This is a genomic window from Flavobacterium sp. (genome assembly GCF_040402895.1).
Lineage (GTDB): Bacteria > Bacteroidota > Bacteroidia > Flavobacteriales > Flavobacteriaceae > Flavobacterium.
Genome location: NZ_JBBALR010000007.1, coordinates 1 through 115,343 on the forward strand (window position 1 = coordinate 1; position 115,343 = coordinate 115,343).

Sequence of the window (115,343 nt, forward strand, 5' to 3'; positions counted from 1 at the left end):
TGTAAGCTGCAGAAGTAAACGTAATACTTCCTCCTACACATACTGTAGTTGGAGAGGTAACTGTTCCGGCTTTAGCAGTTGGTGATACTGTAATTTTAACTTCATCTGTTATTACCGAACATGCGCCATTGATTACGCGTGCTCTAAACCATGTAGTTGCTGCTAAGTTACCTACCACTAATTCTCCAGTACCTGCCCCTGAATAAGAAGCACCTGTTGCTGTAGTAGCCGTTAAATTAGTAACCGCTGACCATACTGGTGTAGCATTAGTAGCGTTTACAAAGTTTATACTTCTTTCCCAAACTATTGTTGCTCCTGAAGTAGTACCTTCTAATGATAATGTTGTACTATTTGTAATTGAACTTGATAAAGCAGTTCCTGCTGTGTCAAATACCGTAGTTGATGGTGCCAACTGTGGCGCACAAACTGTTACATCACCTCCAGCAATTGTTCCTGCTGTTGGTGTAGTACTAACATTAATTTTAATAGCTGCCGATGTAGCTGAACTACAAACACCATTTGTTGCTACAATTCTAAACCAAGTATCTTGGGTTAAAGTTGGTGTTGTAAATGACATTAATGGGTTTACAGCTGATAAAGCTGATTGTTGAATTAATGATCCAACAGGAGTAAAGCCTTCCGTAGCGGATGTAGTTGACATTTGCCACTGTACATTTCCAATACTTCCTGCTGCTAATGATAAGTCTACTGTTGTTCCTTCACATGTAGTTGCAGTTGGCGTTAATCTTGTAACTATAGCAATAGCAGTCGCTTTTGAAACTACCCCTGCTTGTTGTTGTAATGCAACTTGTTGCGAAGTAACTGTAGTACCACATGAAGTAACAAGTACTCTATACTTCGTTCCTGTAGCAGGAAGCGATGTAGAAGATCTTGTAATATTCAAGGTTGCTGATGTAGCACCTGAATAATTAGCATTGTTTGAAATATTTGTCCAAACTGTAGTACTAGCTGTAGTTTGCATTTGCCACTGATACGAAGGTAAGTTAGCTCCTGAAACTTCAACCGAAATACTAGCTGTAGCTCCAATTGCTGCACAAATAGTAGGCGCTGTTGGCTGAGCCGTAATAGCACCATTACTAATCGTTAATTGTAACGTTGTAGTATGTGGACATCCACTTGAATTGGTAGTCACATAAGTGTAATCTCCACTTTCTGTATACGTTAGACCAGATAATGGCCATGTATAACTAATACATGCTGATTGCTCAACTGTTTCGAAAGATACTGGATTTACTGTTACAGCAACTGACTCTGAACGTAATGCACATCTGTTTGCATTTATAATCGAAACAGAATAATTACCTGACTGGTTAACTGTAATACTTTGTGTAGTAGCTCCAGTTGACCATGAATAACTTGTTGCTGGGCTAGCCGTTAAAACGACACTACCACCTGAACAAAACGTTGTTGGACCATCTGCTGTTATTGTAGCAGTGGTGTTATCAATAACTAAGTTAAGTACACTTGTTGCTTGACCACCTGGGTTTGTTACTGTAATAGCGCCACCCGTTGAAGTACTTGGTGCAGTAAATGTAATTGTGTTAGCATTTACAATATTGAAAGTCACCTCTGTAGTACCTACTTTCACACTAGAAACCGTGCTAAAATAATTTCCAGAAATAGTAACCGTACTACCCGCACAAACTGTTGCTGGACTATATGAAGCTACTTCAGGAGCAGGCACAATAACTGCAAGATTATCAATTGATAAATCGTAATCTCCTGATGTTCTGTTTCCTGTGATTTTGAATACTACATTTTGTCCTACATAAGAAGCTAATGAATAGGTTTTAGTTCTATAACCTGCTTCACCATCATTATTAATAGTTTCTAATGTTGTAAACGTGGCTCCACAATCTGAACTTACGGCTACTACAACATTTCCAGAACCTGCTGCTGGAGCAGCATAAGGAAAACTCCAATTTGATAATTGATAATCAAAACGTAAAGCCTGACCTGCTGTAATAGGTCCATAATTAGCCGTTGTTAAATAACCTGAAGGGGTACTAGACCAAATATTGATATATGCATTTGCGTCTGAATTACCTGTAGCTCCACGTATAGAACCAACAGCAAAACCTGCAGTAGACCATCCTGTTAAATTTGCAATATCATCAAATGTTTCTGTAAATGGAACCGCTCTTGGGTTACTATTCACTTGAGACGTGTTTGAATACGCTTCCTCACCAGTAGTTGTACAAGATACTCTTAAACGATATAAAATTGGATCTCCAGCAAATACAGGAGGAGAATAGGTAAGAGTATTTACTCCTGTTCCTCCAATTGCATCCACCCATTCTACACCATTGTCCGTAGATTGTTGCCACTGATAAGCTATACCAGCATCAAAAGATGCTCCGGTAATAGTAATTGAAGCAACAGGCGCTGCAGGACAAAGTGACTGAGCCGCTACGCTAACCGTTCCAGCTGTAGGCATCCCGCTACAAAGTGCAGAAACTGAAATATTATCAAATGATAAATAGTAATCACCAGAAATCCAGTTTCCAATAATTTTTAATTTAATATTCTCACCTGCATAAGGAGCTAAATCGTAGGATTTTTGTCTCCAACCTGTAACACCATCGTTATCTACTGTTTCTAAAGTAGTATAAGTAGCACCAAAGTTGGTTGAGATTTGAACTACAAAATTACCTGAACCTGCAGTTGGAGCAATAGAAGAATCATCATAATCTTGTAATTTATAATCAAATGTAAGAATATGATTGGTAGCTATAGTTCCTAAATTAGGTGTAGCAAAATTAGCTGATGTTGAAAATGAATATAAATTATCAGAAATTGCATTACCTGGATTTCCGCTAGGGAAAGAGCCTATAAAATACCCAGCATTAGACCATTGCTCTGGCAACGTAGTTGTTGCAAAACCTTCTGTCCATGGAACAGGAGAAATTAAAGGCATTGTAAATGCACTTGACGTTACCCAAGATCCCATTTCGCCATTTGCACACATACTTCTTACATGGAAATAATAGGTTGAACCTGAAGTTAAATCAGCAACTGAAACCGAATTTAAAGTAGTAGCCGTACCAGAAGTAGTAGGTGCTACGTTAGTGTCTGTAACTGCATATTCATAACCTTGAGGTGTTTGACCAACTGCTGGTGAAGTCCAAGACAATGTAGCAGTAGTTGTACCTGTAGGTAAAGCCGTTAAAGCAGTAGGCGCTAAACAGTCTGACGGAGTTGTAAATGAAGTTTCATTTGCAACTGTACAAGTAGCTGAGCCATTTACATTTTTAGCTACAACATACCAATAATAATTTGTCAAACCAAGTAAAGCTTGAGCATTGGTTAAGGTATAACTCGTAGTAGCAATATCTGCAGCTAAAAGAGACAACGCTCCTGAAGTAGTACCTAAGTACACATCATATAGTGATGCATTTGTAGCCGCCGCCCAAGTTAATGTTGGTGTTAAGTTAACAGTTGTAGCGGCATTCGCTGGTGTTGCATTTACAGCACACAATGGAGTTGGAGCCGATACACAAATGGTAAAGTTTCCTGTTCCTACACCTGTTGCTGCATGATACACTCTTACAAAATAAGTTTGACCAACAATAAATGGTCCCGCGTAGGTTTCTTCACCTCCTGTAGATGTGTTGTTTCTACAAACTAACTCAGTTAATGTACCTGTAGCCGTATTATCAGAAGAAGATAGTATTTGCATTGCTGCATTATATCCAGAAGCTGATTGTACTTTTACTTCATTTAATGTTGAAGTTGCCACAAATGAATACCATACGTCATCATCAGGCGTATTACAAGCAGCTGGCGTAGTTGGCGAAGCTGTTGCTACCAATGTATTTGGTAAAATACTTGATGTAGTTTGGCAAGAAGCATTTACGTTTAAAGCAATTGCTCCAGCGATGTTATCATTTGCTGGTGGATATAATACTTCATTCATAGCGATACTAAATTCGCCACTTCCACCTGAAGCTGAAGAACCAGCGCCATTATGGAATACTCTAACATAATAAAAACCTCCATCTGGAGTTAAATTAGTAGCGGTTAATGTTTCAATTAATCCACTACCTGTAGCATTCACACAAGAAATAGGAGTTAAATTTTCATCAAATAATTGTACTACCGCATCGTATAACGGAGAACTTCTAACTACAATAGAATATTCTGAAGCTGCTGTAGTTTCAAAAGCAAACCAAACGTCATCATCTTGGTTACCCGCTGTAGTCGCACAAGCTTGTCCTTTACCAGAATCTGTAGCTAATCTTGAGTGATAGTACAACCCACATAATTCAGAAGTTGGAGCAGTTGCAATATCTAAACCAAAAGCACCTGTTGGCTCATCATTTGCTGGAGCCACCAAAGTAGGCGCTGCAGTTAAACCTGAATACGTTCCTGGAGTAAAGGTATATTTAGAGTTACAGTTTGGCATATTTACCAAACCAGTTGGCGCAGTAGCAAAATCAAAATGATTGTAATTTGTTGTTTGTAAAGCAAATCTATTTACTGCTGTGGTACCTGAAGGCACACTACCATTCATACCAATACTATAAGAATATGCTGAATTGAACGTACCGTCAAACCCTTTAAAGTTACCATAGATGTATTCAATTTTATTTCCTTGCTCGTGTAATTTCACTTGGAAATTTAAGTCTGGTCCTGGAATTAAATATCTTTCCATTCCACTCCACTCAATAGTAATAATAGCCGAACCAGAACCTAAAGTTCCTTCAACAAAATATCGCATACATGCGTCTCTATTTGCATACGCTTGACCAGTTAAAACTAAATCATCCCAAAAAGGAGCTAAAACTAAATTTTGACCCGTTGAAGTTAAATCATTAGTCCAAGCATTTGAAGTAGATGCTGTATTAAAAGTCATCCAACCGTTTGTACATGCTCTAAAGCCAGTGATAGGTTGCCCTTGGTATTTAAAAGTTGTTCCTGTCAATAAAGTAACTGGAGATGTATTATCATCTCCACTAGTTGTTGATGTCCAAGTTCCTGAATAAGCTAAACCACTACCTCCTTTTGCAGGCATAATAGATTGGTAAGCCACACCACCAGCCGTATAACTAGTGTCATACGTACAAGTAACCACAGTAATTTGTTGTGCTTCAGAATAAGAAAATAAACCTGATCCACTACACGTTACCTTAGCGCGGTAGCTAATATTTGCTGAAACTGCTGGAGGCGTGTACGAAGCTGTAGTTGCTCCTGTTCCTGCGGTTGCATTGTTCCAAGTAATACCACCATCAGCAGATTCTTCCCATTGGAAAGTAATTCCTGTACCATTTGAAAAACCAGACAATGATATAGCTGAAGGCGCAGTTGCATTACATACAAATTGAGTAGCCGCATTTAACGTACCTGCTACTGGAGTATCTGTACAAGGAGGAGCTGCTTCTTGAGTAATGGCAACTTCATCAAAATACAAATAGTAATCACCATTTGACCAAGTAGCATTGAATCTAACATATAAATTACCACCGCTCGGTGTAAAAGTAACCGTTTTAGTAACACAAGAAGTACTTGGTGTATGATTCGTAGAATTTATAGTAGAATTCGGTACATCTGTCCATGGACCAGACGTAGAACTCGCATATTGAACCTTAAAACTACCAAAATTAGCAGGTGTTGCTCCTGCTCCACTCCAATTAATTACTTTATACTGATAAGAAAAAGTAAGAGGCATTCCATTGTTTCCTGATAGTAAAGGAGATGTTGGTGTACCAGTAGCCGCTCCGGAGTATAAGTTTTTTCTTATAGAGCCAGTTGTAGCACAAATATTTGAAGTTGTTCTACTGAAATCTGTCCAACCGTGTGTAGTAGTTGAAAAATTTTGAGTGTAGGCAACTTGCCCTATCGCATCTTGTATTCCTAAAAATAAAGATATAAGCAAAACACACAATATCCACGACGTTCGTCGGGAACTCAAATGACTAGTGGGCGAGGTCCCACTCCTTCCTGTTTTGGGCCACGTCCAAAAACGTGTGCTCCAATTGATGTAGTTATTCATCATGATTTAGTTATTGGTTAATAATTTGTAAATAATTTGTGAAAATAATAATAATAAAATTAAATACAATACATTTTTTTTGAAAAATTGTTGAAATGCAAAAAAAATCGATAAAAAACAAATTTTAACAACTATTGAAACGTCTCAACTAGAATATTTTTTTTTAACTAGATGATTTAGAATATATAAGCAAAAAGAGGCTGTCTTTCGACAGCCTGCTCTTGTTTTAAAATTTAATATCTTTTGTAAAGAAATTTATCTACGTCAAAATCAATTGGTACTAGGGTGTAAAAAAGAATGACGCAATCTAACCCAACACTTTTGTTCTTAACATACCATTTGTTAATACGTACTTTATCCGGCCATATTACCTCATCGTTAAATTGTTGTGGATGTTGTTGTTGATTTAATAATTCTTCTTCCTTTCGGTATTTTAAGGACGCTAAACCTGTAATACCTGGTTTAACAGTTAAAATGATTCGATCTTCTCCTTTTAATTCATCTGCGTAACCTGGAATATCAGGTCTTGGACCCACAAATGTCATTTCGCCCTTTATAATATTAATAATTTGTGGAAGTTCATCCAGTTTTGTTTTGCGCATAAAACGCCCCCAAACATTCGGTTGCGTTTTACCTACTGGAATGGTTCTAAATTTATAAATTGTAAATGGGCTTCCGTGTTTTCCAATACGGGTTTGTGTAAATAACATGGATAGAATTTAGTATTGCTAATATATAGATTTATATTCTCAAACCAAGATAATTAAAAACCAACCTTTCTTTTCGTGATAGGTTTAAAATTTGGCACAATCAAAAAAGAAGGTATTTAACGTTAAATTACATTACAACAACAGAATTTAATATTCAATCAAATAATCATAAAAATGTTGCTTAACTGAAACTCTACTTTTTATTAGTTTATCCAACACTTTACAGCAAAAAACCACACAAGGCGGATTAAATAAAACTTCACAATAAAACTAGTTATGAAATTTAATTGGTTTTGCAGGTATGCCTACTGCGGTACAATTATCTGGAATATCTTTAGTAACTACAGCACCTGCACCTATAATTGACCACTTGCCAATTTTTACACCTTGAATTACTTTAGCCCCAACTCCTATCTGAGCGCCTTCACCAATTGTGACATTGCCTGCAAGAGTAGCGTTTGGGCAAATGTGAACATAATCTTTAATAGTACAATCATGCTCAATAACAGCAGCAGTGTTAATTATACAATGGTTTCCTATTTCAACCGAAGCATTTACAATAACACCAGCCATAATAACGGTTCCATCACCTATTTTTGAGCTATTTGAAATAGTTGTACTTGGATGAATTAATGTAAAAAATTGTTGATTAATTTTATGACTCAATACTTGACGAACTTGATTATTGCCTATTGATATTAAAAATTTACAATTTTCTGAATTAAATAATTTTGCATCAACTATTTTCTGTTGAAAAAAATCATGAAAACTTGAGGGCTTATCATCAATAATTGCGGCAATATTTTGAGATATAGCATCCGCTATTTCAAAAACTACTTTTGCATGACCACTAGCGCCATATAAAACATATTTAGTTTCCATCAAATTTACTTATTGTGGCATGGTCAGCCTGGTTAATGTCTTTTGATTGTATAACATTCATTACTGTTGTTAAAATAATTTTTAAATCTAATAAAAAACTAACATTTTCAACATAAAATATGTCTAATTCAAATTTGTCTTTCCATGATATGGCATTTCTTCCGTTTATTTGTGCCCATCCCGTAATTCCAGGCCTTACTTCATGTCGTCTTTTTTGAAATTCATTATATAAAGGTAGATAAATGGTCAGTAATGGCCTAGGGCCTATTAAACTCATATCCCCTTTAATGACATTCAACAATTGAGGAATCTCATCTAAAGAAGTTTTACGAACAAAGGCGCCTATTTTAGTTAATCGTTCTGCATCTGACAATAAATTTCCCGCAACATCTTTCTTATCATTCATAGTTTTAAACTTGATAATAGTGAAAATTCGTTCGCGTTTTCCAGGTCTTGATTGTAAGAAAAAAGGATGGCCATGATTGGCAAAAAATAAACCTATAGTGATTATTATAAATAAAGGGCTTAGTAATAAAAACAATAGTAAAGATATTATGAAATCAAAAAGATATTTATAAAAATTCTTGTACATAAGCTTATATTTTAAGTAATTATAAAGTTAAAAGTATATCTACAATACGCTCAGATGTTTTGCCATCCCAAAGATGGGGTATTTTGCCTTGTTTCCAATTGCCGGAAAATAGTTTTTCCATTGTCGGCTTAATTGCCTTAGGGTCGGTTCCAATCAATTCATTAGTACCTTCTGTGATAGTCTCAGGTCTTTCCGTATTATCTCTTAACGTAATGCAAGGCACACCCAAGACAGTAGTTTCTTCTGTTATACCACCTGAATCGGTAACAACCGCTTTAGCTCTCTCTACTAAATAGTTGAATTCTAAATAACCTTGTGGCTCAATCAGATGTAAACGGGAATATCTCAGACCTATATTTTCTAAATTTTTGGCAGTTCTAGGGTGTACTGGAAATACTAATGGTAAATCCCCCGAATTAAAGATAATTTCATCCAAGAGCTCTTTTAACTTATGTTCCTCATCCACGTTTGCAGGACGATGCAAAGTCATTACCAAATATTCCTTCTCGATTAAACCAATTTCATCCCATATCATAGGTTTTTTAAAACGAGGAAGATTTTTAAGCAATGTATCAATCATAGTATTCCCGACAAAGAAGATTTGTTCTATATTAACACCACTTTTTAATAAATTCTCATTTGCAATTTCAGAAGTTGTAAAAAAATAGTTAGTAATTGCATCAGTTACAAGTCTATTTATTTCTTCGGGCATACTCCAATCATTAGAACGAATTCCAGCCTCAACATGAGCTACTTTTATATTTAGTTTTTGAGCCGTAATTGCACAGGCCATAGTTGAGGTTACATCACCAACAACAAGAACTAAATCTGTTGGATTCTCAATAAGTTCTTTTTCGAATCTAATCATAATATTAGCCGTTTGTTCGGCCTGAGTGCCTCCGCCAGATTCTAAATTAGCATGTGGTTCAGGAATTTCTAATTGCTCAAAAAAATCACCCGACATCTTTTTGTCATAATGCTGACCTGTATGTATTAAACGATAATTAATGTTTTTGTATTCTTTTTGAGCTTTATGAATTGCATGAATAATAGGGGCTATTTTCATAAAATTAGGCCTTGCGCCAGCTATTAATGTAATATTTTTCATTAAAATATAGTTAATTAATTATTTGCTTTATTTTATCTAAATATTTATTAGCGAGAACTTCTCTATCAAAATTTTGTTTTGCATATTGATAACCGCTCTCACCTTCAACTTCTAATCGTTTAGTGCAATTCAAATATTCTCTTATGATACGATCATATTCAAAAGTATTTTCTGGCTCTACATAAGTTCCTGCTTTTGCAGTTTCTACCAATTCACGAGAAACTCCATCAATAGCCATCAAGATCGGTATTTTACAAGAAAAATAATCAAACGTTTTATTTGAATACACCGTTTTAAAAGTATCTACTCGCTTCAGTACAGATGCACCCATTTCTGAAGCTATAATATATTTAAACACTTCTTTTTTTGGTACTGAATCTATAAATCTAACATTCTTGATAGCCATTTTTTCTGCTAGTTTCATCAATCTTGCCTTCTCCATACCTTGACCAATTAGCAAGAACAATACATTAGTGTCCTCTAAAGCTTTACCAGCTTCTAATACTTGCTCTAAATGGTTGGCAATGCCATGAGCTCCAACATAAGTAATTACAAAATTGCCTTCCAAATTATGTTGTTTTCTAAACTCCTCTCTGTCAAAAGTGGTTAATATCTCATCCGACAAACTAAAGTCAGCTGCATTAGGAATCATTATGAGTTTAGACGCACTGATACTCTTTACATCCCGTAGTGTATTATAAAAAGCTGGAGTCAGAACATTAATTAATGTAGCTTTTTTATATATAAATTTTTCAACAGCATATGCCATTTTTATAATCCACTTATTGGTCAACACTCCTGTATCAATTGCAGATTCAGGCCATAAATCTCTAATTTCAAAAACCATAGGAGCTTTTTTAAATCGAGAAATTAAATAGCCAGTTATTCCAACAAATAAGGGAGGAGAAGTAACAATTACCACGTCATATTTTCCTTTTACCTTAAATAATCCTGCCCAAAGAGATGAAAACATAAATGAAAAATAACCCCATAAACGGCCAAAGAAACCCCTATTATAAGATTCTGATACATGAGTTCGCTCTACAACTACTTCACCTTGTTTATTCTTTACAAAATACTTACCCTTGTACTCTTTTCTTTTTTCCAATCCGTTAGCGTGCATCATACCTGCAATTACAGATACTTCATGACCTTGAGCGGTCCAAGTTTTAGTCATCTCATTCCAACGAGAACCTCCAGAATCGTCTTCTTCTAAAAAATATTGATGTAATAATAATATTCTCATTTACAGATAAACTTTAATTTAGTTTCTATCGAGTATTTAAACTCAAAATATACTGATTTTTTTTGTTGTAATTGCCCATAATAATCTGAATTAAAAGAATCAAATTCATTATAGTGATTTCCTTCAGAACTTATTTCTAATTCTAAACTATTAGGATGCCAAATTTGTTTTTTTTCATAACTATCTAAACCTTTGAAAGAGTCTGTCACCAACCACACATAATCATGCTTACTAATTTTAACAACTCTTTGGTGAATAGCTTTATGTTCTAGGTGTCTAAAAGCATTTATACTTCCTGTAAAAACAAATGCTTCATCAGTTACTCTCCATTTTGCTTCTCTTTTCTGAGACCAGTAATACCAAATAAAACGACCGCCTTTAAGCATTTGGGAATGCTCACCTACCATAACAACATTATGTGATTTTGAACCCATAAAGAAGTTTAAGTTATCAGGTTCCGTATTGTATTTATAAGTGCCCGAATCTCTCAAGATATTTTCACCTTTATGCCATATATCAACATGCAAATTATCAGCCTGAGCCGGACGGTCTTTATGATTTCCACAACGAATAAATGTAAAGAAGTCACCATTTCTACATAAATAATAACCTCCAACATCAAAACTTTGAACTCCATATATTTTCCTAAGCGGAGAAAAATGTATTTTATTCTGAGCTCCTTGTACCCAATTGTAATCTTCATTAATAATATCTATCTGAAATAACAACTTCCCTGTAAGCACCTTATGCAGAGTGTTTAATTGAGGTCTATAGTCCCTATAATCGGTATCTGAAAATATAAAAAACAAAGCACCATCATTAGAACCATAATTAGGTAGCCAACCGTTTTCATTTTGCATGCATTGATACAAAAAGTTTAACGACTTGTAGGCTTTTTGATAAACTAAATCAGAAAATTGTTGGCTGTTTTTTTCAAAAATTGAAATACCGAAAGACAACAATTGTACCACAACTCTATGATAATTCATAGAAAACTGTAAAAAAGTACCGTCTTGATAAATCTGATAGGCAATTTCTTCTTCAAACCATTTTAAACCTTCTTCAGACCATTTTTTTGTTTCGGGAATAAATGGAAACAAAATGTTAGATAACGTTAGAAACAAAGTTTCTGTAATGGCATGATTGTTTCTAACAGCTATTCGAGAAAAATTAATATGATGATACACATGGTGAACTGAGGCATAAATTACATTTTGAATTTTTTGCCAACGTTTTTCTGTGAGGGCTTCTGAATTTTGATAAAAGTACAAAGCATAACACCAATTAAACATTCGCAAGGATATTTCCTGACTACAAAGCCAATTTGGCCCCTGGTTAATTGGGTTAGCATCAATCCAAGATTCTATTTCAGAAAAAATAAATTCTGATAAATCCTCATCAAAATGATAATCATATCGGATCAGGGTAAGAAAGTAGGAAAATCGAGATTTTTCCCAAACGTATTTTATATCTCCTGCCTCTTCTGATAAATCGGGAATTTCAGACCAATGTTTGGCAACATCGTAGCTGTAGCCGTTAGAAGGGTTGGTAATCCAGTCATAATCTTTTCCAATAAACAACCATTGTTCATTAAAATAATGCAATTCTCCACTTTTAATTCGTTCTGCTTTTTTCTTAAGAATTTCAGATGGTTTTTTATCAAATGTAAATTGCTCTTTTTCAGAAATAACGAATGGGTTTTTAGACTTATGCCATTCAGAAAGTGAAATAGGTTTCAGCAGAACCAAATCAGTTGGGTGTTTCTTTCTAAGCCTTCCTAACTTTTTTTCTAGTTCATGAAAAACGCGATATGCCACATAACGTGACCCCATGTTTTTGTAGAGTTGTATCGCTAAATTTATTTTCATTTCAATCTATTTAACTCATAATACTTTTCAGGTCTATTAGTTTGAATAATACGCATCGGATTTCCAACAACCGTGGAGTTATTTGGAATATCTTTGTTTACTAAAGAATTAGAACCAATAATAACATTATTGCCTATATTTATCTCTCCAAATACTACGCTACCTGCACCAATATATACATCATCACCAATCACTGGGACTTTTTTATCCCCAAAATTTCGACCTACTGTAACATTTTGATTAATTTGACAGTTATTACCAATTATGGTGTCTGAATGGATAACTATACCCAAGCCCCAATAACCTACTGTAAAATTTTTTCCTATGTTAGCTGATGAAGGTAACCAAATTGAAAAAAATAATCTATTTATATAAGACACTATTTTTCCTATTAGAGGCATTTTTATTACACAAAAAAAATGACCTAATCTATATAATATTACTGGCGGACTCATAGTAAAATGTTTTTTATTTTTTTTATACTTGTGTCCGTGCAATTTTCAATTACTTTTATTTTGAACAAGTTCTGTGCTTTTAGAATAGATAATTCATAGTCTGAATAAATCTCTTCTACTATTTTTGCCATTTCTTCAGTATTTCCAAATTTATAATATGCCATATTGGATTTTCCAACTGCTCTTAACATTGGTATGTCTGATGATAATATGGGTATTTTAGAGAATATATAATCAAGTAAACCATTAGGATAACCTTCTGTCTTTGATGAAAAAACTGCCAAATGATGAGAATTAATTGTTTCTAGCATCTTTTCTTTTTCTAACCAACCTTTAAAAAAAATTACATTTTCAAGTTTATTTGATTTAATACTATCGACAAACTCTTTTTGGTAACTTCCTGCTCCATAAACAAAAATAGAGAAATCTAATTTATTTTGTAATCTTTGTCCAAGTTCAATAATATCATCAACGCCTTTTGCCTTCTCTATTCTCGAAACAATTACAATCTTAAAAGTTATTTTATCATTCACTTTAAATTCAGGATAATTTAGATTTATAGATTCTTTAATTTTTAAATCATCAACCCAGTTTTCTATAACTAATAATTTATTTTTTTCTACTTTTCTGGATGAAAAGTAATCTTCCCAATACGAACTTTGGCAAACAATCTTATCGGTTAAATTAAAAACCCTATTTATAAAAAAAAGAAATTTCCTGTTATCAATGTCTGAAATTAAATGCCCCGAAACAGGAAATATAATTATTTTTTTTCTGAGTAACTTTGACAATAATATTGGCAGAAATTTATCAACATATGAACCTGAACCACTTAGGAATATAAAAATTTGTTTTGCTTTAACGTTTAATAAAATAGTGTATAGAAATTTAAATTGACGGCTTATAATATCAGGTAACCTTTTATAAACTCTAGTTTCAACAATGTCTTTTAATGTTGTGTCCATCTCTATAATTTGATAGCCTTCTTTGATTAGTCCGTCACGTAGGGTAGTGGAAGCAAAATATACACCTCCATAATGTCCGTTTTTTGGTTTTTTAAAAGAGCCAATAAATAATATTTTATTTTTCATTTTGTAATAATTTCAAATACTGTTTTAAAATAACTTTTTTACTAAATTCCTTCTTTGCTAAATAATAATTCTTGTCGCCCATACTTTTTTGTTGAAGTGTTGTGGAATCTATAGCTTTAATTAACGCGTTTTTAATTGATTCTGGATTATTACTCTCACATAAAAATCCATTCTCACTTTCTTTTATAAATAATGGCACATCTGAAACTTTTGATACTATTACAGGCTTACCCATTGACATTGCTTCACAAATTGTGTTTGGAAAACCTTCAAAATGACTAAACAAACCTACAAAATCTGCATCAGCATATTTCTTTTTAATTTCTTTAGTTTGGTCATATAGCTTTAAAACTTTATTTAATTGAAAATGATCTATTTTTTTTTGTTGCTCTTTATAATATGAATTGTCCATAGATATATTACCATACCAATTAATTTTCAATTTGAACCTATATTGGCTTGAAATTAACAAAAGCGCATCAATTAATCCATCTAGGTTTTTTACTTCTCTATAACTTGCAGCAATGACAATGTTTGTAATGTCACTTTTAAGAAGTAAGGAATTATTATATTTAGGTATTTCAACTGAATTATAAATTACTTTCAGTTTATTCTTATCAATCTTTGGAATAATATTTTTTACTAACTCAATGTTATTATGTGAATTAGCTACTACAAAATCCGCAAAAAAATGTACCTTTCTATAAAATCTTAATTTTATATTACTCAATATTTCAGGATTTGCGCTTCGTTCACCTACAATTAATTTCCATTTTCGAAAAGGAAACCCTGACAAAGTCACCATAAAATTTGAAGCTTCCAAAAAGGAAAGCACTACATCTGGTTTATGCTTACGGATTGCTTTTCTAACTTTCAATAAACGCAAAAGGTAATTTTTTTCAACAATTGTATTATTGGTTATTACATATTTATCCAATTCTGGTTTAAAGAAATCAATTTTATGATAAGTCAAAAAAGAAACCTCATGGCCTTTGTCTATAAAGCCCTTCGCCAATTCTATTAGTTGACGTTGAGCCCCCCCTGAACCAAGACTATCTATACAACAAAGGATTTTCATAATGTCTTTATTTTATTAAGTCCATAAAAGATATGTGAAATTATAATTGCAAGTAATAACCACATCAATTTATTATTTATTGCGCCACCAGACTTTAATACTGTTGTTAAATAAAAGATTAGTAAAACCATTATTAATACATCACCTTTTATAAAACTATTTATTGCTCGCTTCATGTGTAAAATAATAAAATATAAAAAGATACATAAACCAATCAATCCGCTAGTAACTAAAATATACAAAAATAGATTATGAGCATCTTTTCCACTTCCGTAAATAATTATCATTTCAGTTTCAAAACCTGTAGCGCCATAGCCTAATAAAGGCCGATTTTTCCAAAGCTCAATCACGTCCTCCCAAATGTCACTTCTCCCAGCAGTACTTCCCTTTTCCAAACTTTCTGTTAATCTTGTAAACATTAAGTCTGACTCCTTTACTTTATCTATTAAATAATTGGAAATAACTACTAATAAACCAATAAATATAATTTTTTTAATGAAAGTAGACTTTTTCATTATAAACATAAACAAGACTACTATAACTGTAGATATTAATGCTCCTCTTGAACCCGATAAAATTATTAAATTAACAAAACTAGGAATTACTATCAATACTAATAACCCCTTTTTCTGAAAGGTTTTAGATGGGTTTAAAATAAAGTATAATGAAAAAGCAATGGCTAAACCCGCTAAAACACCTACTGTATTAGGGTTGTTCCCAAAAAAAGTAATTCTTGTTACGTTCTCTTCAAATTCTTGTCCAATACCTATACCAAATAACAATAGGATACTCATAAATACAATGCTCACAATGAAATAAAGCAATATTGAATTTACCTGAATATTTTGTTTTTTTATATCAGATGCTATCAACCAATATAAAAGTATGTTTTGAAATAGCGTAAAATTGAAAACACTAACTTTATTTATTCCTACATAATTTAACATATTTAAAACAAGCATCAAAACATATAAATATAATAGTATTCTTACATATTTAAATATTGAAGAATCAAAACTATCTTTACCAATTAAAAAAGCCGAAACAGCATAACCAAATCCTGCCATTTTAGTAACTGAAAAAAAAGAGGCAATACCAAAAGGATCCCAATACTCAAAAGGTAACGAGAGTATAAAAAGAAAAAGTGAAAATCTTTTTATTTTTAATAGGAATTGTCTATTCATTCAAAGTTAATTCATTTATTATGTCTTCTATCATCCAAGTTTGAGGTATAAATTTTACCTTGTAAAACTGTAAATCTTCTGTCCAATATCCTTCACATTTGTCATATGCTATGCTTGAATAAGCGTAACTAATTTCAACAATTAATGGTTTTTGGTTTTTGTCAAAAATAAAATCGAAAGCAATTGATTGAGATTTTAATATTTTATTTACTTGAAATGCAATTTCAACACATTTAACATCAATTTCTTCAACTTTATAATTGATAGTACCACTCCCTGAAGCCCTAAAATCTCCATTTCTTACCATACGTTTTAAACCAAATGCCTTGTTACCAACTATAATAACCCTAATGTCTGAATTATTATTAGGAATAAATTCTTGAAAGTAGGCATACCCCTTTTCTGGCGAGGCTAATTTAGCATATTCAGTCGAAACAAACATTCTACCAAATGATTTCACCACTTGCTTTAAGGATTTTGTTCCCGATTTATATTTAATAATAGTGTCTAAAAAATAGGCTTTGCCATCAAATTGATTAAAGCCTTTTCCAAAGGCTTTATTAATAATTTTTAAACATTCTGATTTTGTTTTGACTAACCTAACGTTAGCAGAACCCGCTCCACCCTTTAACTTAAATACTTTAGGGTAAGTGGTTTGGTTTGCCCAATCTAAAGCTTCTTTTTTATCATAAAAAATATAACTTGTTACTATGGGCGCACCAATTGCTTCCAGTAAATATTTTTGTGCTACTTTATCGTCAAAATGCCAAGCAGTATTAAAGTTTGGAAAGACTTTAATGCCGGCGTGTTCCAAAGCAAATAATATTTTTTTTGCAGCAATTACATCTTTGTAAATTCCGTGGCTATAATGCCACATTAATACATCGCAATCCTTAATCTGAAGAATTATATCATTATCAAAAGCATTTACAATTTTATATGCAATGTTTTTTTGATCACAATAGGAAATCCATCGGTCAGAAAAACTCGTTTTTGCGTGGTGTATGGCTAATTTCATTTCGTTAATTTCTTTATTAAAATTTCTTTTGACAAATCAGCATGTGCCTCACATCGCATTAAATTTAAAAGCAATGCTGTACCTTTATTTGAAGAAAAAGTGACCCCAAGTTTAATAAGTAATGCGCTTAAATATCTATTTTTAATAAAAACATTTGCTGTCCAACTATTCGAATATAATTTATTTTTTTGTTGGACAAAAGCATTCCATTCCACTGATATATCTTTTTGAATAATACCCGAATAATTTTCAAACCTGTTTTTAATTTCACTAAGTTCGCCACCTGAAATTAAAGATAAATTAAAATCAGTTCTGCTTTGTTTTACAAAAATTGGAGTTGCTTTGATATCTTTTTTCATATTAATTTCAACTTCTAAAACAATTCCTTTATACCAATCCTCATATGCTGATGTTTTAGTAAATAAGAAATTTCCTAAACTATAATAAATAGGTTTATCCTTATACGTTTCCATACCACTAATACAATGTGTATGGTGACCAACTACAACATCGGCACCCATATCAACATAAAAACGATATTGTTTTTGAATTCTAGGACTAGGTAAATTATAATATTCGTGACCACCGTGAACAATTACAAAAACAAAATCACTCTTCATTTTAGCTTCTTGTATGGCTTTGACATCATCAATTATATTCATTCCATTTGCTCCAGCTGAAACATCTGTAGCTGATGCCCATTCATTTTCGGCAATATTTATAATAGCTAATTTACCTACATCCGTTTCTAAATAAAAAACTTTTGCCGCGGCTGCTTTATTTTTTCCTGCCCCAACAGTTGCAATAGCGTTTTTATCACAAAATAATATTGTATCAATTACACCTTGCTCGTCATAATCAAGCACATGATTATTTGCTAAAGTACATAAATTAACATTTAAAACTTTTAATGTTTCTAAAGTACTTTTAATATCTGATTTAAGATGTGGTCCAGTTTTTAAAATTTTCGAATTATTATTTGTTAATGGAGCCTCCAAATTTACAATATTATAATCAGATTTCGAAAATAGATCTTTTATCTCCATGCTCATTTGTAAAGAAGAGAAAAGATGAGTGATAACAAAGTCTCCTGTGATAAGAATTTTCATAATTACTGTTTTACAAAGCTATACCATGTTTTTAATTTAGATTTTAAATCAGCAAATACTTTGAGTTTGAATTTTTTTTCATCTTTACTTGTCTTGTAAAAATTAAGGTATTTTATTGTACCTACTTTTGTACTAAAGTTTTGCTCAAACACCAATTTAGAAAAATTAGATAAATTATCAAAAAATTCTTTATCATTTATTAGTTTTTTTATTTCTGAATAATTAATTTTTAAACAACTTTCTGAAGCTATGCTTCTTCCTGAAAAATTAGTGTCAAAAAACGACATGAAATTATTTCCACTAACTAAAATAGGGAATTCAGAATTTTTTGCTGTTGTCAAAATTGGTTTTCCTAATGCCGTTGCTTCCATTATTCCTCTACCAGTTGCAATAACAGCATCTGCTAAATATAACATATCTGATGCCTTAATTGTATATTCATCTTGATTTAGGATAGTAATTGGCAGGTTTTTGATTTTTAATTGGATTTCATCAGATACATCTTTTTCTTGTATAGTACCTATAAGATATAAATGTATGTTAAGTCCTTCTTGAGATAATCTTTCTACTAAACGAATACTATCCTCAATACTTTTTTTATAAGCTAAACCTATACGAGCAATTCTAACGAAACAAAAGGACTCTTTTTTCATTAATTTTTTCTCAAAATTAATATCAAGTAGTTTAGGATTAACTCGATTAGGAATTACAATTATATTAGCTTTATTAAATTTATTATTTTCCTTAAACCATTTTAAATTTTCCTCACTAAATAAAATTAAATTCTTAATTAATGGAAATTCATTATAATTTGGTCCACCACATTTGTTCAAAAAAACTTGATATTTGTTCAAGTTAAAGAACAATCCAAATGTATCATAAGCCGCTAAATCAAAAAAATGCAAAACTTCCGGTTTGTAATCTGAAAGTAAATATTGCACTTCTTTTTTGTATTTTAGAAAATTTTTACCATTATAAAAAATATGTTTTTTAAAATAAGGATTGTCTTCAAGTACTATGCTTTTTCCAATTCCATAGGTGCAAATACCTACTTCAACATCTTCTCCAAGTGCTTGAGATATGTGGTTAAGAGAGTGAAAGTGCCCTCCTCTTCCATGTCCTCTTACGGTAATAATAAATAATATTCTCATATCACTCTTTGTTCTACTTCCAAATCTATTTGGTATTTCTTCCATACTTGTTTTTTCACTTCTGTAATAATATCCAGAATATCTTGTCCAGTAGCATTATTATAATTAATAATAAATCCTCCGTGTTTTTCTGAAATTTTTGCACCACCTATAGCATAAGCTTTTAAACCTAATTCGTCCATTATAGCGCCAACATAATAGCCCTCAGGTCTTTTAAAAACACTACCTCCATTAGGAAACTCTTTAGGTTGTTTTGCCCATCGCTGTGCTTTTATGGTCTCCATTTTTTCAGAAATAATTTCTTTATTCCCTTTTTTCAATTGTAACCAAGCTTTCAGTACAATTTTGTCAGTGTTTTTTTGAAAAAAACTATTTCGGTATTCAAACGAAATATCATCTTTAAGAATTTCTTTGATTGTATTATCTGTCAAATCTAGATAACGAACTTTTACTAATACATCTTTGATCTCCTCTCCACTAGCGCCTGCATTCATCACCACAGCACCACCCAAAGAACTTGGTATATCCCAAAAAACTTCTAAACCACTTAACTCATGATCTAAGGCAAATTGGGCAGCATCCCACATCATGGCGCCAGCTTCAATTTCTAAAAGCCCTGCTTCCGTTAGATTAATTTTATTAAAATTACTATTAAAAATTATGAAGTCTTCCGTATAATATTCTTTAGCTAAAATTATGTTATGACCACTACCCAAAAGAACATTTTTAGTGTCTTTATTTTTTTGATAATACTCTTGAATTTCTTCTTCACAGTCAAAAAAAATAGCCCTATTACATTTTGCTTTGATTCTGTAGGAATTAAAGCTCGTTAAATCAAAATGATTATAAAATTTCATTCCTTTATCGTTTTTTGTATATTTTTTTGATAATATTTTTTATTGGATCAAAGTCAGTTTTTTTATATGTGATTATTTCCTTAATTGGAATTGATGTTTCTAAACTATAAAAATATATAAAAAGTATTCCTGCAATTCCATAACTTATAGTTGAAGAAAAAGAAGCTCCATTAGCTCCATATTTTGGTATTAAAATAATATTTAAAATTATATTGATTATTAGCCCTGGAATCATTGCTTTCATGCTAATCCAAGGTTTACCTTTTCCTGCTAAATCCATATTCATCACTTTAAATAAGGTTAAAATAACCACTCCTGGCAATAAAATTTTTAAGACATTGATACTGCCACAAAATTCTTGTCCATACATTGTCGTAATTATAAAGTCTGATAAAACAAATAGAACTATTGATATTAAGCCAATTGCAAGGAGCGATAGTCTTAAAAGCTGAGATATTTTATAAGAAAATTCTATGCCGTTTTTAGAAATCGCACTTCTTGCAAAAACTATTGTACTCATAACCATAGGTATCTGCCATAGATATTGAGTAATAACTACACCTTTTGAATAAATTCCTAGCTGGTATGGGGTGCTTAATTTATCTAGAATAATGACATCGACCCTATAATTCAATGTAATTACTAAGAGTGAAACTGCATATACCGCTCCTAAAGATAACATTACTTTAATAATTTTGAAATCAAAGGAAAAACTTAACGACTGAATAAATTTATTTTTAAAAAGTAATAGTATAAACATTAAAACTGGTCCAGAAATTAAGGCAATCATATAACCTGTTACATCCATTTTTAAAACAATCAAAAACAAAGACGTAACAATAAAGACTATAAATGTAGGAATCCAATTAATTTTATTAAATGCTCCAATTTCGTTTTTACCTAAATAAATACCTGAATTATAAGTATTAAAAAGACTAAAAGGTATTGGAATTATTGCTAATAGTACCCATAATAAATTTTGCCCTGATCTACTAAAATAATATATCAAAATGAAACATATGATGATACTGATAATTGATGTTAAAGCCCAAATTTGGGCTATTGCTGTTTTTATTTTACCTTCTTCATAAATACCTTTTCCCAAAAAAAAAGTGGTTGATTGTCTTATCCCTAAAGATCCGACTGACATAAATATTGAAGGAAAAATGGTCAAACCAGTTATAAGCCCATTATTTTCAGGCCCTAAATATCTTGCTGTAATTATTGAAGTACATAAACCAACTATTATAGACAACATATTTGAAGTACCTACTCTAAGTAAATCGTTTAAAAATGATTTTTTCATAGTTTTTTGATTATTCTACAAGGTATTCCTACGGCAATTGAATTTGCCGGAACATCTATATTGACCACCGCATTTGCTCCAATTATCGCATTTTCTCCAACAACTATATTTCCAATAATCTTGGCTCCAGCAAATATTATAACGTTATCTTCAATAGTTGGATAATTTTTTTTTTCATCTTTTTTTCCGTGACTTCCAAAGGTTACTTGCTGGAATATTTTTACATTGTTATTGATAACTACTCCATCTCCAATTATAATTCCAATAGGGTGTGGCATTTTAAGATTTTTACCAATGAATGAATTATAAGAAATATCACATCCTCGTTTTGATATTAGTCTAATCTTATACCACACACCAATTTGTTTAAACAAAAAGTATCTGCTATTAAAAAAAAACTTTCCAATCCTGTGATTTAACAATACTCTGAATCTAACACTGATCAAATAGTTAACAAGAAAACTTTTGAATGTTGCATTTGGAAACAGGTCATCACAAATATCTTTTATTGTTGATTTTAAAGTTGTCATTCTTATTGGATTTTAACTCCCATCTGTAATAGTTTAGTTTTAAGATTTTCATATCCCCTTCCGATTTGCCATGCATTCTCTATTATTGTTTCACCATCTGCAGTTAATCCCGCCAATAATAAAGCAATTCCTGCTCTAAGATCTAATGCATTAACGGTTGTGCCAACTAATGGTGTGCCTCCCTTAATAACTAACATATCACCTATAACATTATAATTCATTCCCATTTTTGCTAATTCTTCAGCGTAACCATAACGACCTGGGAAACGTAAATCAACAATTTTTGATTCTCCTTTAGACATTGCACCATATATTGAAAAAAGAGGTTGCATATCCGAATTTATACCTGGATAAGGTCCTGTACTAATTTCTATAGGATATGGGCTGCTACCTTTAACAATTAGACTACTCTCACCCTTGTAAAGTTTCATCCCACTTTCTTTTAGATAAATTAACGGCACATCCAAATGTTCGTATGGGAAATTTTCTATTTCTACTTCTCCATTAGTTATAACAGATCCTATTGCCCAAGTAAGAGCTTCCATATTATCTGGAATAACAGAATGCTTAACTCCTGAAAGTTTCCTTACTCCTTCTATGACAATACATTTTTGTCCATATACAGTAATTTTTGCTCCCATTTTTTTTAGCATATCTACTAAATCCATAATTTCTGGACGAATGTGAGGATTCCAAATGGTTGTAATTCCCTTAGCTAAACTAGCACATATAATTGAATTTTCAGTAGCTCCTGTTGAACGCATAGGTAAAAATATATCTGTTCCTTTGAATATACCGGAAGACTTAGCACATAAATATCCGTCCTCTTCCCAAACTTTTGCTCCTAATCGTTCTAATAACATCACATGGATGTCGTATTTTCTTTCTCCTAATTTACATCCTCCAGGCTGTGGAACTCTTCCTTCTCCAAAACGGGCTACCAAAGCCCCTAAAATTAATAAGGTGTTTCTAATAGAACGATCAGTCCATTCTAACGAAGTAACCCCAGCTTTTACTTCACTAATGATAACAGTGTCTTGCTGTGTAATATAATTTTTACCAAGAACTTTAAGCATTTCCAAATGTACCTGAATATCTAATAATCCGTTAGGAAAATTATTTAATTCAACTAATTCATCTGTAAGTATTGAAGCTGCCAACAAACGCAATGCACTGTTTTTAGCTCCACTAACTTTTACCTTTCCTTGTAATCGAGCTTTTCTAATTACTAAATTATCTTCCATAAATAATTATTTATAATATTCTTTATACCAATATACAAAATTTTTAATTCCTTTTGCAACCGAAAATTCAGGATTATAACCAAATTTCTCTTTTAAAGCATCAACATCTGCCCAAGTTTGATGAACATCTCCTGGTTGCATAGGCAACATACTTTTATTTGCTATTTTTCCTGTAACTTTTTCTATTTCATTTATAAATTCTAACAATTTTACTGGCTTACTATTTCCAATGTTATATAGTTGATATTGCTCTTCTATTTCACTCTTGTCGATAATTAAAAAGACGCCTTGGATAATATCATCAATGTATGTGAAATCACGACTCAAATTACCTTCATTAAAAACTTTAATTGGTTTGCCTCTCAAAATAGCATCTGTAAAAAGAAACATAGCCATATCTGGCCTACCCCAAGGGCCATATACAGTAAAAAATCGTAAGCCAATTGTTTGAATAGCAAACAAATGACTATATGTATAGGCCATCAACTCATTACATTTTTTAGTTGCAGCATACAAACTAATTGGCTTATCTACATTATCTTCTATAGAGAATGGGACTTTTTCACTATTGCCATAAACACTAGAACTACTAGCATAAACTAATTTTTTTACATTATGATTTCGCATGCATTCCAACAAATTTACAAAGCCTACTATATTACTTTCTATATAAACAATAGGCTCTTCAAGGCTATAACGAACACCCGCTTGAGCAGCCAAATTACAAACTACGTCAAATGTATAATTAGAAAACAAAAGTGGTAATTGTACTTGATCTTCTAAATTCATTTTATAAAAATGAAACATATCTTTATGCTTATCACCAAAAGCTAATTTATGTTCAAATACAGTTTTTATACCAAGCTGATTCAATCGAGCCATTTTTAAATTGATATCGTAATAACCGTTAATATTATCAATACCAACTACAGTGTAACCTTCTTTTAAAAGTCTTTCACATAAATGATAACCAATAAATCCTGCTGCGCCTGTAACTAAAATTGTTTTCATTTAAATGAACTATTTATTTTGAATTGAAAAAATTCCGTTTTAATATTTTTAAAATTACAACTTCCCATCACTTTCTTCTAAAACTCCCTTCACATCAAATACCACCCCATTTTCTTTTAATAAAGGAGCTAAATTCAAATCAATAAACTCTTTATGTGACACTCCTAAAACTACTGTATCGAATTTAGATTCTGAAGCAAGTTTAGAATGACATGTAATATTGTATTCGTGTTGTACTTCTGAAGGATTGGCCCATGGGTCATAAATCGTTACATTAATTCCATAGTCTTCTAAAGCTTTAACTACATCCACTATCTTAGTGTTACGTACATCTGGGCAATTTTCTTTAAATGTTATTCCTAATAGTAGTAACGTAGCGCCATTAATAGCAATTCCTTTTTTTATCATCAATTTCACTACTTGAGAAGCTACATATTCTCCCATACTGTCATTTAATCTTCTACCAGCTAAAATGATTTCAGGGTGGTAGCCTGCCTCTTGTGCTTTTTGAGCCAAATAATAGGGATCCACTCCAATACAATGTCCGCCTACTAAACCTGGTTTAAAAGGTAAAAAGTTCCACTTAGTTCCTGCTGCTTCTAGGACTGCGTGGGTATCTATTTCCAATAAATTGAAAATCTTTGCTAATTCGTTAACAAAAGCAATATTAATATCTCTTTGCGAATTTTCTATAACTTTAGCTGCTTCAGCCACCTTAATTGTAGGAGCCAAATGTGTTCCTGCCGTAATTACACTTTTGTAAAGGGCATCTACTTTTTGACCCATTTCAGGTGTTGAACCTGAAGTAACTTTCAGAATTTTTTCAACCGTATGTTCTTTATCTCCTGGATTAATTCGTTCAGGTGAATAGCCGGCAAAAAAATCTACATTAAATTTTAAACCGCTTACTCGTTCTAAAACTGGAATACATTCTTCTTCAGTAGCGCCTGGATAGACTGTTGATTCGTAAATTACAATATCTCCTTTCTTTAAAACCTTTCCAACCGTTTCACTAGCTTTGTATAAAGGGGTTAAATCGGGGCGGTTATTTTTATCAACTGGCGTTGGTACCGTAACTATGAAATAATTACAACCTTGAATGTCTGATATATCAAATGTACAAAATAAACCATTAGTAGCAATATTTGAGGCTGTTGGGTTTTCATTCACTAAAACAGCCTGCAATACATCATCAGAAACTTCTAAAGTACTATCCGTCCCTGAGCGTAATTCATTAATACGATTTTGATTAATATCAAACCCAATAACAGGGTATTTTGTAGCAAATAATCTAGCTAGCGGAAGACCTACGTAACCTAATCCAATGATGGCAATATTTTTCATGTACTAAATTTTGTGTTCGATGCACTTTTTATAATAAAATGCTATATTGTTAACTTTTATTTTTTATAATAACTATCTTATTCTTTTAAATTATTCCAATACCATTGTACCGCTTCTTTTATACCTTCGCGTATTTTATGAGTAGGGTTATAGCCTAATAATTTCTGTGCCTTATCTATTGAGGCTAATGAATGCGGAATATCACCCGCTCTATTTGGACCGTAAAGTACTTGAATATCAGCAATAGCTGGGTCTATTTCTGCTAAAAACTCTTTTAAATAACTAACTAGCTCGTTCAATGTTGTTCGATCGCCAACAGCGGTGTTATACACTGTATTTAATGCGTTAACATTTGTTGCAAGCATCGCAAGTTCATTCATCTGAATCACATTGTCTATATACGTAAAATCCCTAGAAAAATCTCCAGTTCCATTAATTAATGGGCTTTCATGTTGCATTAATTGCATTACAAATTTTGGTATTACAGCTGCGTATGCGCCGTTGGGATCTTGTTTTCTACCAAAAACATTAAAATATCTTAATCCAATACATTCCAATCCATAGGTTTTTGAAAAAATATCAGCATACAATTCGTTAACATATTTGGTAATCGCATAAGGCGATAATGGTTTCCCGATTAACACTTCTACTTTTGGTAGACTAACTGAATCACCATATGTAGATGAACTTGCGGCATATACAAATCTTTTGATTTTGGCATCTCTTGAAGCCACTAACATGTTTAAGAATCCTGAAACATTTACTTCATTACTTGTAATTGGATCATTTATTGATCTGGGTACAGAACCTAATGCTGCTTGGTGTAAAACGTAATCTTTACCTTGAACAGCTTGAACACAAGTTTCAAAATTTCTTATATCCCCTTCAATTAAAGTAAAGTTAGGGTTTTCAATTAAAGAATCAATATTATGACGATGACCGGTTGAAAAGTTATCTAAACAAGTAACACAATAACCTTTATTTAAAAAATATTCAGAAAGGTTAGAACCAATAAAACCAGCACCTCCCGTAATTAAAATAGTTTGCATTATAATTAGAAATTTAATTAATAATAATTTTTATAAAATACCATTTGCTTTTTGCTTTACAAACAAAAAAAATATTTAAAAATAATTAGGGGGAGTAAACTCCCCCTAATTATTCAAAATTATTATAATTACTTTTTAACAGGTCTAATAAAGTTTAACTCAACTCTTCTATTATTAGCTTTACCTTGAATAGTAGTATTTGTATCAATTGGTCTTGATTCACCATACCAAGCTATTTCTAAACGAGAAAGATCAATTCCTTTTTTAATTAAATAATTCTTAACAGCAGTTACCATGTTGAATGACAATCTTTCATTATAACTATCTGTATTATCCGAATCTGTATGACTTTCAATTTTAAATCTTGCGTTAGGATATTCTTTCATAAAGGCTACAACCTTATCCATTTTAGGATAACTACGACTTTGGAAAGAGTATTTATCAACATGGAATAAAATTCCTCTTGATAAATCGTACAATCTCTTAAGATCCTCTGCAGGAATATCTAAACATCCATTATATTCCACATAACCTTTTACATCTGAACAATTATCTTTTTGATCTGGCACTTTATCGCCATCACGATCGAAGTCAGGTTTGCCGTCACCATCTAAATCTACTAATGGGCAACCTGCATTGTTAACTTCTCCTTTATCTGTAGGACAAGTGTCAATATTATCAGTTACGCCGTCTCCGTCTGTATCAGGCCATGGACAACCAATGTTTTCTGTTGGCCCTTTAACTGTAGGACACTTATCATCACAATCCACTATACCATCACCATCAGAATCAGGACAACCATCTTTTCTTAGCACTTTTGTTCCTTTTTTATCAATACAAGCATCTTCTAAATCAGGAATTCCATCACCATCAGTATCTTTCAATTTGTTTTCTAAATCTTGAATACGAGTTAATAAATCATTCATTTTATCTTCCTTCTTTTCACCTATATACCAATCTGCATGCGTTTGTTTTTTTCCAATGTAATACGTTAAACCAACTGTAGTGTTGTAAACCAAACCAGTTCTTGCGTTACTAGGATAAATTGGGTTTATATATAAAGTTCCGTCTAAAGTTCTGTGATGAGAGAAGTTTTTAGACATAGTAAAATCAACGTTCATAGCAAACCTATCAGATATCTTGATTAATCCAGTCATACCAGATAACACACTAAATACGTTATCATAGTGATTAAAAGAAGTAGTATATCCAGGAGCAAATAAATAAGAAAAACCAGCACCAGTATGGAATTGTAATCCAAATTTTCTAGTAAACTCTTCAAAATTTAATACATGATGTAAATTCATTACAGCCTGAAAAGTAGTTCTGTACATATTGTTGCTAAAAGGTAAACTTCCATTAGAATTATCAAAATTATCATAACCAAAATCAAACATCAAACCAAATTTTGTGTTAAACATTTTTCTAACATTTAAATCAAAATGATTAAACTCAGGTTGTGTAACAAAATCATCTGTTAAGGCATAGTACCCTTCATTAAATGGCCCAACAGGAATATTAGTACCAAAATTAAAGTTTACAGACCAAGTGTTGTATTCTTTCTCTTTTTTTGCAATAGGTGGTTTTTGTTCGTTATTGTCTTTGTTTTTCTCTTCTTGTGAAAAACCAAAATTAAATGAAACCAGCAAAACTAGTATTGTAATTATTTTTTTCATGATTATGTAGATAAAATTTATACAAATATAATATTTTTTTTTTTTAAAAGTAATTTTACACATATTTTTTAAAATAAATAACGTTAATATAATGTTTGAAGATAATTATATTATATTTTGTTTAAGTTAAATTAGAATGTAAAGAACTAAGATGTATAAAAGTAGTTAAAATTATCGAACCTAAGAAAATAAAATTAGTTTTTATCTAAACAAATTGTTTAGAACAACGATTTATCCACTTTAAACATATTTGTTGATATAATTTTATACTGGTTTTATTCACTAACAAACTTACAAATATTAAAAAAACGTTCTATTTAAATATTAAATAGAACGTTTTAGTAAGTATATTTTGAAAGAAAAAGCAGCTAATAATACTGCATTTAAATTACATTATAAAAGGAATTAAAAATTAAATGTAAAAGAAAAAGAAAAATTTCTTCCAAATTTAGTAGTCCAAAGCGCATCATCTACTTTAGAATCATAAAAATCCTGACTAGAAGAACCCCCAAATGATGAAATTTCAATTCCATTATTTGAACTTTGTTGATTCGCATTCTCTTGGTAATTATTTTGATAGAAAATTAAATCTTGCGCTAAGATGTTTTGCACGTTTAATTTTAATTCTATTTTATTGTTGTAAAAAGCTTTAGCTATTTGGAAATCAAGGAATGTTCTTGACTTTTCCCAAATTGCTGGTTCTACTTGACTTGAACCGATAGCAATTCTATTTCCAACTCTATTTACATTTGTAGAAAAAATTAAACCACTGTCTTTATCGCTAAATTGTAACCCTGCATTGAAAATGTATGGAGATTGACCCTGTAACGGTCTTTCTTTTTCTTTATTTCCTTCATTAACATTGGATACATCTACTGCAGAATTTATTATGGCTGCATTTGAAAATAAAGTAAATTTCTCTAAAACACTAGACTCGCTTAATCCAAATAATGAGCTTAAAAGTGTTCTAAATTCAATCTCTACACCTGCATTTTTTGCACTTTTTGCATTCTGGTATGTAATTGTTTTGTTATTAACTTGTTGTATAATTTCAATTGGATTTGTGAATTGTTTAACAAAATAAGAAATAGAAAACAATTGTCCTTTTCCAGGATATAAGTCATATCTTATATCAAAATTTTTGATTGTAGCTCTTTCTAAATTTGGATTACCTTGTGTAAAAAACTGAGTTGTGTTATCGTAAAATCCAAAAGGAGCAAGCTCTCTAAACTCTGGTCTATTTAAGGTCTTAGAATAACTTAGACGTAAATTAGCTTTAGAGGTAATTGAATAAATAAAATTAGCTGATGGTAAGAAATCAACTACATTCGTATTAGAATTAATATTTCTACCAGCTCCGTCTTTAGTATTTAAATATTGAGTAAAATCTTCTACACGTAAACCCCAAACTAGTCTTAATTTTTTGTATCTATTATCAAACATCATATACGCAGCATTTAAATTAGAACCTGCATTGTAAATGTCTGTAGGTTTAGCTAAATCATATAAAGTAAAACCGGTCTTCCCTGGAGAGGTGATACCCATATTTGAACTGCTAAATATAGATTCATTCGGAAGCAACTCTAAACTAGAGTCAAAAATATTAGTCCCTAATTCAAATTTATTATAATTCAACTGACGAGCAAAAAAGTCTCTGTCTCTTTTTTGAAGTAACCCCCCTAGTTTAATATCATTAACAAAATCCCCAAAAGAAAATTTTCTAGAAATATCAAGTTTTCCGCCATAAATTACTTCCTGATTTTCAGATGTAAACATCCCTCCACCATAATCTGGCCCTCCATTATTACTCGCTGGTAAATTTACTACAGGGGTGTAATCAGATAAGATTGGACTGTCAGGATCAGTAATACGATATTCGTTTCTTCTTAAGTTTGGTATAGAACGTTCAATGTTGCTAAAAAAACCTGTCCAATTTAATTTGATATTGCTAGTAGTAAAGAAATGATCCCCATTAAATTGACCAGAATAAATTTTATTACTAGTAAACCAACGGACATCAGATCTTAAAACATTAGTGTTATCCACATCTGCTTTTCCTTCTCTTTCTATTACTAAATCTTCTGAGTTTATACTGTATGTATTCTTGAATGAAATAGTATGATTTGGATTAAATTTTAATGAAAAATTAGCTAAAGCACTAGTTAAAACATCTTGACTGTAATTTCTGTCGTTGTACTTAGATCTTAGTACAGAAATATTATTACCATTATCAAATTCTTTTCTTTCAATTTCATTATAATTATTAGATATACTATTAGAAACAGCAAATAATAATCCCAATCTTTTTTGAGAAATATCATAACTTCTACCAATAGTGTACTGAAAATTTGTATTTGGTCTAAAAGTTTCATTATATATTTTCCAATCCACTTCAAAAGATTTAGCTACATTAGCTTTATCTATATACGAAAGTTGATTAAAAGCTTCTGTATTTGGGATTGAAGATGGTAAATCTCTTTGGCCATTATCAAAGCCCAACCAATCTGTAGCACTTCCGGCATAAGATCTTTTATTTTTAAATGTAGTAATTGTATTGTATCCTGAACCTACGGTTAAAGATTGAAAATCTTTATCTGGAACTGATTTTGAACTAATTTGAATAATTCCACCAGCAAAATCACCAGGAAGATCTGGAGAAGCCGTTTTTGTAATAACTATATTGTCCAACATATTCGATGGAAAAATGTCAAATGAAAAGGCTTTTCTGTCTGGTTCAGAACTAGGTAGTGGCGCGCCATTTAATAATGACATATTATACCTGTCATTTAATCCTCTAACAATAACAAACCTGTTGTCTTGAACACTAGCCCCATTAATTCTTTTTAGAACATCTGAAGTGTTTCTATCTGGTGTGCGTTTTATAGCTTCTGATGAAATACCATCAGAAACAGTAGAACTATTTTTTTGTAAGGTTAGTAACCCTTTTACCGATTCTACTTTTGCTTTTGTTGACTTAATAACAACTTGCTCTATTTCATTACTTTTCTCATCTAATGTAATAGTTAAACTATTAATATCATTAGCTAATAAAACAATCTCAACAACCTCTTTGTCATTGTATCCTGAAGCTTGAATTAATAATTCGTAAGTTCCTGACTCTAGTTTTGTAAAAACAAAAACCCCATCAGCTCCAGTGATTAAATTTTTTGATAGACTCTTTAAATTTACTATAGCTCCTGGAACAGGTAATCCTGTTTTTTCTTCAATAACAACACCCTTAAGTGTAGATAATTGAGCAAAAGATGCTGAGAAAAATAAAAATAAAAAGATTGAATAAAATAGTTTCATTTGATTTGAATTTAAATAATTTGAGCAAAAATACTCATTTAAGGAAATTTTGATGTTATCTAAAAATTAAGTGTTTGTTAATTTAATAATACTATGCATTACAAGTAAAAAAAATAGGGAGCTAAAAGCCCCCTATTTAATAGTATAAAAACTTAAATTCTATTTAGTTTTTGATTAACTTTTTAACGATTAATTCGTTAGTTAATGTATTGTAGAATCTTACTAAATAAACTCCATTACTTAATGAAGAAATATTTTCTGTAACAACATTACTTCCAGCAGTTAATTCTATTTGTTTTGTAAAAATTACAGAACCATTTAAATTAACCAATGACATTTCCATGTTACTATTTTGTGGTACATTAATTTCCATGTTAAACATATCCACAACTGGGTTTGGATAAATAACAACTGAAGAAACTGTAGTAACTTCTGAAAGTTTAGCTGCTGGTGTTGGGTTACAACCAACAGTAGTTAAGTTAAAACTCTTATTTGTAAGACTATTTCCTACCCCGTTAACAGATGTAATTACTAAAGTTTTGTTAGCAAGTAAAGTAGAAGTAGCGATAGTAAAATTAGCTGGATATGTAACTGAAAAAGTTAAACCAGTAATTGATAATACGTTAGTATCATTACTTGGTGAAGCTTCCGAAGTAACCACACAACCTGCAGGTGCAGTAATGATATAAGAATTAGCTAATGCAGAAGCTGTTAAAGTATATGCAACTGTAGATCCAGAACATAATGCTGTTAATTGACCTGACATAGTAGTAACTGCAGATGGTAATTTTGCTGTAACTTTTAATAATTTAAAAGTTGATGAAGCATTAGGAGCAGCATTTACAGTTGAAGATAAGCCCATTCCATTTTTAGATTTAACTCCAAAATATAAATCAGCTGGACCAGCCGGTACATTAAGGAAATTAACTTTTATCACTCTATCTTTAGTAGCATCACCTTCAACAACAGTTACTCCATTTGGTAAACTCCATACATAAGATGAAGCTGTAACAACTGCTGTTGCAGATACTGTAATAGCCGTGTTAGTACCTATTAATTTACTTACATCCGTTACGGCTGCAGTAGTACTTACTGCATCGTTAGTTAATTTTACAGCAGATGGTGCAGCTGGCCTAACAGCTGTTAAAGTAAGTAATCTAGAAGTTGAAGTTGTTGCAGGATTTAATAAACTTGCATTATTAGTTGACGAAACACCTACACCATTTCTAGACTTAACTCCTATTCTTAATGAATTAGTTGAAACTGGCGTAGCAGCAGTACTCATATAATTGTGAGTGTTTGCACTAGTAACACCTGAGAAATCAACTTTTATTGTAGGTAACGTTGTAGAAATTATTGGGAAAGCTGGATTGATTGCAGCTCCTTCATTAGTTAAGTTAGTTAATTCTTCGTCAAGAGCAGTAAAAGCAACTCCTGCAGGATTAGTTCCTCCAATTCTGATTTTTCTTGCTTCTTGTTTTACAATACCATTACTATATGTAGTTTCGGTAACTTTATAGTACACCACTCCTGCATTTCCTGAATTAGTAGCTGGAGCAGATGAAATAGTACTTACAAACGGATAAACTGAATAAAGCCTTACAACTGGAGTACCAGCAGTACCATAGTTAGGAGTAACACCAGTAGGCAATTCCCAAACATATGATGTAACACCAACAACTGAAGCTGCAACAACATCTAATACTTTATTAGTTCCCATGTATTGACCAAAAGTAGTAACTTTAACCGGTAAGTTTGTAGCAACAACAACCGGTAATGTAGAATCATTCATCTGAATACTAGCAGGTGCAGCTGGTAAAGATTTAATTAATTTAACTTCATTTTTAAGACCAAAACATCCTGCAGCATTTACAGTTTGCACTGCAATTGATCCATAAGCCTCAGCACCAAATGGTACATTGTTAAAGTTAACAACAATAACGTTATCTGTTTGACTAACTAAATTTACTCCTAAAGGTAACGTCCAGTTGTATCCTGTTACTCCAGCTTCAGTTGAAGCAGGCACTTTATAAGTTACTTGAGTAGTAGTTCCCACATATGCTCCAATTTGAGTAATTGCAGCTGTATCGTCACCATTAGTAATTGCTGCTAAAGCAACAGCAGGCGCAGCAATTGTGTTTATTACAATTGCAACTCTTGAACTCTCTACACCAGTAGTAGTATTATATTGAGAAACGTATATTGTTCTAGGAGTCAAAGAACTAGTAGAAATAGGAGGTTGTGTTAAAGAAAAAGTACCGCCTGTACTAGCTGTATACCATCTTAAAACTGTTCCAGGAGCAGCTAAAACATTTAAAGGTTGTGCAACAGCACCTTTACAGTTATTAATAGGAGTAGTAACAATAGGATTATCTGTAGGGATAACCGTTAAAATTCCTGTAAAAGTAGCGTCACTAAATGAAGCTCCAGTAGCAGCAATAGATTGTGAACCTGGTCTGTAATCTAAACCAGCATAAGTTACTTGACCTGACTCAGAAGATACTGCTGGGTAAGGATTTACTAATAAACTTGTAGTTGCAACTGTAGCTGAAGTATTACCTGAAGTTTCAAATTGTGATGTTGGAGTACCAATAGTACCTCCAACTAATATTGCCCCTGAAGCAGACACAATGTTATTTTTGAATTTAACATTGATTCCTGTTGTACTAGCAAAATTAGCAATTGAATTATTCTCAAGTACTAAACCTCTTTTAAAATCTAGGAAAAGTGAATTAAAAACTTTTAATTCTGATGCTCTTCTAATTCTTAATGCTTTATCATGTAACCCGTTTACTGTAAGTGCTGGTGTAGACAAAGTTGCTCTGTATACAGGACCTAAACAAGTAAAGTTTGAAAAAATAGCAGAAGTACGCCAAGAATTATATGGGCTACTTAATGAAGCAGGATCACCTGTTCCAGCATAATTATCAGATTCAAAACACTCTGAAGTAGAAATATCTGCTGCTAATGGATCTTTAATTGAAAGTCCAAATTGCACTCTTCCATTGTATCCAAAATCTGTATCAAAATCGTCATCTAAACCATTTAAAGCAACTAAATGCTTACAGTCTACAGAACCTCCAAACCATTCAAAAGAATCATCATTTGAATAAGAAACCTGAACATAATCAATAGTTGTGCCACTTCCAACACCACCCATTGTTAAACCGTTTAACTCATTGTTAGGAGAATATACATAACCAGCAAATTCAATTCTTACATATTTTAATGTACCCGAATTGTCATTATGTATTGGAGCAGATCCACCACCATATTGAGTATCCACTGTTTGTGAAACTCCCTCAATGAAATTAGTTCCTGTTCCTTGATTAACTCTACCTTTACCTAAAAGTACAATTCCACCCCAGTCACCTCTTCTTCTTTGTCCTATATCGTTTTTAGAAGTAAAAACAATAGGCTGAGATGCCGTTCCAATAGCGTTTAATTTAGACCCTCTAGTAACAAACAAAGCAGAAGCCGCAACATTACTTCTGATGATAACACCAGGTTGAATAGTTAACGTAGCATTGTTACGAACATAAATAGTTCCATTAAGCTCATAAACTCTACCTGTAACCCAAGTAGTGTTTGATGTAATGTCGTTTGTAATTACAGTTGTTGCAGTAGAACCAGGAATGATACCTGTAACAGCTGGATAATTTTCATTTTGTGGATCAAAACTTGTCCAACTATCTGTCCATTGAGTAGATAGTGCTGGGTCAAAACCACCACGATAAGTAACTTGCTCTATTTGAGCCATTCCCAAATTTGCTACTAAAGCGAAAAGGAGAACTAAATAATTTTTTTTCATTTTTTAATATTGTTTAAATTAATTGGTCAAAATTAAATATTACAATATCAAAACACTTTACGAAATTAAAATCATTATGTTAAATAAATGTTACATGATGGATATAAAAAAGATAAACTTAGTACAATAATTTTATTTTAAGCAACATATAACTGGTTTGCTAAATTACGATAATTTAAATTATCTAATTAAAGAAAAATGAGATTTAAAAGTAAATTTACGGTTTAATTCATCCGAATAATCAATGGTAAACCAATAATCGGTTGAGGGAACCGAATTGTTATTGTACTGCCCATTCCAATTTGAATATTTCGGATTGAATTGATACAATAATTTTCCATATCTATCAAATATGGAAACTTTTGCATTATAATTTGGTGGCAATCCTATTATGTTCCAAAAGTCATTATATCCATCATTATTAGGAGTAAAGAATTTTGGATAATTTATTACATGTGCTGTCAAGGTGATTTCGCCACAAAAATTTTTATCTCTTACTGTAACCTGATATAGACCTGGCTCTTCTACTGTAAAATTAGCTGCATCTTGAAAAGATCCGTTATTTAATGCGTATTCATACTCTCCAAAACCACTGACTAAGGTTACTTGAATTAGTTGAGTATCATTAAATGGGTTGTCAACAGATACAGTGGCTATTGGTGCGGAAGAAATTGAAATTAATGCACTTGAAGTTGTGGTACATCCACTTAATAAATGGGTTGCGATAATTGTATAATTACCCGAAGTAGTTACAACTAAATTTGAATTATTAGAAATTAACACCCCATCATGAAACCATTGGAAACTATACTGCGTATTTGATAGACCGGATTGCAGTAAAACCGGATTAATAAATTGTCCTGTTACTGGATGAACACAAACAATCTGATCTGAAAGGTCTATTTGAGGGATATTAAAAATACTAATTTGCATATTTTGAACACTATTACAAGCAACGGAATTGGTTTCAACAACTTTTAGGGTGTAAGTACCAGGAGGCGTATTTAACCAATTAATCGAAATTGCATTTGTGTTAGGAGGTGATGTAAAAGTAATAATTCCTTGAAAAAGAGAATTTACAACCATCCATTGATACGTAGATCCTAGTGTCCCATTTCCTCCGTTTTCTAATTCGTCTACTTTGTAATTAGTAATGCTGCCTACGCAAATATTTTGTTGCGCATAAGAATAATGCATGGAAAAACAAAAAATAACAATCAACTTCACTAGCCCAAAATGTACTAGTGAAATTGAAGTATTATTTTTAATTAATAGCACTATATTAGTTAAAAGTGATTGGAGAAGTTACAGGAGTTGTAGGTTGTGGTATAACTTGCACAGGAGTTGCACTACTCAAACATCCCGATTGGCTTTTTACAATAACATTATAAGTTGTATTTGCCGCTATATTAGCGAATGTTGTAGAGGATTGCCAAGTAACCCCGTTATCAATACTGTATTGATATCCAGTTCCTGTTGGAGCAGTAACTTCAATAGTCGCAGTAGCTACAGAACATGTTGGTGGTGTAACTGTTGCAGCAGCTGTTGGAGTAGCGATTATGGTTACAAGAACATCTTGAGGTGTTCCTGGACAACCATTACTGTTAGTTTCAGTAACCGAAACTGTGTAAGTACCTGTTGCCACAGCAGTCCAATTAATACCAATAGCATTTGTTGTATTCCCACTAATTGTTCCTGCAGCAGGAGTTACACTCCAAGCATAAGTAGAACCAACAGTATTGGTAACGGAATAAGTTGCTGTAGCACATCCTTGCCAAATGGTTTGCTGAGCATTTGAAAAATTAAGTCCAAATAGGACAACTAGCATAAAGAATAGTTTTTGAATAAAATTTGTTTTCATAATGTTAAGTAATTGTTTTTAGTTAATAATTTATTTTAATTATGGTTAATATTAGTGGTTGAAGGTGTAGCATTTATATTCCATGAATAGACCATCCAAGAAGAGGCATTACAAGATCCACAATTTGAAACTCTTGCCCGAATTAAATTTGTTGTTCCGTTGGCAGAAAAATTAGGGATGGTTGAAGATGTTGAAGACCAACTTACTCCTCCGTCAATTGAATAAGAATATTCAAAAGAACAAGATAAACCGTTTTGGCTGCCAAAAATACAATTTTGAAGTGTAAGTGGGGTGCCCACACAAACACTAGATAAATTAGGTGATTTTAAGCAACTTGGCTCATTAGGATCAGCTACAATTGTAATAATTTTTGGAACAGTATAAACAGTGTTTCCACAGCCATCTGTTACTTTGCATCTGTAAGAATAAACACCTGCAATTAGAATTGGATCAGGATCAAAAGTGTTGCTGGTTGCATTTAAAATATCAACGGTATTTAATTGCCACTGATACGTATAACTACTATTTCCACCTGTTGGATTTGTGGTAAAAGTTAATACCGCAGGATTAAATCCTATACATTTAGTTAGAGGGTTTGTATTGTGAGCCCCAGCAGACAAATTTGAAAAAACAGTAACAACAACTGAATCTGTAGTACTACAACCATTTGCGGTAGCCGTCATTGTGTAGGTAGTAGTTGTCGTTGGAGACGCAATTGGGTTGGAAATATTTGGATTGCTTAATCCTGTTGTGGGGGACCAAGTGTAAGTAATATTAGGTATATAAGAATAATTGATAGTAAACATAACTGACATTGTTACAAAATCATAAAACCAATCATTATTCCATGACCTTAGTTGCAATAATTGATTGTTTGCCATTTGTCCATTTAGGCCATTATATAACAAATTAGATGCATTACATCCTGAAATAATATAATTATTGTTTACCATTAAGTCCCATTCATACCAATCATTACAATCAGGACCAATGGTAGGGCTATATATTATTGATGTAATTATAGCATTTGCCGGCATTCCAGAAGTTGTTCCTCCAATTCTAAAATTATCCCAATCGTATCCAGATGCAGTAAAATAATAATTTTTCGTCCCATTAAGAGTATTAGTTGAACTTCCACTTAATTGTGTTGAGCTTCCACTACAAATCGAAACATCATTTCCAGCATTTACATTTGTTGGAGACGGAGTAACATTAATTGTTGTGGTCATACAAGTTGACCAACTACTACTAGAAGCATAGTAAGTTGTAGTTACAGCAGGAGTAACTGTAATACTGGCGCCTGTGCCAATTAATGTTCCATTACACGAACTAGAATACCAATTTATCAGAGTTGAACTGGATGCTGTTAAACTAGTAGCTATTGTAGAACAAGTTGTAGTTGAATTAGAAATAAGTGAAACCGTTATAGTACCGTTATCAAAAGGATTTCCTGTTTGACAATTGAATCTGTTTAATTGAATCCGGTATTGTCCATTAGAGGGACAAACAAAATCTAAAGAAGCAGAACTTCCAGTGCAGGCAGGCCCGTTATCATCATTATATCCAACGACATTACCAACTGCATCTCTTACTGTTAATTGAGTGTCAAATCCTGAATTGCAATTTGAAATTCTATAAATATTCCCAGCTAACATATTATTTACGACAAAGTTTCTTCGTCCTGCATTGTTGTCAGGAGGAGTACAGGTTATAGATTGACCAAGAGCAGTTGGAGCGTTAGAAGTACATGCTGTATTATTAGAATACCAATCACACTGTGCAAAAACATTTGTGCTAATTAATAACAAGAGTAATATCCAAATAATTCTATTCAATTTGTAAAATTTTAATAAAAATATTTGCTAATATATAATTATTTTGGATAAATTTTTATTTAGTAACAAAAAAAATAAAATGGCATAATTGAAATTAGGCTTGTGTGGAATTAATTTGATACTCAGGTACTAACTTTTTAATTGAGTCTACCACTTCCTCACGTTCCATGGAATTAAAGTCTTTTAACGTATCCATAATCTGTTCTAAAGAATTAACTAAATCCGATTTCTCTTTCGCAATAACTATTTTTGGATTATGGGTAGGTTGTGTTTCTGAACATTCGGTAAGCACTTCTTCATATAGTTTCTCTCCGGGACGCATTCCAGAAAAATGTATGGTTATGTCTTTGCCTGGTACTTTTCCAGCTAAACGAATCATTTTTTCTGCTAAATCAACAATCTTAATAGATTTACCCATGTCAAAAACATAAATATTACCACCATTCCCGATGGCAGCCGCTTCAATAACTAGCTTACATGCTTCTGGAATAGTCATAAAAAATCGAGTAACTTCAGGATGTGTTACGGTAACAGGGCCACCTTCAGCTATTTGTTGCTTAAATAAATGAACCACAGAACCATTAGAACCCAAAACGTTTCCAAATCTAGTTATCATTATTTCCAATTTAGTTGCGCTTTGTTGGCTGTTATATATTTTTTGAGCTATTAATTCTGCAATTCTTTTACTGGCACCCATAATATTAGTTGGATTAACCGCCTTATCTGTTGAAACAAAAATAAATTTTTCCACATCATGTTTAATGGCTAAATCTAAACAGTTTTTTGTTCCAAAAACATTCACTTTAATAGCTTGTTTGAAATTTTTCTCTAAAATTGGCACATGTTTATATGCGGCAGCATGAAAAATAATATCCGGCTTGTTTAACTCAAAAATTAGCGCTAATTCATTATAATTGGTAACATCTATTAATTCAAATACACAATTACATTTTGATAAATTTTTATTAAAAAATAATTCGACTTCATGAAGCGGGGTTTCTGCTTGATCTAAGATAATTAGTTTACTTGGATTAAATGCGACTAATTGTTTCGCTAATTCAGAACCAATTGATCCTGCTCCACCAGTTACCAAAACTACTTTATTAGAAAATTGTCTAATAATATTTGGATTTTCAATTTCAATAGTTTTTCTGAATAATAATTCTTCTAACTTATATTCTTGAAAATTGGTTAAATCATTCGGGTTTGATTTCTGTAATAATTCCGGTTTGAAAATTTTAATATTATTTTGTAAACAATAATCAAATAGTATATTTTCATATTCTTCATCAAAATAATTTTTTGCAATAATTATGTTTTTGACATTCTTAGCTCTTAAGTGAGTAATTAAAGATTTACCATCTGAAATAACAGGAACACCTGCTATTTTTTTCTTATTTAAGGCACGATTGATATCAAAAAAAGCGATTAAAGAAAAATTACTTGATGGTAATGACAACATTTCTAATAAAGATATATTTTTTCGATTAACCCCAATAATAACAATTCTATCTTTAACTGAATCTGCAGATTTTTTGCTATTTATCAATTGAAAAAAATATTTTACAAATATTCTGAATGTAATTAATACTAATAAAATTAAAAAACAATTAATTGCTATAAAAAATGTTGAAATATAATTTATATTATATATATTATTTAAGAAATAATTTGATATGCTTAAAATAAAAAAGGAGGATAAAACAGAATTAATTATTTTTAATACATCATCGTAGGATGAATATCGAACTATACTTCTTGACGTTTTGAAAAGTAAAAAAACAAAGAAGAATACTATTAAATTGAATAGTAGATAATACAACAATAAATCTTTATAGGAGCTATGAGAAATAAGTTTCAAAAAAATTAAACTTACAAAACTAATAAGTTCCACTAACAATAAATCAAAAATCAAAATAAACCAAGATGGTAGAATTTGAATTTTAATTAAGGTATTAATTATAGATGAAGCTACTTTATTTAGCATAGTGTTAAATCGCATTTTTAAATACTATTATTTAAAATGATACATTTTACAAATTTATGTTATTTTTTAAACGTTTTCAACCAATATTTTAATTTAGATAAAATACTTTTTTTGCGCTTGGTTTTAACTACATCTGCTTTATAACCATATCCATATCCATAATTATAACCATACTTATAACCGTATTTATAGCCATACTTATAACCATACTTGTATCCATATCCTTTTTGTTCTCCAACATTATTAAGTACAATCCCTAAATTAGTAACTTTATTAAATTTCTTTAAATCATTAATGAAATTTAGAAGGTTTTTATCTGTATAATTTGCTCGAACTACATAAACAACTAAATCTGCTAAATTTGCAATCAATGTAGTATCTGTAACAAGCAATGTTGGAGCCGTATCTACAATAACATAATCGTACTGACTTTTTAACTCGTTTAATAACATTTCAAAACGTCCATTGGATAATAATTCAGCAGGATTTGGAGGAATTGTTCCTGAAAAGATGATATCAAACTTCAAGTCATATTGAGATCCGTTCTCAATCATATCTTTATAAGAAGCTGCTGTATCATGTAAAAAATTTGTAACCCCTTTTTTATGTCTTACTATATTCAACATTTTATGTAACTGCGGGTTTCGTAAATCCCCTCCAACAAGTATTACCTTTTTACCTAAAGTAGATAGTGTAATAGCTAAATTCATGGAAACAAAAGTTTTACCTTCCCCTTTAATAGTTGAAGTAGAAAACAGCACCAAACCGTTATCGTTTTCTTTAACTAGAAAACCTAAATTGGTTCTTAGCATTCTAAATGATTCCGATAAAACAGAACGGTCAAGATACTTCACCATTTTAACAACATCCGTAATATGGGGTATTTCGGCAATAACAGGAATGTTCTTAATCACTTTTTCAATATCACTTTTAGTGTGAATTTTAGTATCTAAAAGCAAATAAATATAAATGATTAAAAATGGAATAGTTAAACCAATTACTAAACCTGCTAAGTAAATTAAATTACCCTTTGGACTAATTGGAATTAACTCTGCTAAAGCATATTCAATAATTTTAATTGAAGGATTAATAATCGCTAAATTAACGGCTGCTTCTTCCCTTTTTTGCAATAAAATAATGTATAATGTTTCTTTAATTTCTTGTTGTCTATCAATGGATCGAATCGCTTTTTCTTGAAAAGGCAATGCGGCATACTGCTGGGTTTGATTTTGACTTATCTTTTCTATCTCATTAATTCTAGTTTGCATCATTTTTCGATACGTAGAAAGAGATGACTTTAAACTTGCTTTTAAATCTTTTTGAGAATTTTTAAGCTGTACAATCAAAGGATCATTATCACCAAGTGTTTGAGAAATTTTTTGAAGTTGTAAAACAATTTGATTATACTGACTTGTTAAAGCATTAACATCAACTTGCTGTAAGCCAATATTTACTGGCAATAAATCATTAAGACCTGTTTTTGATAAGGTTTCAATTAAAATTTCACTCAACAAAGCTTGCGTTTTTGCTTGGTTTAGTTCCTCTTTCGTACCCGATTTAGACATTAATAAACTTTGCGAGTCAAAGGTAAAGTCTGATAAATTTTGAACTTTTTTATAATTGGCCTTATTGGTTTCTATAGAATCTAGCTCTTTAAATAAAAAAGCAAAACGTTCATTAACAAAGTCAATAGTTTTGGTATACACCATTCGTCTATCATTAATTCCATCATTATTGAAAACTTCAGCAAGTTTATTAGCTATATCTCTAGATTTTTGTGGATTTGTAGAAGAAACAATAATTTTTAACAATTCACTTTGTTCCCCGACAGTAGTAACAGATAATTGCGCTCTTATAGTATTAATTACGTTTATTTTTTTACTCTTTTTAATAATATAATCTGAGTCTTTTCTTATTTGTCTATTGTTTTTTAAATGAAGACTAAAACTATTACCATTATAGGAATATATTTTATTGAATGAAAATTTATCATCTAAACTATTTATAGTAAAATGATTGCCTTTTAAATGAATTTTAATAGTGGTGATTAGTTCATCAGTAACGGAAGCATCTCCAAGCCATTTAATATAGAAAGGTGCTGTTGCGCCAATATCCGTTTCTTTAAACATTCCCGAAACATAATAAGTATTTTGCAAATCAAGCTCATCTACAACCGTTCCAACTAAAAGTGAAGATTTTAATACTTCAATTTCATTTTCTAAATTTATTCTAGATTTAGCAAAAAAGGAAAAACCATCACTTGGCAATTTAAAGCCAGCATTATTATTATCTAAAACTTTAATTACACTTGAAGATTGATAATATTCCGTAGCGTATCTTAAATAGAAAAAAGAAATAGTTAAACCTATAATAGCACCTAAAACTAACCAATGGAAATAAGAAAGATATTTGAAAAAAATCTCTTTAAAGTCAAAATTTGAACTTTGTTCTTCCTGAAAATCATTAGATTGCATACGTAATTATAGATTTTTGATTAAAATAATACTTGATAATAGAACAGAAACAATTGAAATCAAATTACCAGGATTACCAATAATTCCGGAAGATTTAACTTTTGCCGTATTTGGATCTACCACAATAACATCATTAGGCTTAACAAAATAATATGGGGATTTAAACCAATCGTTTTTAGTTAAATCTATTGTAGCATAACTTTGTTTCCCATTTTCTGTTCTGATAATGGTAATTTTTTTTCTAACACCATTGATTGTTAAGTCTCCCGCTAAACCTAAGGCTTGCAATAAGGTTAAATTATTCTCATAAAAAGTAAATGTCCCCGGTACTTTAACTTCGCCTAATACGGTGAATTTAGCATTTACCAACCTACAAATAACTACTGGATTTCTCAACAAACCTTTATCGATAAGAATTTTTTGAATAAACAATTCTACTTGGTTAATAGTTAAACCCGAAACTTTAACAACGCCAACCACAGGCATATTAATAGTACCCTCATTAGAAACCAAATACCCCTGCATTAGTAGCGCATTGGCTTGACCTGTAATATTCTGTTGAACAGATAAATTATATGGCGCAGCAAGTTCAGCATTATCTGCTGTTATTTTAACACTTAAAATATCGTTGGGTTGAATGTATAAGTCTGTCCATGAAATAGTATTCTCAGATGAACCAGGCGGTATATTTAAATATAAAATATCCTTATTGCTTGAACAAGATTGAAAAAAAAATACAAATAGTGCAGAAAAAATAACGAACTTAACAAAAGAAACTCTCATACAAAATATCAATAATTGGACAAATTTAAACAAAAATCAGGAAGAAAAAAAATTATGCCTACTGAAATATTAAATTAGACGCAACCAATAGTTCAATATTTTTTTCATATTTTTTTAAAAATGACGATTTCAGTACAAAATCAATTTGATGTAAAGAGTGAAAATCAGTACCTAGAAAATCATAAAAATTGTTTTCCAATAAATATTCTGATAATTTTTTGCATTTTTCACCATAATATCCTAATAATGACAAAACATTTAACTGAAAACTCATATCAAAAGATTTAAGATTTTCGAAAAATGACATGTTTTTTTCCGCATATAAATACCGCTCTGGGTGTGCTAAAATAAGATTTAAATCCCTCAATTTTAAATCAAAAAAAACATCCATAACCCCATCAACTGGAGCGCTTAACATGGAAAACTCTACTAACAAATGATTATCGGGCAATGTCAATAATTGATTCGTATTGGCCAATTCAAGCAAATAGGAATCGGCAAAATATTCACTACTGTAATTTTTAATAAAGGGATTCGTAACAGAAGAAAACGCATTTGAAATACTAGCTACATCATTATTCCATAAACCCGGAAAAGTATGCGGTGTAGCTATAGCACTTTTTATGCCTAAGTTTTGCATGGCTTCAATCATTATATTGGTATTTTCAATAGTCTTCGAACCATCATCAATGCCTGGTAATAAATGATTGTGTATATCAATAAAATTATTGTTCCACACGTCTGAAAAGGAAACCGTTTTTTTTGAAATCCAAAACATATAAGAAATTTAGTAAAATAAATAAAAAAGGGTTCTAAAAGAAAAACCCTTTTTAGTATTGAAATACTATTAATTTTTAGATAAACTTTTTAAGTATTTTTTATAAAATATTTAATTTGGGTATAAATATATAAATATTTATTGTACAAAATTTAATTTATATTAAAAAAATAAAATTAAGCTTAAATTAAACTTGAAGTTTAAAAAAATTTAGTTATTAAATAGTATTATTTTTATTGTATTAACGTTGTATCAATACATTTATTTAATTATTACATTTATTTAAAAAAGGTATTTCAAATTTTAAAAGTTAATGTTTAAATAAAGTAATTAGTAAATAACTTTCGGTAAAATTGGTAAAAACACTAACTTTGAATTTTATTTTATTTTATACCATGATTTCAAACACCAGTAACATAATTGCCGGCACCATGAATTGGGGTACGTGGGGAAGTAAACTTAGTACTTTTGCTATGCAAGAACGTATTGAAACCTATCTTTCCGAAAACATTATCACTTTTGATCATGCGGATATTTATGGCGGATACACTACTGAAACCGATTTTGGCAAAGCATGGAAAAACATGGCAATAGCAAGAGAAAACGTGCGGTTTGTAACCAAATGTGGTATAAAAATGATTGCTGAAAATAGAGATTATGGTAGTAAACATTACGATTATAGTAAAGAACACCTAATAAGGAGTGTGGAAAATTCCTTAAAAAATTTACAGACCGAGTATGTAGATGTATTGCTGTTACACCGACCAAGCCCATTAATGCAACCCGAAGTAATTGCAGAAGCGATTTCAGAACTAAAAAATTCTGGAAAAATAGTGGGTTTTGGATTGTCTAACTTTACGCCTTCACAAACCGATTTAATTAGAAAATATAACGTCGTGTCATACAATCAAATTCAATTTTCGGCCACGCATTTACAGCCAATGCTAACTGGTGAATTGGATTACATGATGCTTCATAACATTCAGCCCATGGCTTGGAATCCTTTAGGGTCTATATATAAGGAAGCCATTCCGCAAACCATCCGATTACAAGACTTGCTTCAGAAACTATCCATAAAATACGGAATTTCTGATGATTTGCTGCTGTTGGCTTGGGTTTTAAAACATCCAGCAAAAATTCAACCCGTTATTGGCACCACACAAATAGATCGCATCAAAAGTCTGAAACAACTTCATGGTTTTGAATTAGAACTTGAAGACTGGTTTGCCATTTGGACAGAAAGTATTGGGACTAAAATTCCATAAATTATGATTAACAAAAGGCTTCTGGTAAAAAATTTATTGGCTCATAATAACGAAAATAGTTTTTATGATAAAAAACGCCAATTAAATTTACATACTAAAGAAGGAAAAGGTAAATTTTTAAAACACATTTGCGCCTTATCCAATTCCAACCCGTTTAATAATTCGTATATTGTTGTTGGTGTAGAAGACGACGACAATGAAATAGTAGGAGATGATTTTTTTGATGACAGCCGAATTCAAAATCTAGTAAATGCTTATTTAGAAAATCCACCAAAAATAACCTACGACAATATCGCTTTTCCAAATTTACCAAAAGAGAGAGTGGTGGGCTTGGTTACTATTAAGCCAAAAAATAAAATCTCCTTTTTTAAAAAAAACATTTATACCATACTAATTAATAGTACATTTATTAGAATAGGAAGCAATACCGTGCCTACTGATGAAAAAATTGCGTTTTCAAAATCAAATGTAGCCACAGTTATTAGTATTGAAAATAATTCTAGAAATAGTATCGCACATACTTTAGAAAGTGTTTTGGACTTTATAACGGTCCGACACAAAGATTTAGACACGCAATATCAGGTGTTCAAAGAGAATTTTGTGGTATGTTGGGCTGGAAAAAAACAGGTGGTGCGAAACGAAACGTATTATTCGCGTGTAGCAATTGAGTTAATGAACGAGCAAATTAAGCTGTTTTATTCCAATTTAGATGAAGTCATTATTCAATATGATGAAGAACGTTTTACGATTACTGAATATGTAAAACTGGGGTTAAATGACGCCACTAGTTATTATCCTTTAGAACGGTTAACCTTCCATTTTTATGATAATGGCTATTATAAAATGGAGACCGAAATGCTATTTGAACCTCCACAATACAATAAAAAACTTCTATTTCATATTTACAATTCTGTTAAAAACACACTTGATAAATTAGAAAAAAACAAAGTAGTTTTAGAAGAAGACGTTTTACGAATTGCACCTACATTAATGATTTGTTACTTAAACGGATTTACCGAAGCCAAACAAAGATTAATAGAAGCAAAAAGTGTATTAAAAACCTATCCCAATTCAATGGCTTTTCTAAGTTTTAAAGATAGTTTAAGGATTTTAAGAAAAATGAAATACAACTAATCTTTCTCAGATAACCATTCTATATCTGCTACTAATTGTGTAAGATTTTTCTCGCCCTTTACGGTTTTATCTATATTTAATCCGTTGTAAAACCCTCTAATTCTTCCTTTTTGATCCACTAAAACAAAATTTTCTGTGTGCACCATATCATATAATTCTTCAGGTTTACCTGTTTTTACAACCAAATAGGATTGTCGTGCTATTTTATAAATTTCCTTTTGATCTCCTGTAACTAAATTCCATTTTTCATCAAGTACTCCTTTTTCTATGGCGTATTTTTTTAATACCTCAACCGTGTCTTCATTCGGAAAAACGGAATGAGAAAGCAATTTCACTTTCGGATTGTCTTTGATTTTATCTTGTAACCAAACCATGTTATCTGTCATTTTCGGACAAATAGTTTGACAAGTAGTGAAAAAGAAATCGGCTACATAAATTTTACCTTCATACGCTTTATTTGTTATTTTTTTTCCATTCTGATTGGTAAAAGCAAATGGTGCTATTTTATGCTTGTATCCTATGTGCTGTACCAAAGAATCTACCAACTCTGGGTTAACGTCTCTAGGAGTAATAACAGGTAAAGTTCTTCTATTTAATAATGTATAAATGGATACAAAAATCACAATAAGCAACCCCAGAAAAAGGACGGATAGTTTTTTATATTTAAGCATTTGAAGGCTATTTTTTTACAAAAATAAGACTATTTTATTTTATCTCGATCGGATTTAACAATTGTATTTTTAAATAATTCTAGTTTTTTTAATAGATTTGTCCATATTGTTTTACGAAAAACAAACTAACCAATCCTATAAATGTTAAAAATATGAAAAACAAAACTATGCTTGCTAGTTTAGCAATTGTCTCCGCCATGCTTTTTGAAAGTTGCTCAGTAACTATTGGAAAAGAAGGACAACCAGGAAAAGAGGGTTTATCAGGTAGTGCCGTACTTTCAACATCTCAAAAATTCGGGATACGTACCGAGTTTATGGATACCTCCGTAAAACCAAATGACGACTTTTTTAGATATGTAAATGGAACCTGGTTGGATAAAACGGAAATTCCTGCTGACAGAACCCGTTGGGGAAGTTTTGACGAGTTAAGAAAAAACACAGATGATGATGTAATGGCTATATTAAACGAAGCGGTTGCAAATAAAAACTTAGATCCAAAATCGGATCAAGCGAAAGCCGTAAATTTATACAAATCCATTTTAGATACGGTTTCAAGAAACAAACTTGGTATTACGCCTATTCAGCCTTATTTAGAAAAAATAAATGCGGTAAAAAACAGTACCGATTTAATGAATCTTTTAGTAGAAACCAAAGCGGATGCTAGTTTAGGATTTTTAGGATCATTTGTAGGTGCAGATGCGAAAAATAGCAACAAGAATGTCGTATATGTAGGAACAGGAAGTTTGGGTTTACCGGATAAAGAGTATTACATGTCTGACAAACCAGACACGAAAGAAAAAAGAGAAAAATATGTGTTACACATAGCTAAAATGTTTGGCTATTTAGGTATGGACCCAAAAACCGCTTCTGAAAAAGCAGCAAGGGTTTTGGCTTTCGAAATCTCTTTGTCTGAACCAACTTTAGACCGCGTAGAAAGACGTGACCGTCGTAAAACATATAATCCAATGTCGGTTGCCGATTTACAAAAAATAGCCCCATCCAACAATTGGACATCGTACTTCGAAAAATCTGGGTTTAGTAAATTGGATTCTGTGGTAGTTTCGCAACCTAAATACTTAACCAAATTAGACGCTATTATAAAAGAAAATAAAGTTGAGGATTGGAAAGCGTACATGACTTGGACGCTTTTACGTTCAAATGCAGATGAATTAACCACTGAAATTGAAAAAACAGATTGGGAGTTTTATAGCAAAACCTTATCTGGAGCAGTAAAACAAAGACCTGCTACGGAAAGAGCTTTGGCTACTGTAAACGGTGTTTTAGGGGAAGCTTTAGGAAAATTATACATAGAGAAAAAATTTCCTGCAGAAGCAAAAACAAAAGCGGAAGCCATGATTGCAAATGTATTTAAAGCATACGAAAATCGTATTAATAATTTACCTTGGATGACACCGGCAACAAGAGCAAATGCTATTGTAAAACTTAAAAAATTTAGAGTAAAAATTGGATATCCTGATACTTGGAAAGATTATAGCGGATTACAAATAAAAAGCCCAGAACAAGGGGGAACGCTTCACGAAAATTCATTAGCAATCAGCCGTTGGAGCAACAAAGAAAACATTTCAAAACTAGGAAAACCAGTTAATAAAGAGGAATGGGGTATGTCGCCTCAAACTGTAAACGCATACTATAGTCCAACAAACAACGAAATTGTGTTCCCAGCCGCTATATTACAACCCCCTTTTTACGATTATAGAGCGGATGAAGCGGTAAATTATGGTGGAATTGGTGGCGTAATTGGTCATGAAATTTCACACGGATTTGACGATTCAGGTTCAAGATACAACGCAGAAGGAAACTTAATTAATTGGTGGAGCGAAGAAGATTTAAAACAATTCACGACATTAGGAACGGCTTTAGCAGATCAATATTCTGCTTTGCAACCGTTACCAGGAATTTATGTAGATGGAAAATTTACATTAGGTGAAAATATTGGCGATTTAGGTGGTGTAAACGCAGCGTATGACGGATTACAAATTTACCTTAAAGAAAAAGGAAACCCGGGTTTAATTGACGGTTTTACTCCTGAACAACGTTTTTTCCTTTCTTGGGCTACCATTTGGAGAAGTAAAATGCGAGAGGAAGCTATTAAAAATCAAGTGAAAACGGATACGCATTCGCCTGGGCAATATAGAGCCTACGTTCCGCTTCAAAACATTGAATCTTTTTATAAAGCGTTTACTATTAATGCCGGAGATAAAATGTATATCGCGCCAGAAAAAAGAGTCAAAATTTGGTAAAAAAATGGGTGCCTTTAAAACTGAACGTATTTAAATTCTAAAATAGAGTTGAAAACCTGAAATTCTGATGAAAATATAGAATGGCAGGTTTTCTCTTTTTATACCGTCTCCTTTTTTATACATTTGCCTTATGCAATTTTCTTATCCAAATAACGAAAAACTAAAAAGCCATAAAACAATTGATCTTTTGTTTTCTGAAGGAAAATCTATATCTAAATACCCGTTACGATTGGTTTATGTTGAAAATACAGATGAAAATAATCTAGAAAAAGTACTAATGGGCGTTTCTGTTTCAAAAAAATATTTTAAACGTGCAGTTGACCGAAATTACTTTAAACGGGTTTTAAGAGAATGCTACCGTTTAAATCAAAACCTATTGAAAGACAATCTTAAAACCCCTTATGCTTTTATGTTTTTTTATCAAACTAAAGAAAAATTACCCTATCAAGAAATAGAAGAAAAAACCAGACAATTATTTCAAAAATTTAACGAAACGATAAAGTAAATTTAGAATATTTAATCCGTTTCAACTATTTTAATTAATTTAGTAAAATATTATACCACAACACATGAGTTTTTTTAACAAAAGAAAAGTAGTAATTCCATCCCTTGTAGCTGGATTATTATTTGTTGCCGTAAGTTTTCAAAACGATTTTTTTGCTTTAGCCAAACAAATTGAAATTTTTACGAATCTATATAAAATTGTCAACCAAAATTATGTAGATGAAACCAATCCAGGCAACTTAATGGATGTGGCAATAAAAAGCATGCTAAGTGAATTGGACCCCTATACCGTATACTTTGACGAGCAAGATGTGCTAAAATTTAAAATTAATAATACCGGAGAATATACCGGAATTGGCGCTATTGTTTCACGGAAAGACGATAAAATAATTTTAAAAGAAGTATATGAAAACATGCCAGCCGACAAAGGCGGTTTTAAAGCAGGTGATGTCATTATCCAAATTGGAGATGTAGTGCTGAAAGATTTTAAAGACGACGCTTCTCAGCTACTAAAAGGCGCCAAAAACACTAAAATTGATATCGTTTATTTCCGCCAAGGAGTAGAAAAAAAAGGACAAATTATTTTAGACGAAGTAGAAATAAAAGCCGTTCCTTATTATAAATTATTAAGCGACAAAACGGGTTATATTGTACTTCAAAAATTTAACGAAAAAGCTGCTACAGAAACCAAAGCAGCCTTATTAACGTTAAAAGAACAAGGCGCCACAAAAATTATTTTAGACTTAAGAGATAATCCAGGTGGCTTATTACACGAAGCCGTAAATATTTGTAATTTATTTGTACCAAAAGACGAAATAATTACCACTACAAAATCGCAAAATAAAGTGCATAACCATATTTATAAAACTAACAACGAGCCCGTTGATACTGAAATTCCATTAGCAATTATTGTAAATGACAGAAGTGCTTCTGCATCAGAAATTGTTTCGGGCGCGCTACAAGATTTAGACCGCGCAGTAATTGTGGGAAATAGAAGTTTTGGAAAAGGATTGGTACAACGTCCATTTAATTTAACGTATGGTACACAAGTAAAAGTAACCATTTCAAAATACTACACGCCTTCAGGTCGTTGTATTCAAGCTACTGATTATAGTAAAAAAGACGCCAACGGAAAAGCAATTAAAACATCCGAAAAAGAATATAATGCATTTAAAACAAAGGGCGGAAGAATTGTTTACGATGGCGGTGGGGTTTTACCAGACGTAGAAATTGCTGACATGAAAAAAAGCGCCACTAGCTTAAGTATTGCTAATTCAGATGCCGTTTTTGAATTTGCAAACGTGCTATATTACAGAAATCCAAACGCTAAAAGCGTAACCAACATCTCAGAAGCAGATTATAACGAATTTAAAGCGTATTTAAAGAAAGAAAAGGTGGAAATTAACAGCAATAGCGATAAGTCTTTAAAAAATCTATTAGAAGCCGCTAAAAAAGATAAAATAGATGCTGACATTCAAATAGAAATAAAACAATTGGAAGCGGCCATTGAGAAAACAAAAAACAAAGAATTAGATAAAAATAAAGAAGAAATTAAACGCCTACTTTTACAAGAATTATTATTAAGATACGGCTATCGTAATGCTTTTTACGATTATGTTTCTACTAAATATTCTGATGTACTAAAAGCGCAACAAATTTTAAATAATCCCTCAGAATACAAACAGATATTAAAAAAATAAAATGAAGAAAATAGTCGTTTTTCTATTTTTAGTCACTACTTTTCTTGGGTTTTCTCAAGAAGAAACCGTGCATTCTATTTATTTTGATACCGATGTGCGTGAAATAAAACCTTTACAAGCTGAAGCGGTAGTCTATTTTTTAAGTTTGATTGATACCACGCGACTTCAAAGTGTTTCTATTTATGGATATTGCGATGATGTTGGGAAAATTAATTATAATTACAAATTATCACAAGATCGTGCCAATAGTGTCAAAAACATGTTGGTAAAAAAAGGGGTGAAATATAAAATTATTGTAAAAATTGAAGGAAAAGGAAAAGTACTTATTGATGAAGATTTAGAAGAAAATATTCCCGAAGCCAGAGCTAAAAATCGTCGCGTAGATGTGGTTTTAAACTTTAAACCTTTGGTGGTGGAAGAACTAAATATTCCAGGTTTATACAAAACCATAAGAAAAAACGCATTAGTAGGCGATCGGGTGTATTTAGATAAATTACTTTTTGATAGCGGCAGTAGCAAACTTAAACAAAGTGCTGTAAAACAACTCGAAATGATTGTTGTTTTGTTAAAAAGATATCCCAACATTCATATAGAAATTCAGGGTCATGTGTGTTGTACACCGACGTTTCATAAGGAAGCTATTGACAAGGATACCAGAAAAAGAGAATTATCAAAAAATAGAGCAGAAAGAGTGTATAAATTTCTACAAAGTCGGGGTATTAGTAAAGCCCGTATGACTTTTAAAGGTTATGGAAATTCACAGCCTATAGGCAAAGATGAGCAATTTGACAGAAGAGTGGAATTGGTTATTACAAAAATTTAATAAGCATTTTAACTACACTTTCCTCATTTCAATATGCGGAATGTCATCTTCCAAATAACTTTCACCAACTACAACAAAACCGTGACTTTCGTAAAATTTTTGCAAATATAATTGGGCTGAAATTGTAATTTTTGTTTCTTGAAAAAGTATTTTAATTGCATCGATAGAAACGCGCATCAATTCGTGACCAAATTTTTTATCTCGGTATGATTCCTTTACAATTACTCGACCAATCGAGCTGAATTCAAAATAATCTTTCGGTTTAAAAAGACGGGAACAAGCAACCAAAACTCCATTAGAATACCCTAAAACATGAATGGCTTTTTGATCTTTTCCATCGATGTCTTGATACACGCAATTTTGCTCCACTACAAACACTTCTGATCGCAATTGCAACAAAGCATATAACTCCTCTGCAGAAAGTTCGTGAAACGGCTTGATTTTAAATGAAATCATTTTGTTTTAATTTGATAGACAAAACTAACCCTTTTTTATTTATTGAAACAAAAAAAACCTTTGTAAAGTTTTTAATAATTAAACGTTTACAAAGGTATATATGAGATAAAAAACAATGTTTTATCCTTGAATTTTCAGTTTCATTCCAGGTTGAATATTATCTGTTTTCAGATCGTTTTTCTTTTTTAAATCGTCTGTGGTTAAATTTGGAAACTTTTTAGTGATTGAAAAAATAGAATCTCCTTTTTGTACGATGTAATAATCTTCTTTGATTTCAATTTTACTTTTCGCAGAAGAATATTTATTTTCTGTAGGTTTTTCAGTGTTTTCAGCAACTGCATTTTCAACAACTGGTTCCACTATTTCGGTTTTCGGTTTCGGTTTCGGTTTTTTGACGACTTCGTTGACCGTGACTTTTTTAATCGTTTGAATTACTAAACTTTGTCCAGCGTTTATGTTACTTCCTTTAATGTTATTCCATTTTCTTAAATTAACAATACTCACGTTGTTTTTGTCGGCAATTTCACTCAGTGTTTCGCCTTTTTTCACTTTATGGAAGTTTTTACTTACCACTTCCTTAGTGCGTTTTTTTATGACTTCTTCGTATTCGTTGGTATCGTTGTTTTTAACAGTAAGATTTGCAACAACAGCTAAAGAATCTTGTTTGGCAATACTGTCGCGTTTTTTTGCTTGAAGTGCTAACTGAATGTTTCTAATTTTTTCTTGTTCTAAATATGCTAAATAGCCATAAATTTTTTCTTCGTTAGAAACAAAAATTCCAATTTTATTTTTCGGTAATCGCAAGTAAAAGGTTTCCTCTTCAATGGAAGGAATGTATTTCGATTTATAAATTGGATTTAAATATTCTAATTGTGCCTCTGAAATATCTAATAAATCTGATAATTGTTTGAATGTCATGGCCTGTTTCAGCATAACTGTATCTGTTTCCGCATACTTCATTTCTGCTTTGTGCGGCACCAAACCATGTTCTTTTTTAAATTCGTAAATATACATCGTAGCTAAAAAAGCGGGTAAATAGTTGGCCGTTTCTCTTGGTAAATATTTTCTAATTTCCCAATAATCTGTTTTACCTCCAGAACGTCTAATAGCTTTAGAAACATTACCAGGTCCGCAATTGTAAGAAGCCAAAACCAAGCTCCAATCGCCAAAAATTTCGTACATGTTCATCATATAATGACAAGCGGCTTCTGTTGATTTTATTGGATCATGACGCTCGTCAACATAAGTTGTAATTTTCAATTTGTACTGTTTACCAGTTTCCGGCATAAATTGCCACAAACCACCAGCACCAACTTTAGATTTTGCTTTTGGTTGTAACGCAGATTCTACTATGGCTAAATATTTTATTTCTAAAGGTAAATTGTATTTTGATAATTTTTCTTCAAACAAAGGAAAATAATATTCCGCTATGGCCATTTGTCTTTCAAAACTTTTTGACCTGTTTTTTAAAAACGATTTAATTACGTTTTCCAAAGCTGGATTGTATTCAATTACAAATGGCGATTGCACGTCTAATTTTCGTAATCGTTTTTTTAATACTTCCGTGTCTAAATTATAAGCCACTTTCTCGTCGATATTCATGTTTTCAATATCAAAAAACATTTCATTTGATAACGAAGCGTCTGCTATTTCTTTCATCCATCTTTCATCGATACAATTGCTTGTAGCGTGGTTGGAAAACGTAGCTTTAAGAGAATCTAAATACGATATTTTTGGTGTAAAAAGTGTGGGTGTTACATGCTGACTTTCTTGAGCAAACAAAGCGTTTGACAGAAAAAGACCAAGGGTTAGTAGAACTATTTTTTTCATTCTTTTTATATGTTTTTTCTCCATAAATTCCGGAGCATTTTATCTAAATCATTAATATACAATTACTTGTATAAACGCAAATATATTTTATTTATTGCTAACTACCCAACTTTTAACGTTTAAATTTTACGTTTTAACGTTTTTTTAGGGATTTCGTCGGTGATTTAGATACGTTATGATAACAAATAAGTATCAATAATAGAGTTAAATGTTATCAATGTTTTTATGGTTTTCTACTTCAAAATAGCAGCAATTCCTGGTAATGTTTTTCCTTCTAACATTTCTAGCATCGCACCGCCACCTGTAGAAACGTAGCTCATTTTGTCTTCTAATCCAAATTGTTTTACCGCAGCTACACTATCACCGCCGCCTACTAAAGAGAAACAGCCGTTTTTAGTAGATTCGGCAATAAAATCGCCAAGGGAAATGGTTCCGTTAGCAAAGGTTGGTAATTCAAACACACCAATTGGTCCATTCCATAATATGGTTTTACTGTTTAAAACCACGTCTTTTAACATTTCTAAAGTTTTCGGACCTGCATCTAAACCTTGCCATCCTGCTGGAATTTCAGCCACATTTACTACTTGAGTATTGGCATCATTAGAAAAGGCATCAGCTGCCAAAACATCTACAGGTAAGTGAATTTTCACACCTTTTGCAGTGGCTTGTTTCATAATATCTAAAGCCAAGTCCATTTTGTCGTCTTCGCAAATAGAATCTCCTATGTTACCGCCCATCGCTTTGATAAACGTAAACGTCATTCCACCACCAATAATCATATGATCTACTTTGTCTAAAATGTTTTCGATAATGGTAATTTTAGAAGAAACTTTACTTCCACCAAGTATTGCTGTAACCGGTTTTTCAGAGTTTTTTAATACTTTATTTATGCTTTCAATTTCTTTCGCTAATAAAGCGCCGAAACATTTATCATTTGGAAATTCGTTTGCAATAATTGTAGTGGAAGCGTGCGCTCTATGTGCTGTTCCGAAAGCATCGTTTACGTACACATCGCCCAAACTAGCTAATTCTTTAGAAAATTCAACATCTCCTGCCTCTTCTTCGGGATAAAAACGTAAATTTTCCAATACTAATATTTCGCCGTTTTGTAGATTTGAAGCGGCTTCTTTCGCAATTTCACCTCTACAATCTGAAGCAAATTTTACTTTTTTTCCTAACACTTCTTCAATTTTATAAACAATATGGCTCAAAGAATATTTCTGTTCTTTTCCTTTTGGTCTTCCTAAGTGCGACATTAAAACAACTGCTCCGCCATCGTTTAAAATCTTATCAATAGTTGGTTTAGCTGCTTCAATTCGGTTGGCATCGGTAACTTTAAAATTTTCATCTAAAGGCACATTAAAATCTACACGGATTAAGGCTTTTTTATTTTTAAAATTGATTTCGAAAATAGTTTTCATAGGATTGTGTTTTGTTGTTTTTAGTTTGAAGTTGTGTCTTTAACATATTTGCAAATATAAAATTTTGATTTTAAACCAAGATAAAAATCACTTATATTTGCTACATGCTATTTAAAGACATACTTGGACAAGACCATATTAAAAACTTTTTAATTACTACCGCTAACGCCGGAAGAGTGCCACATGCACAATTGTTTATTGGTCCTGAGGGTTCGGGAACGTTACCAATGGCAATTGCTTATGCGCAGTACATTTTATGTAATAATACTGGTGAAGAAAACAATACTGGAAACGGTGCTTGCAATTTAAAATTTGAACATTTTTCGCATCCCGATATGCATTTTGTGTATCCAATTACAGCTACAGACGATGTAAAAGGTGATAATGTAGTTAGTACCAATTTTTTAGATCAGTGGCGCAGTTTTGTTAAAGAAAACCCATACGGAAGTTTATTTGACTGGTATAAAAAATTAGAAATTCCTAAAAAACAAGGAATTATTAGTGTTAAAGAATCGGCGGCAATTAATAAAAATTTATCATTAAAAGCATACGAAGGTGGCTATAAGGTAATGATTATTTGGATGGCAGATAAAATGAGAACAGACGCTGCAAATAAATTACTAAAATTATTGGAAGAACCACCAGAAAAAACGGTTTTTATTTTAATTTCTGAAAGTGTTGACAATTTATTACAAACGATTATTTCTCGTTGTCAAGTGGTGGATTTTTTAGCTATACCGGAACAAATTATTACTGAAAAGCTAATTTATAGTCATCAAGTGGAGGCAAATTTGGCTAAAAAAATTGCCCATCAGTGTGAAGGCAATTACAACAAGGCCTTACATTTCTTGCATCAAGATAGTGATGATTCTGTATTTGAAGAATGGTTTGTCAATTGGGTTCGTGCAGCATTTAAAGCAAAGGGAAATGCAAGCGTAATTGCTGATTTAATTTCTTGGAGCAGCACTATTTCTAAAGAAGGAAGAGAAACCCAAAAAAACTTTTTACAATTTTGTATTCAATTTTTTCGTCAAGCTTTGTTGTTGAATTATCAGGCTACTGATTTGGTTTATTTAGAACCAAATTTTGAGAATTTTAAATTGGAAAAATTTGCGCCTTTTGTTCACGGAAATAATATTTCGGAAATTTTTAAAGAGTTGGAAGACGCCATTTATCATATTGAAAGAAACGGAAATAGCAATATTATTTTAACCGATTTATCGATAAAGTTAACACGTTTGTTGCATAAAAAAGAAATAAATTAAACGCACAATCAAACCAAAAAATAAATACTATGAATGAATTTGCACTACTATTACTAGCTTTTTTAGCGATTACTTTTTTACAATCAGGATACGATAAAATTGCCGATTGGAACGGAAATGTAAGTTGGTTAAAAAGCCATTTTTCTCAAACGTTTTTAAAAAACCAAGTGCCCGCGGCTTTATTTACGGTTTTAGCTCTAGAAATTGTAGCTGGTGTTTTGTCGATTATGGGAATTGCTGAAAACATTACGAGCGGCAGAACTATTATAGGCGATTATGCTTGTATGGTTTCGTGTGTAACGCTTTTGTTGTTGCTTTTTGGACAACGAGTTGCAAAAGATTATGACGGCGCTAGAACGATTGTCATTTATTTAATTCCAGCTTTGTTGGGCGTATATTGGTTGTAAACAAAATTACGATTTACGATTTTGGAATTACGTTATTAAAAACTCAGATAAAATCTGAGTTTTTTTATTTCAAGCTTACTTTAAACAAACGCAATTCTTCCCAAGAGAATTTATTGCCGTGTTTTTCTTTTAATACACCCAAACCTTCATTGTTATAGCCTTTAAAAGCTTCTTCTAGAGCTGCAATTTTTTCATCGGACATGATGTCTGAAATAGCTAACGCTTCCATTTGAATAAGTTTGGTAAAATGCAAATAAATGGAACTTACGGTAAGTTTCCGTTTGGCTGCAATTTCTTCCACGGATAAATTTTGTTTCCAAAGTTCTAAAGTAATTTCAATGGTTGTCTTTTTTGGTTCGGTGGATTTGTCTTTTTTGGCTTTGGTTTTCTTACCAAAGGTTTCCGAATGATCTTTGGCTACAAAACCATCAATTTCCTTGAATTTTTCCGATAACGAAGCAATTTTATTAATTTTATAATACTTGATTTCATCAGACGACATGGTGTTTTTATTAAAATCTATTCGGTTTACTAAATTTTTAATCAATAACATTGATTTTTTCAATTGTAAAACCGTTTTTACTTGAATTTCTTCAAGTTCCAAAAGTTCCTCGTGAAACGTTTTTGCTTTTTTTAAATTGCTCACTTCGGCTATTTTTAAAAGCAAATCGGTTACTTGATAATCTAATGTTTTAAAATAATACTGATAAGCGGCTTCGCATCGTTCCGCTAAAAAGGGAATATCAATAACTTCTTGAAAACAAATTTTCTGAATTTGATTACTGAATTTCTGAGAAGAATCCAATAAAGCCGCCACTATACTTTCGTTATGTTGTGCCCAAATTCGGTATTTTGATTTAGTTGAATTGGCTACTTCTTCATTATACGAAAATAAATGATTGCGCCACTCTAGTGCCAATTGTCTGAAATCGAAACTTTTACATAATTCTAAACGTAAAAAATGTTTGGTTTCTACTGCTAATGATTTTTCTAATACGATTTCATCTGCCTTATTATTGGCGTAATTTAATACTTCTGTATCGGAAGAAATGCCATTTAATTGTATCGGAGAAAGCAAAATTAAGCCTTTTAACGAACGAAGTCGGGACAAAGCCACATACGCTTGTCCGGGTGCAAAAACACGTGAAACATCTAATGCAGCGTTGTCAAATGTTAATCCTTGGCTTTTATGCACTGTAATGGCCCAAGCTAACTTTAATGGATAATGACTAAATGTTCCTACAATGGTTTCCTCAATTTCTTTTGTGTCAGGATTTACAGTGTATTTTATGTTTTCCCAAGTATAAAGATCTACTTCAACGGTTTTGTTTTCTTCTTCAAAATATACCAAAATTTCTTTTTCAGCTAAGGAAGTAATTTTACCTATTTTTCCGTTAAAATAATTTTTTTCAAAAGAGGTGTCGTTTTTAATGAACATTACTTGCGCTCCTACTTTTAAATCCATTTTTGGTTCAATAGGATACATTTTTTCGGGAAAATCTTCTACAATTTCGGGAAAGTAAGAAACTGTTTTTGCTTTTAATTCAGTTAAAGCCTCTTTATTAATTTCGTCTGCTTTAGCGTTGTGCGTGGTAACAATAATACAGCCGTTATGGTTTTTTATATTAAAATTTGGATTTACATATTGATTTAAAACAGCAATATTCTCTGTTGTAATTTTATTATTTCTTAGGTTGTTTAAAATAGAAATAAAAACTTCATCATCTTGACGATAAATTTTATCCAATTCAATATATAAAGGTGGATTTTGTTGTATTACTAGCGAATGAAAAAAGAACATACCTTGATAATAGTTCTTTAATTCGTACCATTCTTCTTGCTTAATTACGGGTGGTAATTGCAATAAATCGCCAATAAAAAGCACTTGAACACCACCAAAAGGCGCATCAATTCTACGCACTTTTTGCAACATAAAATCGATTGCATCCAACACGTCTGGACGAAGCATAGATACTTCATCAATAATTAGCAATTCTAAATTAACTAGCACTTGTTTTTTTGTGCCATTCATCCGGAAATGTTTGCTAATTGTGCTTTTTGTTTCAAATTTATATTGATACGAATTGGAATTTACAACTTTATTATCAGGAATAAAAGCCGCGAACGGCAATTGAAACATAGAATGAATGGTAACGCCGCCAGCATTAAGCGCTGCAATTCCTGTAGGAGCAACCACTACCGTGTTTTTATGTGACGTGGCAATAATTTCTTTAAGTAGAGTGGTTTTTCCTGTACCTGCTTTACCTGTTAAAAAAACAGATTTGTTGGTTTGGTTGATAAATTGTAAGGTGTACTGAGCGGCTTTTGATAGATGTTTCATTTGGCGTATAATTAAGTGTAATGGCAAAGAATTAAATTGATTGTGGATAAACAAATTTAATAGAAAATAGATTCTGAAACAAATTCAAAATATAAAAAACAAAAAAGCCCTGATTTCTCAAGGCTAAATTGTTATTTTTTTTCGTTGGTTGCTTTGTATTGATCGTTTAGCTCTTTTAGTAGCTTATCCGTTAAATTATAAGAATCTTTTGCATAAATTACAGAAGGAGCATCTTCTGAAGTTGTAAAGATGTAATCGAATTTTTGTTTTTTACCGAATTCTCTGATATATTTTTTTACTTGTTTAATTAGAGTGTCTTGTAATTTTCCGCCTTCTGTTTGAATTTGTGCTAAAACTTGGTCTCTTTCTTGTAAAATTTGTTGCTCTCTTTGTTGTAATTCGCCATATTTTTGTTGTGCCCAAGCCTGTCCGTTTGCTTGTGCATTTCGCTGAAAAGCGTCTTTTTCTGCTTGTAATTGTCTGCCTTTAGCTTCTAATGGACGTCCTAATTCTTCAGATTTAACTTTAAATTTTTCATTTTCATCTTTAAATTTTTCGTATTTTTCTAATAAAACAGAAGTGTCAATATAACCTGTTTTAAAATCTGATTTTGAAGTTGGTGTTTGTTGACAAGAAATTAATGCCGCACTTAATGCAACAATGCTTACTAATTTTTTCATTTTTTTATAATATGATTATTAAATAGGTAATCAGTTTTTTTAACCGATTTTTTAATTTTGGTAAAAATAATAGGTTTCTTTTAATTTTTAATTCTTTTTTCAAAATAAATTATAAAACCAGAGCTATAAGAAAATCTTATGTATAGTTTAATTTATAATAAGAAATTACTATTAAAAACAACTTGTTTTAACCGTTGTTTTATATAACATCTTTTTTCTCGACGCCTATTAGGTGTTTTTGTGTTTAATTTCTCTTAAAACGCGCTTATTTAAGTTTTACTTGTTTTTTATGATATAAATGTGCGATGAAAATTCATTTTTGAACAATCCTGACACATTTGAAATAAAACCGACAAAAAAACCTTTTACAAAACTCATTTTACCGTTTTTGTATTTTTCTGATAATAGGGAAACATAGAAACTATCAAACCACATAGGTTTTACTTTTTTCAATTCCATATCGACATCAGAAAACAATCTTTTTATACTGGTTTTTGAAAAATGCCATAAATGTCGAGGCACATCATATGCCGCCCAAAAACGATTATAATATTTTGCATCGAACGATTTATAATTTGGTACTGCTATAATAATGGTTCCGTCTGGTTTAACAATTCGTTTTAAATTAGCAATGTAATCTGTTAAATTTGGCACGTGTTCTAAAACGTGCCACATAGTTACCAAATCAAAGGTGTTTTCTGGCAAGGAAAAAATATCATCCGTAAACAAAACTCCTTTTTGATTTGCTAATGCTTTCGCATCGGTATTAGGTTCGAAACCCAAAATAGTCCAACCTTGGTTTTTAGCTTCCACTAAAAAATCGCCTGTACCACAACCAATGTCTAGCAATTGTCCTTTGTTTTGTTGTTGTTTCGTAATTAATGCAACCTTTCCTTTAATGGCATTACGTTTTACTAAATGATATATTTTTTCAAACGGCGTTCTTTTGGCATCTGTATGCGAAATATAATCTTCACTTTGGTAATACTTTGGTAAAACAGCTAAAGAAGGTGTAGGGTGTGTTTTTAAAATATCATATTCTTTGTTGTATAACAAGGAAAAAGTTTCTTTTGAAACGGAATGGTCTTTAACTATTATAAATTGGTTTTCTTCTAAAAATTTCATTTACTCTTTATTAATTGACTTTAACAAGGTTGTTTCACGTGGAACCTAAAAAGTTACGATCTTTGATTTGGGATTTACGAAACGATTAAACCATAAGTATGATTATCTTCCCATATGAATTAGTAGTACCGAAATATCACTTGGCGATACACCACTAATACGTGAGGCTTGTGCTATGGTAGTCGGTCTAATTTTTGTTAATTTTTGACGCGCTTCAATAGAAATTGCTTTAATTTTATCAAAATCATAGTTGCCTGGAATGCGAACATCTTCAAGACGATTCACTTTATCTGCGTGATTTTTCTCTTTTTCGATATAACCAGAATATTTCACTTGAATTTCGGCTTGTTCAATTACTTCCTGATCTAAGTTATTTTCTGAAATATAATCTGTTACGGCTGCAAACTTTAAAATATCAGCTAAATCAATTTGTGGACGCGAAAAAACTTTAAACATTTTATCACCTTGCGTCATCAAACTAGATCCCTTTGCTTCTAAAATAGGATTTGCAACTTCAGCTTTAATACTTGTTTCTTTAAAGAAAGTAACGAACTTATCAGAAGCATCTAATTTATATTCCATTCGTTTCAAGCGATCTTCTTTTGCTAAACCAATAGAATACCCTTTAGGAGTTAATCTTAAGTCGGCATTATCTTGTCGTAATAACGTTCTGTATTCTGCTCGAGAAGTAAACATTCTGTATGGCTCTTCGGTGCCTTTTGTAATTAAATCATCGATCAAAACACCAATATACGCTTCGTCTCTTTTTAATATTAAGGGATCTTTTTCTTGTACTTGTAATGCTGCGTTAATTCCAGCCATTAAACCTTGAGAAGCCGCTTCTTCATAACCTGTAGTACCATTTATTTGACCAGCAAAAAACAAGCCGTTAATTAATTTTGTTTCTAATGTATGCTTTAACTGCGTTGGAGGGAAATAATCATACTCAATAGCATAACCAGGGCGGAAAAACTTTACGTTTTCAAACCCTTCAACAGAGCGTAAGGCTTTAAATTGCACATCTTCTGGAAGCGAGGTTGAGAAACCGTTTACATAAACTTCACAGGTTTTCCATCCTTCTGGCTCAATAAACAATTGATGACGTTCTTTATCAGCAAAACGATTGATTTTGTCTTCAATAGAAGGGCAATATCTCGGTCCGATAGATTTAATTCGTCCATTAAACATTGGGCTTCTATCAAAACCTTCGCGTAATAAATCGTGAACTTTTTCTGAAGTATAGGTCATATAACAAGAACGTTGTTCTGTTAAAGGCTGGGTAATGTCGGAATACGAAAACTTAGAAGGATTTACATCTCCGGGTTGCTCAACCATTTTAGTGTAATCTAAAGAACGACCATCTACACGAGGCGGCGTTCCGGTTTTCATTCTTCCTGCTTCGAAACCTAACTTCAATAAATCTTCTGTAATTCCAAAAGAAGCGCTTTCACCTGCGCGTCCACCTCCAAATTGTTTGTCTCCGATATGAATTAAACCATTTAAAAACGTTCCGTTTGTAAGTACTACAGTTTTGGCTTTAATTTCTAAGCCCAGAGAGGTTTTAATACCTACAATCTGATTTCCTTCAGTTAAAATACTTGAAACCATTTCTTGATAAAAATCTAAATTCGGAGTGCCTTCTAACATCATTCTCCATTCTTCAGCAAAACGCATACGGTCTGACTGACAACGAGGCGACCACATAGCTGGTCCTTTGGAAAGATTCAGCATTTTAAATTGAATGGCTGTTACATCAGAAACAATTCCTGAATAACCACCTAAAGCATCAATTTCACGAACAATTTGACCTTTTGCAATACCTCCCATGGCTGGATTACAAGACATTTGGGCTATGTTTTGCAAATTCATAGTAACCAATAAAGTACTACAGCCCATATTTGCGGCTGCAGCGGCTGCCTCGCAACCTGCGTGTCCAGCACCTACAACAATTACATCATATTTTTCTTGAAACATATCTTTTGTTCCACGTGAAACACGTGGTTAATGTTAAAAGTCTTTTTGTTTCACGTGGAACAAAAAGACTAAATTATTTTACTATAGTTCCACGTGGAACAACTTAATTTTTTCTTCTTCTTTACTGCGCATTAAAGCAGCGTCAATATTTGTTTTGTCTTTGTATCCGCAATAATGCAAAACACCATGAGCTATAACGCGTTTTAATTCTTCCTCAAAAGAGACATTAAAGTCAATCGCATTGTCTTTAACTCTTTCAATGGAAATAAAAATATCACCACTAATAATATCGCCTTCTGTGTAATCAAAACTAATAATGTCTGTAAGTGTGTCGTGGTTTAAATACTGCATATTAATAGCGTGTAAATAGTCATCGTTACAAAAAATATAAGCAATTTCTCCTACAAATTTATCTTCTGAAGTAATAATGGTTTCAATCCAAGTAACAAAACACTCTTCTTGATCTAAAATAAAATCAGATTCGTAATTAAAACTAATCATTGTTTTTAAAATATTGTTGCACTTTGGTGTTAAAATTGGGTTGCAAAGGTAAGCTTTGTCTGTTTAATATTTCTACACTTTTTAAATAATTTAAAAGGGCAGGAGGAAGGGGTTTGTTGCTCCCTAGAAAATCTGTTTTATTGGTGTTAGATTCTCTTTTTGTGTCTTGTCCTTGTTGCTTAATTGCTGATTCTAATTTTAACAATTCGTGATTAATTTGAAGCGCACGATTCATGTTGTCTTGCGTAAGCCCTTTATTAATTAATTGCTTTTCTAACTCTTTCATTTGTTTTAAGGCGTTTTGACCCGTACCGCCCATGCCGTTTTTGTTTAATTCATTTTGCAATGACTCTCGCAACTCTTGTTGTTCTTTGATTATTTCTAAAAGTTTTTCAGCATCGCCTTCGCCATCTTTTCCTTCGTTACCTTGTGAACCACCTTTGCCTTCTTGACCTCCTTTTTTACCTTGTCCTGGTTTTTGTCCCTCACCGGGTTTCGGTTTACCGTCTTTCATTTTGTCGCCCAACCCTTTTTGTTTAGAAATAATATCGGACAATTGGCCGCCTTTTCCTTTGCCTGGTTTTGGTTTTCCGCCACCACCAGATGAAGACATACTCATATTCATTTCGCTTTGCACATTACTAAGAAAATCGGCTAATTTATTAGCAGAAGATAATGTGAACTGCTGGTGTGAAATTCCTTTTGCACGGGTAGTAGCTACTAAATTTTCAATAGACTTATCTAAATTATAATGAATTTCTTCTACTTCTTTTAAAACCAATTCAGAAAGTTTGGGTTGACGTAAAGACAAAGCAAACAAACTATCGTCAACATGTTTAAATTGCATTTTTAAATCTTGCTGGTTTTTTAACAAAGCGCTTACGTTAGATTTTGAATTAGAAACGGACTTAAATTGTTTCATTACTTTTTCTTGATCGAATGAAAAAGACAATAAATTATCTAAAATTTGACGCAAGACTTTAGCGTCTTCAGCGTTTTCTTCCATTTCACCAGAAGACATAGAATCAGACATTTTTTGACTCATTTCTTTCATTTTTTGAGCCGCAGCTTTTTGATTCTTTTTGGCTTGTTTTTGCTCTTTGTTTTCTAAATTATCTTCTGCTTTTTGTTGTTCTTGGTCTACGTCTTTTTGATCACCTTTGTCGTTTGGAATATCCATAGGCGATTTCAATTCTTTGTTTTCTTTTTCTAATTCATTTAACTCTTTTTTTAACTCTTCAAATTCATTTGAAAGTTTTTCTTGTTCCTCTTTCGTTGGGTTTTCTTTGTCTGAAAGTTTATCTTGTTTGTTAGCTAATTTATCTAATTTATCAGCTAATTGTTCTGCTTTTTGTTCTACATAATATCTTTTAGTAAGCTCTACTAATTGCTCTAAAGATTTTTGCTGCGTTTTGGCTTGTTGTTTTAATTTATCTGCTTTATCAAACAATTCTTCTTTTTCTAATTTTTTAGACAACTCTTCAAGTTCTTTTAAAAGCTTTTCGTTTTTTGCAGCTTGTTTCTCGTTTTTTTCTAAACGGTTTAAAAGCTCTTGTTTCATTTCGTCTTTTTGTTCAGGCTTAAATTCTTCCAGATTTTCCTTCATTTTTTCAGAAAATTCTTTCATCATTTCATCTTGTTGTTTTTGACGATTAATAAAATCTTGAATCTTCTTTTGGTCTTTATAATCTAGGTTATCTTTTTGTTTGTCAAGCTTTTTCAGTTTCTCTAATGCTTCAAATTGTTTGTCTTGATTTTCTAACGCTTTTTGTAAACTATTAATGTTGGATTGCTGTTCTTTAAGTGATTTTTGCTCTTTTTGCTCTTTTGTTAATTCAGAATGAGAAAAAACGGATGATTTTGACGATTTTAAACCATTAACTACATCATTATCAAACACTTCGAAATAATATTCGTAAGTAATACCAGGTTGTAACGTAATTCCGTCAGGAAAAGCATATACAAATTGGTCCACCACTTTGTTCTTTAAAATCAAGCCCTTCTTAAAAAGAATATTTGGTTTGTTTTTGTCATAAAACACCACTTGTAATTTAGACATACCATAATCATCAGACACTTGTCCGATAATTACTTTTTGTTTTAATTTTAAACTATCAGGAGTTTCGGAAACTGAAATACTTGGAAACTGATCTTTTAAAATGGTCAATTTATATTGAAGGTTTTCGTAGTTTTTTAAACGAGAATTAGAAATTGAAATTTGATAATCTGTTGTATTTACAATTCGTTTTGTATGGAAAAATTGATTCTCTTTTTTGCTAAATAAATCAGAATTTGATTCCTTTTTAAAAGCCACTTCAGTAGTAGCAAATGTATTTATTTTCCATGTAACTAATGTTCCTTCGGGAATAACTGCGTTTCCTGTTCCTTGGATAATTTCAGGTTTTTTTCCTAAATAATTTGGAAAATTTAATTGCATAATAAACGAAGAAATAGTAGGCACATTAACAACGTTTAAAACATAATCTGAAGAAGTTATATCATTCGATTTTAAATGAAATGTAATATCTTTCTGAACATTATCGAATTGATAAATAAAATTTCCTGGTGATGTGTTTTCTAAAAAATATTCTTCATTATTGATTAAAATTGATGCGTTTTCAGGAATAACCGAACCTACAGTTCTTACAACTAATTTAAAAGATTTATTTTGTTCCACGTTTAGATTGTTAGAAATAATTTCAAACTTAAACGCGGCTGGTTTTTCAAAATTAGTATCATATTGAACCACTCTTGCAAAACTTTTAGAAATCACATCCGAATTTCCAGAAAGATAAAAGAATAAAAGAAACAATAATGGAATAAGGGCAAAGGGCAAATACTTTTTATTGGAATTAAAATTAATGGCGTTTGAAAACGGAATGGGTTGTAAGTTTTTTGCTTTTTGTTCTATAGAAGCCAAAACCAATTCTGAAGGTTCAGTTGTGTTTGCTAATTGTAAAAAATTAAGCAGTTTATCTTGAACTTCTTCAAAATGTATTCCTATAATTTTTGATGCTTCTGTGTAGTTTAGCCCTTTCTGAATTTTAAATAATTTAGTTAAAGGAAAAATGATAAATTTAGATAACAAAAACGCTTCTACAAATAAAAATAACCCAAACAAAATAGTTCTTCCTTGGGTAGAAAACCAAAGAAAATATTCAATTAAAAAGGTAAAAATAAAATATAATAAACCAATGGTTATAAAAAGGAGCGCTCCTTTTATTAACTCATTTGTATAAAACTTTTTGATAAAGCCTTCCAGTTTATCGTAAATTACGGCTTTCTTTTCCAAAATTGTTACTCATTTGTTTATGACCGATAAAATTACAAAAAAAATCAACGATAAAATAAATTCCAAATTTTTAAATTTCAAATTCGAATTTTTGCAGTATTTGGAGTTTGGAATTTAACTTTTAGAATTTTAAAATAGTATCTTTGGCAAAAAATTATAGTGATGAACAGACCCGTTAGAGTACGATTTGCTCCAAGTCCAACAGGGCCTTTACATATTGGTGGGGTAAGAACCGCGCTTTTTAATTATTTATTTGCCAAAAAACACGGCGGAACATTTTATATTAGAATAGAAGATACTGACCAAACTCGTTTTGTAGCGGAAGCGGAAGATTATATTTTTGAAGCTTTAGAGTGGTTAGGAATTTCTCCTGATGAAACCATTGGAAAAAATGAAAAATTTGGACCGTACCGTCAATCGGATAGAAAAGAAATTTATAAGCAATATGCCGATAAATTAATTCAATCTGGATGGGCCTATTATGCATTTGATACTCCTGAAAAACTGGACGAACTTCGTAAGAACGCAGAAACTGAAGGAAAAACATTTATATATAATCATGCTGTTAGAGAAAAATTAGATACTTCATTAAATTTTTCAGAGGAAATAGTGAAAACCCGTATTGCCAATGGAGAACATTTTGTAATTCGTTTTAAAACACCTGTTAACGAAACCTTGCATTTACAAGATATTATTCGTGGTGAAGTACATTTTGATACTAATTTACTTGACGATAAAGTATTGTTTAAATCGGACGGAATGCCAACCTACCATTTGGCAAATATTGTAGATGATCATTTAATGGAAACTTCGCATGTAATTAGAGGGGAAGAATGGTTACCTTCTATGCCTTTACACGTGATGCTTTACAGAGCGTTTGGTTGGGAAGCACCTGAATTTGCGCATTTGCCTTTGATTTTAAAACCTATTGGAAATGGAAAATTAAGTAAGCGTGATGGCGACAAATTAGGATTTCCTGTATTTCCTTTAGAATGGAAAACAGCGGAAGGCGCCTCAAAAGGTTACAAAGAAGCTGGGTTTTTCCCTGAAGCCGTAATAAACTTTTTGGCATTATTGGGTTGGAATGACGGAACAGAACAAGAAATATTTAGTTTAGCAGAACTTATTGAAAAATTCGATTTAAAACGAATTCATAAATCAGGTGCAAAATTTGATCCTGAAAAAAACAAATGGTTTAATCATCAATACTTACAAAAACAAACGGATGAAAGTTTAGCAAAAGCGTTTAAAATAATCCTAGAAGAAAAAGGAATTTCAACTTCTTTAGATATTACAAGAATAGTTGCTTCAATTAAAGAACGCGCTAATTTTATAACAGAGTTTTGGGATTTAGCCGATTATTTCATTGTTGCACCAGCATCTTACGATGAAAAAGCAGCTAAAAATTGGGCAGCAGAAACGCCAGAATTGATGAAACAAGTACTAAAGCAATTACAAAATATAGAAGATTTTGGTTCTTTAAACATTGAAACTTTACTTAAAAATTGGATGACGACAAATGAAATTGGAATGGGTAAAGTAATGCAGCCATTAAGATTGAGTTTAGTAGGCGCTTTAAAAGGACCGCATTTATTTGATATTATAGAGTTAATTGGAAAAGAAGAAACAGCGAGCAGAATTGAAAAAGCAATTGCAACTTTATAAACACCAAAATTAAGATATAAGTGATAATTTGTACTTCTTGTAACTTTTACACAAAAGCCACGTATAATTAGTATAACTTTAAATTATCACTTATGTCTCCAATTATCATTTTCATCCTTGTTTTAGGATTATTCATCTTACTAAGTTCCTTTTTTACTGTAAAGCAACAAACCGCAGTTGTAATAGAGCGATTTGGAAAATTTACAAGCATTAGAAGTTCTGGTTTACAATTAAAAATTCCTGTAATTGATAGAATTGCCGGAAGAGTAAATCTTAGAATTCAGCAATTAGACGTTATTATTGAAACGAAAACAAAAGACAACGTTTTTATTAAAATGAAAGTTTCGGTTCAGTTTAACGTAATTCAAACAAAAGTTTACGAAGCGTTTTACAAATTAGAATATCCACACGATCAAATTACGGCTTATGTATTTGATGTGGTTCGTGCCGAAGTTCCAAAATTAATTTTAGATGATGTGTTTTTGAGAAAAGACGACATTGCTATTGCGGTAAAACGTGAATTGAATGAATCTATGACTACTTACGGATACGATATTATCAATACGTTAGTAACCGATATCGATCCAGATATTCAAGTTAAAAACGCGATGAATAGAATTAACGCGGCTGATAGAGAAAAAACAGCTGCAGAATTTGAATCGGAAGCACAACGTATCCGAATTGTAGCAAAAGCAAAAGCAGAAGCTGAAAGTAAAAAATTACAAGGACAAGGTATTGCAGACCAACGAAGAGAAATTGCTCGTGGATTGGTAGAAAGCGTAGAAGTGTTAAACAATGTTGGAATTAATTCGCAAGAAGCTTCTGCATTAATTGTGGTTACACAACATTATGATACCTTACAAGCCATTGGCGCCGATACAAATAGTAATTTAATTTTATTACCGAACTCGCCACAAGCCGGAAGCGATATGTTAAATAACATGGTAGCAAGTTTTACAGCCAGTAACCAAATTGGTGAAACGATGAAAAATCAGCCGAAACGAGCAAAGAAAAAAACTGATCATACATCAGCAGATTACAATCCAAGTGATACATCCGAAGCTTAAAAAATGTTAGAATCTGAAAAGTTCAGATTTTCAAAACAAAACCATCAATTTTATTTAATTGGTGGTTTTTTTGTATCTAATTGTTAAAATAGAGTCCTGACAGGTTTTTGAAACCTGTCAGGATTAAAAAACCTTTTTTTTAGTTAAAATTAAAATAACGCCTTTTTTAGACACTTTTAGTAATTGGGATGTAAAATCTACTTTACCTAAAAAGTTTTTGTTTTAAAATTTATTTATGAAAGTCATTTTTTAAAGATAAAATTTATACAAATTATTGTTTTAATAGTTTTTTCTAATACTTTAAAACAGGTACAAAAAAGGAATAAAAAAACCTACAAGGAAAAATATCTTGTAGGATTTAATTCTTAATTCTTAGTACAAGAATCTTAATACTTTTTTTATTGTTCAGAAACTTTTGCCCAAGTGTCTCTTAAGCCAACCGTTTTGTTAAAAACTAATTTTTCTGCTGAAGCATCTCTATCTACACAAAAATAACCTAAACGCTGAAATTGAAAATGATCTAGTTCTTTTGCGGTTTGTAAACTTGGCTCAACATAACCCGTAATCACTTTTAAAGACTCTGGATTGATGTATTCTTTAAAATCAACCTCTTTGTTTCCGTCTGGGTTTTCGTGTGTAAAAAGACGGTCATATAATCTAACTTCTGCTTCTTTAGCGTGTGCTATAGAAACCCAATGAATTACACCTTTTACTTTTCTATTACTAGCTTCTGTGCCGCTACCCGATTTAGAATCTACATCGTAAGTACAATGAATTTCGGTAATATTTCCTTCTGAATCTTTTACAACTGATTCCCCTTTAATGATATACGCATTTTTTAAACGTACTTCAGTTCCTAAAGTTAAACGGAAAAATTTCTTATGTGCTTCTTCTTGAAAATCTTCTCTTTCAATATATAATTCTTTAGAAAAAGGAACTTCTCTATAAGTCATTATTTCTTCTTCTGGATTGTTTTCGGCAGTTAACCATTCTTCTTTTCCTTCAGGATAATTTGTAATAACTAGTTTTATTGGATTTAAAACCGCCATCACACGAGGTGCAATTTTATTTAAATCTTCACGAATACAGAAATCTAAAAGCGATACATCAATTAAATTGGTTCGTTTTGCAATTCCGATTGTATTAGCAAAATTCCTAATAGCGGTTGCTGTAATTCCTCTTCTTCTCATTCCTGAAATCGTACTCATTCTCGGATCGTCCCAAGCGGTAACGTGCTTTTCTTCAACTAATTGTAATAATTTACGTTTAGAAACAACCGTGTGCGATAAATTTCTACGAGCAAATTCTCTTTGCTTTGGTCGTACTTTGGTTTCGTCATAAATTTGATTTAAAAACCAATCATATAATTCTCTATGTGGTAAAAATTCTAACGTACAAAAAGAATGTGAAATTTGTTCTAAATAATCACTTTCTCCATGTGCCCAATCGTACATTGGATAAATACACCAATCATTCCCTGTACGATGATGATGTGCGTGCATAATACGATAAATAATAGGATCTCGCATCAACATATTATTGGCCTTCATACTTATTTTAGCACGTAAAACGTGAGTTCCTTTTTCGAATTCTCCGTTTTTCATACGTGTAAATAAATCTAAATTTTCTTCTATGGAACGGGTTCTAAAAGGCGAATCTGTTCCTGGTGAAGTGGGCGTTCCTTTTTGAATGGCCATATCTTCAGAAGACTGACTATCTACATAAGCTTTATCTTTTTTAATTAATTCTACTGCCCAATCATATAATTGTTGGAAATAATCTGAGGCATAACATTCTTTATCCCATTTAAAACCAAGCCATTCGACATCTTTTTTAATTGCATCCACAAACTCTTGTTCTTCTTTTGAAGGGTTCGTATCATCAAACCGCAAATTAACAGGCGCATTATAATCTATGCCTAAACCAAAATTAAGGCAAATAGCACTGGCGTGACCAATATGTAAATATCCGTTAGGTTCTGGAGGAAAACGAAAACGTAATTTATCAGAAGATAAACCATTTTTTAAATCGTCTTCTATAATTTGTTCTATAAAATTTAAAGATTTTTCTTCTGCAGACATAAGAATTTGTAATTTTGACAAAGATAACAATAAGTTTAGAAGTTTAAAATGTTTATGAGTGTAAAAGAATTGTTACAAACATCTAATATCAAATAAATAATGGGAATCATAAAATTAACTAATATTCGAACCTTTTCCTATCACGGATGTTTAGAAGAAGAAGCAAAAATTGGAAGTAATTATAAAATAGATTTAACTGTAAAAACCAATTTAAAACCATCGGCTCAAACAGACGAACTACATGATACAGTAGACTATGTAGATTTGAATAGAATTGTGGTGGAAGAAATGGCAATACGCGCCAAACTTTTAGAACACGTGGCACAAAGAATTATAGATCGGGTTTTAAAAGAATTGCTTTCGGTTTTAAAAATTGAAGTTCAGGTAACTAAATTAAATCCTCCTATTGGTGGTGATGTTGAAGGAGTTACTATAATTATGAGTAAAAAAAGATAGTTTTTAAAAACTATCTTTTAAAATATTTGGAATTTGTGATTTGAATATTGAAATTTTTATATCTATATTTGCAATCCAATTACGGCGTCGTGGCCGAGCGGCTAGGCACCGGTCTGCAAAACCGTCTACTCCGGTTCGAATCCGGACGATGCCTCTGAAAGAGTTACTTGAAAAAGTAGCTCTTTTTTTTGTAATTTCTTAGAAAAAATTAATTAAAGTTATAGTTCGAATCCGTCGATAATTCAAAAAGAGTTACTAGAAATAGTAGCTCTTTTTTTGTGAAATTACTTCACAACCTGCTCTATCCCTAATTTTTTATTTACGATTTGTTTGCTTTTTGGAAAAAGCCCTTGAAGGATAAAAAACACCCCAAAAATTAATATTACTATACTAATAATTCTTTTAATTTTATAGATGTTATTTGGCGTTAATTTGTGTTTTAATTGCTTGGCTAATAGTATTTTATAAATATCAATTAGTAAATAAAACACTAAAATTGAAGTAAAAAAAACAAAAATACGCAACGGGTTCATTTCTAATTTTGGACCGTGAGTTATAATAATCATCATCCAAAAACCCAAGACACCAATATTAATAATATTTAAAAAAACACCTTTAAAAAACAATCCTAAATAGTTGTTTTTTTGGATGTCTTCTTCGTCATCATCATCCATTTTCTCGTTAAATTTTTTCTTTAATTGTATATACGAAATCAACCCGTATACAGACATAATAATTCCTCCAAAAATATATAATACCGGATTATCTTTTAGTTGTGATAATATTTGATTGGTAGCAAAATAAGCAATTAGTATAAAAAAAATATCACTAAAAACAATTCCTAAATCTAATGTAAAAGCGGCTTTAAATCCTTTTGTAATACTGGTTTCTAGTATCATAAAAAAACCAGGACCAATTGAAATGGCCAACAAAAATGCCCAAGGAATAGCTAATAATATATCGTGAATCATTTATATTATGGTAATTAGTGAATAGTTAAAAGTAAAATAGTATTTGCTATATAAACAAAAATAATAAAATCTAATTACTATTCACTAATTACTATTCACTTAATTTTAATTTGCTTGAATAATTTTACCGCCAGCAACCGATTTTTGATTTATTTGTTTTGGATTGCCGTAAATAGTAATTATTCCGCCTGCTCGGGTTTTAGCATCCGCTAAATCTGAAGCGTTTATATTAGCAATTCCACCTGCATTTACTGTTACTGTAGTTTGTTGGGTTATGCAATCTTGTCCATCATATTTAGCTCCTGAATTTGCTAAAATATCCTGATTTTTTACCGTTCCTTTTATAGTAACTATACTTCCTGCGCCGCAACGCGCTTTTAATTTATCTGCTATAAGATTATTTAAAACAATTTCTGCACCTTCTTTGGTAATGATATCAAAACCAATCGCTTTTATTTCTGTTTCACAAGAAATTCTACTACCTTCATTAGCTTCTAAAGCATTTAATTTTTTATAATAAACGGTTGCTGAAACATTGTCACCACTTAGCATTTTTGTTAATGACATTCTAATTTTTAATTCACCATTATTGTTTATTAATTCTACTTCTTCAGAATTAGTACCATTTAAAATTACTTTATTTTCAGTACCTGAAAGTAATAACACGTCTATTTTATCAAAAGAGGTTACTTTATTGAAATCGCCAACAAATCTTTCGGTTTGTGCGAAAGTTATTGAACTGAATAATATTAAGGAATAAATAATTTTTTTCATGTTTTTAATTTTATTAATATTATAAATATTTTTATTTATTTTCTCTTACAAAATGAAAATCCAATTGTTTTTTTACTAAATCGGCATTTTTTACTTTTACATATACTTCGTCTCCTAATTGTATAATATTTTTAGAAACTTCACCTACTAAAGCATATTGTTTGTCATCAAACGTGTAATAATCATCTTTAATTTCTCTAATACGCACCATTCCTTCACATTTATTTTCGATAATTTCTACATAAATTCCCCATTCGGTAACACCAGAAACTACACCTAAAAATTCTTGATCTTTATGGTCTTGCATGTATTTTACTTGCATATATTTTACCGAATCTCTTTCCGCTTTAGCCGCTAGAATTTCTCTATCGGACGAATGCATACATTTTTCTTCAAAAGCTTCTTCACTAACACTTTTTCCACCATCCAAATAAAACTGCAACAAACGGTGTGCCATTACATCCGGATAACGTCGAATTGGAGAAGTAAAATGCGAATAATAATCAAACGCTAAGCCATAATGACCAATATTATCTGTAGAATATACTGCTTTACTCATACAACGAATGGTAAGTGTATCTACCATATTTTGCTCTTTTTTTCCTTGAACCTCTTCTAATAATTTATTTAACGAAGCAGAAATATCTTGTTTCGATTTTAAATTTAAACTGTATCCGAATTTAGAAATTACGTTTTGTAAACCGAATAATTTATCTTCATTTGGTTCATCGTGAATTCTATATACAAAAGTTTTCTTTTGTTTTCCGATAAATTCAGCTACTTTTCTATTGGCTAATAACATAAATTCTTCAATTAAATGATTAGCATCTTTACTTTGTTTGAAATATACGCCAACAGGTTCTGCATGTTCATTTAAATTGAATTTTACTTCTACTTTATCAAAAGAAATAGCACCTGCATTCATTCTTTTTCTACGAAGAATTTTTGCTAATTCGTCCATTTTTAAAGTGGCTTCTACAATTGGTTTTGGTGTGTGGTACTCTTTTCCAGTCAATGAAATATGAGCTGGAATTATATCAGATTTACTTTCAATAATTTCTTGTGCTTCTTCATACGAAAAACGTTGGTCTGAATAAATTACCGTTCTTCCAAACCAAGAATCTACCACTTCCGCTTTATTATTTAATTGAAAAATAGCTGAAAATGTATATTTTTCTTCATTTGGACGTAATGAACAAGCAAAATTTGATAATACTTCTGGTAACATAGGAACCACTCTGTCTACTAAATATACAGAAGTAGCTCTATTATAAGCTTCTTCATCTAAAATAGTTCCTTCATGTAAATAATGAGATACATCAGCAATATGTACACCAATTTCATAATTTCCATTTGGTAATACTTGAAAAGATAAAGCATCATCGAAATCTTTTGCATCTTTAGGATCAATTGTAAAGGTTAAGATATTTCGCATATCTCTACGTTTTGCAATTTCTTCTTCTGTAATTGAAGTATCTATTTGATTTGCATACGCTTCTACTTCAATAGGAAAATCATATGGTAAACCGTATTCTGCTAAAATAGCGTGAATTTCTGTATTATGTTCTCCAGGTTTTCCTAATACTTTAATTACTTTTCCAAAAGGCGAATCGGCTTTTTTTGGCCAATCCACCATTGAAACTAACACAACATCACCATGTTCTGCAGTAGATATCTCATTTTTAGGAATAAAAATATCCGTATACATTTTAGCATTGGTTGTAGTTACAAATCCAAAATTTTTCTGAATATCAATAACCCCAACAAATTCTGTTTTAGCTCTTTCTAAAATTTCTAAAACTTCTGCTTCTGGCTTTCTAGAACTTCTTCTATTGTAAATATAACACCTTACTTTATCTCCATCTAAAGCATGATTTAAATTTATAAAAGGAATATATACATCATCTTCTAATTCAGAACAAACAAAATATCCCGATTTACGAGAGGTCATATCTACAGTTCCTTCGTAATATTCTGCTTTTGATATTATTTTGTATTTACCACGTTCGGTTTCTTCTATTTTACCTGCTTTCTTTAAAATACCTAATTCTTTAATAATTTCGTTTCTACTTTGCGTATCATTCACTTCAATTATCGCTGCAATTTGTTTGTAATTAAAGTCTTTAGTAGGTGAAGCGGATAGTATTTTATATACGTGAGCCGAAAAATCTTTGGCTTTTTTTGTCATTTTTCTAAAATTCTTTTTCATATATCATTCTTAATATGCATTAAAAGTACAAAGAAGAAATAAGAAAAAGGAATTAAGTAGTAAGATTTAATAAAATTTTAATTTTCTAAAACTTAAAAGTTTTCAACATATATTAAAAACAACAAAAAAAGATTTTAATTAAATTTAAATTATTGATGTTTATTATAGCGTGTTAATATGTGGTATAAATTTATTTTTAAATATAGGTTTACAAACTTATTGTAAGTTATACAACTTAATAAACAATGTAAATTTATTGTAAAGTATTCTTTTTCAATACTATTAGATTTTGTTTTTTAATATTATAAACACCTGTTAAAATCTAAATCTAATAGTTTTTTGTACATAACTAAGTTTTTGTTTTTTGTTAATAAACAAGAAAAAACTATTCATAAAATAACAATAAAAAGTAACAACTAAATTTTGATTTTAATTTTAAGATTTGCATTACAAATTTTAATTTTACAACTATAAAAAACTTATTATTTTCTATCTTTAGTTATTAACACATAATGTTAAATTAACATTAACTGATTATCAAGTAATTATCAAAAAGTATTAACAACGCTTTTTTTTTGATTGGTTTTTGTAAAAACATTTAAATAGGAAACCAATAATATTTACAAATTTACTTTATGAAACGCTACATATTGATTATTTTTGTAAAATAATAGTAACATCACAACACACAATTATGACAATCTCAATTGGTAACGACCACGCAGGTCCAGACTACAAAAAAGCAATAGTTAACTTTTTAGAAAGCAACAACCATCAAGTTATTAACCACGGAACAGATACTTTTGAAAGTGTTGACTATCCAGATTTTGGTCACGCTGTGGCGAATGATGTTGCAAGTAAAAAAGCAGATTTTGGAATTGTAATTTGTGGTTCTGGAAACGGAATTGCGATGTCGGTAAACAAACACCAAGATATTCGTGCTGCTTTATGTTGGACGAAAGAAATTGCAGCATTAGCGCGTCAACATAATGATGCGAATATTATTTCTATTCCGGCTCGTTATACTTCTATACAACAAGCTGTGGAAATGATAGCTACGTTTTTAATCACCGATTTTGAAGGTGGAAGACACGCAAACAGAGTAAATAAAATTGCTTGTAAATAATTTTTTTAAACATTACTTTTCAAATTCCGTCAGTTTTGGCGGAATTTATATTTTATATTAGTTTTTTACAATGACCGCAATCCAATTCATTCAAAACCAAACCAATATTGCCGTAAAAAGCATTGAAGTTACCATACAATTACTTTCAGACGATTGTACAATTCCGTTTATTTCGCGTTACCGTAAAGATCAAACTGGAAATTTAGATGAGGTGCAAATTGAAACCATTTCAAAATTAAATAAACAATTTATAGAAATTGTAAAACGAAAAGAAAGTGTTTTAAAATCCATTGAAGAACAAAACACACTTACGCCCGAATTGAAATCTAAAATTGATGCTAGTTTTGATTTACAAGAAATAGAAGATTTCTATTTACCTTATAAAAAGAAGAAAAAAACCAAAGCAGACACGGCGCGTGAAAATGGATTGGAACCCTTAGCAAAAATAATAATGTCTCAAAAAAATGAGGATATTGAGTTTTTGGCATCGAAATATTTAAACGAAAAAGTTACCAATGAAGACGAAGCCCTTCAAGGCGCACGAGATATTATAGCTGAATGGATAAACGAAAATATTTTTATTCGAAAATCGTTACGAAGAACCTTTCTGCGTAAAGCTGAAATTACCACTAAAGTAATAAAAACTAAAAAAGACGACGAAGCCGCTCAAAAATTTTCCCAATATTTTGATTGGTCTGAAAACATTACCAAAGCTCCATCACATCGATTATTAGCCATGTTACGTGCTGAAGCCGAAGGATTTATTAAGTTAAATGTAGGATTAAATGATGACGACAAAAGCGAAGTGATTCGTTTTATGGAAGACAATTTAATTAAAACTAATAATGAAAGCGCCGAACAAATTGAAAAAGCGATAAAAGACAGTTATAAAAGATTATTAGAACCCGCTATTTCAAACGAAACGTTGCAAGAAGCCAAAACCAAAGCCGACATCAAAGCTATTGCTGTTTTTGCAGAAAATTTACGTCAGTTGTTATTGGCCCCACCATTAGGAGAAAAACGCATTTTAGCAATCGACCCAGGTTATAAAAGTGGCTGTAAATTGGTTTGTTTGGATGAAAAAGGAGATTTACTAAATAATGAAACCGTTTATCCGCACGCCCCACAAAACGATAGCGCTATGGCGATGAAAAAAATCCGTTCTATGGTAAATGCTTATAATATTGAAGCTATTTCTATTGGAAACGGAACGGCATCGCGTGAAACCGAATTTTTTATTAAAAAAATTGCTTTTGATAAACCCGTTCAGGTTTTTGTGGTTTCAGAAGCTGGCGCTTCGGTGTACTCGGCGAGTAAAATTGCTCGTGATGAATTTCCTAATTATGATGTAACAGTACGAGGTTCTGTTTCTATTGGAAGACGCTTATCTGATCCGTTAGCAGAATTAGTAAAAATAGATCCTAAATCAATTGGGGTTGGACAATACCAACACGATGTCGATCAAAACAAATTAAAAGAGCAATTAGATTCGGTGGTAATGAGTTGTGTAAATGCAGTTGGAATTAACGTAAATACCGCAAGTAAATCGTTGTTGAGCTATGTGTCTGGAATTGGAGAAAAAATGGCAGAAAACATTGTTGCCTATCGTTCTGAAAACGGTCCTTTTGAAGACAGAAAACAACTAAAAAAAGTCCCTCGTTTGGGTGAAAAAGCATACCAACAAGCGGCGGCGTTTATCAGAATTAAAGAAGGAAAAAACCCGTTGGATAATTCAGCTGTTCATCCAGAAGCGTATGGAATTGTTGAAAAAATGGCTAAAGATTTAGGGGTAAAAACAAACGAATTGGTTGCAAATAAAGAAAAAATCACGCAGATTTCTCCTGAAAAATACATTACTCCAGAAATTGGAATTTTAACACTTAAAGACGTTTTAAAAGAATTAGAAAAACCTGGATTAGACCCAAGAAAAGCTGCGAAAGTTTTCGAATTTGACCCAAATGTTCGCACAATAAAAGATTTAAAAACAGGAATGATTTTACCTGGAATAGTAAACAATATTACCGCTTTTGGTTGTTTTGTTGATATTGGAACCAAAGAAAGTGGTTTGGTGCACATTTCGCAATTGAAAGCTGGTTTCGTTTCCGATGTAAACGAAGTCGTAAAATTACACCAACACGTGCAAGTAAAAGTCGTTGAGGTAGACGAAGCCAGAAAGCGCATTCAGTTAACTATGATATTGTAAAAAACCAAAAACAAAAAAAATTCCAAATCCCAAGTTTTAAAATTTGGAATTTGGAATTTTTATATTGGAATTTTAAAAAATTTATTCTTTTGTTTCTTCTTCTTTTTTAACTACTGTAGTTTCGTCTTCACCTTTTGCTGCTTTTTTAAATTCCTTGATACCACCACCAAGTCCTTTCATTAATTCTGGAATTTTTTTACCTCCAAAAAACAAAACAACAACAGCTATGATAATAATCCACTCCGTTCCGCCAATCGCACCTAAAGTTATATATAAAGAATTCATGTTTTTAAATTTTAAATTTAGATTACAAAGGTACATAAAAAATTAAAACACAAATAAAATTATTCCTTTTTATTGATACATTTACTAATTGGCACATGGGCTATTTGTATTATATTTGTATAAAATCAAGAGATATGTCTCAAAAAAGATTAAAATTTCAAGCTTTAAAGCAAAAATTAGTAAGCAAAAGGCGTCTCATAATCTATAATGAAGACACCTTAGAAGAATCATTTTCATTAAAATTAACGTTAATGAATGTATTTATTGCGTCTTCTTTAAGCGCTATTTTAATTATTTTTGTCACGACGTTTATTATTGCTTTTACGCCTTTACGGGAGTATATTCCGGGTTACGCTTCTACAGAATTAAAAAAACAAGCCGCGGCATTAACAATTAAATCCGATTCTTTATTAAAAGTTACAAAAGAAAATAACGCCTACATTCAGGCTGTAAAAGCGGTATTAAAAGGAGATTTAGAATTTGCAAAACTTAATAAAGATTCTATTAAAGTTGCTGAAAACGCTACAGAAATAATGGATGTTACCGTTTCTGAAAAAGAGTTACGACTTAGAAAAGAAGTAAATCAACTTGAACAAAAAGCAAAAAAATAAAACCTACTACTATGTCCATAAAAGCAGTTGCAGCTAAAATACTCGCCAGACATTCGCACAAACAAACTCAAAAATGGGCTAATTCTCCTGTTGTTACTCAAGAAAAGGTTTTTCAATCATTATTACATCAAGCAAAAAACACGCAATTTGGAAAAGAGCATCACTTTTCAAAGATCAAAACATTTGAAGATTTTGCTAAGCAAGTGCCTGTTCGAGATTACGAACAATTGAAATCGTATGTAGCTAAAGTTGTAGCTGGTGAATCTGATATTTTATGGAAAGGCAAACCGTTATATTTTGCCAAAACATCAGGAACTACATCGGGAGTTAAATACATTCCGCTCACAGCAGCATCAATGCCATTTCATATTAAAGCAGCAAAAAATGCCATTTTAAGTTACATTCATGAAACAGGAAAATCCGATTTTGTGGATGGAAAAATGATTTTTTTACAAGGAAGTCCAGAAATGGAGGAAAAAAATGGAATCAAGTTAGGCAGGCTTTCCGGAATTGTAGCGCATTTCGTCCCAAAATATTTACAAAAAAACCGATTACCAAGTTGGAAAACCAATTGTATTGAAGATTGGGAAACCAAAGTAGATGCCATTGTAGCAGAAACATTTCATCAAAACATGACGGTGATTTCAGGTATTCCAAGTTGGGTGCAAATGTATTTCGAAAAATTAAAAACAAAATCGAATTTGCCTGTTGGCGAGTTGTTTAAAAATTTCAATTTATTTATTTATGGCGGGGTGAATTATGAACCTTATCGTGCCAAATTTGAACAATTAATAGGTAGAAAAGTAGATTCAATTGAGTTATTTCCTGCTTCCGAAGGGTTTTTTGCTTATCAAGATTCGCAAACCGAAAAAGGGATGTTATTACTACTAAATTCTGGAATTTTCTACGAATTTATTAAAGTAGAGGATTTTTTTACTGAAAACCCAAAACGACTGACAATTAGCGAGGTAGAAATTAACGTAAATTATGTTTTGATTATTTCTACCAATGCAGGACTTTGGGCCTACAATATTGGCGATACAATTGCGTTTACTTCTACAAACCCGTATCGGATTATTGTTACTGGAAGAATTAAACATTTCATATCTGCTTTTGGCGAACACGTGATTGGAAAAGAAGTAGAAAATGCGTTACAAAGCGTTATTTTAGGAACAAACATAAGCGTAAATGAGTTTACGGTTGCGCCACAAATTAATCCAAAAAGCGGTTTGCCTTATCATGAATGGTTCATAGAATTTGATTCGGAGCCAGAAGATTTGGACGCTTTTGCTCTGAAAATTGATTTCGAAATGCGCCAACAAAATGGCTATTACGATGATTTGATTAAAGGCAGTGTGTTGCGAACTTTAGTAATTACGAAAGTGGTAAAAAATGGTTTTCAAGAGTACATGAAATCTATTGGAAAATTAGGCGGACAAAACAAATTACCCAGACTAAGTAATGATAGAAAGATTGCTGATTTTTTTACAATGTAAATCTAGAAAGTAGTAACTTTCAATAAACGTAAAATGACCGAAAGCCAACTAAAAAATAAATTTATTACATTTGTTGGTGATTTAATAAAAATTAATGAGAGACATTAAAAATATTTCGCGTTCTCGGGCACAAGAATCGTCGGCAGCTATAGAACGATTGTATATTACCATGCGGCACTTATTTAACAGAGGTTTTTACAAACCAATGGGTGTTTCGGGAGAAACGTTACGTGAAGCTTTATTGTCCTTACGACCTGAAATTTATGGTTCCATTGCAGAAGAAAAAGTAGAGTTAAACGGTTTATTATACGTAATTGAGCGTTTACCTGTAGGAATTGAGCAATGTCGTTATATCAACTTAACATCGGATGAAGGCTATGCCAATTCCCACTTTAAAGCCATTGTTCCACCAAAAAGAAGAAGAAATTGTTATCGTATAGATGACGAACAAATGAATATTGAAATTACCCGAGGCCGTTCCGATATTTATGATATTTTAACTCATTTAACTTTTATTTTTATCGAATCGCATAAAATTAAAGACAGAGTTTTAATTGATGATGAAGGTTTGGTTTCTCGCGATTGGGAAAAACTGGAACAATTTGCCCTTCAAACTAAAAAATTTACGCAAGTACAAAGAGAAATTGCAATATCGCACGCGTCTAATGTGTTGGGAAGAACCTTTGCAGAAGTTCAAGACATTTATGATGGGTTTGCCAGAGCTGAAGCGCCAGAGCGTTTTTTACAAATTATATATTGGCTAGGAAAAATTGCAATTGAAGAAATAGTAGACAATAATAAACGCACCATCACTTTTAGTCCGATTTTAAGAGAACGATTAGGGCATCATATTTATGGTGAAATTTGGGCCAACAACATTAAAGAAACACTTAGCAAAAACAACTTATTAGAACGACCGATTCACATAATTAGTGCGAACATGCACAGTGTAATGAATTCGATTTTTGCACCTGCAGTTTTAGCCACAAAATACGAAGGTAAAGAAGCCTTTCAAATTTATGAAGATTTAAGTTCTTCGGCACATAAAGATTTACGTAAGAAAGTAGAAGAAGTAGCTTTGCAGCAAGGAATGATTTCATTACCAGACACTTCGGGAACCAATATTGACGTACAAATTTTTGACACCGCAAAGTTCGATTGGAAAAAAACAGCCTTTCCAACTATAGCTTTACAAGAAAAACCTGTGCTTATTGTAATGGATTATGCTTTTGGCGAACAAGCGTACGAAACTATTGATGAACTTTTAAAACCGTATAAAGTTGATACAACTAAGACATTTTTAAATGTAGAATCGGTTTCTGTAATGGGTAAAGCCGGAATTTTAGAGGGTGGTAAAGGCGACATTATGATACCTAACGCGCACGTAAATGAAGGAACAGCAGATAATTATCATTTCGAAAATGAACTTACAAAAGAAATGTTTGAAGGAAATGGGATACCTGTTTTTACAGGACCTATGATAACTGTTTTAGGAACGTCTTTACAGAATAGAGATTTACTAAAATTTTTCCACGAATCCACTTGGGAAGCCATTGGCTTAGAAATGGAGGGTTCGTATTATCAAAAAGCCATTCAATCTGCTTCAAGAATTAGAAAAAGCATCAATACCAACGTAAAAGTAAGATATGCGTACTACGCTTCAGACAATCCTTTAGAAACAGGTAGCACACTGGCTTCTGGAGGCTTAGGAACCACCGGCGTAAAACCAACGTATTTAATTACTATTAAAATATTAGAACAAATTTTTAACGTAAACTAAGAGTATGAGTACAAATTCTCAAGAGCAGGAAATTGATTTAAGCCAAATTGGAAAAAGCATTTCAAAAGTATTCCAAAAAGGAATAAACAAGTGTTTCGATTTGTTGTTTTTTATACAAAAGAAACTAGTAATTGTGTTTGTTTTATTTGTAATTGGAGGAGGTTTAGGTTTTTATTTAGACAAAGAACCTAACTATACAAGTGGTATTGTGGTGATTCCGAATTTTGGAAGCAATGAGTATTTGTACGATAAAATAAATTTAATTTCTTTAAAATTAAAAGAAAAAGATCAGGCGTTTTTTACTAAAATTGGCATTAAAAATATTAAAGATTTTATTTCTATTGAAATTCAACCTATAAACGGAATTTATAATTTTATTAATTCGGAAAGTCAAAAAAATAATTTTGAATTGGTTAAATTAATGGCTGAAGACGGCGATCTTCAAAAAATCATAGAAGAGAATACCACCAGTAAAAACTATTATTTACATGGGATAAACATTAAAACCGCTATAGCTTACAATCAAAAAGATTTAATTGATCCAATAGTAAACTATTTACAAAAATCAGAATATTTTATTAATCTTCAGAAAATTCAACAAAATAATTTAGAAGAGAAAATAAAAGCTAATAATTCAATTATTGATCAGATAGATCAAATTGTTTTAAGTTTAAGTCACAATAAAACAGGAAGTAGTGTTTCTATATCTGAAAACACGGGATTGAGTGATTTAATTCAAAAAAAGGATAATTTAATTATTGAAAATCACAGATTAGCAACAAACAGATTAGAATTTGAAAAAATAATTAAGGACCAAGATATTGTGTCAAATCAAATCAATACAAGCGGAGCAAACAATAAAATGAAATTTATTTTACCGTTTTTATTTGTATTATTTTATTTACTAAGTTATTGGTTTTCAAAAACATATAAACAACAACAAAAACGTATTCAAGCGTCATGAAAAACATTTTAGTAACTGGCGGAGCCGGATTTATTGGAGCAAATTTTGTTCCTTATTTTATAATGAATAATCCTGATTATCATTTGGTAAATTTAGACGCATTAACGTATGCAGGAAATTTAGAAAACGTGTCAGAAGTTGAAAATCATGAACGATATACGTTTGTGAAAGGCGATATTGTAGACGCCGAATTTATTAAAAGTTTATTTGATAAATATCAATTTCATGATGTCATTCATTTTGCCGCAGAAAGTCATGTTGATAATTCTATTTCGGGCCCTGAAGCGTTTATTAAAACCAATGTTTTAGGAACATTTAATTTATTAGATACGGCTAGAAAACTTTGGATGTCTGCACCAAATCAATATAATTCTGACTTTGTAAACGCGCGTTTTCATCACGTTTCTACAGATGAGGTATACGGAACATTGGGTGAAACTGGTTTGTTTGAAGAAACTACACCTTATGCGCCAAACAGCCCTTATTCTGCATCAAAAGCTGGTTCAGACATGATTGTTCGTAGTTATTTTCATACCTATGGAATGAATGTAGTAACCACTAATTGTTCCAATAATTACGGACCAAAACAACATAATGAAAAACTAATTCCAACCATAATTCGTAAAGCAATTTCTGGTGAAAATATTCCCATTTATGGAGACGGTAAAAACGTACGCGATTGGTTATATGTTTTAGACCATTGTAAAGGAATTGAATTAGCATTTAAAACCGGAAAAGCTGGAGAAACATACAATATTGGAGGAAGAAACGAACGCAATAATTTATATATTGTAGATACGGTTTGTACTATTTTAAACGAATTGAAACCAAAAGCATCAGGAAAATACCAAGACCAAATTACATTTGTAACAGACCGACCAGGCCATGATTTACGTTATGCAATTGACGCAACTAAAATTGAAACCGAATTGGGATGGAAAGCAGACGAAAATTTTGAATCAGGAATTAAAAAAACAATCGAATGGTATATTAATAAGTTTTAAGTTAGGAGTTAATAGTTGATAGTTCAACTTTTCACTTTTCACTTTTCACTTTCACTCTAAAATTTATGAAAGGAATTATATTAGCCGGAGGCTCAGGAACTCGCTTACACCCATTAACTTTAGCCGTAAGCAAACAATTAATGCCTATTTACGATAAACCAATGATTTATTACCCGCTTTCAACTTTGATGTGGGCAGGAATTAACGAAATATTAATTATTTCTACACCTCACGATTTGCCGTTATTTCAAAATTTATTGGGTGATGGAAGTCAATTAGGTTGTCGTTTTGAATATGCAGTACAAGAACACCCAAATGGATTAGCAGAAGCATTTATTATTGGAAAAGAATTTGTAGGAAACGATAAAGTGGCTTTAGTTTTAGGAGACAATATTTTCTATGGAACTGGATTAGCGGAATTGCTTCAAGCAAACAATAATCCAGATGGCGGAATTGTTTACGCCTATCATGTACACGATCCGGAACGTTATGGAGTGGTAGAATTTGACGCAACAGGTAAAGTGCTTTCTATAGAAGAAAAACCAACTCATCCTAAATCAAATTTTGCAGTTCCAGGGATTTATTTTTACGATAATTCCGTAATTGAAATTGCGGCAAACATAAAACCAAGTCACCGTGGCGAATTGGAAATTACCGACATCAATAAAGCCTATTTAGAACAAGGAAAATTAAAAGTTAGTATTTTAGATAGAGGAACAGCCTGGTTAGATACAGGAACATTCCAATCCTTAATGCAAGCGGGGCAATTCGTTCAAGTTATCGAAGAGCGCCAAGGATTAAAAATTGGTGCTATAGAAGAAGCAGCATATAAAATGGGCTTTATCCATGCAGATCAGTTGAAAAAAATTGCAGCACCACTTCTAAAAAGCGGCTATGGAACACATTTAATGAGTATAATTTAAGTAGTAAGATTTTTAGAATTAAGTAGTAAGAATAAAATTAATTTCATTATTAATATTGTTTTTGACATTATAATTGACTTTTGACATTGAACAAATGAAATTTATAGAAACCAAATTAAAAGGATGTTTTGTCCTTGAGCCAAAAATAATAAAAGACGAACGCGGTTATTTTATGGAAAGTTTCAACGAGAATACTTTTTTTGAAGGTGTGGGGCAAAAAATTGCTTTTGTTCAGGACAATCAGTCTTTTTCAACTAAAGGGGTATTACGAGGATTACACTACCAAACAGGAGATCATGCGCAAGCTAAATTAGTACGAGTTTTACAAGGTGAAGTATTAGATGTCGCGGTTGATATAAGACCTAATTCACCCACTTTTGGACAATACGAATCGGTACTATTAACTGCAGATAACCAAAAACAATTTTTTATTCCAAGAGGTTTCGCCCATGGGTTTTTAGTATTGAGCGAAACAGCGACTTTTTTTTACAAATGTGATAATTTCTACAATAAAGATTCAGAAGGCGGATTAATCTATAACGACCCAACTATAAATATTGATTGGAATTTTCCATTGGAACAACTGATTATTTCAGAAAAAGATCAAATATTACCCACTTTAAATAATGCAAAAAAAGTATGGTAGTTTTAGTAACAGGCGCAAACGGACAATTAGGACAAGCTATTCAATCGGTTGCAGGAAATTTTCATTCCCTTGATATAATTTTTTGTTCGTCATCAGAATTAAATATTACTGATACAACCAATTGCGAATCTGTTTTCGAAAAATTTAAACCTAATTTTTGTATAAACACAGCGGCGTATACTGCAGTTGATAAAGCGGAAACTGAACCAGAAAAGGCCTATGCAATCAATGTAATTGGAGCACAAAACTTAGCTGCCGTTTGTAAAACGTATGACACCGTTTTACTTCATGTTTCCACCGATTTTGTTTTTGACGGATTAGCCAATCAACCTTATTTAGAAGATGATGTTCCAAATCCAACAGGCGTTTACGGCGTAACCAAATTACAAGGCGAACAAGCTATAGCAAGTACTTGGAACAAACATTTTATCATCAGAACCTCTTGGGTATATTCGCAATTTGCCAATAATTTTATGAAAACTATGTTGCGACTGGCATCTGAAAGAGATAGTTTATCTGTAGTTTCAGATCAAATCGGCACACCAACAAACGCTGTGGATTTAGCGGAATGTTTATTAACTATTATTAGCACCCACCACCCAACACCCAACACCCAATACCCTTTTGGAATTTACAATTATAGTAATGAAGGGCAGTGTAGCTGGTATGAGTTTGCAGCGGAAATATTTAAACAATATCAACTATCGGTAAACGTAAATCCTATACCTTCTTCCGCCTACCCAACACCGGCAAAAAGACCCGCTTATAGTGTGTTAGACAAATCAAAAATAAAAACGGTTTTTGGAATCAATATTTCAAATTGGCAAGAACAAATAAAAAAATAAAATGATGAACCCAACTATATCCATTGTAAGCCCAGTTTATAGAGCAGATAAAATAGTAGAAAAATTAGTTTTGGAACTAAAAAAAACGGTTACAAAAATGGGTGTTTCTTATGAAATTATTTTAGTTGACGACAGAAGCAATGATAATTCTTGGGAGGTTATGAAAAAAATAGCTCAGGAACATAGGGAAGTAAAGTGCATCCGCTTAAGTAGAAATTTTGGTCAACACCCTACTATTATGGCGGGATTAAGTCAGGCAAATGGAGAATGGATAGTGGTAATGGATTGTGATTTACAGGACCAACCAAAAGAAATAAGTAAACTATATGAAAAAGCACTTGAAGGTTTTGAAGTAGTCCAAGCCAGAAGAACCGTTAGAGAAGATAGTTTTTTAAAAAAAATGTATTCTAAAGTATTTTCTAAAATATACGGTTTTTTTACCGATACGGTTTATGATAATGAAATTGCAAATTTTGGTATTTATCATAAAAAAGCCATTCAATCTGTTTTACAGCTGGGTGATAGTATTAAATTTTTTCCGCTTTTTATTAATTATGTTGGCTATAATACTATATCAATACCTGTGGAGCATGCACAAAGAGAGGAAGGAAATTCAACCTATAGTTTTTCAAAATTAATTAGCTTAGCCTTTAATACTATTATTTCTTTTTCAAACAAACCCTTAAAATTATTTGTCAAGTTTGGCATGTTAATTTCTGCGCTTTCTTTTGGCGTAGGGGTGTATTATTTATACCAAGCTATGAATAACGAAATTGCCGTATTAGGGTATACATCAATTATAGTTTCTATTTGGTTTTTATCAGGCATTATAATTACAACTATTGGCGTAACAGGAATTTACATTGGAAAAATATTTGATCAAACAAAAAATAGACCCGTATATATTATTGATGAAATTGTATGCTTAAAAAACTAGAATGGGATTCCGCTTTTTTTAATTTGAATGTTGGAGAATTAACCCTCGATTCTTTTTCAACAGGTATAGATGTGTCTGGTTTTGATTTACTATATGTGCTTTCAAAAGAGGCAACAACATATGATATACCGAGTTTTACAAAAACTTTTTCAGAGGAAAAAGTTAAATTTAGCAAGAAATTACAACCGCTTGAAGCACCTAGTTCGACTATTTGTTCTATTTTTGATTGTTCATATACCATCGAAGAACTTTACGAATTAGCCTATGAGAGCGGCAAACAAAGTCGGTTTTTATTGGACACAAAATTTACCGAAGCAAAATTTAAAGAATTATATTGTTTATGGATTGATAATTCTTTAAACAAACAATTTGCCGACGATATTTTTGTTTACAGAGAAAACAATCATATTTTAGGCCTAGTGACTTTTAAATTAGTGAAAGACACCGCCAGTGTTGGGTTGATTGCAGTAAATCCAGAGGCTCAAGGAAAAGGAATTGGCAGTAAACTCATACATACTTTGGAATATTTTTTAGTTGAAAAAAAGAGCAAATCAATTGTTATCCCAACACAAATGACTAATACTCAAGCTTGTAATTTTTATACTAAACAAGGTTATAAAATTATAGAACAAACTACAATTACTCATTATTGGAAAGATTAAATTCATGAACACATTAGCTACTCAAATAGCACAAAACAAATGGCTTATAATAATTATGATACTAGCCGCAGTGCTTCGAGTCTATCATCTAGATTTTCAGTCTATGTGGTTAGACGAATTGTATACGATGGCGGTAACGAATCCTGATTTAACATGGAGTCAATTTCATAAAGAAATTGTTAGTAGAGAAAGCTTCCCTTTTTTATATTTTATTATTGTTAAAGGGTTTTATGTAGCATTTGGTTACTCTAGTCTTGTTGCCCGAATGGTTTCTGTGCTTGCTGGAATTTTAGGGGTATATGCGGTTTATTTGCTGGGCAAAAAAATTCACACCAAACAAGTAGGTTTGTTTGCCTCTTTATTAGTTGCAGTTAGTAATTATCACATTTATATTTCTCAAGACGCAAGGGCGTATTCTCTTTATTTTTTATTTGTCTGTTTGTCATTTTACACCCTGCTTATTTACATCAAAAGACCAACATGGAAATACGTTCTATTATATGCCTTAACAACAGGTTTTTTAGTAAATTTTAATTTTTTTGCTCCTATAAATGTCGTTTCACAGGGCTTAATTTTGTTGTGTTTATTGTTTCTTTTACCCAAAAATAAAAGGATTGCCTTTATACAAAAAGGAGCTGTAGCGGTCTTTATAATTTTTGGAGCGTTTATTGTAAATTACCAAAAATTAAAAGAATTATTAAACTATAAGAAATTTTGGACACCAGCACCACAAGACGATTCGTTGGCTATAATTTTTAAGAACTTTTTTGGAAATTCGGAAATACTTCTTGCGTTGATTACTCCTTTTATGGTGTATTATTTACTTTTAATTTTTAATAATAATGAGCCAAAAAAATGGACCTACAACAAAGTGATAAAGAACAAATTGTTTTTTGGTTTCTTGGTTTTATTTTTTTGGTTTTTTGTCTTTTTGTCTTTTTTATTTGTAAAATCATACGGACCTATATCTTACTTATTAACCCGATATTTTGTGAGTGTATTACCGGTTATATTTATATGCGTTTCCATTACCATTGCATCAATAAAAGGGACTGTAGGAAAAGGAATAGCTGTGTTTGTGATGGTGTTTTTTATGTTGACTCATCTTTTTGTTGTTAAAAAACAATATACGACCATTACGCATGCACAATATAGAGAAGCGGCAACTTTTGTTAAAACAAACAACATACAAAACGCACCTACTTATAGCAATCAAGAATATTGGTATAAATTTTATTTTAGACCCGAGCAAACAAAAATTAAATTAAAAAATTTATCTTTAAACAATATTCATGCACAATTAAAAAAATACCCAAGCAAGATGACTTCGTTTTGGTACATAGATGCTTTTAAACGCTTTGATTCGGTAGACAAACCTACTATCGAATTTTTAAATAAACATTTCACCGTTAAAAAGCAATATAATGGCTATCGTGCATGGGCAACGTATTATGAATTAAAAAAATAAAGCAGATGATACCATTTAATAAGCCTTATTTCACAGGAAAAGAAACAGAATATATTAAAGAAGCAGTAGCATCTGGTCATATTTCGGGCAACGGTAAATACACCAAAAAATGCCAACAATTTTTCGAAGAAAAATATGGTTTTAAAAAAACACTTTTAACAACATCTTGTACTGATGCGTTAGAAATGGCCGCCATACTTATCAATCTTAAAGAAGGAGATGAAGTAATTATGCCGTCATATACTTTTGTTTCAACTGCTAATGCTTTTGTGTTAAGAGGTGCGAAAATCGTTTTTGCAGATAGTTTACCTAATCATCCAAATATGGATTGTTTTTCATTGGAAGCATTAATTACTCCAAAAACAAAAGTGATTGTCCCAGTACATTATGCTGGAGTTGCATGTGACATGGATGCAATTATGGAATTAGCCAAAAAACACAATTTGATTGTAGTTGAAGATGCTGCTCAAGCAATAGATAGTTACTATACAGGAAAAGACGGAATTAAAAAACCATTGGGTTCCATTGGGCATTTAGCCGCATTTTCTTTTCATGAAACGAAGAATATTATTTCTGGTGAAGGCGGAATGTTAGCCATAAATGACGAGCAATTTATAAACAGAGCGGAAATTATTTGGGAAAAAGGGACTAATCGTTCTGCTTTTTTTAGAGGAGAAGTAGACAAATATGGCTGGGTTGATATTGGAAGTTCTTTTTTACCATCTGAAATTATTGCCGCTTTTTTATGGGCACAATTGGAAAATTTAGAAGATATTCAAAAAACTAGAAAAACACATTGGGAGAAATATAATTCCTTACTTTCCGAATGGGCAAATCATAATAAAATTAGTTTGCCAGAAATTCCAAACTATGCCACAAATAATGCACATATGTTTTTTTTAGTATGTAAAAATTTAGAGCAAAGAACAAGTCTAATTCAACATTTAAAAGAAAACAAAATTATGGCTGTTTTTCATTATATCAGTTTGCATAAAAGCCCTTTTTATAAGGAAAAACACGATGATAGAATGTTGCCTGAAACAGATAAATTTACAGATTGTTTACTTCGTTTACCATTATTTTTTGAGCTAGAAAGCGATTCAGTCGTTAGTGTTTTATTAAATTATAACTAAAAAACGCTTCCAAGTATTTGGAAGCGTTTTTTAGTTATATATATTTTATTCAAAATATAATTTAGCTCCTTTTTTATCGCTTATTTTAAAAATGGCCACACCATTAACCATTTTTATTGAACCTTCATTTGGCCAAACAGGAATAGCATCAATTGAATCTTTAATACTTTCATATTGTTCCTTGTTAACCATATTAAAATCGGCAATGTTAGATAATTTGAAAAAATTATTAACCCTATAATTATCTGCTTCTCCCCATTGAAAAATTGAACCTCCAAAAATCTCACTTCTTTCTAATCTAAAAACTTGATGTTTATCAAATTCATAAAAACCATGAAAATATACAACCTTTTCTGTTGTTTCAAAATTTGGATATTTTTTTAGTAATAAATCATACATTTTCTCAGCATTTCTTTTATCGTATAAATATATTTTATTACAAGCATAAAAAAGAGATGTTATAAAATAAATATTACAAATAATTATTGAAATAACTAATAAATTTGAAACATTAGATGGAATAGTTTTTTTAAAATTATTTATTGTAAATACAATGATAAAAGCAAATACCAGTCCTGAAGTAACATAAATTCTTGGGGGATGATAACCATTTGTAATAAAAAAAGAAACTAAAAAAGGACTTAAAAGAAGAAAAAACAATATTAGAAACCTTATAATAAAAAATTTCTTTTTTATTATAAATTGTACTAATAAGAGTAAACTTAAAATTAAAACAATCACATACAATTTTTCGCCATAATAAAAATTACCCTTTATGTTTTCTTTCCAAACGTCAAAAAACATAGAAAACATATTATTTGTGCCCCCAGAAGTAAAAGATTGCAAATAACCATCGTCTTTCATTGGAGGACAAATAATCTTAACTGAAATTAAATATAGTAAGCCAGAAAAAAGCATTAAACCAACAAATACAATAGTGTTTTTTAATTCTTTTTTTATATCAAAATCTTCTTTAAAAGTGTTTTGAAAAAAATGAATAAAATATATTGTAGCTGGAACGATTATGAGAATTTGATATAATGAAGTTAAAAACATAATCAATAATGACGCCAATAGCAGATAGCTTATAATTTTTATTTTAGATGGGTTATTTATATTTTTTATGAAAAATTCAACACTTAAAACCGCCAAAAGCATACCTAAACCAGCAATGTCAGACATCATATAAAAAACTACTTGATAGGATATTTGAGGAAATGTTATAAATAATCCACAAAAAAGATAGGCTGATACCTCTTTGAAATTAAATAATTTGGCTAATCTAACAGCTGTTACACTAAAAAAGAACAATCCAATAAGCATTGTAAAATACTCTAAATGACCTTTAAAAAGATGAAATCGAATTAAATTTTGACCCCATCTACCTAAATCTAATCCAAAATCTGCTAAAATTGGAATTTCATTATCTACACTTAAAGTATAATTAGAAAGCGCAAAACCATAAGAAATTATTGATAATAAAGTTGTAAAAAAATACAACTTAAAATCATTCTGCGATTCTTTATTTAGCAAATTGTCCATACTATTAAATTAATAAGTTTTTAAATCAAGCAAAAATAACAATTAATTTGTGGAATTATAAAATAATGCTTTATTTTGCTACTAAATTTAATTAATAAATCATGAAGAATAATAATTTATTAGCATTACTATTTTGCATACTTAGTTTTGTTGGATGTAAAGATAATTCAAAAGATACTACTAATAATGATCAGGCAACTAGTCCTTTCAAAGTTACATTGAAATTTGTTGCAGATAAGAAAGATGATTTTTGTTTATTATATACAGAAGATGGTTCAATTAATTTTGGAGAAAAAGCAATTTGGAAAGCGATTGAAGGAAGTACAAATGAACAAATTGTAGTTTTTGAATTTCCATCTGATGTTGTTCCAACTCAATTAAGATTAGACTTAGGGATTAAACCAGAACAAACAGATATTACTTTAAAATCTGTAACATTCGACTATAATGGTAAAAAAAGAGAAATAGTTGGAGCTGAAATAGGAACATTTTTTAGAGCGGATGAAAACACGTGTAAGTTTGATGCTATAACTGGTGTTGTTAAAGCTAATGTTGAAAATGGAAAAAGACAAAACCCATGCCTTTACCCTCAAGAACCTACATTAAAACAAGAAATTGAAAAATTAGGAAAGTAATTTTTACATATTTAATATAATTTCTTTTCTCATTGTTTTGAGAATAATAAAGCGAACAAGTGTTCGCTTTTTTTTGTTTTTAAAATCTACTATATTTACAAAATAATAATTTTCATTATGATTAAACATTTTACATTTTTTTTTATTGTAACATTTATAGTTGCTTGTACAAATACTAAGCCAGCCCATTCATTAAAAATTGATATTGATGTAGTTATTCAAAAGCCAGATTCAATTGCGATTTACTATACATCCACAAAATCAGTAGAGTTTTATGGCGAAGCATCTTATTGGTTAAAAGTTAATGGTAGTAAAAAAAATCAGAGAATCAGTTTTGTTTTCCCAGATTCTATTCAACCAAAACAGATTCGTTTAGATTTTGGAAGAAACATTTCTCAAAAGGAGGTGATTTTAAACAAAATGGATTTCACATATAAGAATAAAAGTTTTTCTGTAAAAGGGAAAGAAATTTTTTACATTTTTAGAGTGGATGAAAACAACACAGTTGTCGACAAACGAAATGGCAGCATTAACAGAAAAAATCCAAAACAAATTAATGGCCCATCACTTTACCCAAAAGGAGACAAATTATTCAAAAGATTGAATCAACTTTATTCAGAAAAATAAATGGTAAAGTTGTTCAAAAAAATACTTTTTCATCAACAATTTCAAAAACTAGGCATTTATGGTTTTGGACAATTGTTCAATTTAGTTACCCCTTTATTAGTAGTTCCATATCTAGTAAATGTTTGTGGAGAAGAAAATTTTGGAAAAACGGCAGTTGGTATGGCTATTTGCTTTTTTCTAATTGTTTTTATTGATTTTGGTTCCGATATTATTGGTGTTAGAGAAGTTGCTATAAACCGAGAAAATCAAAAAGAATTAAATAAAATTTTCACTACAACATATGCTGTTAAAGCAATAATTTTAATTGGGGTGCTTTTAATTACTGCAATTTTAATTTATACTATTCCGTTTTTTAAAATAGAAAAAACAATGTTTTTCTTAGGGTTATCTGTTTTAGTTGGTCAGTTTATAAATCCAACTTGGTTTTTGCAAGGGATAGAAAACGTAAAATGGATTACACTTTTAAATATTGTTTCTAAAACAATTTATTTAATTGCAATATATACTACTATAAAACAAGAATCGGATTATGTATTCGTAAATTTATGGTGGGGAATTGGTATGATTGTAGCTAATTTATTTGTTTTTGTATTAATATTAAAAAAATACAAGTTTAGCTTTTCTCAAATAAATATTGACGAAGTTGGAAGTCATATAAGAAATGATTTTTCGATGTTTTCTTCACAAATATTTGTTTCGCTTCAGTTGTATGCTCCAGTTGTCTTAGTTAGTTTTTTCGGAAGCAATTTGATGGCCGGTCAGTATAGGATTGTTGAACAAATTATTGTTGTTTTTAAAACGTATATTTTTCTTTTTTTCAACTATGTTTTTCCAAAAGTTTGTTATTTGCTAGACGTAGACGCTAAAAGAGGAATGAAAAACTGGAAAATTTATAATGGGGTCAACTTTGTACTGGTAATTTTTGGGATGACTTTCTTTTTTCTTTTTTCATATGAAATTGTTTCTTATTTCAACCCAACCAACCGTTATGTTTTAAGTTGTTTGTTAGAAGTAGCCGTTTTTATTCCAGTACTTTTAGCCATTTCTATTCCATTAAAACAATTGATTTTAGGTTATAATTTTAAGAAGTTTTATGTAAGAGTAACCTCAATTATGGTGGTTTTTAATTTACTTGCTATAGTGATATTATTACCCTACTATCAAGTATATGGGGTTTTTTATTCACTACTTGCTACAGATTTAATCATTATTATTTTCTATCTTTATCGACTAAAAAATAAGTTGTAAAAGATATGATTCAAACCTTATTTCAAAAATTATTAAATAAAGCCGGTAAGAACTATACTATAGATTCTGAAATACCCTCAGGATTATTTATTAAGAACTTAATAAAACGTTTGGTAATGTTGCTTAGAGGTTATTTCTTTTTGTATCAAAAAGTATTCTTAGGCAAAAATTGTAATATCTCTCATAAACCAAATATTCTTTTTAGGAAAAATGTAACTATTGAAAATGATGTTACAATAGATGGTTATGCCAAAAACAAATTAATTTTTGGTAATAATGTAAAAGTAGGCGCGTATTCGTTAGTTAGTTGCACGAGTCATTTGTCTAAATATGGAGTCGGTTTAACCATTGGAAATAATTCTGCTTTTGGAAGATTTACGGAGTTTGGCGCTGCTGGAGGAATTGAAATTGGAGAAGATGTCATCGCTGGTTCTTATATCAGTTTTCATTCGGAAAACCATAATTTTTCAGATTCATCTCTATTGATAAGAGATCAAGGTGTTACTTCAAAAGGAATAAAAATAGGAAATAATGTTTGGATTGGTGCAAAAGCCACTTTTTTAGACGGCGTAATCATTGGCAATAATTGTGTGGTTGCTGCAGGTGCAGTTGTAAATGGCATATTCCCTAACAATGTAATTATTGGTGGTGTTCCGGCTAAAATTTTAAAAGAAATTTAATAATGAAGTTGACTATAAATAAAGAATTATATTATCAAATCTTATTCATGATTTGTGTTATAGTTCCTTTTTTTAATAACTATGAGTTATCCTTTTTGGTATGGCTTATCGCTTCTTTATTTACAATAAAAAACAAATATTCTTTACCTTTTCTAAAGTATTTAAGTTATTTTATCTTAATTTTTTGCTTGTCATTTTTTGTTAGTTTGTTTTTCAATTATAAGTTATATTTTGTAATTAGAGACATCACTTATTTACTAAAACCCATTTTCGGGTTAATTTTAGGTTACCAATTATTTTACAATAAAACTAAAAATCCATTTCAATTTATTGTATATGCTGGAGTAGTAATTGCTTCGTACCATTTGTTATTAGTTGCATGGGGAATTCTAGTTGAAGGCGCAAAAAATGTGGCTCAAATTAGAGACTATGGGGGTTATTTTAATGATTTTGAGGTTTACACTTTAATTATTTTATTATTTCATGAACAATTTCAATTAAATTTTACCAAACAAAAAACCAGAATATTCATTAGTGTTTTAGCCATATCAAGTTTTTTCTATTTAGCAAGAACCAATTTTATACAGTTTGTCATTCTTTTTATGGCTATGAAAGGTTGGTTGATTTTTAATAAACGATCTATTACGATTGTGTCTACACTTGTAGTTTTTTCTGTTTTAAGTTACGCAGCAATTTACAACTACAATCCTAGAAGAAGCGGAAGCGCTTTGGATGAGTTTTTATACAAAATTAAACTAATACCGTTAGAAGCATTCGCTACAAAAATTAACCGTAATGATTGGAAAGATTTTCATGATCATTATCGCTCCTATGAAAATGTAAGAACGGTGGAACAACTTTCACATAATGGTAATTTGTTATTTGGAGAAGGAATGGGTTCGCAAGTCGATTTAAAACAAAAAGTATATTTAGGGGATATGGAATTAAGACACATTTCCATTCTTCATAATGGCTACATGACTATATTTTTAAAATCAGGAATTCCAGGTATCTTGGTTTTGTTTGGCTCCATTTTCTTCTTTTTTAAGAAGTTCAATTCTTATAATGAAATCGACTCTAAAATAAATTTACTTTTCTTAGGAACTGGAATTTTTTTAATTTTTTCTTACTGGGTTTTTCTTGGTTTTTATAATTTAATTGACACCAAAACGTTGTTAATTGGATATTTGTTTGCTTATAAAAACCATATTCAAAAAGAGAATAACAATTAATTTAATGCAAAATATTCTTTTCATACATCAATCTGCAGAACTTTATGGTTCAGACAAAACGTTGCTTTATTTGGTTGCAAACTTAGATAAAAACAAGTTTTTCCCAATTGTTATTTTGCCTAATGAAGGTCCGTTAAAAATTGAATTAGAGAAAGAAAACGTAAAAGTAATTATTGCTCCAGTGTTAAAGCTGTACAGAAAAATGTTTACACCAAGCAATCTGTTAAAATTTACTAAAGATTATTTCAAAGGAATAAAGACCATAAAATCTATAAGAAAAGAATATAAAATAGATTACATATATTCAAATACTTTAGCTGTCTTACTAGGTTTTTTCTTTTGTTTTTTTCATAAAACAAAACACATTTGGCACGTTCATGAAATCATAGAATCGCCAAAATTTTTCACTAAATTTTTTCGTTATTTTCTAAATAACCCCACAAACAGGGTATTAATTTATAATTCATTTGCTACTTGTAAATTTTGGAATTGTAAAGGAAACAATCAAGTTATTTGGAACGGAATTGCTGCTTTTCCAGAAATTGAAGAAGAAGAAAAAGCCGTAATTAGAAAAACAATTTTGACAACGGATAATGAAATTGTTTTTGCATTAGTAGGCAGAATTAGCCGCTGGAAAGGCCAAATGTTATTATTAGAGGCGTTCAATAAATTAGTAAAAACTCATCAAAACATAAGATTAGTTTACATAGGATCTACGCCACCAAATCAAGAACATTTTTTAGATTCTTTGAAAGACAAAATAAAAAACTATGATTTAATTCAAAAAGTAAATATCATTCCTTTTCAAGACAACATTCATCAATTTTGGCAATGCATTGATATTGCTGTAGTTTCCTCTACAGAACCTGAACCTTTTGGCATGGTAGCTATTGAAGCCATGATGGCAAAAAAACCAGTTATTGCGGCTAATCATGGTGGATTAACGGAAATTGTTGTAAACAATGAAACCGGTTTTTTAGTCGAACCAAACAATAAAGATGCGTTAAAAGATGCGTTAGAAAAACTAATTACAAACCCAGAATTGAGAACTTCTTTTGGGGAAAAGGGATTTCAAAGGGCTGTAGAAAATTTCAGTATTCAAAAATATGTTCAAAAAATCGAATATATTTTAGAAAACAATTAAAATGTTTTTCTCAAAAAACTATATTTGCCCTTAAATATATTTCTTAAATGAAAATAGCTATTCTTGGCACCCGAGGCATTCCAAATTATTACGGAGGTTTTGAACAATTTGCTGAATTTTTCTCTGTTTACTTAGCAGAAAAAGGACATGAGGTGTATTGTTACAATTCGCATAATCATAAATACCAAGAAAAAACGTTTCATGGTGTAAATCTAATTCATAAGCACGATCCAGAATATAAATTTGGCACCTTTGGTCAGTTTATTTACGATTATAATTGTATTATGGATAGCCGAAAAAGAGAATTTGATATTATTTTGCAATTAGGATATACCAGTAATTCCATTTGGTTTTTTTTAATGCCAAAAAAAGCAATAAATATAATTAATATGGATGGTTTAGAGTGGAAACGTTCTAAGTATTCAAAACCGGTACAACTTTTTTTAAAAATTGCAGAATGGTTGGCGGCAAAATCTGGAGATTATTTAATTTCAGATTCGTTAGGAATAAAAAAATATTTGCAAGAAAAATATAAAAAAGAATCAACATTCATCGCTTATGGCGCCAATCCATTTAACTCTCCAAACGAAGAAATATTAAAAGAATATCAAGTTGAAAAAGAAAAATACAACATGATAATGGCGCGTTTTGAACCAGAAAATAATTTAGACATGGTTTTAGAAGGCGTTGCGTTAAATTTTGAAGACAAAACAACTATTTTAGTTATAGGGAATCATAACACAAAATATGGAAAGTATTTAAAAAATAAGTTTCAAGTAAATAAAAATATTCATTTTATAGGTGGTATTTATAACTTAGAACACTTGAATAATTTACGCTATTATTCTAATTTATATTTTCACGGGCATTCTGTTGGCGGCACAAACCCTTCTTTGTTAGAAGCTATGGCTTCTAAAGCTTTGATTGCGGCACATAATAATGATTTTAATAAAGGTATTTTAAAAGAAAATGCGTTCTATTTTAGAAATTCAATAGAAGTAAAAAATATATTAAATAATAGTAAAAAAAGTAATAACTTGCCATTTATAAAAAATAATTACGAAGCAATAGTTAACGAGTTTAATTGGACAAAAATAAATGACAATTATTTACAACTTTTTGAACAATGTATGGAAAGACATAAAGCAGGAAACACAAAATAATTTTGCTTTTGTTTTTATTCTTTTATTGTTATTGTCCTTACCTTTTAAATTAGCAGTTACAAACATTACTCTGGCTTTATTTGGAATTTCAGTCATAATAAATTACAAAAAAATTAAAACTAATTTTTCTGGATCTTTATTTTTACCAATATTGCTATATTTTTTAATGTTATGTTCAATCTTTTGGACTATAGATGCGTCTGAAACTCAAAAAGCCATTTCAAAAGAAGTTTTTTTATTAGTGATTCCTGTTTTATTTGCCGTAATTCCACAATTTAATCAAAATCAAATCAATAAAATCACTAAATATTACGCTTATGGGTTTGTAATTTTTGCGGTTTTTTTCGTTTTTAGAGCAATAATCAGATTCATTATTTTAAAAGACGCTAATGTGTTTTTCTATCATCAAGATCAAAATAAAGATTTAGGATTAATTCCAAAGGATTTAAATGCAATTCATTTTTCCGTTTTTTCTATACTCGCTTATGTTTATTTTCTAGCAAATGAAATAAAAAGTTTGTGGCAAAAAATGGGCATGTCTATTTTATTAGTTTTTATTTTACTTCTTTCTTCTAAAAACATTATTTTAGTTACTTTAATCATCACTTTCATTTATTTATTCTATTTTGCTAAATCTGCCAATAGGATGCGATTAAGAAACTTAATTGTTTTTGTTTTAATAATTACAAGTATTGTTTTTTTTGGTCGAATAAAAAAACGTTTTGAAGCTGAATTTCAAGCTCATACAGCTAAGAGCTTAAGCCATAATGTAATTGAAGGTGTGCCAGAAGGCGTACATTATGTAAGCATTTATGAAGCATGGCACCAAGAAAAATTTTCTCCAAATGATTATTTTCCCGGAACAGCATTTAGAGTATATCAGGCTCGATTGTTCTTTGAGTTTTTATCTGAAGAGCCTATTTTTTGGTCTGGATTTGGACTAAATGCTTCATTTAAAAAACTGGAAGAAAAAGGAAAAAAATATAATATTTATCAAGGCACAGGAAATGGCGATGGGTATCAAAATAAAAATTTTCACAACCAATACATTCAAAATTTTTCAGAATTAGGAATATTTGGGTTCTTACTTTTAGTAATAATGTTGTTTGTTTTAATAAAAAGAGCTGTTTATACTAAAAATTTTATACACTTTACTTTTTCAATAGTAATGATAAGTGTATTTTTGACAGAATCTTTTCTTTGGAGACAAAGAGGCGTGGTATTTTTCGTAATATGCTATTGCTTATTTATGTCACGAAATTATAAAACAGAATAAATTAATACTATTTTAATAGTATTTAAATAAAATAAAGATGAAAAGAATATTAATTACAGGAGCAGCCGGATTTTTGGGTTCACATTTATGTGACCGTTTTTTGGCAGAAGGCTATTTCGTAATTGGAATGGATAATTTAATTACTGGTGATTTAAAAAATATAGAGCATTTATTTAAAGAAAAAAACTTTGAATTTTATCATCATGATATTACTAAATTTGTTCATGTTCCAGGTAATTTAGATTATATTCTTCATTTTGCTTCCCCGGCTAGTCCAATAGATTATTTGAAAATACCCATTCAAACTTTAAAAGTTGGTTCTTTAGGAACACACAATTTATTGGGTTTAGCTCGAGTAAAAAAAGCTAGGATTCTTATCGCGTCAACCTCAGAAATTTATGGCGACCCATTGGTGCATCCCCAAACAGAAGAGTATTATGGAAACGTAAATACTATCGGTCCACGCGGCGTTTATGATGAAGCGAAACGTTTTCAAGAATCAATTACTATGGCATATCATACTTTTCATGGTGTTGAAACCAGAATTGTTCGTATTTTTAATACATATGGTCCTAGAATGCGATTAAATGATGGACGAGTTATTCCAGCTTTTATAGGTCAAGCTCTTCGTGGTGAAGACTTAACCGTTTTTGGTGATGGAAGTCAAACTCGCTCATTTTGTTTTGTAACAGATCAAGTAGAAGGTATTTATAGATTATTACTTTCCGATTACCATTTGCCTGTAAATATTGGAAATCCAGATGAAATTACTATATCTGATTTTGCAGAAGAAATTATCAAATTAACTGGAACTACTCAAAAAGTAATTTATAAAGATTTACCAATTAACGATCCAATGCAACGCCAGCCCGATACCACAAAAGCGAAAGAGATTTTAGGTTGGAGCGCCAAAGTAAAAAGGGAGGAAGGTATGAAAATTACTTATGAATATTTTAAATCGCTTTCGCCAGAAGAATTAGCAAAAGAAGAACATAAAGATTTTTCAAAATATATTTATTAGTAAATAAATTATTCCTAAAAAAGGGATAGAGAATTACTAAAATAATTTTTTATAAATGAAAAAAGGAAGATATTCCAAATATATTAGACCAATAAGCATTATAATAGATTCTTGTTTATTAATCATTCTGTTTCCTTTTTTTTTCAAGGGATTGGATATTAATTTCCAATGGTTTGGCATCTATTTAGTTGCTATTTGGATAATTATATCTTTTTTTACCAAGTTTTATGAAATATATAGATTTACTACCCCAGTAAATATTATGTCTAAAACTGCCAAACAAATGACATTATTTTTATTGTTAATTATTGCTTTTTTTCCTTTTTATAAAACTGTAATTTTTAGTGGATATGCAACATTAACTTATGTTTTAACAGTATTATTTGGAGTATTATTACTTAAAAGCTTAGCTTTTTATTACATAAAAAAATACCGTCTTTTAACCGGTAATAATTTTAGAAACGTTGTTATAATTGGTCATACAGAAGAATCAAAAGATTTAAAAAATATTTTTGAAAAAAGACCAGATTATGGATATAATTTCAAAGGATTTTTTTCCGATAGAAAAACAGGCGAAAATGTTTTGGGGAAAATTGATGAAATTAAAAATTATGTTTTTGAAAATAAAATTGATGAAATTTATTGTTCAATAAATGAAATTTCAAATGAAAAACATAAGGAATTAGTTGCATTTGCAGATGAGAACAATATAATCATAAAATTTATTCCAGATTCTAAAGCGATTTTTTCAAAGAATTTAACAATAGATTATTACGAGTTGTTTCCAGTATTGTCATTAAAAAAATCTCCTTTAGACGATTATTATTCCGAGTTTTTTAAACGTGTATTTGACATTTTTTTTGCATTAATTGTGATAATTTTTATTTTGTCATGGTTAACCCCTATTTTAGGAATTTTAATTAAATTAGAATCAAAAGGGACCGTTTTTTTTAAACAAAGTAGACCAGGTATTTACGAAGAAGAATTTTTTTGTTATAAATTTCGTTCTATGAAATTAAACGGAACCACCGAGTCAGAAGCTTCAAGAAACGACCCACGAGTTACTAAAATTGGACGTGTTATTAGAAAAACCAGTATTGATGAATTACCACAGTTTTTTAACGTATTATTAGGAGACATGTCAGTGGTAGGGCCAAGACCTCATTTATGGGCTCAAAACAAAACCTATGGGAATAAAATAAAAAAATACATGGTAAGACACCATATCAAACCTGGAATTACTGGATTGGCTCAAGTGAAAGGCTGTAGAGGCGAAATTGAAACCGAAGACGACATGGTAAACCGAATTAAATTTGATGTTTTTTATATTGAAAACTGGTCGTTTTTAATGGATTTTAAAATTATTTTTCAAACAGTTATAAATATATTTAAAGGTGAAGAAAAAGCATATTAACCAAAGTGTTTATTTGTTTTTTATAAATTAATAAATAGTACTAACATTGATGTTAGTTTCTTCTCAAAAATTCTGCTTTTTTTAATTAAAAGAGACTATTTTTGTGCCAATAAAAACAACACATATAATCATGAATATTTTACTTTTAGGATCTGGCGGAAGAGAACACGCTTTTGCATGGAAAATGACTCAAAGTCAATTATGTACTCAACTTTTTGTAGCTCCTGGTAACGCTGGAACATCAAAAATAGCTACAAACGTAAACATCAATCCAAATGATTTCGAAAAAATCAAGGAATTTGTTATTACAAACACCATTACAATGGTGGTTGTTGGCCCAGAAGACCCTTTAGTAAATGGTATTTATGATTTCTTTAAAAACGATACTCAAATTTCACACATTCCAGTAATTGGTCCTTCTAAATTAGGCGCGCAATTAGAAGGAAGTAAAGAATTTGCTAAAGAATTTTTAGTAAAAAATAATATTCCAACTGCAAAGTATGAAAGTTTTACCTCACAAACAGTTGAAAATGGATACGCTTTTTTAGAAACATTATCTCCCCCATATGTTTTAAAAGCAGACGGCTTAGCCGCCGGAAAAGGTGTGGTAATCCTTACTGATTTACAAGACGCAAAAGACGAATTGAAAGCGATGTTAGTCGATGCAAAATTTGGTTCCGCTAGTGCGAAAGTAGTAATTGAAGAATTTTTAGACGGCATCGAGTTAAGTTGTTTTGTAGTAACGGATGGAAAAAATTATAAGATTTTACCAACTGCAAAAGATTACAAAAGAATTGGTGAAGGTGACACAGGATTGAACACAGGCGGAATGGGTGCTATTTCTCCTGTACCTTTTGCAGACGCAACGTTAATGCAAAAAATTGAATCACAAATTGTGATTCCTACCATTACGGGTTTAAAAAACGACAATATTGAATATAAAGGCTTTGTTTTTATTGGTTTGATAAAAGTTGGTGATAATCCTTTTGTAATTGAATATAATGTGAGAATGGGTGATCCAGAAACAGAGGTGGTAATCCCAAGAATTAAAAGTGATTTAGTTGCTTTGTTTGAAGCAGTTGCTAGTGAAAAATTAGCCGATTTTGATTTGAGTATAGATGAAAGAACAGCAGCAACTGTTGTGGTTGTTTCAGGCGGCTATCCAGAAGAATTTGAAAAAGGGAAAGAAATTTTTGGTTTAGATGACAAAACAGATTCATTAATTTTTCATGCAGGAACCAAAGAAGAAAACGGGAAAATTATATCAAATGGCGGGAGAGTATTGGCCGTAACGTCATTCGCTAATTCATTCTCAGACGCCACAAAAAAATCTTATCAAACCATAGAAAAACTAAAGTTTGATAAGATGAATTATAGAAAAGATATAGGGTTCGATTTATAATCGAACTTGTTTCTTTTATTTTGTTAAGAAAGAATGTGCGGTGGTGTCTTGTTCATCTGCACCAGATTTTTTGAAAATCTGCAATTGTTTTGTCCAATAATATGTCCAATAACAACAAATACAAATAAATATCCAATTGATAATATTTGCGCCCCACCAATTTGTTAATTCTAAACTTCTTAAAAAGTCCATTGGTACAAAAAGTACTTCAACAAATAAAAATTGTATTGCTTCGAAAAATGCTTTCATTTTATTATTATTATATTTACACTACAAAAATATAAAATATCTTTATGATTGCAAGTCTTTTTAGTAAAACTCGACCAATAAATTACGCATTAGTATTAATAATGTTGTTTTCTTGCTTTTTTTTGTACCAATTTCAAGTTCCAAATGAAAATTTTACATTAGGGGATCTATTTTCAAAATTTTTTGTTTTTCTACTGCTTTTGTTGTCATTTTTTCTGGTAAATTTTATTTCTTTAAAAAATACCTTAACTCAAAACGATAATTATGCCATACTATTATTTCTAGTGTTTATATTGTTATTTCCAACGGTATTAAATAACATTAAAATGGTACTTTCAAATGTATTTTTGTTATTGGCTTTAAGAAGATTAATTTCTTTAAAAACATTAATTTCGTCTCAAGGAAAAATATTTGATGCTTCTTTTTGGATTTTTATTTCAGCTATTTTTCATTTTTGGAGCGTTTTGTATATTATTTTAGTTTTTATTTCAATTGTATTTCACTTTGGAAAAGAATATAAAAACTGGGTTTTACCATTCGTATCTTTCTTTTGTGTTTGGATTTTATATATTGCTACAAGTTTAATATTGTATGATAACTATTCCATTAATAAGTCTGTATATCAGGTAGACTTTAACTTTTTTGATTTTAAAGACGTGTATCAAAACATGGCACTATCTTTATTTGTCTCTATTTCAGTATTGTTTTTTGCTTCTCAAACAATTGACTATCAAAATAAACCGTTAAATATGCAGTCCTCTTACAAACAAGTTTATTTTGCTTTTCTTTTAGCTTTGGGTATTTATGTTTTTTCTGCAAATAAATCTAACGATTTACTAATATATACTTTTGCGCCTTTATCCATTTTAGGAGCAAATATGTTCGAAAAAATGGAAAACTCAATTTACAAAGAAGTATCCCTGTATTTATTGTTAGGCGTAGGATTCTTTTTCTTTTTTGCCCAATTGTAATTTTAAACTCTTGATGAAGTGTTAAACTAGTTTTTATAATTACACAACACAATTTTGTATTTTATTTCTAATGCGTTTTTACGCCTATTGAACAAATTATTGTAATGTTAGTTACATAAGTTTTTTTCTAATTTTATATTCGATTAGTGCAAAAATACGTTCCAAATTTTTCCTGAAATGCAAGCTGTATTTTTTGAATGGTTACTTCTCTATGTTGACTCAAAAAATGATTTAAAACATTGTTTTCTTCTGAAATATAATGAATGTTCCTGTGAGATAATTTGTATTTTATGGTTAAAAGCACAAAAAATTCTTATTTTTGTAAATTAAATTAGAAACTATGTTTGCAGAATTTGCTTTTCCTATTTTTGAACAATCTATAATTGATTATCATGTTGTCGATGACGTATATCAACCGGCATTAAATCCATACGAAAAAGGTTCAGTTGAACATTTATTGTATGCAAAAAATTGGGTAGATACCGTGCAATGGCATTATGAAGATATTGTGCGTGACCCAAATATTGATCCTATTGCTGCATTAGATTTAAAACGAAAAATTGATGCGTCTAACCAAGTTAGAACCGATATGGTAGAATACATTGATGGTTATTTTTTACAAAAATATGCACACGTTCAAGTGAAACCAAATGCAAGAATTAACACTGAAAGTCCAGCTTGGGCCATAGATAGATTATCTATTTTAGCTTTGAAGATTTACCACATGAATGAAGAAGCTACTCGCGAAGAGGCCACTGCCGAACACCGAGCAAAATGTCAAGAAAAATTAAATGTATTGTTAGACCAAAAAAACGATATGTTTATTTCCATTAGTCAATTAGTGGAAGATATCGAAAATGGCGACAAATTCATGAAAGTGTATAAACAAATGAAAATGTACAACGACGCGGAATTGAATCCAGTTTTGTATCAAAATAAAAAATAAATGTCTTCACACATTTTAGTTATTCGGCTTTCAGCTATGGGCGATGTTGCTATGACAGTTCCTGTACTGAGAGCTTTTTCTTTGCAATATCCCAACGTAAAAATTACGGTTGTTTCTCGGCCGTTTTTCAAACCTTTTTTTGATGATATTGAAAACATAACTTTTTTTCCAATTGATTTAAAAGAAAGGCATAAAGGTTTTTTAGGACTTTTGCGTTTATTTTCAGATTTACAAAAACTCAATATTACTGCCGTTGCCGATTTACATAATGTGTTACGATCAAAAATAATAAGAACACTATTTGCTTTAAATGGCAAAAATGTAGCCGCTACAGATAAAGGCAGACAAGATAAAAAAACACTTACCAAGTTAGAAATCAAAACCATTTCACCAACAAAAACAATGTTTGCCAGACATTGCGAAACGTTCGAAAAATTAGGCTTTCAAATCAATTTAAATAATCCAACGTTTCCAGAAAAAGCGATTTTATCTGAAGAAACAATAAATATTACGGGTAAAAAAGAAGCAAATTGGACTGGAATCGCGCCTTTTGCACAATACGAAAGTAAAGTCTATCCAATGGATTTGATGCAACAAGTAATAGATGAATTAGCCAAAAATACTTCAAATAAAATTTTATTATTTGGTGGAGGCAGCGAAGAGATTAAGCAACTAAATCAGCTTAAAAATAATCATAAAAACGTGTTTGTTTTGGCAGGAAAAACCAATTTAAAAGAAGAAATAGCCATTATTTCTAATTTAAATGTAATGTTGTCTATGGATTCTGGAAACGCGCATATAGCGGCTATGTTAGGTGTAAAAGTAATTACACTTTGGGGCGCCACGCATCCATTTTCAGGATTTCAACCCTTCTACCAACCCGATGATTTTAGTTTGACTTCTGATAGAAAACAATATCCATTTTTACCTACTTCGGTGTACGGAAATAAAAAAGTAGCAGGCTATGAAAATGCGATGCGAACGATATTGCCTTCACAGGTTATTGAAAAAATAAATTCCAATCTTACCTAAATAAAATTGGAATTTGGAATTTTCTATTTGGAATTTCAACAGTTAAATATCATCAAAATTAATTTTAATTTCAGCGGAAGTTGGTACCGCTTGACAAGCTAAAACCAATCCTTCAGCCACTTCATTATCGGTTAAAATTTGGTTTTTCTTCATGGTAGCGCTTCCTTCTGTTACCCTACAAATACAGCTGCTACAAATACCCCCTTGGCAAGAATAAGGCACGTCTAAACCTTGTTTTAAAGCCGCTTCTAAAATGGTTTGCTTCTGACTCATTTCAAAAGTAACTTCGTCTGCATCTACTAAAATTGAAATGTTCGTATGACCTTCATTTCCAGTTGCAACTTTGTTTTCTGAGGCAGTTGAAGTTCCAAACAATTCAAATTTAATATCTTTTTCAGCTACATTGTTTTCTTTTAAAGTCGCCGTAACTACTTGTATCATTGCTTCGGGTCCGCACAAGTAAAACTTAGAAAAGGTTTTATCAGCATGTTTATTTTTAAGCACTGTATTTACAACAGTTTTGTCAATTCTTCCAGATAATTCGCCTGCAATATTGGCTTGACTATACACAAAATGCACAAAAAATCGACCAAAATTTTTTAATTGAAGCGTCTTTAATTCCTCGTGAAATATTGTTTCCGATTCGTCTTTATTGCCGTAAATTAAAACAAAAGTACTATTTGGTTCTTCTTCTAACATGCTTTTTGCAATTGACATTACTGGCGTAATTCCGCTACCAGCTGCAAAAGCGGCATAGCTTTTTTGATGATCTTGTTTGGGTTCAAAAGTAAATTTTCCTTCAGGAATACTTACTTCTAATAAATCGCCAACAGCTAATTTATTATTGGCAAATTTCGAAAAAGTCCCGTTTTTTACTTCTTTTATTGAAATTCGCATTTCACCACTTTTTGGTGAAGAACAAATAGAATACGCTCTACGAAGTTCTGTGCCGTCTAAAGTAAGCTTTAAGGTTACATATTGTCCAGCTATAAATTGGTAAGCCGATTTTAGTTCTTGTGGAATATTAAAAACGATGGAAACCGCATTTTTTGTTTCTCGTTTGATTTCTTTTATTGCTAATTTATAAAAATCCATGTTATATATTATTTTGTAAACAACGCTTTTAATTCCGTTGCGTCACTGGGTTTCATTTTTCCTGCCAATACCAAGCTTAATTGTTTTCTTCTTAGTGCGGCTTCAAAACGTTCAATTTCTAATTTGGTTTGTGGTTCAATGGGCGGCACTGGAATAGGTCTTCCGGTTTCATCAACGGCTACAAAAGTATAAATGGCTTCGTTGGCTTTGTTTTTAATACCTGATTCTCTGTCTTCAATCCAAACATCAATAAAAATTTCCATGGATGTATTGAAGGTTCTCGATACTTTAGATTCTACTGTAACCACGCTTCCTAACGGAATGGCTCTATTAAACGCCACATGATTTACCGAAGCGGTAACGCAAATTCTTCTCGAATGACGGCGCGCAGTAATACTAGCGGCTCTATCCATACGCGCTAATAATTCGCCACCAAATAAATTGTTTAATGGATTGGTTTCGCCAGGCAACACTAAATCGGTTAGTGTAGTTACGGAATCTGAAGGATATTTGTTTTGCATTATTTTTTTTACAAAGATACTAACTCTGATTTAAAAAAAGGGCATAAAAAAATCCCAAATTGGGATTAGTCTATAAGCAACCAAGCTTCTACGCTATCTTTTGCTTTTATTTCAGTTTTTAAATTCTGTGCCTCATTTAAATTAGAAAAACTTCCAAAAGCAACAGGTATTAAACCGTATTTGTTTTCTGTTAGTAAATGCGCTTCAAAACCTTTTGATATTAAATCATTCATGGCTTTTGTCGCGTTTTGTTTGCTTCTGTAAGCGCCAGCTATCACATGGTATTTTCCATTATGCGTGGCTTCTAAAGTTAAATCAACTGCGTTTATTGGATTTGGAATCACAAAAGTAGCCTCTTGAAGTTTTTGATTTATTTTCTCTTGTACTGTTTTTTCTACGATACTCGTTTGTTGTTCAATTGTATAGTCATAATACATTTTGTAACCATACGTGCCTGCTGAGGCAAAAATAGCTACTGCTGCAGCATATTTCATCCAGTTTTTGGTACGATTTTTTCCGTTTAAAGGAATAACAGGCGTTTCTTCTTCAACTGTATTATCAATTGAAACAGGTGCTTCAACAATAGTTTCTACTTCTGAAGTAATTTGATTTGCTCTTGCTATTTCTGGCGAATTAAAACCAGCTAAACCAAAAGAATCTGTCAAATAATTAATAGCCGTATTGGGTTTGAAAACAAAATTATGTTCGGAATTTGAAAAAATTTCACCAATATTTTCTAATACTAAGTTTTCTTTATTTTCTAGTTTTTCCAACCAAAAAACCACTTGCGTTTGAATTTTACTTAAGGCGTTTTCGTAACTAATTTTTTCTTGTAATGCGATATGATTGGCCAATAAACCATCATTGTTTTTTATATGAGAATTAAAAGAAATTACTTTTTTCGGCGGCACAAACGAATTTTGAGACACAATAACTTGTGCAGATTGCCATTCGCATAAAAACGCTCCAAAACCCGGAACGCCAACGCATTGGTATCTGTACAACAATTCTGAAATGTATTTTTCTATTTTCATCTATGCAAAAATAAGTATTCAAGCCCAAAAACAAAATTTTATTAACAATTTTTATTAACAATTTTAAAATTAATTTTCTTCGTTTTATAGGTTGTTATAAAATTAATAAAAAAATAAATATATTTGTAAGATATAGTATACGCCATGTTACATAACGAATTATTTTACACGCTCGCACTCTTAAAAGTGGAAGGAATTGGTGACGTTGTTGCCAAAAAACTTATTAAGCACTGTGGTTCTTCTACAGCTGTTTTTCAATCTTCAAAAAAATCATTGATAGCCATTGATGGTATTGGTGAATTTCTTTACAAAAATTTGCAAGAAAAAGCTGTTTTTCAATTGGCCGAAAAAGAACTTCGTTTTATCGAAAAGGAACACATTTCTTATTCTTATTTTGAAGACGCTTTTTATCCAGAACGGCTGAAAAATTGTGTAGACGGCCCAACTATTTTATTTCAATCGGGGACTATTGATTTGCAAAACAAAAAGTTAATCAATATTGTTGGAACCCGACAAATCACAGCCTATGGTATAGATTTTACAAAAAAACTTATTTCAGATTTAGCACCTTTAAATCCTGTAATTGTTAGTGGTTTTGCTTATGGCGTAGACATTGTGGCGCATCAAGCGGCTATGCAAAATAATTTACAAACTGTTGGCGTTTTAGCTCATGGTCTAAATCAAATTTATCCAAAATCACATAAAAAGTATGTTTCTCAAATGGAACAAAACGGCGGTTTTATGACCGAATTTTGGAGCACCAGCAATCCAGAAAGAGAGAATTTTATCAAAAGAAACCGAATTGTTGCGGGTATGTGTGAAGCTACAATTGTTATAGAAAGTGCAGAAAAAGGCGGCTCATTAATTACGGCCAGCATTGCAAATGACTATAACCGCGATGTATTTGCTGTTCCTGGTCGAATTTCAGATAAATTTAGTCAAGGCTGTAATAATTTAATTAAAACCCAGCGAGCGCATTTACTAAACAGTGCGGCAGATTTAATTTATATTTTGAATTGGGATATTGTTTCTAAAAAAGAAAGTAAATCCATCCAAAAACAACTGTTTGTTTCCTTAACGGAAGACGAGCAAAAAATTTATAACTATTTAATAAATAAAGAAAAAGAATTTATGGATATAATAGCTTTAGATTGCGATTTCCCTATTTTTAAAATCTCATCTTTGTTACTAAATATGGAATTAAAAGGCGTTATTAGACCTTTGCCAGGTAAGTTGTTTGAAATCGTATAATTTTCAAATGCTACACAAAACCTAATTTCTCCCTTACTCTTTTTAAAACGCCATCTGCAACTTTTCCTGCTTTTGCAGCGCCTTCAAAAAGTAATTTGTCTACTTCTGCAGGATTATTTATGTAGTGATTATATTTTTCTCTTTCGGTTTTAAATTTTTCAGTAATTAAATCAAATAGTGCTTGTTTGGCGTGTCCAAAACCATAATTTCCAGCTAAATAGTTTGCTTTTAATTGGGCGATTTGTTCTTCTGTACCTAATAATTTATAAAGTCCAAACACATTACAAGTATCTGGATTTTTTGGTTCCTCTAAAGGTGTGCTATCTGTTTCAATGCCTTTGATTTGTTTTAATAAAGCCTTATCATCCAGAAAAATATTGATAAAATTATTTCGAGATTTACTCATTTTATGTCCATCTGTTCCAGGAATTAACATAGTTTCTTCGCTTGTTTTTCCAACCGGTAACACAAATGTTTCTCCCATTTGATGGTTAAATCGAGAAGCCACATCTCTGGTAATTTCTAAATGTTGCATTTGATCTTT

General features: G+C 31.1%; 92 protein-coding genes and 1 tRNA gene (1 of these 93 running past the window's edge). 41 read left to right on the top strand and 52 right to left on the bottom strand.

The genetic code is table 11. The features are described from left to right. The 31 genes from ABWP60_RS07280 to ABWP60_RS07430 all read right to left on the bottom strand — a co-directional run. A partial coding sequence (locus ABWP60_RS07280; RefSeq protein ID WP_353150615.1) for a beta strand repeat-containing protein occupies positions 1–5,896 on the bottom strand: 5,896 nt, incomplete at its 3' end. A gap of 350 nt (positions 5,897–6,246) precedes the next feature. Next, a complete protein-coding gene (locus ABWP60_RS07285) occupies positions 6,247–6,723 on the bottom strand; it encodes a sugar transferase (RefSeq protein ID WP_353150617.1) in 477 nt (158 codons plus the stop codon). A 270-nt stretch (positions 6,724–6,993) separates the two neighbouring features. Continuing rightward, on the bottom strand, positions 6,994–7,605 hold the full coding sequence (locus tag ABWP60_RS07290; protein WP_353150619.1) for an acetyltransferase: 612 nt from the start codon (positions 7,603–7,605) through the stop codon (positions 6,994–6,996). Further along, positions 7,595–8,197, bottom strand: a complete 603-nt coding sequence (locus tag ABWP60_RS07295; protein ID WP_353150621.1) for a sugar transferase — start codon at positions 8,195–8,197, stop codon at positions 7,595–7,597. Before ABWP60_RS07295 ends, ABWP60_RS07290 begins: the two co-directional genes overlap by 11 nt. Positions 8,198–8,216: 19 nt before the next feature. Then, the gene (gene wecB / locus ABWP60_RS07300; protein ID WP_353150624.1) at positions 8,217–9,305 is read right to left on the bottom strand and encodes a non-hydrolyzing UDP-N-acetylglucosamine 2-epimerase; all 1,089 of its coding nucleotides are present in this window, start codon (positions 9,303–9,305) and stop codon (positions 8,217–8,219) included. A 10-nt stretch (positions 9,306–9,315) separates the two neighbouring features. Beyond that, positions 9,316–10,551 carry a glycosyltransferase family 4 protein gene (locus ABWP60_RS07305; RefSeq protein ID WP_353150626.1) on the bottom strand — a complete coding sequence of 412 codons (1,236 nt, stop codon included), beginning with the start codon at positions 10,549–10,551 and terminating at the stop codon, positions 9,316–9,318. After that, the gene (locus tag ABWP60_RS07310) at positions 10,548–12,419 is read right to left on the bottom strand and encodes a heparinase II/III family protein (RefSeq protein WP_353150628.1); all 1,872 of its coding nucleotides are present in this window, start codon (positions 12,417–12,419) and stop codon (positions 10,548–10,550) included. Before ABWP60_RS07310 ends, ABWP60_RS07305 begins: the two co-directional genes overlap by 4 nt. Beyond that, a complete protein-coding gene (locus ABWP60_RS07315) occupies positions 12,416–12,874 on the bottom strand; it encodes a serine O-acetyltransferase (RefSeq protein WP_353150631.1) in 459 nt (152 codons plus the stop codon). Before ABWP60_RS07315 ends, ABWP60_RS07310 begins: the two co-directional genes overlap by 4 nt. Further along, positions 12,871–13,965 carry a glycosyltransferase gene (locus tag ABWP60_RS07320; protein WP_353150633.1) on the bottom strand — a complete coding sequence of 365 codons (1,095 nt, stop codon included), beginning with the start codon at positions 13,963–13,965 and terminating at the stop codon, positions 12,871–12,873. Before ABWP60_RS07320 ends, ABWP60_RS07315 begins: the two co-directional genes overlap by 4 nt. After that, on the bottom strand, positions 13,955–15,043 hold the full coding sequence (locus ABWP60_RS07325) for a glycosyltransferase (RefSeq protein WP_353150636.1): 1,089 nt from the start codon (positions 15,041–15,043) through the stop codon (positions 13,955–13,957). Before ABWP60_RS07325 ends, ABWP60_RS07320 begins: the two co-directional genes overlap by 11 nt. Further along, positions 15,040–16,227: an O-antigen ligase family protein gene (locus ABWP60_RS07330; RefSeq protein ID WP_353150639.1), complete on the bottom strand. Its 1,188-nt coding sequence runs from the start codon at positions 16,225–16,227 to the stop codon at positions 15,040–15,042. Before ABWP60_RS07330 ends, ABWP60_RS07325 begins: the two co-directional genes overlap by 4 nt. Further along, positions 16,220–17,245 carry an ATP-grasp domain-containing protein gene (locus tag ABWP60_RS07335; protein WP_353150642.1) on the bottom strand — a complete coding sequence of 342 codons (1,026 nt, stop codon included), beginning with the start codon at positions 17,243–17,245 and terminating at the stop codon, positions 16,220–16,222. Before ABWP60_RS07335 ends, ABWP60_RS07330 begins: the two co-directional genes overlap by 8 nt. Continuing rightward, positions 17,242–18,354: a CapA family protein gene (locus tag ABWP60_RS07340; protein WP_353150645.1), complete on the bottom strand. Its 1,113-nt coding sequence runs from the start codon at positions 18,352–18,354 to the stop codon at positions 17,242–17,244. Before ABWP60_RS07340 ends, ABWP60_RS07335 begins: the two co-directional genes overlap by 4 nt. 2 nt (positions 18,355–18,356) lie before the next feature. Then, positions 18,357–19,550 carry a glycosyltransferase family protein gene (locus tag ABWP60_RS07345; protein ID WP_353150648.1) on the bottom strand — a complete coding sequence of 398 codons (1,194 nt, stop codon included), beginning with the start codon at positions 19,548–19,550 and terminating at the stop codon, positions 18,357–18,359. Further along, the gene (murB, locus tag ABWP60_RS07350; RefSeq protein WP_353150651.1) at positions 19,502–20,362 is read right to left on the bottom strand and encodes a UDP-N-acetylmuramate dehydrogenase; all 861 of its coding nucleotides are present in this window, start codon (positions 20,360–20,362) and stop codon (positions 19,502–19,504) included. The genes ABWP60_RS07345 and murB overlap by 49 nt, the downstream gene beginning before the upstream one ends. Positions 20,363–20,366: 4 nt before the next feature. Then, positions 20,367–21,668: an oligosaccharide flippase family protein gene (locus tag ABWP60_RS07355; protein WP_353150654.1), complete on the bottom strand. Its 1,302-nt coding sequence runs from the start codon at positions 21,666–21,668 to the stop codon at positions 20,367–20,369. Then, positions 21,665–22,198 carry a serine O-acetyltransferase gene (locus tag ABWP60_RS07360; RefSeq protein WP_353150657.1) on the bottom strand — a complete coding sequence of 178 codons (534 nt, stop codon included), beginning with the start codon at positions 22,196–22,198 and terminating at the stop codon, positions 21,665–21,667. The genes ABWP60_RS07355 and ABWP60_RS07360 overlap by 4 nt, the downstream gene beginning before the upstream one ends. 2 nt (positions 22,199–22,200) lie before the next feature. Continuing rightward, positions 22,201–23,367, bottom strand: coding sequence for a UDP-N-acetylglucosamine 1-carboxyvinyltransferase (locus ABWP60_RS07365; RefSeq protein WP_502904815.1), 1,167 nt, complete (start codon positions 23,365–23,367; stop codon positions 22,201–22,203). Between the two features lie 81 nt (positions 23,368–23,448). Then, positions 23,449–24,453: an NAD-dependent epimerase/dehydratase family protein gene (locus tag ABWP60_RS07370; RefSeq protein WP_353150663.1), complete on the bottom strand. Its 1,005-nt coding sequence runs from the start codon at positions 24,451–24,453 to the stop codon at positions 23,449–23,451. Positions 24,454–24,507: 54 nt separating this feature from the next. After that, positions 24,508–25,797 (bottom strand): nucleotide sugar dehydrogenase, encoded by a 1,290-nt coding sequence (locus ABWP60_RS07375; protein ID WP_353150666.1) that lies wholly within the window; start codon positions 25,795–25,797, stop codon positions 24,508–24,510. A gap of 77 nt (positions 25,798–25,874) precedes the next feature. Continuing rightward, positions 25,875–26,846, bottom strand: coding sequence for an SDR family oxidoreductase (locus ABWP60_RS07380; RefSeq protein WP_353150668.1), 972 nt, complete (start codon positions 26,844–26,846; stop codon positions 25,875–25,877). Between the two features lie 128 nt (positions 26,847–26,974). Continuing rightward, positions 26,975–28,522 carry an OmpA family protein gene (locus ABWP60_RS07385; protein WP_353150671.1) on the bottom strand — a complete coding sequence of 516 codons (1,548 nt, stop codon included), beginning with the start codon at positions 28,520–28,522 and terminating at the stop codon, positions 26,975–26,977. A 405-nt stretch (positions 28,523–28,927) separates the two neighbouring features. Beyond that, a complete protein-coding gene (locus ABWP60_RS07390) occupies positions 28,928–31,831 on the bottom strand; it encodes a TonB-dependent receptor (RefSeq protein WP_353150674.1) in 2,904 nt (967 codons plus the stop codon). A 163-nt stretch (positions 31,832–31,994) separates the two neighbouring features. After that, positions 31,995–35,642, bottom strand: a complete 3,648-nt coding sequence (locus ABWP60_RS07395; RefSeq protein WP_353150677.1) for a T9SS type A sorting domain-containing protein — start codon at positions 35,640–35,642, stop codon at positions 31,995–31,997. Positions 35,643–35,822: 180 nt separating this feature from the next. Continuing rightward, positions 35,823–36,839: a T9SS type B sorting domain-containing protein gene (locus tag ABWP60_RS07400; RefSeq protein ID WP_353150680.1), complete on the bottom strand. Its 1,017-nt coding sequence runs from the start codon at positions 36,837–36,839 to the stop codon at positions 35,823–35,825. An 85-nt stretch (positions 36,840–36,924) separates the two neighbouring features. Then, positions 36,925–37,470 (bottom strand): hypothetical protein, encoded by a 546-nt coding sequence (locus tag ABWP60_RS07405; RefSeq protein ID WP_353150683.1) that lies wholly within the window; start codon positions 37,468–37,470, stop codon positions 36,925–36,927. Between the two features lie 68 nt (positions 37,471–37,538). Beyond that, positions 37,539–39,338, bottom strand: coding sequence for an immunoglobulin domain-containing protein (locus ABWP60_RS07410; RefSeq protein ID WP_353150686.1), 1,800 nt, complete (start codon positions 39,336–39,338; stop codon positions 37,539–37,541). Between the two features lie 94 nt (positions 39,339–39,432). After that, positions 39,433–41,340 (bottom strand): polysaccharide biosynthesis protein, encoded by a 1,908-nt coding sequence (locus ABWP60_RS07415; RefSeq protein ID WP_353150689.1) that lies wholly within the window; start codon positions 41,338–41,340, stop codon positions 39,433–39,435. Between the two features lie 44 nt (positions 41,341–41,384). Further along, positions 41,385–43,799, bottom strand: a complete 2,415-nt coding sequence (locus ABWP60_RS07420; protein WP_353150692.1) for a GumC family protein — start codon at positions 43,797–43,799, stop codon at positions 41,385–41,387. A gap of 6 nt (positions 43,800–43,805) precedes the next feature. Continuing rightward, positions 43,806–44,582 carry a polysaccharide biosynthesis/export family protein gene (locus ABWP60_RS07425; RefSeq protein WP_353150695.1) on the bottom strand — a complete coding sequence of 259 codons (777 nt, stop codon included), beginning with the start codon at positions 44,580–44,582 and terminating at the stop codon, positions 43,806–43,808. Positions 44,583–44,640: 58 nt separating this feature from the next. Next, positions 44,641–45,360 (bottom strand): tyrosine-protein phosphatase, encoded by a 720-nt coding sequence (locus ABWP60_RS07430; RefSeq protein ID WP_353150697.1) that lies wholly within the window; start codon positions 45,358–45,360, stop codon positions 44,641–44,643. A gap of 371 nt (positions 45,361–45,731) precedes the next feature. Here ABWP60_RS07430 and ABWP60_RS07435 point away from each other — a divergent pair, with 371 nt between their 5' ends. Together ABWP60_RS07435 and ABWP60_RS07440 are read left to right on the top strand one after the other, a co-directional pair. Beyond that, positions 45,732–46,625, top strand: coding sequence for an aldo/keto reductase (locus ABWP60_RS07435; RefSeq protein ID WP_353150700.1), 894 nt, complete (start codon positions 45,732–45,734; stop codon positions 46,623–46,625). A gap of 3 nt (positions 46,626–46,628) precedes the next feature. Continuing rightward, positions 46,629–47,759, top strand: a complete 1,131-nt coding sequence (locus tag ABWP60_RS07440) for an ATP-binding protein (RefSeq protein WP_353150703.1) — start codon at positions 46,629–46,631, stop codon at positions 47,757–47,759. On the opposite strand, the gene ABWP60_RS07445 is transcribed toward ABWP60_RS07440, so the two are convergent. Continuing rightward, positions 47,756–48,430, bottom strand: coding sequence for an SCO family protein (locus tag ABWP60_RS07445; protein ID WP_353150706.1), 675 nt, complete (start codon positions 48,428–48,430; stop codon positions 47,756–47,758). The two genes, ABWP60_RS07440 and ABWP60_RS07445, sit on opposite strands and share 4 nt — an antisense overlap. Positions 48,431–48,582: 152 nt before the next feature. Between ABWP60_RS07445 and ABWP60_RS07450 the strand changes: the two genes are divergently transcribed. The 4 genes from ABWP60_RS07450 to ABWP60_RS07465 all read left to right on the top strand — a co-directional run bounded on the left by ABWP60_RS07450 (position 48,583) and on the right by ABWP60_RS07465 (position 53,718). Then, positions 48,583–50,691, top strand: coding sequence for a M13 family metallopeptidase (locus tag ABWP60_RS07450; protein WP_353150709.1), 2,109 nt, complete (start codon positions 48,583–48,585; stop codon positions 50,689–50,691). 130 nt (positions 50,692–50,821) lie between these two features. After that, positions 50,822–51,196, top strand: coding sequence for a ribonuclease P protein component (rnpA, locus tag ABWP60_RS07455; protein ID WP_353150712.1), 375 nt, complete (start codon positions 50,822–50,824; stop codon positions 51,194–51,196). A 64-nt stretch (positions 51,197–51,260) separates the two neighbouring features. Beyond that, positions 51,261–52,895: a S41 family peptidase gene (locus ABWP60_RS07460; RefSeq protein ID WP_353150715.1), complete on the top strand. Its 1,635-nt coding sequence runs from the start codon at positions 51,261–51,263 to the stop codon at positions 52,893–52,895. 1 nt (position 52,896) lies between these two features. Further along, positions 52,897–53,718: an OmpA family protein gene (locus ABWP60_RS07465; protein ID WP_353150718.1), complete on the top strand. Its 822-nt coding sequence runs from the start codon at positions 52,897–52,899 to the stop codon at positions 53,716–53,718. Between the two features lie 12 nt (positions 53,719–53,730). Here ABWP60_RS07465 and ABWP60_RS07470 read toward each other — a convergent pair whose 3' ends face one another. The 3 genes from ABWP60_RS07470 to ABWP60_RS07480 form a co-directional block, all read right to left on the bottom strand. Further along, entirely contained in the window at positions 53,731–54,174 is a 444-nt protein-coding gene (locus ABWP60_RS07470) for a GNAT family N-acetyltransferase (protein ID WP_353150721.1), read from the bottom strand. A 120-nt stretch (positions 54,175–54,294) separates the two neighbouring features. Next, positions 54,295–56,004 (bottom strand): lytic transglycosylase domain-containing protein, encoded by a 1,710-nt coding sequence (locus tag ABWP60_RS07475; RefSeq protein ID WP_353150724.1) that lies wholly within the window; start codon positions 56,002–56,004, stop codon positions 54,295–54,297. A 233-nt stretch (positions 56,005–56,237) separates the two neighbouring features. After that, positions 56,238–57,425: a phosphoglycerate kinase gene (locus ABWP60_RS07480; protein ID WP_353150727.1), complete on the bottom strand. Its 1,188-nt coding sequence runs from the start codon at positions 57,423–57,425 to the stop codon at positions 56,238–56,240. A gap of 104 nt (positions 57,426–57,529) precedes the next feature. Here ABWP60_RS07480 and ABWP60_RS07485 point away from each other — a divergent pair, with 104 nt between their 5' ends. Both ABWP60_RS07485 and ABWP60_RS07490 read left to right on the top strand, forming a co-directional pair. Further along, positions 57,530–58,690 (top strand): DNA polymerase III subunit, encoded by a 1,161-nt coding sequence (locus tag ABWP60_RS07485; RefSeq protein WP_353150730.1) that lies wholly within the window; start codon positions 57,530–57,532, stop codon positions 58,688–58,690. A 29-nt stretch (positions 58,691–58,719) separates the two neighbouring features. Next, positions 58,720–59,097, top strand: coding sequence for a DoxX family membrane protein (locus tag ABWP60_RS07490; RefSeq protein WP_353150733.1), 378 nt, complete (start codon positions 58,720–58,722; stop codon positions 59,095–59,097). A gap of 64 nt (positions 59,098–59,161) precedes the next feature. Here ABWP60_RS07490 and ABWP60_RS07495 read toward each other — a convergent pair whose 3' ends face one another. The 6 genes from ABWP60_RS07495 to ABWP60_RS07520 all read right to left on the bottom strand — a co-directional run bounded on the left by ABWP60_RS07495 (position 59,162) and on the right by ABWP60_RS07520 (position 69,010). Beyond that, positions 59,162–61,438: a helix-turn-helix domain-containing protein gene (locus ABWP60_RS07495; RefSeq protein ID WP_353150736.1), complete on the bottom strand. Its 2,277-nt coding sequence runs from the start codon at positions 61,436–61,438 to the stop codon at positions 59,162–59,164. A gap of 131 nt (positions 61,439–61,569) precedes the next feature. Then, positions 61,570–62,118, bottom strand: coding sequence for an OmpH/Skp family outer membrane protein (locus ABWP60_RS07500; RefSeq protein ID WP_353150739.1), 549 nt, complete (start codon positions 62,116–62,118; stop codon positions 61,570–61,572). Positions 62,119–62,394: 276 nt separating this feature from the next. Further along, positions 62,395–63,243 (bottom strand): class I SAM-dependent methyltransferase, encoded by an 849-nt coding sequence (locus ABWP60_RS07505; RefSeq protein WP_353150742.1) that lies wholly within the window; start codon positions 63,241–63,243, stop codon positions 62,395–62,397. 102 nt (positions 63,244–63,345) lie between these two features. Next, positions 63,346–65,217 carry a tRNA uridine-5-carboxymethylaminomethyl(34) synthesis enzyme MnmG gene (gene mnmG / locus ABWP60_RS07510; RefSeq protein ID WP_353150745.1) on the bottom strand — a complete coding sequence of 624 codons (1,872 nt, stop codon included), beginning with the start codon at positions 65,215–65,217 and terminating at the stop codon, positions 63,346–63,348. Positions 65,218–65,298: 81 nt separating this feature from the next. Next, positions 65,299–65,718, bottom strand: a complete 420-nt coding sequence (gene ybeY / locus ABWP60_RS07515; protein WP_353150748.1) for an rRNA maturation RNase YbeY — start codon at positions 65,716–65,718, stop codon at positions 65,299–65,301. Beyond that, on the bottom strand, positions 65,711–69,010 hold the full coding sequence (locus ABWP60_RS07520) for a hypothetical protein (RefSeq protein WP_353150751.1): 3,300 nt from the start codon (positions 69,008–69,010) through the stop codon (positions 65,711–65,713). Before ABWP60_RS07520 ends, ybeY begins: the two co-directional genes overlap by 8 nt. A 162-nt stretch (positions 69,011–69,172) precedes the next feature. Here ABWP60_RS07520 and gltX point away from each other — a divergent pair, with 162 nt between their 5' ends. Together gltX and ABWP60_RS07530 are read left to right on the top strand one after the other, a co-directional pair. Then, positions 69,173–70,675, top strand: a complete 1,503-nt coding sequence (gene gltX / locus ABWP60_RS07525) for a glutamate--tRNA ligase (RefSeq protein WP_353150754.1) — start codon at positions 69,173–69,175, stop codon at positions 70,673–70,675. Positions 70,676–70,767: 92 nt separating this feature from the next. Continuing rightward, on the top strand, positions 70,768–71,742 hold the full coding sequence (locus ABWP60_RS07530; protein ID WP_353150757.1) for an SPFH domain-containing protein: 975 nt from the start codon (positions 70,768–70,770) through the stop codon (positions 71,740–71,742). Between the two features lie 398 nt (positions 71,743–72,140). Here ABWP60_RS07530 and ABWP60_RS07535 read toward each other — a convergent pair whose 3' ends face one another. After that, a complete protein-coding gene (locus ABWP60_RS07535; protein WP_353150759.1) occupies positions 72,141–73,823 on the bottom strand; it encodes a glutamine--tRNA ligase/YqeY domain fusion protein in 1,683 nt (560 codons plus the stop codon). A gap of 99 nt (positions 73,824–73,922) precedes the next feature. Here ABWP60_RS07535 and folB point away from each other — a divergent pair, with 99 nt between their 5' ends. Beyond that, positions 73,923–74,279: a dihydroneopterin aldolase gene (folB, locus tag ABWP60_RS07540; protein ID WP_353150762.1), complete on the top strand. Its 357-nt coding sequence runs from the start codon at positions 73,923–73,925 to the stop codon at positions 74,277–74,279. Positions 74,280–74,362: 83 nt separating this feature from the next. Continuing rightward, positions 74,363–74,433: transfer RNA gene (locus tag ABWP60_RS07545), tRNA-Cys, on the top strand. 130 nt (positions 74,434–74,563) lie between these two features. Here ABWP60_RS07545 and ABWP60_RS07550 read toward each other — a convergent pair. From ABWP60_RS07550 to rnr, 3 genes are all read right to left on the bottom strand, one after another. Then, a complete protein-coding gene (locus tag ABWP60_RS07550; protein WP_353150765.1) occupies positions 74,564–75,250 on the bottom strand; it encodes a LysE family translocator in 687 nt (228 codons plus the stop codon). A gap of 105 nt (positions 75,251–75,355) precedes the next feature. Beyond that, the gene (locus tag ABWP60_RS07555) at positions 75,356–76,024 is read right to left on the bottom strand and encodes a head GIN domain-containing protein (RefSeq protein WP_353150768.1); all 669 of its coding nucleotides are present in this window, start codon (positions 76,022–76,024) and stop codon (positions 75,356–75,358) included. Positions 76,025–76,055: 31 nt separating this feature from the next. Next, the gene (gene rnr, locus ABWP60_RS07560; RefSeq protein WP_353150771.1) at positions 76,056–78,233 is read right to left on the bottom strand and encodes a ribonuclease R; all 2,178 of its coding nucleotides are present in this window, start codon (positions 78,231–78,233) and stop codon (positions 76,056–76,058) included. A 694-nt stretch (positions 78,234–78,927) separates the two neighbouring features. Here rnr and rpiB point away from each other — a divergent pair. Then, positions 78,928–79,359, top strand: a complete 432-nt coding sequence (rpiB, locus tag ABWP60_RS07565) for a ribose 5-phosphate isomerase B (protein WP_353150774.1) — start codon at positions 78,928–78,930, stop codon at positions 79,357–79,359. Positions 79,360–79,429: 70 nt separating this feature from the next. After that, positions 79,430–81,562, top strand: a complete 2,133-nt coding sequence (locus tag ABWP60_RS07570; RefSeq protein ID WP_353150777.1) for a Tex family protein — start codon at positions 79,430–79,432, stop codon at positions 81,560–81,562. An 81-nt stretch (positions 81,563–81,643) separates the two neighbouring features. On the opposite strand, the gene ABWP60_RS07575 is transcribed toward ABWP60_RS07570, so the two are convergent. Beyond that, complete coding sequence (locus ABWP60_RS07575) at positions 81,644–81,847, bottom strand: Sec-independent protein translocase subunit TatA/TatB (protein ID WP_353150780.1); 204 nt, start codon at positions 81,845–81,847, stop codon at positions 81,644–81,646. Between the two features lie 134 nt (positions 81,848–81,981). Between ABWP60_RS07575 and ABWP60_RS07580 the strand changes: the two genes are divergently transcribed. The 12 genes from ABWP60_RS07580 to rffA all read left to right on the top strand — a co-directional run bounded on the left by ABWP60_RS07580 (position 81,982) and on the right by rffA (position 94,316). Further along, on the top strand, positions 81,982–82,458 hold the full coding sequence (locus ABWP60_RS07580; protein ID WP_353150783.1) for a peptidase: 477 nt from the start codon (positions 81,982–81,984) through the stop codon (positions 82,456–82,458). 11 nt (positions 82,459–82,469) lie between these two features. After that, positions 82,470–83,954 (top strand): GH3 family acyl-acid amido synthetase, encoded by a 1,485-nt coding sequence (locus ABWP60_RS07585; protein ID WP_353150786.1) that lies wholly within the window; start codon positions 82,470–82,472, stop codon positions 83,952–83,954. Positions 83,955–84,048: 94 nt separating this feature from the next. Beyond that, the gene (locus ABWP60_RS07590) at positions 84,049–85,734 is read left to right on the top strand and encodes a DUF6909 family protein (protein WP_353150788.1); all 1,686 of its coding nucleotides are present in this window, start codon (positions 84,049–84,051) and stop codon (positions 85,732–85,734) included. Between the two features lie 4 nt (positions 85,735–85,738). Further along, positions 85,739–86,698 (top strand): hypothetical protein, encoded by a 960-nt coding sequence (locus tag ABWP60_RS07595; protein ID WP_353150791.1) that lies wholly within the window; start codon positions 85,739–85,741, stop codon positions 86,696–86,698. Beyond that, complete coding sequence (gene rfbB, locus ABWP60_RS07600) at positions 86,695–87,702, top strand: dTDP-glucose 4,6-dehydratase (protein WP_353150794.1); 1,008 nt, start codon at positions 86,695–86,697, stop codon at positions 87,700–87,702. Before ABWP60_RS07595 ends, rfbB begins: the two co-directional genes overlap by 4 nt. Positions 87,703–87,767: 65 nt before the next feature. Next, a complete protein-coding gene (gene rfbA / locus ABWP60_RS07605) occupies positions 87,768–88,625 on the top strand; it encodes a glucose-1-phosphate thymidylyltransferase RfbA (RefSeq protein ID WP_353150797.1) in 858 nt (285 codons plus the stop codon). A 94-nt stretch (positions 88,626–88,719) separates the two neighbouring features. Next, positions 88,720–89,271 (top strand): dTDP-4-dehydrorhamnose 3,5-epimerase, encoded by a 552-nt coding sequence (rfbC, locus tag ABWP60_RS07610; protein ID WP_353150800.1) that lies wholly within the window; start codon positions 88,720–88,722, stop codon positions 89,269–89,271. Further along, positions 89,265–90,116 (top strand): dTDP-4-dehydrorhamnose reductase, encoded by an 852-nt coding sequence (rfbD, locus tag ABWP60_RS07615; protein WP_353150803.1) that lies wholly within the window; start codon positions 89,265–89,267, stop codon positions 90,114–90,116. The genes rfbC and rfbD overlap by 7 nt, the downstream gene beginning before the upstream one ends. A gap of 4 nt (positions 90,117–90,120) precedes the next feature. Next, positions 90,121–91,053 carry a glycosyltransferase family 2 protein gene (locus tag ABWP60_RS07620; RefSeq protein ID WP_353150806.1) on the top strand — a complete coding sequence of 311 codons (933 nt, stop codon included), beginning with the start codon at positions 90,121–90,123 and terminating at the stop codon, positions 91,051–91,053. Further along, a complete protein-coding gene (locus ABWP60_RS07625; RefSeq protein ID WP_353150809.1) occupies positions 91,038–91,715 on the top strand; it encodes a GNAT family N-acetyltransferase in 678 nt (225 codons plus the stop codon). Before ABWP60_RS07620 ends, ABWP60_RS07625 begins: the two co-directional genes overlap by 16 nt. A gap of 4 nt (positions 91,716–91,719) precedes the next feature. Then, on the top strand, positions 91,720–93,183 hold the full coding sequence (locus tag ABWP60_RS07630) for a glycosyltransferase family 39 protein (protein WP_353150812.1): 1,464 nt from the start codon (positions 91,720–91,722) through the stop codon (positions 93,181–93,183). A gap of 5 nt (positions 93,184–93,188) precedes the next feature. Beyond that, positions 93,189–94,316, top strand: a complete 1,128-nt coding sequence (gene rffA, locus ABWP60_RS07635; protein WP_353150814.1) for a dTDP-4-amino-4,6-dideoxygalactose transaminase — start codon at positions 93,189–93,191, stop codon at positions 94,314–94,316. Positions 94,317–94,361: 45 nt separating this feature from the next. On the opposite strand, the gene ABWP60_RS07640 is transcribed toward rffA, so the two are convergent. Then, positions 94,362–95,858, bottom strand: coding sequence for a glucosyltransferase domain-containing protein (locus ABWP60_RS07640; protein ID WP_353150817.1), 1,497 nt, complete (start codon positions 95,856–95,858; stop codon positions 94,362–94,364). 101 nt (positions 95,859–95,959) lie between these two features. Here ABWP60_RS07640 and ABWP60_RS07645 point away from each other — a divergent pair, with 101 nt between their 5' ends. The 11 genes from ABWP60_RS07645 to purD all read left to right on the top strand — a co-directional run bounded on the left by ABWP60_RS07645 (position 95,960) and on the right by purD (position 107,700). Then, entirely contained in the window at positions 95,960–96,493 is a 534-nt protein-coding gene (locus tag ABWP60_RS07645) for a hypothetical protein (RefSeq protein ID WP_353150819.1), read from the top strand. 117 nt (positions 96,494–96,610) lie between these two features. Continuing rightward, the gene (locus ABWP60_RS07650) at positions 96,611–97,120 is read left to right on the top strand and encodes a hypothetical protein (RefSeq protein WP_353150821.1); all 510 of its coding nucleotides are present in this window, start codon (positions 96,611–96,613) and stop codon (positions 97,118–97,120) included. Beyond that, complete coding sequence (locus ABWP60_RS07655; RefSeq protein WP_353150824.1) at positions 97,121–98,368, top strand: oligosaccharide flippase family protein; 1,248 nt, start codon at positions 97,121–97,123, stop codon at positions 98,366–98,368. A gap of 5 nt (positions 98,369–98,373) precedes the next feature. After that, positions 98,374–99,048: an acyltransferase gene (locus ABWP60_RS07660; protein WP_353150827.1), complete on the top strand. Its 675-nt coding sequence runs from the start codon at positions 98,374–98,376 to the stop codon at positions 99,046–99,048. A 188-nt stretch (positions 99,049–99,236) separates the two neighbouring features. Beyond that, positions 99,237–100,280: a hypothetical protein gene (locus ABWP60_RS07665; protein ID WP_353150830.1), complete on the top strand. Its 1,044-nt coding sequence runs from the start codon at positions 99,237–99,239 to the stop codon at positions 100,278–100,280. A gap of 4 nt (positions 100,281–100,284) precedes the next feature. Continuing rightward, positions 100,285–101,424 carry a glycosyltransferase family 4 protein gene (locus ABWP60_RS07670; RefSeq protein ID WP_353150833.1) on the top strand — a complete coding sequence of 380 codons (1,140 nt, stop codon included), beginning with the start codon at positions 100,285–100,287 and terminating at the stop codon, positions 101,422–101,424. 47 nt (positions 101,425–101,471) lie between these two features. Then, the gene (locus ABWP60_RS07675; RefSeq protein ID WP_353150835.1) at positions 101,472–102,587 is read left to right on the top strand and encodes a DUF1972 domain-containing protein; all 1,116 of its coding nucleotides are present in this window, start codon (positions 101,472–101,474) and stop codon (positions 102,585–102,587) included. Positions 102,588–102,753: 166 nt separating this feature from the next. Further along, a complete protein-coding gene (locus ABWP60_RS07680; protein WP_353150838.1) occupies positions 102,754–103,863 on the top strand; it encodes an O-antigen ligase family protein in 1,110 nt (369 codons plus the stop codon). A 37-nt stretch (positions 103,864–103,900) separates the two neighbouring features. After that, a complete protein-coding gene (locus ABWP60_RS07685; RefSeq protein WP_353150840.1) occupies positions 103,901–104,884 on the top strand; it encodes a UDP-glucuronic acid decarboxylase family protein in 984 nt (327 codons plus the stop codon). Between the two features lie 55 nt (positions 104,885–104,939). After that, positions 104,940–106,298, top strand: a complete 1,359-nt coding sequence (locus ABWP60_RS07690; protein WP_353150843.1) for an undecaprenyl-phosphate glucose phosphotransferase — start codon at positions 104,940–104,942, stop codon at positions 106,296–106,298. A 130-nt stretch (positions 106,299–106,428) separates the two neighbouring features. Next, a complete protein-coding gene (gene purD / locus ABWP60_RS07695) occupies positions 106,429–107,700 on the top strand; it encodes a phosphoribosylamine--glycine ligase (RefSeq protein WP_353150846.1) in 1,272 nt (423 codons plus the stop codon). A 15-nt stretch (positions 107,701–107,715) separates the two neighbouring features. Here the strand turns inward: purD and ABWP60_RS07700 are convergent, their stop codons facing one another. Continuing rightward, positions 107,716–107,949 carry a DUF6341 family protein gene (locus ABWP60_RS07700; protein WP_291242610.1) on the bottom strand — a complete coding sequence of 78 codons (234 nt, stop codon included), beginning with the start codon at positions 107,947–107,949 and terminating at the stop codon, positions 107,716–107,718. A gap of 326 nt (positions 107,950–108,275) precedes the next feature. Between ABWP60_RS07700 and ABWP60_RS07705 the strand changes: the two genes are divergently transcribed. The 3 genes from ABWP60_RS07705 to ABWP60_RS07715 all read left to right on the top strand — a co-directional run bounded on the left by ABWP60_RS07705 (position 108,276) and on the right by ABWP60_RS07715 (position 110,898). Next, a complete protein-coding gene (locus ABWP60_RS07705) occupies positions 108,276–108,920 on the top strand; it encodes a hypothetical protein (protein WP_353150849.1) in 645 nt (214 codons plus the stop codon). Positions 108,921–109,260: 340 nt separating this feature from the next. Then, complete coding sequence (locus ABWP60_RS07710) at positions 109,261–109,866, top strand: DUF4254 domain-containing protein (RefSeq protein ID WP_353150852.1); 606 nt, start codon at positions 109,261–109,263, stop codon at positions 109,864–109,866. Continuing rightward, positions 109,867–110,898, top strand: coding sequence for a glycosyltransferase family 9 protein (locus ABWP60_RS07715; protein ID WP_353150855.1), 1,032 nt, complete (start codon positions 109,867–109,869; stop codon positions 110,896–110,898). It begins immediately after the preceding gene. A gap of 42 nt (positions 110,899–110,940) precedes the next feature. Here the strand turns inward: ABWP60_RS07715 and ABWP60_RS07720 are convergent, their stop codons facing one another. The 3 genes from ABWP60_RS07720 to ABWP60_RS07730 form a co-directional block, all read right to left on the bottom strand. Beyond that, positions 110,941–111,993, bottom strand: a complete 1,053-nt coding sequence (locus ABWP60_RS07720) for a 2Fe-2S iron-sulfur cluster-binding protein (RefSeq protein WP_353150857.1) — start codon at positions 111,991–111,993, stop codon at positions 110,941–110,943. An 8-nt stretch (positions 111,994–112,001) separates the two neighbouring features. Continuing rightward, positions 112,002–112,514 (bottom strand): acyl-CoA thioesterase, encoded by a 513-nt coding sequence (locus ABWP60_RS07725; protein ID WP_353150860.1) that lies wholly within the window; start codon positions 112,512–112,514, stop codon positions 112,002–112,004. A 65-nt stretch (positions 112,515–112,579) separates the two neighbouring features. Continuing rightward, positions 112,580–113,548 (bottom strand): HU domain-containing protein, encoded by a 969-nt coding sequence (locus ABWP60_RS07730; protein WP_353150863.1) that lies wholly within the window; start codon positions 113,546–113,548, stop codon positions 112,580–112,582. A gap of 144 nt (positions 113,549–113,692) precedes the next feature. Between ABWP60_RS07730 and dprA the strand changes: the two genes are divergently transcribed. Continuing rightward, entirely contained in the window at positions 113,693–114,799 is a 1,107-nt protein-coding gene (gene dprA / locus ABWP60_RS07735; protein ID WP_353150866.1) for a DNA-processing protein DprA, read from the top strand. 10 nt (positions 114,800–114,809) lie between these two features. On the opposite strand, the gene trpS is transcribed toward dprA, so the two are convergent. Next, positions 114,810–115,343: the 3' portion of a tryptophan--tRNA ligase gene (gene trpS / locus ABWP60_RS07740; protein WP_353150868.1), read on the bottom strand. It continues 438 nt past the right edge of the window; 534 of the gene's 972 nt are visible here — the last part of the coding sequence; its start codon lies off the right edge, out of view; its stop codon occupies positions 114,810–114,812.

Bases quoted from the DNA above. Each gene is read 5' to 3' on its own strand.
- ABWP60_RS07505 (WP_353150742.1), bottom strand. From the start codon at position 63,243: ATGAAATTTTTAGAAGAAAACCAATTTATAATAGTTAAAGACCATTCC.
- ABWP60_RS07700 (WP_291242610.1), bottom strand. From the start codon at position 107,949: ATGAAAGCATTTTTCGAAGCAATACAATTTTTATTTGTTGAAGTACTT.
- ABWP60_RS07530 (WP_353150757.1), top strand. From the start codon at position 70,768: ATGTCTCCAATTATCATTTTCATCCTTGTTTTAGGATTATTCATCTTA.
- ABWP60_RS07355 (WP_353150654.1), bottom strand. From the start codon at position 21,668: ATGAAAAAATCATTTTTAAACGATTTACTTAGAGTAGGTACTTCAAAT.
- ABWP60_RS07325 (WP_353150636.1), bottom strand. From the start codon at position 15,043: ATGAAAATCCTTTGTTGTATAGATAGTCTTGGTTCAGGGGGGGCTCAA.
- ABWP60_RS07640 (WP_353150817.1), bottom strand. From the start codon at position 95,858: ATGGACAATTTGCTAAATAAAGAATCGCAGAATGATTTTAAGTTGTAT.
- ABWP60_RS07680 (WP_353150838.1), top strand. From the start codon at position 102,754: ATGTTATGTTCAATCTTTTGGACTATAGATGCGTCTGAAACTCAAAAA.
- gltX (WP_353150754.1), top strand. From the start codon at position 69,173: ATGAACAGACCCGTTAGAGTACGATTTGCTCCAAGTCCAACAGGGCCT.
- ABWP60_RS07495 (WP_353150736.1), bottom strand. From the start codon at position 61,438: ATGAAACATCTATCAAAAGCCGCTCAGTACACCTTACAATTTATCAAC.
- ABWP60_RS07335 (WP_353150642.1), bottom strand. From the start codon at position 17,245: ATGAAATTAGCCATACACCACGCAAAAACGAGTTTTTCTGACCGATGG.
- rnpA (WP_353150712.1), top strand. From the start codon at position 50,822: ATGCAATTTTCTTATCCAAATAACGAAAAACTAAAAAGCCATAAAACA.
- ABWP60_RS07380 (WP_353150668.1), bottom strand. From the start codon at position 26,846: ATGCAAACTATTTTAATTACGGGAGGTGCTGGTTTTATTGGTTCTAAC.
- rnr (WP_353150771.1), bottom strand. From the start codon at position 78,233: ATGAAAAAGAATTTTAGAAAAATGACAAAAAAAGCCAAAGATTTTTCG.
- ABWP60_RS07445 (WP_353150706.1), bottom strand. From the start codon at position 48,430: ATGCTTAAATATAAAAAACTATCCGTCCTTTTTCTGGGGTTGCTTATT.
- ABWP60_RS07460 (WP_353150715.1), top strand. From the start codon at position 51,261: ATGAGTTTTTTTAACAAAAGAAAAGTAGTAATTCCATCCCTTGTAGCT.
- ABWP60_RS07295 (WP_353150621.1), bottom strand. From the start codon at position 8,197: ATGTACAAGAATTTTTATAAATATCTTTTTGATTTCATAATATCTTTA.
- ABWP60_RS07590 (WP_353150788.1), top strand. From the start codon at position 84,049: ATGAGAGACATTAAAAATATTTCGCGTTCTCGGGCACAAGAATCGTCG.
- ABWP60_RS07425 (WP_353150695.1), bottom strand. From the start codon at position 44,582: ATGAGAGTTTCTTTTGTTAAGTTCGTTATTTTTTCTGCACTATTTGTA.
- ABWP60_RS07670 (WP_353150833.1), top strand. From the start codon at position 100,285: ATGCAAAATATTCTTTTCATACATCAATCTGCAGAACTTTATGGTTCA.
- ABWP60_RS07660 (WP_353150827.1), top strand. From the start codon at position 98,374: ATGATTCAAACCTTATTTCAAAAATTATTAAATAAAGCCGGTAAGAAC.
- purD (WP_353150846.1), top strand. From the start codon at position 106,429: ATGAATATTTTACTTTTAGGATCTGGCGGAAGAGAACACGCTTTTGCA.
- ABWP60_RS07630 (WP_353150812.1), top strand. From the start codon at position 91,720: ATGAACACATTAGCTACTCAAATAGCACAAAACAAATGGCTTATAATA.
- ABWP60_RS07305 (WP_353150626.1), bottom strand. From the start codon at position 10,551: ATGAGAATATTATTATTACATCAATATTTTTTAGAAGAAGACGATTCT.
- ABWP60_RS07580 (WP_353150783.1), top strand. From the start codon at position 81,982: ATGTCTCAAAAAAGATTAAAATTTCAAGCTTTAAAGCAAAAATTAGTA.
- ABWP60_RS07480 (WP_353150727.1), bottom strand. From the start codon at position 57,425: ATGAAAACTATTTTCGAAATCAATTTTAAAAATAAAAAAGCCTTAATC.
- ABWP60_RS07675 (WP_353150835.1), top strand. From the start codon at position 101,472: ATGAAAATAGCTATTCTTGGCACCCGAGGCATTCCAAATTATTACGGA.
- folB (WP_353150762.1), top strand. From the start codon at position 73,923: ATGGGAATCATAAAATTAACTAATATTCGAACCTTTTCCTATCACGGA.
- ABWP60_RS07420 (WP_353150692.1), bottom strand. From the start codon at position 43,799: ATGCAATCTAATGATTTTCAGGAAGAACAAAGTTCAAATTTTGACTTT.
- ABWP60_RS07555 (WP_353150768.1), bottom strand. From the start codon at position 76,024: ATGAAAAAAATTATTTATTCCTTAATATTATTCAGTTCAATAACTTTC.
- rfbB (WP_353150794.1), top strand. From the start codon at position 86,695: ATGAAAAACATTTTAGTAACTGGCGGAGCCGGATTTATTGGAGCAAAT.
- ABWP60_RS07720 (WP_353150857.1), bottom strand. From the start codon at position 111,993: ATGGATTTTTATAAATTAGCAATAAAAGAAATCAAACGAGAAACAAAA.
- ABWP60_RS07705 (WP_353150849.1), top strand. From the start codon at position 108,276: ATGGTACTTTCAAATGTATTTTTGTTATTGGCTTTAAGAAGATTAATT.
- ABWP60_RS07385 (WP_353150671.1), bottom strand. From the start codon at position 28,522: ATGAAAAAAATAATTACAATACTAGTTTTGCTGGTTTCATTTAATTTT.
- ABWP60_RS07625 (WP_353150809.1), top strand. From the start codon at position 91,038: ATGCTTAAAAAACTAGAATGGGATTCCGCTTTTTTTAATTTGAATGTT.
- ABWP60_RS07475 (WP_353150724.1), bottom strand. From the start codon at position 56,004: ATGAAAAAAATAGTTCTACTAACCCTTGGTCTTTTTCTGTCAAACGCT.
- ABWP60_RS07285 (WP_353150617.1), bottom strand. From the start codon at position 6,723: ATGTTATTTACACAAACCCGTATTGGAAAACACGGAAGCCCATTTACA.
- ABWP60_RS07345 (WP_353150648.1), bottom strand. From the start codon at position 19,550: ATGGAAGAAATACCAAATAGATTTGGAAGTAGAACAAAGAGTGATATG.
- ABWP60_RS07390 (WP_353150674.1), bottom strand. From the start codon at position 31,831: ATGAAACTATTTTATTCAATCTTTTTATTTTTATTTTTCTCAGCATCT.
- ABWP60_RS07595 (WP_353150791.1), top strand. From the start codon at position 85,739: ATGAGTACAAATTCTCAAGAGCAGGAAATTGATTTAAGCCAAATTGGA.
- ABWP60_RS07685 (WP_353150840.1), top strand. From the start codon at position 103,901: ATGAAAAGAATATTAATTACAGGAGCAGCCGGATTTTTGGGTTCACAT.
- ABWP60_RS07575 (WP_353150780.1), bottom strand. From the start codon at position 81,847: ATGAATTCTTTATATATAACTTTAGGTGCGATTGGCGGAACGGAGTGG.
- murB (WP_353150651.1), bottom strand. From the start codon at position 20,362: ATGAAATTTTATAATCATTTTGATTTAACGAGCTTTAATTCCTACAGA.
- ABWP60_RS07730 (WP_353150863.1), bottom strand. From the start codon at position 113,548: ATGAAAATAGAAAAATACATTTCAGAATTGTTGTACAGATACCAATGC.
- ABWP60_RS07465 (WP_353150718.1), top strand. From the start codon at position 52,897: ATGAAGAAAATAGTCGTTTTTCTATTTTTAGTCACTACTTTTCTTGGG.
- ABWP60_RS07395 (WP_353150677.1), bottom strand. From the start codon at position 35,642: ATGAAAAAAAATTATTTAGTTCTCCTTTTCGCTTTAGTAGCAAATTTG.
- ABWP60_RS07360 (WP_353150657.1), bottom strand. From the start codon at position 22,198: ATGACAACTTTAAAATCAACAATAAAAGATATTTGTGATGACCTGTTT.
- rfbC (WP_353150800.1), top strand. From the start codon at position 88,720: ATGAAATTTATAGAAACCAAATTAAAAGGATGTTTTGTCCTTGAGCCA.
- ABWP60_RS07450 (WP_353150709.1), top strand. From the start codon at position 48,583: ATGAAAAACAAAACTATGCTTGCTAGTTTAGCAATTGTCTCCGCCATG.
- ABWP60_RS07500 (WP_353150739.1), bottom strand. From the start codon at position 62,118: ATGAAAAAATTAGTAAGCATTGTTGCATTAAGTGCGGCATTAATTTCT.
- wecB (WP_353150624.1), bottom strand. From the start codon at position 9,305: ATGAAAAATATTACATTAATAGCTGGCGCAAGGCCTAATTTTATGAAA.
- ABWP60_RS07710 (WP_353150852.1), top strand. From the start codon at position 109,261: ATGTTTGCAGAATTTGCTTTTCCTATTTTTGAACAATCTATAATTGAT.
- ABWP60_RS07430 (WP_353150697.1), bottom strand. From the start codon at position 45,360: ATGTTTTGGATTTCAAAAAAAACGGTTTCCTTTTCAGACGTGTGGAAC.
- ABWP60_RS07290 (WP_353150619.1), bottom strand. From the start codon at position 7,605: ATGGAAACTAAATATGTTTTATATGGCGCTAGTGGTCATGCAAAAGTA.
- rfbD (WP_353150803.1), top strand. From the start codon at position 89,265: ATGGTAGTTTTAGTAACAGGCGCAAACGGACAATTAGGACAAGCTATT.
- ABWP60_RS07690 (WP_353150843.1), top strand. From the start codon at position 104,940: ATGAAAAAAGGAAGATATTCCAAATATATTAGACCAATAAGCATTATA.
- rpiB (WP_353150774.1), top strand. From the start codon at position 78,928: ATGACAATCTCAATTGGTAACGACCACGCAGGTCCAGACTACAAAAAA.
- mnmG (WP_353150745.1), bottom strand. From the start codon at position 65,217: ATGTTTCAAGAAAAATATGATGTAATTGTTGTAGGTGCTGGACACGCA.
- ABWP60_RS07585 (WP_353150786.1), top strand. From the start codon at position 82,470: ATGTCCATAAAAGCAGTTGCAGCTAAAATACTCGCCAGACATTCGCAC.
- ABWP60_RS07570 (WP_353150777.1), top strand. From the start codon at position 79,430: ATGACCGCAATCCAATTCATTCAAAACCAAACCAATATTGCCGTAAAA.
- ABWP60_RS07330 (WP_353150639.1), bottom strand. From the start codon at position 16,227: ATGAATAGACAATTCCTATTAAAAATAAAAAGATTTTCACTTTTTCTT.
- ABWP60_RS07485 (WP_353150730.1), top strand. From the start codon at position 57,530: ATGCTATTTAAAGACATACTTGGACAAGACCATATTAAAAACTTTTTA.
- ABWP60_RS07340 (WP_353150645.1), bottom strand. From the start codon at position 18,354: ATGAAAATTCTTATCACAGGAGACTTTGTTATCACTCATCTTTTCTCT.
- ybeY (WP_353150748.1), bottom strand. From the start codon at position 65,718: ATGATTAGTTTTAATTACGAATCTGATTTTATTTTAGATCAAGAAGAG.
- dprA (WP_353150866.1), top strand. From the start codon at position 113,693: ATGTTACATAACGAATTATTTTACACGCTCGCACTCTTAAAAGTGGAA.
- ABWP60_RS07400 (WP_353150680.1), bottom strand. From the start codon at position 36,839: ATGCATTATTCTTATGCGCAACAAAATATTTGCGTAGGCAGCATTACT.
- rfbA (WP_353150797.1), top strand. From the start codon at position 87,768: ATGAAAGGAATTATATTAGCCGGAGGCTCAGGAACTCGCTTACACCCA.
- ABWP60_RS07715 (WP_353150855.1), top strand. From the start codon at position 109,867: ATGTCTTCACACATTTTAGTTATTCGGCTTTCAGCTATGGGCGATGTT.
- ABWP60_RS07310 (WP_353150628.1), bottom strand. From the start codon at position 12,419: ATGAAAATAAATTTAGCGATACAACTCTACAAAAACATGGGGTCACGT.
- ABWP60_RS07655 (WP_353150824.1), top strand. From the start codon at position 97,121: ATGGTAAAGTTGTTCAAAAAAATACTTTTTCATCAACAATTTCAAAAA.
- ABWP60_RS07320 (WP_353150633.1), bottom strand. From the start codon at position 13,965: ATGAAAAATAAAATATTATTTATTGGCTCTTTTAAAAAACCAAAAAAC.
- ABWP60_RS07535 (WP_353150759.1), bottom strand. From the start codon at position 73,823: ATGTCTGCAGAAGAAAAATCTTTAAATTTTATAGAACAAATTATAGAA.
- ABWP60_RS07405 (WP_353150683.1), bottom strand. From the start codon at position 37,470: ATGCTAGTTGTCCTATTTGGACTTAATTTTTCAAATGCTCAGCAAACC.
- ABWP60_RS07725 (WP_353150860.1), bottom strand. From the start codon at position 112,514: ATGCAAAACAAATATCCTTCAGATTCCGTAACTACACTAACCGATTTA.
- ABWP60_RS07440 (WP_353150703.1), top strand. From the start codon at position 46,629: ATGATTAACAAAAGGCTTCTGGTAAAAAATTTATTGGCTCATAATAAC.
- ABWP60_RS07470 (WP_353150721.1), bottom strand. From the start codon at position 54,174: ATGATTTCATTTAAAATCAAGCCGTTTCACGAACTTTCTGCAGAGGAG.
- rffA (WP_353150814.1), top strand. From the start codon at position 93,189: ATGATACCATTTAATAAGCCTTATTTCACAGGAAAAGAAACAGAATAT.
- ABWP60_RS07645 (WP_353150819.1), top strand. From the start codon at position 95,960: ATGAAGAATAATAATTTATTAGCATTACTATTTTGCATACTTAGTTTT.
- ABWP60_RS07375 (WP_353150666.1), bottom strand. From the start codon at position 25,797: ATGAAAAATATTGCCATCATTGGATTAGGTTACGTAGGTCTTCCGCTA.
- ABWP60_RS07620 (WP_353150806.1), top strand. From the start codon at position 90,121: ATGAACCCAACTATATCCATTGTAAGCCCAGTTTATAGAGCAGATAAA.
- ABWP60_RS07650 (WP_353150821.1), top strand. From the start codon at position 96,611: ATGATTAAACATTTTACATTTTTTTTTATTGTAACATTTATAGTTGCT.
- ABWP60_RS07415 (WP_353150689.1), bottom strand. From the start codon at position 41,340: ATGCGATTTAACACTATGCTAAATAAAGTAGCTTCATCTATAATTAAT.
- ABWP60_RS07315 (WP_353150631.1), bottom strand. From the start codon at position 12,874: ATGAGTCCGCCAGTAATATTATATAGATTAGGTCATTTTTTTTGTGTA.
- ABWP60_RS07370 (WP_353150663.1), bottom strand. From the start codon at position 24,453: ATGAAAACAATTTTAGTTACAGGCGCAGCAGGATTTATTGGTTATCAT.
- ABWP60_RS07490 (WP_353150733.1), top strand. From the start codon at position 58,720: ATGAATGAATTTGCACTACTATTACTAGCTTTTTTAGCGATTACTTTT.
- ABWP60_RS07550 (WP_353150765.1), bottom strand. From the start codon at position 75,250: ATGATTCACGATATATTATTAGCTATTCCTTGGGCATTTTTGTTGGCC.